Source organism: Kibdelosporangium philippinense (genome assembly GCF_021390435.2).
Classification (GTDB): domain Bacteria; phylum Actinomycetota; class Actinomycetes; order Mycobacteriales; family Pseudonocardiaceae; genus Kibdelosporangium; species Kibdelosporangium philippinense.
The window spans coordinates 2,688,743-2,804,085 of the sequence record NZ_JAJVCN010000002.1 but is presented as its reverse complement, the minus strand read 5'-3'; the positions used below and the strand labels follow the sequence as shown (position 1 = coordinate 2,804,085).

57 protein-coding genes, 1 tRNA gene and 3 pseudogenes (1 of these 61 cut by a window edge) are annotated in these 115,343 nt (G+C 65.5%); 22 read left to right on the top strand and 39 right to left on the bottom strand.

The window, feature by feature from the left end; genetic code table 11:
• The 5 genes from LWC34_RS31630 to LWC34_RS31610 all read right to left on the bottom strand — a co-directional run.
• On the bottom strand, window positions 1-41,581 hold the 5' portion of the coding sequence (locus LWC34_RS31630) for a prolyl oligopeptidase family serine peptidase (protein ID WP_233728968.1). 6,059 nt of this gene lie to the left of the window's left edge; 41,581 of the gene's 47,640 nt are visible here — the first part of the coding sequence; the start codon lies at window positions 41,579-41,581; its stop codon lies off the left edge, out of view.
• A 92-nt stretch (window positions 41,582-41,673) separates the two neighbouring features.
• A complete protein-coding gene (locus tag LWC34_RS31625) occupies window positions 41,674-41,946 on the bottom strand; it encodes a hypothetical protein (protein WP_233728713.1) in 273 nt (90 codons plus the stop codon).
• Between the two features lie 949 nt (window positions 41,947-42,895).
• Window positions 42,896-43,795, bottom strand: a complete 900-nt coding sequence (locus LWC34_RS31620) for a transposase (RefSeq protein WP_372496671.1) — start codon at window positions 43,793-43,795, stop codon at window positions 42,896-42,898.
• A 43-nt stretch (window positions 43,796-43,838) separates the two neighbouring features.
• A complete protein-coding gene (gene istB / locus LWC34_RS31615; protein WP_233723025.1) occupies window positions 43,839-44,609 on the bottom strand; it encodes an IS21-like element helper ATPase IstB in 771 nt (256 codons plus the stop codon).
• Window positions 44,606-45,343 carry a Mu transposase domain-containing protein gene (locus tag LWC34_RS31610; RefSeq protein ID WP_233728711.1) on the bottom strand — a complete coding sequence of 246 codons (738 nt, stop codon included), beginning with the start codon at window positions 45,341-45,343 and terminating at the stop codon, window positions 44,606-44,608. The genes istB (LWC34_RS31615) and LWC34_RS31610 overlap by 4 nt, the downstream gene beginning before the upstream one ends.
• Before the next feature lie 32 nt (window positions 45,344-45,375).
• Here LWC34_RS31610 and LWC34_RS31605 point away from each other — a divergent pair, with 32 nt between their 5' ends.
• A complete protein-coding gene (locus tag LWC34_RS31605; RefSeq protein ID WP_233724680.1) occupies window positions 45,376-45,615 on the top strand; it encodes a DUF5372 family protein in 240 nt (79 codons plus the stop codon).
• A 206-nt stretch (window positions 45,616-45,821) separates the two neighbouring features.
• A complete protein-coding gene (locus tag LWC34_RS31600) occupies window positions 45,822-46,307 on the top strand; it encodes a helix-turn-helix domain-containing protein (RefSeq protein ID WP_233724681.1) in 486 nt (161 codons plus the stop codon).
• Window positions 46,308-46,350: 43 nt separating this feature from the next.
• On the opposite strand, the gene LWC34_RS31595 is transcribed toward LWC34_RS31600, so the two are convergent.
• Window positions 46,351-46,650, bottom strand: coding sequence for a hypothetical protein (locus LWC34_RS31595; RefSeq protein ID WP_233724682.1), 300 nt, complete (start codon window positions 46,648-46,650; stop codon window positions 46,351-46,353).
• Here LWC34_RS31595 and LWC34_RS31590 point away from each other — a divergent pair.
• On the top strand, window positions 46,613-47,173 hold the full coding sequence (locus tag LWC34_RS31590; RefSeq protein ID WP_233724683.1) for a recombinase family protein: 561 nt from the start codon (window positions 46,613-46,615) through the stop codon (window positions 47,171-47,173). The two genes, LWC34_RS31595 and LWC34_RS31590, sit on opposite strands and share 38 nt — an antisense overlap.
• Here the strand turns inward: LWC34_RS31590 and LWC34_RS31585 are convergent, their stop codons facing one another.
• The 3 genes from LWC34_RS31585 to LWC34_RS31575 are packed head-to-tail and all read right to left on the bottom strand — an operon-like array spanning window position 47,174 to window position 50,318.
• Window positions 47,174-48,166 (bottom strand): tyrosine-type recombinase/integrase, encoded by a 993-nt coding sequence (locus tag LWC34_RS31585; RefSeq protein WP_233724684.1) that lies wholly within the window; start codon window positions 48,164-48,166, stop codon window positions 47,174-47,176. It lies immediately after the preceding gene.
• Window positions 48,163-49,104: a tyrosine-type recombinase/integrase gene (locus tag LWC34_RS31580; protein ID WP_233724685.1), complete on the bottom strand. Its 942-nt coding sequence runs from the start codon at window positions 49,102-49,104 to the stop codon at window positions 48,163-48,165. The genes LWC34_RS31585 and LWC34_RS31580 overlap by 4 nt, the downstream gene beginning before the upstream one ends.
• Window positions 49,101-50,318: a tyrosine-type recombinase/integrase gene (locus tag LWC34_RS31575; RefSeq protein WP_233724686.1), complete on the bottom strand. Its 1,218-nt coding sequence runs from the start codon at window positions 50,316-50,318 to the stop codon at window positions 49,101-49,103. Before LWC34_RS31575 ends, LWC34_RS31580 begins: the two co-directional genes overlap by 4 nt.
• A 186-nt stretch (window positions 50,319-50,504) precedes the next feature.
• Here LWC34_RS31575 and LWC34_RS31570 point away from each other — a divergent pair, with 186 nt between their 5' ends.
• Window positions 50,505-52,112: a recombinase family protein gene (locus LWC34_RS31570; protein WP_233728362.1), complete on the top strand. Its 1,608-nt coding sequence runs from the start codon at window positions 50,505-50,507 to the stop codon at window positions 52,110-52,112.
• Here the strand turns inward: LWC34_RS31570 and istA (LWC34_RS31565) are convergent.
• Both istA (LWC34_RS31565) and LWC34_RS31560 read right to left on the bottom strand, forming a co-directional pair.
• On the bottom strand, window positions 52,089-52,895 hold the full coding sequence (gene istA / locus LWC34_RS31565) for an IS21 family transposase (protein ID WP_233728710.1): 807 nt from the start codon (window positions 52,893-52,895) through the stop codon (window positions 52,089-52,091). The genes LWC34_RS31570 and istA (LWC34_RS31565) overlap by 24 nt on opposite strands.
• 215 nt (window positions 52,896-53,110) lie before the next feature.
• Window positions 53,111-54,340, bottom strand: a complete 1,230-nt coding sequence (locus tag LWC34_RS31560; protein WP_233728709.1) for a site-specific integrase — start codon at window positions 54,338-54,340, stop codon at window positions 53,111-53,113.
• A gap of 160 nt (window positions 54,341-54,500) precedes the next feature.
• On the opposite strand from LWC34_RS31560, the pseudogene LWC34_RS57230 reads away from it, so the two are divergent.
• From LWC34_RS57230 to LWC34_RS31535, 6 genes and pseudogenes are all read left to right on the top strand, one after another.
• A pseudogene (locus tag LWC34_RS57230) lies at window positions 54,501-54,764 on the top strand (reverse transcriptase domain-containing protein); the annotation flags it as partial.
• A gap of 69 nt (window positions 54,765-54,833) precedes the next feature.
• Window positions 54,834-55,169: a group II intron maturase-specific domain-containing protein gene (locus LWC34_RS57225; protein ID WP_284051778.1), complete on the top strand. Its 336-nt coding sequence runs from the start codon at window positions 54,834-54,836 to the stop codon at window positions 55,167-55,169.
• Window positions 55,138-56,058: an IS3 family transposase gene (locus LWC34_RS31550; protein WP_308200163.1), complete on the top strand. Its 921-nt coding sequence runs from the start codon at window positions 55,138-55,140 to the stop codon at window positions 56,056-56,058. The genes LWC34_RS57225 and LWC34_RS31550 overlap by 32 nt, the downstream gene beginning before the upstream one ends.
• Before the next feature lie 667 nt (window positions 56,059-56,725).
• A complete protein-coding gene (locus LWC34_RS31545) occupies window positions 56,726-57,427 on the top strand; it encodes a GNAT family N-acetyltransferase (RefSeq protein ID WP_233728705.1) in 702 nt (233 codons plus the stop codon).
• Window positions 57,428-57,593: 166 nt separating this feature from the next.
• The gene (locus tag LWC34_RS31540; RefSeq protein ID WP_233723037.1) at window positions 57,594-58,085 is read left to right on the top strand and encodes a winged helix-turn-helix domain-containing protein; all 492 of its coding nucleotides are present in this window, start codon (window positions 57,594-57,596) and stop codon (window positions 58,083-58,085) included.
• Window positions 58,064-58,669 (top strand): transposase, encoded by a 606-nt coding sequence (locus tag LWC34_RS31535; protein WP_233728704.1) that lies wholly within the window; start codon window positions 58,064-58,066, stop codon window positions 58,667-58,669. Before LWC34_RS31540 ends, LWC34_RS31535 begins: the two co-directional genes overlap by 22 nt.
• A gap of 81 nt (window positions 58,670-58,750) precedes the next feature.
• On the opposite strand, the pseudogene LWC34_RS31530 reads toward LWC34_RS31535, so the two are convergent.
• Window positions 58,751-59,437: pseudogene (locus LWC34_RS31530) on the bottom strand (IS3 family transposase); the annotation flags it as partial.
• A gap of 172 nt (window positions 59,438-59,609) precedes the next feature.
• On the opposite strand from LWC34_RS31530, the gene LWC34_RS31525 reads away from it, so the two are divergent.
• Window positions 59,610-60,440, top strand: a complete 831-nt coding sequence (locus LWC34_RS31525; protein WP_233722715.1) for a transposase family protein — start codon at window positions 59,610-59,612, stop codon at window positions 60,438-60,440.
• A gap of 135 nt (window positions 60,441-60,575) precedes the next feature.
• Here LWC34_RS31525 and LWC34_RS31520 read toward each other — a convergent pair whose 3' ends face one another.
• Window positions 60,576-60,866, bottom strand: a complete 291-nt coding sequence (locus tag LWC34_RS31520; RefSeq protein WP_233728702.1) for a transposase — start codon at window positions 60,864-60,866, stop codon at window positions 60,576-60,578.
• 192 nt (window positions 60,867-61,058) lie between these two features.
• Between LWC34_RS31520 and LWC34_RS31515 the strand changes: the two genes are divergently transcribed.
• Window positions 61,059-62,294, top strand: a complete 1,236-nt coding sequence (locus LWC34_RS31515) for an IS256 family transposase (RefSeq protein ID WP_233728926.1) — start codon at window positions 61,059-61,061, stop codon at window positions 62,292-62,294.
• A gap of 124 nt (window positions 62,295-62,418) precedes the next feature.
• Here the strand turns inward: LWC34_RS31515 and LWC34_RS31510 are convergent, their stop codons facing one another.
• The gene (locus LWC34_RS31510) at window positions 62,419-67,926 is read right to left on the bottom strand and encodes a hypothetical protein (protein WP_250109458.1); all 5,508 of its coding nucleotides are present in this window, start codon (window positions 67,924-67,926) and stop codon (window positions 62,419-62,421) included.
• Between the two features lie 745 nt (window positions 67,927-68,671).
• Here LWC34_RS31510 and LWC34_RS31505 point away from each other — a divergent pair.
• On the top strand, window positions 68,672-68,896 hold the full coding sequence (locus tag LWC34_RS31505) for a hypothetical protein (RefSeq protein WP_233724828.1): 225 nt from the start codon (window positions 68,672-68,674) through the stop codon (window positions 68,894-68,896).
• Window positions 68,897-69,336: 440 nt separating this feature from the next.
• Window positions 69,337-70,302 carry a hypothetical protein gene (locus tag LWC34_RS31500; protein ID WP_250109457.1) on the top strand — a complete coding sequence of 322 codons (966 nt, stop codon included), beginning with the start codon at window positions 69,337-69,339 and terminating at the stop codon, window positions 70,300-70,302.
• Between the two features lie 146 nt (window positions 70,303-70,448).
• On the opposite strand, the gene LWC34_RS31495 is transcribed toward LWC34_RS31500, so the two are convergent.
• The 3 genes from LWC34_RS31495 to LWC34_RS31485 are packed head-to-tail and all read right to left on the bottom strand — an operon-like array spanning window position 70,449 to window position 71,952.
• Window positions 70,449-71,042, bottom strand: a complete 594-nt coding sequence (locus tag LWC34_RS31495) for a hypothetical protein (RefSeq protein WP_233727865.1) — start codon at window positions 71,040-71,042, stop codon at window positions 70,449-70,451.
• Window positions 71,039-71,440: a YbaB/EbfC family nucleoid-associated protein gene (locus LWC34_RS31490; RefSeq protein WP_233728700.1), complete on the bottom strand. Its 402-nt coding sequence runs from the start codon at window positions 71,438-71,440 to the stop codon at window positions 71,039-71,041. Before LWC34_RS31490 ends, LWC34_RS31495 begins: the two co-directional genes overlap by 4 nt.
• 5 nt (window positions 71,441-71,445) lie before the next feature.
• The gene (locus LWC34_RS31485) at window positions 71,446-71,952 is read right to left on the bottom strand and encodes a hypothetical protein (RefSeq protein ID WP_233728699.1); all 507 of its coding nucleotides are present in this window, start codon (window positions 71,950-71,952) and stop codon (window positions 71,446-71,448) included.
• A gap of 96 nt (window positions 71,953-72,048) precedes the next feature.
• On the opposite strand from LWC34_RS31485, the pseudogene LWC34_RS59335 reads away from it, so the two are divergent.
• Window positions 72,049-73,057 (top strand): annotated as a pseudogene (locus LWC34_RS59335) (IS701 family transposase); the annotation flags it as partial.
• A gap of 96 nt (window positions 73,058-73,153) precedes the next feature.
• Here the strand turns inward: LWC34_RS59335 and LWC34_RS31475 are convergent.
• Both LWC34_RS31475 and LWC34_RS31470 read right to left on the bottom strand, forming a co-directional pair.
• Window positions 73,154-73,759: an ATP-binding cassette domain-containing protein gene (locus tag LWC34_RS31475; protein WP_233728696.1), complete on the bottom strand. Its 606-nt coding sequence runs from the start codon at window positions 73,757-73,759 to the stop codon at window positions 73,154-73,156.
• Window positions 73,760-73,907: 148 nt separating this feature from the next.
• Window positions 73,908-75,296: an IS1380 family transposase gene (locus tag LWC34_RS31470; RefSeq protein WP_233722400.1), complete on the bottom strand. Its 1,389-nt coding sequence runs from the start codon at window positions 75,294-75,296 to the stop codon at window positions 73,908-73,910.
• A 191-nt stretch (window positions 75,297-75,487) separates the two neighbouring features.
• Here LWC34_RS31470 and LWC34_RS31465 point away from each other — a divergent pair, with 191 nt between their 5' ends.
• Together LWC34_RS31465 and LWC34_RS31460 are read left to right on the top strand one after the other, a co-directional pair.
• Window positions 75,488-76,339: an IS5 family transposase gene (locus tag LWC34_RS31465; RefSeq protein ID WP_233722595.1), complete on the top strand. Its 852-nt coding sequence runs from the start codon at window positions 75,488-75,490 to the stop codon at window positions 76,337-76,339.
• 10 nt (window positions 76,340-76,349) lie between these two features.
• Complete coding sequence (locus LWC34_RS31460; protein ID WP_233728695.1) at window positions 76,350-78,545, top strand: ATP-binding protein; 2,196 nt, start codon at window positions 76,350-76,352, stop codon at window positions 78,543-78,545.
• 161 nt (window positions 78,546-78,706) lie between these two features.
• On the opposite strand, the gene LWC34_RS31455 is transcribed toward LWC34_RS31460, so the two are convergent.
• The gene (locus LWC34_RS31455) at window positions 78,707-80,551 is read right to left on the bottom strand and encodes a S9 family peptidase (RefSeq protein WP_233728694.1); all 1,845 of its coding nucleotides are present in this window, start codon (window positions 80,549-80,551) and stop codon (window positions 78,707-78,709) included.
• 138 nt (window positions 80,552-80,689) lie between these two features.
• Between LWC34_RS31455 and LWC34_RS31450 the strand changes: the two genes are divergently transcribed.
• From LWC34_RS31450 to LWC34_RS31435, 4 genes are all read left to right on the top strand, one after another.
• Window positions 80,690-81,238, top strand: a complete 549-nt coding sequence (locus LWC34_RS31450; RefSeq protein WP_233728692.1) for a cysteine hydrolase family protein — start codon at window positions 80,690-80,692, stop codon at window positions 81,236-81,238.
• Complete coding sequence (locus LWC34_RS31445) at window positions 81,235-82,137, top strand: GlxA family transcriptional regulator (protein WP_233728691.1); 903 nt, start codon at window positions 81,235-81,237, stop codon at window positions 82,135-82,137. Before LWC34_RS31450 ends, LWC34_RS31445 begins: the two co-directional genes overlap by 4 nt.
• An 80-nt stretch (window positions 82,138-82,217) precedes the next feature.
• Window positions 82,218-83,279, top strand: coding sequence for a LacI family DNA-binding transcriptional regulator (locus tag LWC34_RS31440; protein ID WP_233728689.1), 1,062 nt, complete (start codon window positions 82,218-82,220; stop codon window positions 83,277-83,279).
• Window positions 83,280-83,367: 88 nt separating this feature from the next.
• Window positions 83,368-83,440 (top strand) — tRNA-Arg (locus LWC34_RS31435).
• A 244-nt stretch (window positions 83,441-83,684) separates the two neighbouring features.
• Here the strand turns inward: LWC34_RS31435 and LWC34_RS31430 are convergent.
• The 11 genes from LWC34_RS31430 to LWC34_RS31375 all read right to left on the bottom strand — a co-directional run bounded on the left by LWC34_RS31430 (window position 83,685) and on the right by LWC34_RS31375 (window position 96,639).
• Complete coding sequence (locus LWC34_RS31430) at window positions 83,685-85,022, bottom strand: ISL3 family transposase (RefSeq protein WP_233728953.1); 1,338 nt, start codon at window positions 85,020-85,022, stop codon at window positions 83,685-83,687.
• A 155-nt stretch (window positions 85,023-85,177) separates the two neighbouring features.
• On the bottom strand, window positions 85,178-85,747 hold the full coding sequence (locus LWC34_RS59005; protein ID WP_372496670.1) for a transposase: 570 nt from the start codon (window positions 85,745-85,747) through the stop codon (window positions 85,178-85,180).
• Window positions 85,653-86,192 carry a hypothetical protein gene (locus tag LWC34_RS31415; RefSeq protein WP_233728967.1) on the bottom strand — a complete coding sequence of 180 codons (540 nt, stop codon included), beginning with the start codon at window positions 86,190-86,192 and terminating at the stop codon, window positions 85,653-85,655. The genes LWC34_RS59005 and LWC34_RS31415 overlap by 95 nt, the downstream gene beginning before the upstream one ends.
• 221 nt (window positions 86,193-86,413) lie before the next feature.
• Window positions 86,414-87,733, bottom strand: a complete 1,320-nt coding sequence (locus LWC34_RS31410; protein ID WP_233728687.1) for a salicylate synthase — start codon at window positions 87,731-87,733, stop codon at window positions 86,414-86,416.
• A complete protein-coding gene (locus tag LWC34_RS31405) occupies window positions 87,730-88,410 on the bottom strand; it encodes a thioesterase II family protein (protein ID WP_233728952.1) in 681 nt (226 codons plus the stop codon). The genes LWC34_RS31410 and LWC34_RS31405 overlap by 4 nt, the downstream gene beginning before the upstream one ends.
• Window positions 88,411-88,576: 166 nt before the next feature.
• Window positions 88,577-90,202 (bottom strand): (2,3-dihydroxybenzoyl)adenylate synthase, encoded by a 1,626-nt coding sequence (locus LWC34_RS31400; RefSeq protein WP_233728686.1) that lies wholly within the window; start codon window positions 90,200-90,202, stop codon window positions 88,577-88,579.
• Window positions 90,203-90,240: 38 nt separating this feature from the next.
• The gene (locus tag LWC34_RS31395) at window positions 90,241-91,593 is read right to left on the bottom strand and encodes an FAD-binding oxidoreductase (protein ID WP_233728685.1); all 1,353 of its coding nucleotides are present in this window, start codon (window positions 91,591-91,593) and stop codon (window positions 90,241-90,243) included.
• Window positions 91,590-92,480: an SAM-dependent methyltransferase gene (locus tag LWC34_RS31390; protein ID WP_233728684.1), complete on the bottom strand. Its 891-nt coding sequence runs from the start codon at window positions 92,478-92,480 to the stop codon at window positions 91,590-91,592. Before LWC34_RS31390 ends, LWC34_RS31395 begins: the two co-directional genes overlap by 4 nt.
• Before the next feature lie 27 nt (window positions 92,481-92,507).
• The gene (locus tag LWC34_RS31385; RefSeq protein WP_233728682.1) at window positions 92,508-94,232 is read right to left on the bottom strand and encodes an ABC transporter ATP-binding protein; all 1,725 of its coding nucleotides are present in this window, start codon (window positions 94,230-94,232) and stop codon (window positions 92,508-92,510) included.
• Window positions 94,229-95,932, bottom strand: a complete 1,704-nt coding sequence (locus LWC34_RS31380; RefSeq protein ID WP_233728681.1) for an ABC transporter ATP-binding protein — start codon at window positions 95,930-95,932, stop codon at window positions 94,229-94,231. The genes LWC34_RS31385 and LWC34_RS31380 overlap by 4 nt, the downstream gene beginning before the upstream one ends.
• Window positions 95,929-96,639 carry a class I SAM-dependent methyltransferase gene (locus LWC34_RS31375; protein ID WP_233728679.1) on the bottom strand — a complete coding sequence of 237 codons (711 nt, stop codon included), beginning with the start codon at window positions 96,637-96,639 and terminating at the stop codon, window positions 95,929-95,931. Before LWC34_RS31375 ends, LWC34_RS31380 begins: the two co-directional genes overlap by 4 nt.
• Window positions 96,640-96,810: 171 nt before the next feature.
• Between LWC34_RS31375 and LWC34_RS31370 the strand changes: the two genes are divergently transcribed.
• Window positions 96,811-97,890, top strand: coding sequence for a cytochrome P450 (locus LWC34_RS31370; protein WP_233728678.1), 1,080 nt, complete (start codon window positions 96,811-96,813; stop codon window positions 97,888-97,890).
• Here the strand turns inward: LWC34_RS31370 and LWC34_RS31365 are convergent.
• The 8 genes from LWC34_RS31365 to istA (LWC34_RS31330) all read right to left on the bottom strand — a co-directional run bounded on the left by LWC34_RS31365 (window position 97,880) and on the right by istA (LWC34_RS31330) (window position 115,328).
• On the bottom strand, window positions 97,880-98,587 hold the full coding sequence (locus LWC34_RS31365) for a class I SAM-dependent methyltransferase (protein WP_233728676.1): 708 nt from the start codon (window positions 98,585-98,587) through the stop codon (window positions 97,880-97,882). The genes LWC34_RS31370 and LWC34_RS31365 overlap by 11 nt on opposite strands.
• The gene (locus tag LWC34_RS31360) at window positions 98,584-99,666 is read right to left on the bottom strand and encodes a Gfo/Idh/MocA family oxidoreductase (protein WP_233728675.1); all 1,083 of its coding nucleotides are present in this window, start codon (window positions 99,664-99,666) and stop codon (window positions 98,584-98,586) included. The genes LWC34_RS31365 and LWC34_RS31360 overlap by 4 nt, the downstream gene beginning before the upstream one ends.
• On the bottom strand, window positions 99,663-100,757 hold the full coding sequence (locus LWC34_RS31355) for a saccharopine dehydrogenase NADP-binding domain-containing protein (RefSeq protein ID WP_233728674.1): 1,095 nt from the start codon (window positions 100,755-100,757) through the stop codon (window positions 99,663-99,665). Before LWC34_RS31355 ends, LWC34_RS31360 begins: the two co-directional genes overlap by 4 nt.
• Window positions 100,754-106,195 carry a non-ribosomal peptide synthetase gene (locus LWC34_RS31350; protein ID WP_233728673.1) on the bottom strand — a complete coding sequence of 1,814 codons (5,442 nt, stop codon included), beginning with the start codon at window positions 106,193-106,195 and terminating at the stop codon, window positions 100,754-100,756. Before LWC34_RS31350 ends, LWC34_RS31355 begins: the two co-directional genes overlap by 4 nt.
• On the bottom strand, window positions 106,192-112,650 hold the full coding sequence (locus LWC34_RS31345; protein WP_284051775.1) for a non-ribosomal peptide synthetase: 6,459 nt from the start codon (window positions 112,648-112,650) through the stop codon (window positions 106,192-106,194). The genes LWC34_RS31350 and LWC34_RS31345 overlap by 4 nt, the downstream gene beginning before the upstream one ends.
• A gap of 119 nt (window positions 112,651-112,769) precedes the next feature.
• Window positions 112,770-112,907, bottom strand: a complete 138-nt coding sequence (locus LWC34_RS31340; RefSeq protein WP_233728670.1) for a hypothetical protein — start codon at window positions 112,905-112,907, stop codon at window positions 112,770-112,772.
• A 166-nt stretch (window positions 112,908-113,073) separates the two neighbouring features.
• On the bottom strand, window positions 113,074-113,844 hold the full coding sequence (gene istB, locus LWC34_RS31335; protein ID WP_233723025.1) for an IS21-like element helper ATPase IstB: 771 nt from the start codon (window positions 113,842-113,844) through the stop codon (window positions 113,074-113,076).
• Window positions 113,841-115,328 (bottom strand): IS21 family transposase, encoded by a 1,488-nt coding sequence (gene istA, locus LWC34_RS31330; protein WP_233728668.1) that lies wholly within the window; start codon window positions 115,326-115,328, stop codon window positions 113,841-113,843. Before istA (LWC34_RS31330) ends, istB (LWC34_RS31335) begins: the two co-directional genes overlap by 4 nt.
• Window positions 115,329-115,343: the final 15 nt, after the last annotated feature.

Here is a 115,343-nt window from a genome sequence, read left to right as displayed (position 1 = left end):
TCAGCAGATTGACGATTCCATACCGGCCGTTGGGGGCGCCATGGGTCCATACGTAGAACGGCCCACCCAGCCCACGCATCGTCCATGGTGACGCAACAGCGAGCGTCTCGGTCTGCGCGTCCGTGAAAGCCTTGTCCAGGTGCAGCACCGTCGTATCCAACCGACTATAGGAACCCCACGCCGCGATGAGCTCGCTCTGGCTGGCGTTCATGAACGAAACAGCGACAGCCCGTCCATCGGACCGAATGGTGCGCGCTCGCACCTGACCACTGGTGAACCGATGCACAGGACCATCAGCCGTGTCCCGGCCTTCGAACGTCTCATACGGCGAACGAACCGCCAACCGCCCCCGCACCACCACCGAATCAGAACCCAGCCCCACCCGCGGCACAGCGGCCCGACGGCCAGACCGGTCCACAGTCACCCACGAACCACCGCCAGGCGACCGCAATACCGCACCACCATCCATCCCGACGCCGTACTCGATTCGTCCCTCCGGCGCGGTCACCTCCACCGGGAACACCGACGCCAACACTTCCGCCACACCACCAACAGCCCCCGCGTCGAACACCAGCAACGTCACCCGGCCACCCGCCGGACCCACCACACCCACATCAACCAACAACCGCGCGAACACCGCTGCGTGGACCCACAACCGCCCACCGGCGACCGACAGTTCGACACTGTCATGATGGCCGTGCGCATCGACAACCCGACCTCCACCATTACCCGCCACGCCCACGAACGCCCGCAACGCATCCGGCTCATCGGACACGAACGTCATGCCAACGACATCGCCATCCTCGTTCTCAACCGGCAGCTTCCACACCGCGTCAGCCGCGAACACCTGCCACACACCATCACGCGTCACACCGGCATACCCGAACTCGGCAAGGCGCTGGTGCGCAGCCCCCCGGCTCCCCTCCAGCACCAGGTTCCATACCTCGACAGCGAGATCGGCCTTGACCGAACTGTCCACATCCGCGCGGCCCAGCACGCCGTACTCCGCCAACCAGTCCATTGTGTCCGCAAGACCGGCGACGACCGCGGGCACCCGATCTACACCGAGCCGCTCGGACAAGTCATTGGCTATGTCGACCACTCGTGCAGTCCATCGCGCACCAAACCCGGCTTCGTGCAGCTTGTTCCACACGCGTCGGCTGCTAAACTCGGCAGCCACCTCGGGTTTCGGTTCGGCATCAGCCCAACTGGCATCGACCTGGAGTTTCTCAGCCGGATCCAGCTCCTTGTCGTAATCCAACATGTCGTCGGCCGACTCAGGCAGCGAAACCTCCTCAAGCCGGCCAGTAGTGCCACTCCGTTCGGCCAGTACGGCCTTCGTGGGCTCCGGCACATCCGTACCGTCTCGCAACACCCGCAACACTGTCGTCCACAGTGCACTGTCTGAACCAGACTCTACGACGTCTCGCACCGACATCAGATCCAGCACGCCATCACGTCGCAGCCGCTCGGCCAGCGCACGCACAACGAGGTCCGGCCGCAGCGCGTTTTCGGCCAGTTGAGCCATGTTCAGGACTTGGCCGGTGTCGACCGCTTCCGGCCCCCGCTGTTCGGCCAGCAGGACCACGGCCTCCTGCCGCACGGCGGCGATGTCCAGTACCACATTGACATCCGTGTCACCGGTGATCGCCCAGCGCACCAACTTCCGCTGAACCGACGCGACAAGGTCCTTGGCGGACGACGCGACCGGCTCAGCGCGCAGCCACTGCACAAGATCCAGCAGAGACGACACCGCCTGAACGATCTTGCTGTTCGCCACCTTGCGCAACGCGGCACCCACTTCGCCATCCGCGTGCTGGATCGCCTCGGCCCAGTCATACGCCGACTGCTCCCAATCGCCGACTTCTTCCAGCATGTCGCGCAGCCGGGCCTCCGGCACAGCGCCATACCCGATATGGCGCAGCTCGACCAAGACCAACGGAAGTCCGTCGCCACCTTCGTCGACGTCAATCCCGTTGTTTTCGGAGTCGTCATCGTTCAGGAGCGGAAGCATTCCGATCACGTCCTTCATCGCGACCGGTTGCTTGCCCAGTGACTGCAGCGTTTCCGACCCCAACAGGACAGTCTCAAGGAACTCGCCGACAGTCCTGTCCTCGTTTGCCATCGTTACCGACAGCGGATCACTGTGACCTGAAGCCAGCTTGAGCCGCTCTTCGGACATGTCCGACAGCACATCCTGGAACCCCTTCAGGAACGTGCGCGCACTCGCCGGTAGCGGAAGGTCCGTGAACGACGCACGAACGGCCGCCGCGACATAGTTCTTGATCACGATCCTGGAGTCGACACTGTGCAAAACTGGCGCAAGGGCATGCACAAGCGCGAAGGCGACATATCCGCCGAGCGCGTTAACGTCTGCCAAGCCACGAAGCACGGCGCGTGGTGGATGAGGCAATTTCCCACGCAGATGCCAGTCAACGAACATGGCGACAACGTCGTCGGCGAACTCAAGGCCGTGCCGCAGAACATCCGCCATTGTCGGGAAAGGGGTGCGCTCCTTGACCTTTTCCAGGAACCCCCACAGCCCTTCCACCGGAACACCCACGGTGAGCTGCGTATAGCTCGACCGGCCGTCCGCAGAGTGCTCGGTGCCACCGATCGTCGCACCGCGAGCCTCATCGAAGATCACGTACCCGGCACTCTCCGGGAACACGCCCTCGAACGGAACCTGCTCTCTACTGCCGTTGGCCGACCGGTACATCCGCGCACGAGCGTCCCGTACTCCCGCGAGAACAGCCTCCGGAGCGGGACGTCCATCATCACGACGACGCAGGTTCCGCATGGGCTTGGTGCGTATTTCGACGATCTGGATCTGTACGCGTTCGGCCACGGTGGCACCGGCGGCTACCAGAGCTTTCTCGTTGTCAAACAAGCGCTCATCGGTTGCCAAATAGGCGAAAGCATCCTCGACGAGGATGTCCAGAATCCCCGGCAATCGGGCCAACACCTTACCGTGCTTGACATTCAGGCCCGGCCTTAGAATCACCCGGTGCTTGATCTCCTGCTCGGCACCGATCGCGCGCTCGTGCCACTCACCCAGCACCGGCGTCCACTCCGCACTGTCAAGCGCTGTGGCAGCCAGACCGGGCTGTCGCTGCCCGAACAAGACGACCGTGATCCAGTTGCCGTCGGCGATCCGGAGAGCCGGGCGAACCACGTGCTGGTCGCTCAGCAGGCCATACCCGAGAGCACCCTGCGGCGCTGACAACTGGAAGGTCGGGAACTGCGGCCATATCCTCGCGGCGATCACGTCCACCGCGCCGAAACCGGTGTCGCACGCGAACAACAGGGCCGGACCGGGCGATACCAGCCGCAGCTCCAGCAACAATCGCGCGAACGTGTCCGGATTGACGGACAACGGCACGAAGTCCTCCGGTCGTTCGGCACGTACCCACAGCTCCAGCCCGTCCGCACGGCCATGCAAGTCGTAGACCGAGAATCCCGGTGTCGCGGACAACCCGCCAAATTGCACGAACCGTTCCAACGCATCCGGCTCGGGCCGCACGAACGACACCGCGACGACACCGTCCGTGTCCAGCGCGACGACCTTGTGCCATACCTGACCAGCCGTGAACCACGTCGTGCCAGCAGGCCCACCCACGCCCGAGTACCACCCAGCCGCCGGCAGCTCGCCCACAGCCAAGCCGCCATCACCGACAAACAGGTCCATGCCGTCCGTCGGAGGTCCGCCGGGACCCTCGCCTGCGAGCTCCCTCGGCAACCGATCCACGTCCATGTTGCTGTGGTTCGGGCTGCTGTCGACCGCTGTGCCCGCGCCGCCGTCCATTGCTGTTCGCGGCAGGTAGGCAGCAAAGTCACCGAACAACGTGGGATCGACCTCGGTGGGTCGCTGTGGCCGGGCCGTGATCCGCACCCGCCGGTAGATCCACTGGTGATCTCCAGAATCCAGAGCGGTCTTGGCCGATGGTTCGGCTACGCGGGTCCGCAGGCCGAACGTCGCACGCGGTGTGACGTGCCCGGCGCGTTCCAGAGCCCGCACCAACGCCTCTCGCGCCGCGCGAGCCCGCACCCGGCCTCCTTCGGCGAAGCCGTCCACCACGACGCGCCAGTGCACCGGCCTGCCATCCTGCTCGGATGGCAGGCCGAGTAGTGCGGCCGCGAGTTGATCCGTGATCTCCTTCGACACGACCAGCGCTTGTGGACTGAACGGCAGGAACAAGTCCCATCCAAGAGAACCGCGTCCGACATCCACCGCCCGAAGCTGATGTGTCTCGGCCATCGACAGCCTGCTGAACCGGTAGAAGCCGATAACCTCGCCAACGAGCGCCGCTGTGTCGTCCGCTGTCTGGACGAACCGCCCCACCAGTGCTTTCGCCATCCAGTCCGCTTGATCCGGGCCGGGTGCCAGCGTCGGCGTCCTCTTCTGGAGTTCGGCGGCGAGTTCGCCGACAAGGACCTTCCGCACATGCTCACCGAACTCGGTGCGGGACCCGAAGGTGGCCACGACCAGCCGGAAACTGGCCGACACCAGCCCGTTGCCCGCATCCGCCAGATCCGTTCGGTCCAGGAACTGTTGCGCGACACGACGCAGTTCCAGTCGATCCGGGCTGAAACGCGGGTCGTGTCTCGGAACCGCCCGAATCGACGCCGTGTGATCTGGACGCCTGCCCCAATCACGACGCACGACGTCGGCAAGGTCGTCTTCGCCTGGAGGAGGCACCTGAACCCGGGTGGCGACCAGACGCATCTGTCGTCCGGCCACGGCTTCCCACGAATCTGTGCCGCGGTCAGCCCACAGTTCGCTCATGTCGTCCGTGGCGCGGTTGTTGTACGTCAGCGCGACATGGGAGGGCCACAACCTGCCCGGCTCGACCGCCCGTGCCGCCCATGCCCTGACGTCGAGCCCGAATCCCTCGGCCGTCACGATCCATGTGATCGGTATTCCCTGGTCGTCCACTTTGGGCAGGATGCGGTACAGGCTGGCCCGCAACCGGGTTGCCAACCCGGTGTCCGATTCGCTCTCCGGAAGCAACACGTCCCAGTGCGGCGCACCGTCAACACCAATGGACTCGCGTAGATCACCTTCCACCGGAATATGTTTCCCGTCCAACGCCACGCTCTCGGCGAAAAGGGATTCTGTGTCCACTTTATACTCCGGCGCCAAGTCGGTCACCCGCGCACCCGCCAGCTCCGCGCCGGCACGCGACCACATCCGCACAGGTGCCCACTCAGGACCTTCGAGCACCGGGACCATCGGGTTGGCCTGCGTGCGTCCCGATGGACCGGTGGTCGCCACCCACATAGTGCCGACCCCGCTGACCATCAGCGTCGGCTTGACGTCCTTGTTCCGGTTCTCCACGAAGCCGAACTCGAGGCGGCCTTCCGGCGCGATCAGCTCGAAGTCCGGAAACCAGGTACGGATCTGCCCCGCGGCCACGTCCGCGACGCCACCAAGGACGCCAGCCTCACAGGAGAACAACAGCGCCCGGCCACCGTGCACGAGGTCGAGATCGACCAACAGCTGAGCGAAGACATCCGGACCGACCGACAGCTCATTGGTGCCGACAGACACTCGCACGGTTCCCCCGCCGCCGTGCACGTCGATCACCGGTATGTCCACAGTGTCCGCCGCCGCGAGGAACCTCTCCAGGGCATACGGCTCGTTCTTCACGAACGTCACGGCGACAGCATCACCAGACCGCGCTTGGATCTTCCTCGCCCACACCTGACCAGCCGTAAAGTACGTCCGCACGCCCGAAGCGGTCACGCCCTCATATAGCGCGGCCTCCTCCGGTGTCCCCGGTGGCGCCACCACACCCGGCCGAACATCCTCAAGAGCGAACAGATCGAATCGGTCGATCATGGTGACCGAATCCGCTTCGACCTCGACCGCACTGTCGCCCAGCAGCTCCCGCGCCGCATCAACATCGCCGGTCACCGCGAACTGCCACGCGCGCACGACAAGGGCCACGACATCCTCGGTCCCGAGGTCGGCATGCGCCAGCAACCCGTACTGCCGGACAAGCTCCACGGTCTGCGTGAGACCCGGCGCGATTTCCGGCATCGTGGTCGGGCCGTGCCGTTCGACCTGGTCGTTCACCATGTCGACCAGACGCGCTACCCACCGCTGGCCCAGTCCGATGTCCTGCAGCGCCGCACCGACCGCGTGCAGATCAAGCAGCTCGCGCACCTCTGGCAATGGATCCGGCCCCGCCCAGCGAACGTCCCGGACACTGGTGTCCCCAGCAGGCTCCGCGATCTGCAGAATCCTCGCGGCCTGCTCCGGAATATGGACGTCGGTGTGCACGCGATCAACCGGGTTCCATTCGGTGATGATCACCCGCTGCGGCTCGGGCACATCCTCGCTGTCCCGCAACGCACGCAGAGTTGCCGTCCATATGACCTCGGAGTCACCCAACTCCTCAAGCACCAACGGCAGATCCAGCACCCGGTCGCGCCAGATCTGTTGCGTCAACGTCGAAACAGCCCTCGCAACCCGGTCAACCGCATCGAAGAGCGGAATCGTCCCGGCATAGTGCCGGCGCAGCGCATCATTTTTGTCCGGCCAACCTGGCAACTGGTCCAGAACATCCAGCACGGTCGGATTGGCACCCGGTGCAGGTGCACCGAAACCTACCCACCGGCCGCCGCCACGGATGAAGGTCGGCGGCTGACTGGTAAGTGTGTGCAACCAGCCCAGGGTCGACATGCCCAGCCAGTTGCTTGGCGCGAACAACACCACACCTTCATGCTGATCCCGGATGGCTTTCCATACATCGAACGCCAGCCCCTCCGAATCACCCAGCGACGCCGAGTGGCAGCTCATCAAGACCACAGACCTCAGCGGCCCCACATACCGCTGAAAAGCATCGCTCTCGTGCACCAGCGCGGCCACCGTCGCCCCATCCAGCAACAGTTCTCGACCGTCCAGCAATTTGACGTTTCCGACCTGACCGCCGACCTCGCCATGCGTCCACACGTAGAACGGCCGACTCAGTCCACGCATCACCCACGGCGACGGGACGGCGACCGTCTCCCGCTCCGTGCTGTCGAATTTCATGCCGAGGCACAGAGCAGTCGTGTCCTGCGTGATCGGCAGCCAACGGGCAACCTGGTCGTTCTCGCTGAAATCGATGAACGACAGGCCCACAACCCGCTCAGCGGATGCCGAGTCTTCAATGGTGCGGGCCCGCACCTGAGCGCTGGTGAAGTGGATCAGTTCGCCGCTGTTCTTGTCCCGGCCTTCGAACACCCGGTAAGGCGACCGTACCGCCACGGTGCCTCGCGCCAAAGCCAGCTCTGACCCCGATTCGATCCACGGTGCGGATGCCCGACGACCGGACTGGTCCACGGTAACCCATGAACCGCCGTCCGTGAGCCGCAAAACCGCACCACCGTCGACCCCAAGCCCATACGTCACCCTGCCTTCCGGCGCGATCACCTCACCAGGGAATATCGACGCCACAGCATCCGCGACACCACCGGAAACCCCGGTGTCAAAAGCAAGCAATGTCACCTTGCCACCCGCCGGGCCCGCGACCCCCAAATCAACCAGCACGCGCGCGAACACCACGGCGGGAACGAACAACAGTTTCCCACCGACCGACAACTCGACAGTATCGTGATGGCCCTGAACGTCGACGACTGTTCCACCACCATTGCCCGCCACCGCAACAAAAGCATCCAACGCATCAGGCTCATCGGATACAAACGTCACGCCAACCACGTCACCATCCGCGGACGTGACTTCTTTCCGCCATACATCATCAACCACAAACGGCCGCCATACTCCGGCGCTTGTCACCCCGACGTATGAGAAGTCAGCGATACGCTCATGCGCGGCCCTATTTTCGCCGCCTGCCAACAACGCCCACACGTGGACAGTAAGGTCCGCCCGAACGTCGGTGTCGATGATCCCGCGGCCGAGCAGCCCGTACGCGTCCAGCAATCCCAAGGTCTCGGTCAGTGTCCTGACCGACCACGACACCACATCGGGACCGAATCGCGCGAGATGGTCATTGGCCATGTCCGCGATGCAAGCGGCCCATCGCTCACCGAAGCCGGCATTCTCCAGCTTGGCCGCAACATCGTACAACCCGAACTGGGCCGCAACCAAAGGCGCGGGCTTCGGCCCTGCCCACCGGGCCTCCATCCATGCCCGCGAGTCCTCTTCATCCCAGTGCGCTTCACCCAGCTCGAGCATGCTCACGGCCGACTCCGGAAGGGAGACCTGGTCAAAACCGCCGTCAGGATTCGAGCCCCCGATGATGACCTCACGGGGTTGCGGGACAACTGTGCTGTCCCGCAATGTCTTGAACACGGCAGTCCACATGTCGTCCGCGCGGTCCGGATCCGAATCGACGGCTTGCCGCACGGACAGCAGGTCCAGCACACCGTCGCGGTGCAACCCCTCGGTCAGCGCAGCGCTTACCAGGTCATGTCGCAACGTCTCTTCCGCCAGCCGAGCGGTGTTCACAACGTCGTCGGTGTCATCACCTGCCGGCAGATCCGGCTGCGCGGACAGCAGTTCGCCTGCCTCCTGCCGCAGAGCCGCGATGTCCGATACCAGCCGGACATCCGTATCACCGGTCATCGCCCAGCGCAGCAGGTTCTGCTGAACCAGCACAAATGGATCCACGTTGTCGCGGGGGACGGGGTTCTCTCGTAGCCGCAGGACCAAATCCATCAGCGACGCCACAGCCTGAACGATCTTGTTGTCCGCCACCGCGCACAGCGCGGCGCCCACGTCACCATCCGTGTGCTGCACTGTCTCAGCCCACTCGTACGCTTGCCGTGCCCCGTCGCTGACGTCCCCAAGAAGCTTGCGAAGCCGCTCCATCGGCATCGCGCCGTACGCCACATGACGGAGCTCGACCAGGATCAACGGGTGTTCGAAGGCACCACCGTTGGTGTCCGGCTCATCCTCGATCGACGTCATTCCGATGACATCGAACATGTCGACCGGTGACGTACCAATCGCCTTGAGTCGCTCTGGTCGGACCAGAACAGTGTCCAGGAAGTCCTGGATAGTCAAACCGCCCTTGTGGAGCTCCAGGTTCAGCGAACCAGGATCGTCATCAGGGGGCTTAACCGCCTTGTCGATCTTGGCCGCGACCATGTCAGCCAGAACATCCTGGTTGTTTTCCAGGAAAGTACGCTCCTTCTCCCGCAGTTCGATGGCAGTGAACTGGGTACGAGCCGCCGCTGCGACATAGTTCTTGACCAGCACCCGCGCTTCCGGATGGGTGCGCTCGTACGCGACTGCCGCGACCGCTTGCGTGAACGCGAACGCGATGTGGCCACGGATCGCATCCACTTCAGCCAGCCCGGCGAGCACCCTCAATACCGCCTTCGGCACCGCATGGCCCACATGCGTACGGACGAACAACTCGGCGGCATCGTCACCGAGCTCGAGACCATGCCGCAAGTATTCACGCGTCTGCCAGTTGACCGTCAGGGTGTGAGCCAATGCCAGGAACCGCGCCAGTCCGTTCACTGGAGCGCCCGCCGTGAACTGCGTATAGCTCGACCGGCCATCCTCCGTCTGCTCGGTGCCACTGATGATCGCGCCTTCAGCGATCTTCTCGAGCACGAACCCGGCGCTCTCCGGAAACACTGTTTCGATCGCGACGTGCTCCCTGCTGTTCTTGGCCGCTTCGTGCAGCCGCCGACGGACGTCTTGCAGCGCCGCCAGAACAGTCTCCGGGTCAGGCCTGCCGGTATCGCCAGGCAGTATTCGCATGGGTTTGGTGCGCACTTCGATGGCCTGGATCTCGACGGCGCCGTTCTCAGCCAGAGTGGCCCCCGCGTTGTTGAGATCGTTGAGCGTCTCGAACACGCGGCCATCAGTCGCCAGAAACGCGGGGACATCCTCCATCAAGATGTCCAGCACGCCCGGCAGCGACGCGAGCAGCAAACCATGCGTGAAGTTCGGCATTACGGCAAGGATCACCCAGTGCTTGATCTCCTGCTCAAGACCGATCGCCCTGCGGCGGAAGTACTCCCGCACTTCTGTCCACTCAGGACCTTCGAGCGCGGGGGCCATGCCCCGCATCCCCTGTCGCGACCCGTGCACGGTGACCCACGTGTCACCGTCGATCAGGACAGTCGGGCGAATCTCCCCGGCCCGATTGCTCACCAGGCCGTACTCCAGCCCGCCAGCCGGCGCCGACAGCTCGAAGCGCGGGAACGTCATCCGCACCAACGACGACACCACATCCACCGCACCGGGAGTGGCATCACATGTGAACAACCATGCCGGGCCGGACGACACCAGTCCCAGATCCAGCAACAACTGGGCGAACGTCGCCGGCGTGACGGACAACCGCCGACCACGTACCCACAACTCGAGCTCACCGGCACGACCATGCAAATCGTAGACCGAGACGCCCGGAGACTGGGCGGTACCACCGAACTGGATGAACCGTTCCAGCACATTCTGTTGGTCCCGCGCGAAAGTCACCGCTACGGCACCGTGTGCGTCACGCGCGACTACCTCGTGCCACACCTGTCCGGCCGTGAACCACGTCCTAGCGCCGGACCTGCCCGTATCCGAGTACCACGGACGGTCCGATAGCCCTTCGATATCGGCCGAACCGCCAAGTATGTCCTGTGCAGCACTGATATCGGGAGCCGGGCTGGTGAAGCCGACCATCACGGTCTTGGGATCTCTGCGCCGCAGTGCTGACCAGACATCGTGGATCGATCCCAGTCCGCCGGAACACACCATGTACATCACCGAGGTCGTGGCGGACTCGAGCCGGGCCAGCGCGCTGGAGCGGAGAATGAGCTCCCCCATGGTGTCCGGTGTGATCAACAGCGACTCGCCTGCCACTTCGACCCGCAGCAGGTTTCCCGCGTGGACTCCGGTCCTCCTGCCGTGCGCGAAGACATAGAACGGCTGCCCCATCCCCGGCAGGCTTTCCGGGCTACGCAGCGACAACGAGCGCACCCTCCACTGAGGACCATCACTCGGGTCCAGGGTGAGCGCCGTCCGCTCTCGTTCTGCGGACGGCAACCGGAGCCAGGTCTGCGCCTGGATGTCGCGCGCGAAGCTCACGCCCGCAATGCCCTCCGCGTCGTCACGGACCGGCCGCATCCAGACCTCGCCGAGAGTGAAGGAGCGATATCCGCCCTTTCCGTCCTCTTTGTAACCCAGGAACACATCGCCTGGATCGGTGTCGTCGGCCATCTGGACGTCGATCGCCGCAGGAACCACCGTACCCGGCTGGGTGTCCTGGGCACGCAGATCGACGAGAGCGGCCGCGTGCTGTTCGGCAGCCGCGCGGTCATGCGAGTCATACGTCCCATGCAGCGCGTCCATCAGCTTACTCAGCTTGACGATCGCGTTGCCATCGTTGGGATCCGCGAGCGTCTGAGCGACTAGACCACTGTGGACAGCGACAGCAAGAACGTCGGCGCGAGCTGAGCCATCACCCGCGGTGATGTCCTGGACCAATAGCCGCACGTTGTGGTTGAAGTACCTGTGCGCCAATGGGTTGGTCGTGTATTCCTGCAGGAGTTTCTCCAGCACGTTGTGCTCGGCCAACAGATCGAGAGCCTTGGCCGTGCGTGCGGCCAGCCGGACCGCCGCCTCAGGATCGGTGTTCAGCGACTCCATCGCCACGCCGTCGACCAGATCTGTGATCACCGCGGCACGGACCTGCGGGGACAGCGCGGTGCGGCCCATCAAGTCGTCGATGACGACGAGGGTGTCGAGCACTTCGAGTGCCCTGGCACTGGACTCCGCCGCGGTCTGGGCAGCGGCATGACCCGCCAGCCTGCCCCATTGGTCGATCTTGGCCAGAATCGCCCGCATGACCTCGGTAGCGACGTCCGGCTGCGGGGCGGCCGCCAGAATCCGGTCAATTCCGTTGAGCGTTGCCAGATCAGTCGCGGACTGCGTGGCGGTCCGGGCCAGCTTGGTGCTTTCATCCTGGGTAACCCACGTGGATCCGGACGTCAGGAGCACAACGCTCATCGGGATGGCTGTCTCGGTCTCGTCGGCGCGAGACTCGTAGGTCATGGCGGAGTTGTCGCCGGTCGTGGCGTGCACCCGGCGAGGACCGCCACTGGCGACCATGCCCCGCACGAAGCCGTCGATGGTGGTCACGCCGACGTCGTTCGCCCGCCCAGCCTGGTAGACCAGCAACGTCACCGACTCAAGTCGTGGACCACCTGCGGCGATGAAGGGCCCGGACTCGAAGACAACCTGTGCAAGGGTCTCGCCATCGACGACAACGCTCAGACCATCGGTGAGCACCAGCGTGGTGCGACCGGCAAGTCCATGAGCGACGACGAAGTACGTGCCGTTGTCACGGGCGAATGGCGCCCAGTCCGACGTGTGCGCACGCGGGAAGTCCCGTTCCCACACCTCTATCTCGTCTGCGGTCTGCGGTAACTCACCGTCGGCCGAGACCGACACACCTCGCAGACCTTCTCCCCAATCAGCGCGCTGCTCGACGTCCTCCGGTGGCATGGAGACAGCGCCGATGACCTTGTTGTTGACGTCCTTGAGCGAGACCCAGTCGACCTCGGTCGCGGCGAACCAGACGGTCTGCCCGTCCACGTGCCCCTCGAAACGGCGTTCTTGCACCGTCGCATGGCCCGCGTTGTCCGGCGAGCCGGTTTCCGCACTGCTCGGACGCTCCCACCACCAGCCCGGTACAGGCTGGTACTGAGGATCGACTGCCGGAGGATGCGGCCACACGCCCGTGTTCCCCGCCCTGTCAACGGTGACCAATGTGCCAGGGTGCGAGATCCGCAGCGTCGGGACGACGTCGTCTGCCGCATTGCGCACGAAACCGAACCCGAGCTTGCCCCGTGGCGCCGACAGCGTGAAACGCGGGAACACCGTCCGCACTTCGGCAGCGACCAAGTCCACCGCGGCGAAACCGGTGTCACACGCGTAGAGCACTGCCCAACCGTTGCCAGCCAACCGCAGGTTCAACAACACGTTCGCGAACACTTCCGGCGAGATGGACAGCTGCTCACCGCCGACTGACACCCCGAAGCTATGTGTTGCGCCGTGCACGTCGTAGACGAACGCCCCGTTCGTCTCCGCGACACCACCAGCCGCCAAGAAACGCTGCAACGCTGTCGGTTGGTCCGCGACGAACGTCACGCCGACCGGACTGTCGTTCGTGGATTTGACCACCCGGTGCCATACCTGCCGGCTGTGGAACCACCGCACCTCGCCCGCGCCGTCCCAACCGAAGTGCGTGGTCCACCGCGCCGGACGGATCCGCAAGCCAATATTGGACTCGAAGCCAGGCTCGGTGAACTCCCATAGCCCCGCGGCCATCGGTGGCAGGCTGACCGATCGTTCCACCCCGGTGAACGAATCAATCTCGCTGGTGATCACCCCGCCGAGCCGCGGCAAGCCAGGCGTCTGACGCAACTTCGTGAGCGCCGCAGTCCACACCAGATCCATGTGGCCGGTGTCGTCGTACGACTCGGCTACGCGCTGCGCCTGCAACAAGTCCACCAGGCCGGACGTACGGTAGCCAGCGATCAGAGTGTCAGACAGCGACACTGCCCGATCGACCACCGAGAACAACGGAAGGCGAGCCGCGTAGAAGTCGCGAAGTTCCTTGTTCTTCCCAGACCACCCCCACATCTGTGCCATAACCTGGTCAATGGTGGGAACCTGCCCAGGATCAGCCGGGCCGCCAAGGGACGTCCACGTTCCTCGCTGTATGACCGAGTAACGCCTTGCGGAGTTCTTTGAAACGCTCAGCGTTAGCTTTCCAGAAGCCGCGTTGACGACGATATTGGGATAGACTTCCCTGATTTCCTGATAGAAAAGGCGCGCCACGCCGTTATCCGGATCGGCAGCTGCGTCACATATCAGCAACGTGACGGAACGCAGCTTCCCCGCATCCACAAAATCCTTGAACTCTCGTGACGACATCACCAGACGAGCGAGCACATCACCGTCCAGATGCTGCCTACGGAGGTCCGCGCCGGACCCACCCGACGGGCGGATCGAGGAATTCCATGAGTGGATCCAGACCCGGGCTTGCATGCCCGGGACACCATCGGTTTCCTTACCATGAGTATCAACAAGGAAGACACCGTCATCCGTAACACCGGGGGATGACAACTGCAGACGCTCGGAGTCGGCCCATGACCCCGTGATAACCAAGTCGGTCAGACCGGTGTCACGAGCCGAAGCAAAAACGTGACTCGTGTCCAGCTCCTCCTGGTTCACCAGATAACTCACGCCTACGACAGAACCGTCAGGACCGGTCAGCGCATGAGAGAAAACCTGCTCGTGGACAAAGTATTCCGTTTCCCCATCGTGATCGACACCCCGGTAGACGTCTGGTCGCGGAGCAGTGGGTGCGGCATCCAAACTCTCCAGCAAGAAGTATTCATGTTCGAACGCACCCCGCAGATACACCGCCAGCCGAACGGCGTTGCTCTCCGGGTTCCGCGTCCCCGCGTCCATGTACAGCTGCTCGGCAACCAAGTCGACAAAACCGGAGTAGAGGTCGGCATCGCCAAGGTCGCCGGATTCACAACGCGGACCGTGATAGCGCTCGACAATCCAGCCAGCCCTGGGAAGCATGCGTTCGAAGGCACGGCCACCCCTCGCGACCCGGGCCATCTGCCGCTTCCAGGCCGGTACGTCGGAGAGGTCCTGCGGCCAATGCGTGGGGCGAACGTTTGTTGTGCGATCCACCGGGCGCGGCCCGGTCAGATCCGGCATGACACCCGACGACGACCTGATCGCAGCCGCCGGAACTCCGATCAAAGGCTGACGCCACCGCGTGGGAAGGACCTGTGTGCCGTCGGGGGACCTGTAGCGATCACCTGTGACGGTCAGCAACCGTTCCACCGACGACGGCAGCGCGACTTGCCGGACCACCTGCTTGCCGGAGCCGAACTCACCGATGATCACCCCGGCGAGTGGCGGCATGTCCGGCGTCCTGCGCACCATCGTCAGGGCAGCGCCCCACACCGCGGAGGCATGCCGGACACGGCCGTCGGTCCGCACCTCCGCATAGGCATTCCGCAAATCGAGAATGCCCGACCGCCTAAAATCGTTCAGCAACGTGTGATAGAGCGAGACGGCCCGGTCAACCGCGGTGAACAAAGGAACTCGAGCCGCGAAGAACGCACGAAGCTCCATATTTCTGGCATGCCACCCATCCATCTGCGCCACAACATCGGCAGTGGAGGGGTCCCGATCGGGAGACGTCTCGGCGCCGTAAGAAATCCAGCTCCCCTCCCACAGGGTAGGAAGACGCTGGCCGTGGGTCACCGTGGCGGCCACAATGTCAGTGGGCGCGTGCACCACGATCCCCGGATAGGCTCGCTTCATTTGCCGATAGAAACGATACGCCATGCCCCTGTTCTGATCACCGGCAGCGGAACACACCAGCAACGTGACAGAACGCAGCTTCCCAGCAGCCACAAAAGACATGAACTCCGGCGAGGACATCACCAGACGAGCGAGCGTGCCACCGTCGGTATGCTGTTTACGCTGGGCCACATTCGCAGTATCCGACGACCTGGTCGAGCCATTCCACGAACGAATCCACAGCGAGGCAAGGCGCAGGCTGCCGCCGCCGGAATCAACAGCGCCGTGGGCATCGACAAGGAAGCTCCCGTCACCCGCGATGCCAGCGGACGGTATGCGCAGCGGAGCGTATCCAGCCCGATAGGCCAAGGTGGTGTGGTTGCTGATGCCAGCAGAAGCGAAAGTTCGACTCTGTGCCAACTGTGTTTCGTTCACCAGGTAGCTGACGCCGACCACAGAACTATCAGATCCGGTCAGCGTATGTGAAACGACACGGTCACCGGTGAAGTATTCGGTTACCCCTGCCTCGTCATCGACACTCCGGTAAACCGCCCGCCGTCCACTGACGTGATCTGGTCGCCCCACGTACATGTGCGCGAACGCCCCACGCAGGTATACCGCCAAGCGGCGAGCGTTACCCTCGGGATCCGCCTTCCGCAAATCCATGTGCAACTGCTCAGCGACCAAGTCGACAACACCCGAGTAGACGCCGGCATCGCCCGCCGCATCGCGCGGGCCGTGATAGACCGCCACGATCCGCTCGGCCCTCTCGACCATGCGCGCGAACGTCTGCCGAATCACGTGTGCGCGGTCCATCTCCTCCTGCCACGCCGTGGCATCAGCGATGTCACTCGGCCAATGTGCGGGACGACCGGTCCCAGCGTGGTTCGCCGTGCCTCGGTCGGCCAAGTCCGGCGTGATACCCGACGACGACCTGATCGCGGCCGCCGGAACTCCGGTCGAGGGCTGACGCCACTGCACGGGAAGGATCCGCGCGCCGTCGACGGCCGTATAGCGAGTGCCTGGGTTGATCAGCAGCGACGCGATCGACCGCGGCAAAGTGACAGACCGGACGACCTGCCCCCGGTGATCGATCTGACCGGTGATCACCCCGGTGAGCGGCGGCAAATCCGGATTGCCACGCAACTGTGTCATGGCGGCCGACCACACCACATCGATATTTCCCGCACCGCGAGCCGCCTCCGCCTCCTCGTGCGCGTTCCGCAAATCCAGAATGCCGGACGGGCTGAAATCGCTGACCAAAGTGCGGTAAAGCGAAACGGCCCGATCAACAGCGGAGAACAACGGAAGCCGCGCCACATAAAACGTCCGAAGCCTCGCGTCTTTACCACGCCACCCGCCCATCTGCTCGAGCACGTCCCGCACGGATGGGTGCTGGCCAGGAGAGGCGGGAGCGCCGAACGAGATCCAAATCCCTTCAGGTATAACAGGATGACGCCGACCGTCCGCCACTTCGGCCATGAGGTCCGCGGTGGCGCCATGGACTACGATATTCGGATAGGTCCGCTTGATTTCTTGATAGAAACGATGCGCCGGACCACTCGTGAGATCTGCTGCGGCATCACAGACCAACAGCGTGACGGCCCTCGGCTTCCCGGCAGCCACGAAAGATCTGAACTCCGGCGACGACATCACCAGACGAGCCAGAACGTCACCTTCGACGTACCGTTTATACTCGCCGGTATTCGCCGCACCCTGCGGATTAATCGAGGCACGCCGTGAACGAATCCACACTGTGGCGTGATCCAGGCCTATACCGTGGGTATCGACAAAGAAACTGCTTCCGTCAACAACGCCAGGAGACCGCATGGACAAAATGCGCGTCGACAAAATCCCTTCTGTCTCCGCATTCGCCTCCGGGAGGATCAGATCGGTAATGTCGCCGGGAGAACTCCGAGCAAACAGCTGACTGAACCTCAGCTGCGTTTGGTCCACCATGTAACTGACACCAACCGCAGAATAATCAGACCCGATCAGTGCGTGTGAAACAACCCGGTCACCAACGAAATAGTCCTTTTCCCCGCTTTCGTCAACACTCCGGAAAATTCCCTTCGATCCCCTGAGGTGAAGCGGACGCCCTGCGTACACGGAATCGAACGCGCCACGCAGGTATGCTGCCAGCCGGTCGGCGTCACCCTCCTGATCCGGCTTCCCCGCATCCAGGTTCAACTGCTCAGCGACCAAGCCGACAAAACCCGCGTACATATCGGCACCGCCGACCACCGATTCGGCGGCCCACCGTGGACCGTGATAGACCTCGACGACCTGCTCAGCCCTGGAAACCAGGTTGGCGGCGAACGTCTGCCGGACCTCACCGACCCGGACCATCTGCTTTAGCCAGGAATCCACGTCGGCGATGTCGCGGGGCCAATGCGAGGGACGATCTGACGCGGAGCTGTCCAGCATCCGCCGCGCCCATCGGCCGGTGAGCGGAGGCAGGTCGGAGCTCCAGCCGAGCCGGGTTGGCCGCACGGCCCCGTCGGCGGTCGGCGAATGTGTGCGCCAGCTGCCGCCGTTCTCGAAGAACCACTGCGCCACGCCGTCCTCGGTGATACCGAACCACAGGACGTCTGTCGGTGCGTGCACGACCGCGTTCCGGTGAACTTCACGGACAGCGGCCCAGAAGTCGGCGGAGAATCCACGCCTGCCCGCCTCGCAGGCCCACAACACGACCGGAACGCCTTGGGTCATCGCGGCATGGAAGCCCTCAGCGGCCAGCACGATCCGTGCCAAGGTGCGGCCGTCAGCCCACCAGCCCCTCGCGGCAGCAGTCGGCACCATCGCGTAGCGCTGCTGATCGACATGTGCGTCCACAAGGAACACACGCCCTTGCCACGGAAGCCGGGCCAATCCAGTCAGCGCCGCCGCTTGCGGACCGGCACCGAGCCATTCGCCGACGTCGACAACTCCAGGTCGCACAAAGGACACACCGGCGTTCGACCCATCCGGAGCCGTGACCGGCCTGCTCCATACCCGTTGATCTCCGACCAAGCGCACACGTCCGCCGTTGTGCGCCGAGCCCGGTTGCCCGATCACGCCCGGAGTAGCCACAGTGGACTGTCGCTGGTCCCTTGTCCGCAACGCGGCGGCCACTTGCTTGGCTTCGTCAGTGGAGTCGCCAGGGCGCAGAGAGCCGGACTCCACCATCCACGAACGCGTGCTCACGACTTCGGCGTAACGCCGGGTTTCCCGCCGCTGTCCAGGCGCGACACCGCTGTTCAGCAGCGCGTTGACCTGCTCGGTCAGCGCATGGCCGATGCGCAGCCGCAGCACCACATCGCCTGCCGCGTTCAGCGTGGCCTCATCGCGGGGATCGCCAGGCGAGGGCATCAGCTGCGTGGCTTGGAATCCCGCTGTGCTGAGAGTTTCCACGACCGATTTACTCAGGTCTCCGGTCTCGGCAAGCTGGAACAGCTCGCTTCGGACCTGCTCGAGCTCGTCAACACCCAGGATCGGGGCGCGCTCTGCTTCCCTGTCCAGCCGCGTGACCAGCTCAAGGAAGTCCGCCAAGATCCTGGTGTCCGGGTCAGCCATGACACGGTCGACGGTCGACTCGATACCGGGCGGCATGCTGTTCTTGCGTTGTGCCTCGGCGTACGCGGTCCGCTCCCACTGCGCCACCATGCGCAGGCCGGTCTCAAGTTGTTCTTCGGTCAGCGTGCGGTTCTCGACACCGGGAGGACGTACTTGGCGAAGCTCGATCAACAGCAACGGCAGGTCGATGTTTCCGTCGTTGGTGTCCGGCTGGAGGTAGTCGTTCTCGGTGTTCGCCCCCACACCGATACGCTGCCCGACCGGTATCCGCCCGGCCCGCAGCAGCGTGTTCACCGGCAACAGCGCCGTTTTGAGGTAGTCCAAGGACGTGACCGGGGGCATCCCAGGCGGTATGGAGGTCAACTCGACCGTGAGGACATCGAATTCCTTGGCAACCGGCCCTTCGAGTCCCAGCCTGGTCCAGATGACCTGCTCCAGGTCCGGGCGGTCGGCCTTCAGGCGTTCGACCAGCTTCGTGGCGATGTCCAGCCACTCGCTCTCGTAGTACTGCTGCGCACGCGGCGGTTGCGCGTCGCGAGCCACGGAGAACGGTTGCCTGAGCAGGTGGCTGACGTAGTTCTTGAGCAGTCCGTATTCCCTGGAGTACTCGTGTACCAGCTGCGCACCCACGTGCTGGTACACCGAGGCCAGATGGCCGCTGACGGCGCTCACTTCGGGCAGACCACCGGCCAGCAAGGCCTCGGTGGGGGTGACGTCCCGGCCGGTCACCCACCGCGTGAACGCGTCGCCCCGCTCGCGGCCGAACTCAAGCGCTTCCTTGTGCAGCTTCCGTGTCACGGGATTCCAGATATTCACTTCCTTGTGCAGGAAGTTGTTCAGCGCTTCGGCAGGCACCCCAGCCGTGTACTGGGTGTACGCCCGCCGCGGCGCACCATCCGCGACATCGAGGATCCCGAGGCCGACACCGAACAAGGTCACCCGAATCCGGCTTCCCGGCGGGAAAAGCCGCGTCAACGGCGTCGGCGTGCCGGGCACTTTGGCCGCCTGCGCCAGACGTCCGCGAGTCTCACGCAACGCCCATATCGCCGTGTCCTCACTGACTCGCCCACGGTCACCAATGCCGAGATACGCGATCGGTTTGACCCGGAGCTCCGTGATCATCGCCTCGACCTTGGTGACACCGGACACATCCAGTGCGTGGTCAACCGGTTCGAAGTAGCGCCCGTCGGGAGACATCAGCAGGTTGGTCAGCCGCTCGCCGACGACTTCGAGAACGACGTTGCCGTTCTCGTCGCGAGCTTCGACCAGTGGCAACCCGGTCGGGTACGGATAGCCAGGCGGAGCCACCAGAACGAAATACGCCTCAGCCTCAACGCCGACGGCGCGGGCGCCAGGCGGCGGCTCCGAGTTGGAGTCGATGATCCCGTCGCTCAGCCGAGGTCCCTCGCGCCGCAGGGTCATCCGCACATACGGATCGCCGTGCACGCCCAGCGTGGAATTCAGCCGAGCGCCGGTGGCCTCCCCGATGGCCGCCTTGATCTGTGCTGTCACGTTAGGGCGCTTGATATGCGGACCGCCCAGCACCGCGACCGCGTCGCTCAGCTCCTTGCGCAATCGCTCCGCGATGTACGTGCCGCGCTTCTTGCCTGTCTCGGAACCGTGGTCCCTGTTGTTGCCGAACCCAATGATTTCGACGGAGAAACTCCGCACGAGATCGTGGTAGTCCTCGATCACCCGCGGCGCCAGCTGCTTCGCGAGGTTGTGGACTGCCTCGAGGCGTGACCCCGCCAAGTTGAAATCGAGGTGACGGCCGTGTCGCTGGTTGATCGGCTTCTTCCCGGATTCGAACTTCACCTCCGCGGAGATCGGTTCCTGCGAGTGCACCGCACGGAACGGCTGCGCCTCGCCCGGCGGCACCATCCGGGCCGGTCGCGTCACCACACCGGTCTCGTGATTCCATTCGCCATCACCCGTGACGACATAGCGGGCCCGCGCTGCCTCCGGCAGGCCGACGTGGCGCCAGTACCCGTCCGAGGTCTTCTGGATGTCGGCGACTTTGTTCACCCTGGACGCCATCGGATCCTCGGAGAGCACGGCCAACGCCGCGGCCCAGACGAATGTCGACCTCGTGGCCAGCTCCGGGTCCGATCGCCACCTGGGTTCGAGTTCGGTACGACTGGCACGAACCAGGTCGAGCGTCCCGGTCTCGACAATCGAATCGCGCAATGACGCCACGACGCGATCGGCGAGGCGTGCCGTGGTGTCCCACCAGTCCGCATTGGTGGTCGTGGTCGACCTTGCCTGCGTGACAGAGTTGGCGGACATCTTTCGGACGATCTTGTCGATATGCAACGTCGTCTTGTCGAGAGTGACCCACCGGCCACGGTCGAAGATCGCCGTTGTGTTGTGCATGCCTTGCAGGTGCTGGTCCCCGAGCGGCACGATCCTCCTTGTCGGGGCGTGCACCACTCTGACCGGTTGCTGTGGCGTCGTTATCGTCAAGTGGAAGTCGATGGCGAACCCAGGGTTGCCCGGATTCGTACCGGCGACGCACGAGAGCAAAGTGATCGAATCGACGTCGGCCGGGCCCGCCTGCGCGAACGCCGCCGACCTCAGTACGAAGTCGGCAAGCCGCCTGGCGGACCATTGCCGCATGGGGCCACGGGAGTAGGGGATCTCGACTGTGGAACCATTGCCGTGCACATCAATGAAGAAGGTCTTCCCACCACGCCAAGGAGCCTCGACCCGCCGGCGGTGAGCGGCGCGATCGGCCGGCGTCATCCGCTCGGATGTCCGGTAATCGGTGTCCACCAGGACTGAGTGGTCGCGATTTTCCTGTGTCGAACGGGCCCACTGCAGGACATTCCGCAAGTCCTCACCCCAGGTGAAGGTGATGCCGATGGTGTGGTCATCGCGGTCCTTGAGCGGCACGGCCAACGGTTGAGCAGATTCGCTGTACCCAGGTATTTGCTCGTAGCCCGGGACTTGCCCGGACGGGTCGCGCGGGGCGTAGCGAGGTGGCCTAGGGGAACCCGCAAGCCTCGATGAGCGTTCCCACCACCGGCCCTGGACAGGCACACCCTCCACGACATCAGCCGGTACGGATCGCCTGACACCGGAACTGTCCACAGTGATCCACCTACCCGGGCCGGTAACCCGCACCACCGACCGACCGACCCCGGACTCGGCACGAACCTCACCAAACCCCAGCCTGCCCTGCGGCGCCGACACCTCGAACCCCGGGAACCTCTTCCGCACCTTCTGTGCGAACCCGTCAACGAAGTCGAAACCCGTGTCACACGCGTACAACCTCGCCGGACCATCCGACAACAACCCCAACGTCAACATGATCTGCGCGAACGTCACCGGATCAACCGACAACGACTCACCATCGACCGACACCCGAACACTGTCGGTACCACCATGAACATCGATCGTCCGCTCACCAGGAAGAGCCGTCGCCCCAAGGAACTCCCACGCGTCGGGTTGATTGTCGACAAAAGACACAACATGGTCATTGATCCGCTTGTGCCACACCTGCCGAGCGTCAAACCAACGAACCCTGTTCGCCTCATTCACACCCTGATAGACGTCGTTACCCCACCGAACAGGAACAATCGTCAACCCCACATTGGACTGATAGCGAGGTCCGGAAACAGCGAGCATCCGCCACACAGGCGGCGGCAGAGCAGCTTCGCGCACCACCGCTCCGCTACCCGGATCGGTCTCCGTGACGACGACCCCGCCCAGCCGAGGCAGTCCCGGCGTAAGGCGCAACTGTATGAGAGCGGCAACCCAGACCAAACCCACGTTGCCGGCACCTTCGCGCGCCCGCACCTGCTCCGCAGCGGACAGCATATTCAGAATGCCGGATGAACCGAAATCACGAACCAAGGTCTCATGCAGCGAGACAGCACGGTCGACCACCGAATACAACGGAATCCGCGCCGCATAATAAGCCCGAAGATCCACATCCTTTCGCCGCCATGACAGCATCGTACCTAGCACGTCATGAATGACCGGATCCTGACCAGGAGATGCGCCGCCATACGTAACCCAAAATCCGTCCCCTATCGAAGGGACACGAACAGTCGAATCATTTTTTTCGGGCATAACGTTTCCGCGCACAGGCCCTGTGGATGCATGGACCACAACCCCCGGATAACGTTCGTTGACTGCTCGATAGAAGGCAGATGCCAAGCCGTCAGCCGGCGTCTTCGCCGCGTGACACACCATCAGAGTGATCGAGCGAAGCCGCCCACTGTCCACAAACGACCCGAACTCCGCGGAAGCCATGACCAGACGAGCCAGCACCTCGCCGCTGACGCCCAGCTGGGTCCGCACAAGGCTCCGCTCACTCGGCTGCTCGACCGAACCGCCCACCGGCCCGACCCACGCCTCAGCCTGATTCCTTGTGTTGCCGTGAGAAAAAACGAGGAAAGTCCCCTCTCCCGTCACCCCTGGAGACCGCACCTTTACAAATTTATCCGGACCAATAGCGCGCGTTTCCTCATTGGAGTACCTCCGGTCGTACAGGTTGGTAAAAGCCCCATCACGACTGGAAGCAAAATGTTTGGTTCCCATGAAATGCGGCAGATCATTCCCGTAGGCCAGGCCTACCGCGAAACCATCAGGCCCGATGAGTGGACGAGCAAGAACCTGCTCACCGGTGAAATACTTCGTTTGCCCGCCGGTGTCAACACCGTGGTACCGCGAAAGGTCCCGGTCCGCTCGAGTCGACGGGCGTTCCCACCACCGGCCCTGGACAGGCACACCCTCCACGACATCAGCCGGTACGGATCGCCTGACACCGGAACTGCCCACAGTGATCCACCTACCCGGGCCGGTAACCCGCACCACCGACCGACCGACCCCGGACTCGGCACGAACCTCACCGAAACCCAACCTGCCCTGCGGCGCCGACACCTTGAACCGCGGGAACTTCGACCGCACCGTCCGCGCGAATCCGTCAACAAAGTCGAAACCCGTGTCACACGCGTACAACCTCGCCGGACCATCCGACAACAACCCCAACGTCAACATCAACTGCGCGAACGTCACCGGATCAACCGACAACGACTCACCATCGACCGACACCCGAACACTGTCGGTACCACCATGAACATCGATCGTCCGCTCACCAGGCTGAGCCGTTCCGCCAAGCAACTCCCACGCGTCGGGTTGATTGTCGACAAAAGACACAACATGGTCATTGATCCGCTTGTGCCACACCTGCCGAGCGTCAAACCAACGAACCCTGTTCGCCTCATTCACACCCTGATAGATGTCCGCCCCCCACCGAACAGGGACGATCGTCAAACCCACATTGGACTGATAGCGAGGTCCGGAAACAGGAAGCATCCGCGCCACAGGCGACGGCAGAACAGCTCGACGCACCACTTGCCCGCTACCCGGATCGGTCTCCGCGATAACGACGCCACCGAGCTCAGGCAGATCCGGCGTAAGATACAAACGCATGAGAGCGGCAACCCAGACAAGATCCGAGTTGCCTGCGTTCCGATTCGCCTGCACCTGCTCCGAACCCGGCAACAGGTCCAGAATGCCGGATGAAGCAAAATCACGAACCAAGGCCGCGTGCAGCGAGACAGCACGGTCAACCACCGAATACAACGGAACCCGATCCACATAGTAGGCTCGAAGATCCGCATCCTTCTCGGACCAGTCGTCCATGGCATCAAGCACATCATAAATGACAGGGTTCTGACCGGGAGATGAGCCGCCATACGTAACCCACACCCCATCCTCGATCTCCGGCTCACGACGTTCTGAGCCATTCACTCTCAATAGGGTGTTTGCGCGCACAAGTCCCGTGGGAGCATGGACCACAATGCCCGGATAACTATTGTTGACTGCTTGCTGGAAGGCGGACGCCAAGCCGTCGGCCGGCGTCTTCGCCGCGTTACACACCAGCAGAGTGACCGAGCGAAGCCGCCCACTGTCCACAAACGACCCGAACTCCGCGGAAGCCATGACCAGACGAGCCAGCACCTCGCCGCTGACGCCCAGCTGGGTCCACACGGGCTGACCGACCGAACCGCCAACCGGCCCGATCCACACCTGAGCCCTCTTCCTGACGTCGCCGTGAGAAAAAACGAGGAAGGCGCCTTCTCCCGTCACCCCAGGAGACGGGAGACTCAGACTTATGCGTGAACCAAGAGCGCGGACTTCCTCGTTCGAGTACTTCCGGTTGTACAGCTCGGTGAAACCCTCGTCACGCTTGGCAGCGAATTCCGTATCTTCCATGAACTCCGGATCGTTCCCGTAGGCAAGGCCCACAGCGAAACCATCAGGCCCGATGACTGCACGAGCAAGAACCTGCTCACCGGTGAAATACTTCGTTTGCCCGCCGGTGTCAACACCGTGGTACCGCGAAAGGTCCCGGTCCGCTCGAGTCGACGGGCGTTCCCACCACCGGCCCTGGACAGGCACACCCTCCACGACATCAGCCGGTACGGATCGCCTGACACCGGAACTGCCCACAGTGATCCACCTACCCGGGCCGGTAACCCGCACCACCGACCGACCGACCCCGGACTCGGCACGAACCTCACCGAAACCCAACCTGCCCTGCGGCGCCGACACCTTGAACCGCGGGAACTTCGACCGCACCGTCCGCGCGAATCCGTCAACAAAGTCGAAACCCGTGTCACACGCGTACAACCTCGCCGGACCATCCGACAACAACCCCAACGTCAACATCAACTGCGCGAACGTCACCGGATCAACCGACAACGACTCACCATCGACCGACACCCGAACACTGTCGGTACCACCATGAACATCGATCGTCCGCTCACCAGGCTGAGCCGTTCCGCCAAGCAACTCCCACGCGTCGGGTTGATTGTCGACAAAAGACACAACATGGTCATTGATCCGCTTGTGCCACACCTGACCCGCGTCGAACCAACGAACCCTGTTCGCCTGATTCACACCTTGATAGATGTCCGCCCCCCACCGAACAGGGACGATCGTCAACCCCACATTGGACTGATAGCGAGGTCCGGAAACAGCGAGCATCCGCCACACAGGCGGCGGCAGAGCAGCTTCGCGCACCACCTGCCCGCTGCCCGGGTCAGTCTCCGCGAGAACGACCCCACCCAGCGCAGGCAGCCCCGGCGTTCGACGCAACTGCGTAAGCGCGGCAACCCAAACAAGATCCGCGTTGCCGGCGCCTTGGCTCGCCCGCACCTGCTCCGCGGCGGGCAGCAAATTCAGAATGCCGGATGAATCGAAGTCGCGAACCAGGGTCGCGGACAGCGAGACAGCACGGTCGACCACCGAGTACAACGGAAGTCGCGCCGCATAATAGGCTCGAAGATCTGCATCTTTTTCGGACCAATCGCGCATGGCATTAAGCACGTCATGAATGACAGGGGCCTGACCAGGAGACGAGCCGCCATACGTAACCCATGTTCCTTCCTCTACCGATGGGTTACGAAGAAGATATGGATAATCACTTACAGACTCCAGATCTTCGCGCACAAACCCCGTGGTCGCATGGACAACAATACCCGGATAACGTTCGTTGACTGCTTGATGGAAGGCAGATGCCAAGCCGTCGGCCGGCGTCTTCGCCGCGTGACACACCATCAGAGTGATCGAGCGAAGCCGCCCACTGTCCACAAACGACCCGAACTCCGCGGAAGCCATGACCAGACGAGCCAGCACCTCGCCGCTGACGCCCAGCTGGGTCCGCACAAGGCTCCGCTCACTCGGCTGCTCGACCGAACCGCCCACCGGCCCGATCCACACCCGAGCCGTCTTCATGCGGACGCCGTGAGTAGCAACGAGGAAGGTGCCTTCTCCTGTCACCCCAGGAGAAGGCAAGCTCAGAATTTTATCTTCACCAAGAGTGGAAACTTCCTCGTCCGAGTAATTCCGGTGCGACAGATCAGTGTAACCAAAATCACGACCGGAAGCGAACGGCCTGTCGTCCTCGAGATCCAGATCATTCCCGTAGGCCACGCCTACAACGAAATCATCCGGCCCGATGAGCGGGCGAGCAAGAACCTGTGGACGTGTGAAATAGAGTGTCAACCCGTCATCGTCAATTCCCGGGTAAACCGCCTCCTCCGATATCGCGCGCGATCCGCCCGTCGCATACACATGGTCAAACGCCCCGCGCAAATAGACAGCCAGCTGGACAGCATTCCGGTCCGGGTTCGGCTTATCGTCATCCAGGTACAACTGCTCGGCGACCAGATCAACGACACCGGCGTAGATGTCCCTACCCGAATCGTCATCGACGAGAACACGGCGCGGACCGTGATAGGCCGCGACGATTCCCTCGGCCTGGACCATCAGGTTCGCCACGCCCTGGCGGTATTCCTCGATCCGGGCCATGTCGTCTTCCGCGCGGGCCATTTCGGCCTTCCACGCCTCGACGTCGGAGACATCGGCGGGCCAGTGGCCCGGATTGGCTGCCACCGACTCGTCGTCCGTCGCATCGTCCGTCGAACCTTCAGCGTCAATCGACAACTCATCGTCAACCGGCATGCTCCCGACCGAGGACTTCGCAGCCGCCCAATGACTCGGCAGTGCGTGTTCGGGGAGCCGTACTGTGGCCGAGCGGTTGCGGGACAGTTCGGTCCACAAGAACTCGTACGTCAGCGCGGCTTCGAGCGCGAACTCGGCGTTAGCCGAGTTGCTGTGCCCGCCTCCACTCGTCTCGAAGAACAAGGCCCGGTGGCCCAGCTGAGTCAGCTTGGCCGCCATCTTGCGGGCATGCGCGGGATGCACCCGATCATCGGTCGACGACGTAATGAAAAGCGCGGGCGGATACTCGACGTCCGCATCGATGTGCTGGTACGGCGAGTATGTGCTGAGGTAGTCCCGTTCGCTGGCGACTCGGGGATCACCGTACTCGACGAACCACGACGGGCCGGCGGAGAGCTCGTGGTACCGCAGCATGTCCGTAAGCGGCACGTCCGCGACGACCGCACCGAACAGATGCGGGTATCGAGTGAGCATGACAGCCATCAGCAGGCCGCCATTGCTGCCCCCGCGGATGGCCAACTCCCGCGGGGTGGTGATGTTCCGCCTGACAAGGTCTTCGGCGACCGCCGCGAAGTCCTCAAAGGACTTGTGCCTGCCCGACTTGGTCGCCTGGGTGTGCCAGTCCGGACCGTACTCGCCGCCACCGCGGATGTTCGCCACCACGTAGGTGCCGCCACGCGACAACCAGCCGACCCCGGCCATCTTGCTGTATGTGGGAGTTTCCGATTCCCCGAATCCCCCATATCCGTACAGCAGTGCCGGCCCTGGACCGCTGTCCCGGCCACGCACCACGAAGTACGGAACCCTGGTGCCGTCGTCCGAAGCCGCGAAGTACTGGACGACCGACATTCCCTTGCTGTCGAACGCCGTCGTCTCCTGCCGGACGGTCTTCATGCTTCGATCGGCCGAGTCCCCCCGGATCACCGTCTTCGGCTGAAGATACCCCTCGACCACCATCAGGAACGTGTCGTCGACTGGGTCATGAGTGTCGATCACGGACGCCGAACTGTGCGGCGGCATACCCCCTATCGAAACTTGCGGCCACGGTCCCTCCTCAACCGGCGTCAGTACCCTGAGCTTGGCGTTGACGTCCGTCATCGTTACGAGCAGCAAGCGGTTGCGGGTCCACACGTGGCTCTGCAGCGAGGTGTGCGCATCCGGCTGGAACAACACCTGGAAGTTCCGCTCACCCGCCATGTACCTGTCGAATCGAATGCCCAGCAGCGCCCCCGCTGGGTATGTCACGTCCCCGGCAGTCCATGGCGAGCCCGGCACGATTGTCATCCAGTTCCGATGGACACTGAAGGGCGCGTCGTCCGGCGTGACGACCTCGCGCAGCCCGTCCGGGGTGCGGACGTAGCTGACGGCGTTCTCCATGTCCTTGTAGTGCACGATGAACTGCGTCCGGCGGTCCTCGTCCGAGGACGCGAACACCATCGCGCTCACCTTGCAGTCGGACTGAGGTGCCCGGAAGATCTCCTTGGCGTCGGTCAACGGCGTACCGCGACGCCATTCCTTGAGCACGACCGGGTACCCGGCTTCGCTCACACTGCCTTCACCGAAGTCCGTGGCGACCAGGAGCTGGTCGTCGTCGGCCCAGACGGCGTTATTGCGTGCCTCGGGCAGGGCGAAGCCGCCCTTGACGAACTCCCGCGTGCCCAGATCGAACTCCCGCGTCACGACCGCGTCAGCGCCACCACGCGAGAGGTGGACCATCGCCCGCTGCCGGTCAGGCGACAGCATCGGCTGGTAGCCCGGCCAGTACCAGTCCTCACCTTCCTGCCTGGCAAGTTCGTCCAGGTCGATGAGTGTCTCCCAGGCAGGTTTGGCCGAGCCGTACTCCGCGAGGCTGATCCGCCGCCATAGCCCGCGTTCCTGGTTCTCGTCCTGCCAGAGGTCGTAGAAGTAGCCGTCCTGCACCATCATCTGGTCCGGCTGAGGGAGATGCCCCTCGGCGTCGAGCGCCGCCTTGAAGCGCGTCCGCGACCTCACGAACCGATCCGTCGTACTGAGCGCCACCGTCGTCTCGATGTTGCGGTCCCGCACCCAGTCGAGCGCACGCCGACCGTCCATGTCCTCGAGCCAAATGTATGGATCCTCCGGCGCAGGCTCCACATATGCCGGTACGTCGGCAGGGTCCGGCCCTTCGATCTGGCGGGCACCGGGTGGTGTCCGGACCGACGCTCCCAGAGGCGGACGATCGGCCAGCTCAGGGCCGACGGGCCGCAACGTGACCCGCACGTAGGGATCGTCTTTGGTCTTGAGACGGGTACCGTGGTCCGGATACATCACCAGCGAAGGCACGTCGAACAGTCGATCAGCGAGACCACGCCCTATCAGTTGATGCAGCCTGCTCCGCATCTCCTCGCGGAACACCTCCGCGACGAAGTTGCCACGCTGCCGGCCTGACTCATCGCCATGGAGCCAGTTATGGCCGGCTCCTTCGATAGTCAGCTGGTAAGTGACGCGCGAAGGGGCGCCGTGTACGTCGATGACGTCGTTCTCGACCAGGGCTTCCGCGTACCGCTGCGCGATCGCTCGCACTCCGTCGAGCTGCGCGGAGGCCAAGTCCATGTCCTTCTTCTTGCGCTCGAACACCACCTCCGTGGCGACCGACTGATCCCCGACGACCGCTCGGCTGACCTGCGACTCACCGGGCGGCACCATCCGGGCAGGCCGGGTCACCACGCCCGCTGCGTAATCCCAGCGGCCTTCACCCGTGACGACATACCGCTGCCGTGGCCTGGCCGACCGTATGACGGCACGCCACCGGCCACTCTGGTCTCGGTGTATGTCGGTGACCTTGTCCACACGTGCCCCGAGCGAGCCAGTGGAGATCACGGTCAGCGCCGCGGACAAGGCGAGCTCCTCGGACCTGTCGTCCGTCGCAAAGGCCAGCAACTTCGTGGAACCGGCCAGGTCGAGCGTCCGCGTCGCGTTGATTGACGCTGTCAGGAACGCCAGCACCTGGTTGGCGACATTCGCGGCGCTGTCCAGCCATTCGTCGCTGCCGTACTCGAGGCGCCCGCGATGCCGGCGAGGGATGGCAGCCATCCGCTGCATGACCTTGTGCAGCGCTCGCTCAGCTGTGCCCGCGGTCAACCACCCACCACGGTCGAAGATCAGCGTCGTGTTCCGGATTCCCTCAACGGGGTAGTTGTTCCCGACCGGCACGATCGGCCCGGTGGGGACATGCACTGTCACTGTCCGCATCGCGGGCCGCAGTCGCACCATGGCTTCGTAGAACTCGAACACGAACGGGCCCGGCGCCGGGCGCGCGACGCCCGTGATGAAGGTAAACGCGCCGATTCCTTGCTCCGCTGCCCTGGTGAACACATCGGTTTTGACGATGAACGCCGCGAACTGCTCGCCGCCCCACTGCTCAATGTGGTGGTCGTCGGAGAACTCGACGGCGACCACGGTGCCGTCGCCACGAATGTCGAGGACGAACGTTCCCCTCTCATGTCCAGGCATCGGCACCATCCGTATGTGCCCGGCCCGCTCGTGGACGCTCATCGCCCGGAAGGTCTCGTAGTCGGTGTCGACCAGCAGCGAGTGGCCGCGTTCCGCCTCAGTGGAAGCGGCCCACTGCTCCGCTCGGCGCGCCTCGTCACCGGTCATGAAGCTCATACCGACGGCCCGCCCCACCTCTGTGGGGTGGTAAAGCGGCACGAACCGCACGGAGCTCGCCGGTTCGAGGTGGTCGTCGGCCGTCAGCGGTGGTGCGTCTCGCTGAACGTCGGCAACGGTGTAGGCCGGCGGCCGTTGTGGCTGGCCGGCAAGACGGTAGGCAAGCGCCTGGGCTTCGAGCAGTGCGTCCGCCCTTGGCGAGCTGTCGGGATCGCTCGTGAGCCATTCCACCAGGGCACGGGCGCCATCCTCCCGGCCCGCTGTGACCAGCTCCGCCACGTCCGCGACGATCTTGACCAGGTCGCCGCGCAGCGCCTCCTCGGTCGTGGCAGCAATGACCAGTTCACTGAGCAGGCCCGCGTTGTTCACCACGTCCAGTGCCCAGACCAGGTTGGCGGCGACCGCGGCCGCGGCGCGGGGCCTGCCGGCGAGCAGTTCCATGCGCACTTGCTCGCGTGCGACCTTCGTGACCGCACTGCGCACTTTCCTTGGCACCAACAGGGATTCCAGCTTGCCCGACACGCCTTGCTGGTCGAGCAGACCCGTCGCCTGACGCATGCTCTGAACGGTTGGGGCGGTCGCCGTGGCCGGATCCAGTCCCCACTCCGGATCCCAGTCCGCCGGCACAACCCTGACCTCTACCCGGTCGATGTCCAGTGTTCCACGCGACGGGTCCAGTTCACCGCGGGCACGGAAGGACGGCAGGGTCACGTTCCACGGCTGGTTCGGCGACAGATGTTCGTTCAACAACAGCTCGTACATCGCGAAGAGGTGGTCACGAACCGCAATGGCCCGGTCACGGCCCGCGTCAACCGACGACCGCTCGGTACGCTTGCCCGCATAGCCGGTGATGATCACCTCCGGCGGCTGGGCGCGATCCATCCACCGTTCGAGTGTGCTGTGCACCAGCCACTTCGCGAAGTGGTTCAGGCTGTAGCGGCTACGGATATCGGCGGCCGACACACCGCCGGCGGTGAACTGGACCGCGATCGGGCCGGGCCGGTCGGTCGAGTCGAATTCGCGAGTCGAGTCCCACTCCTGCCGCCAACGGGCAGAGCGACGCACGTCGCGCGAGTCCCATGTGCCCTTGCCAGTCACCATGATCAAGGAGCGGGCGGGCCAGGGCAGGACGATCGGCCGCCAGTGCCTGCCGGCATTGTCCCACGAGAAATCGATGATCTGGCTGAGCGGACGCTGCGCGCGAGCCAAGCTCTCGATCACCCTTTTCCACGTGGCGTCCGGATGGCGGGTGCGGCTGACCATGTCGGCGACCCTGGGGAGATCGAGCTCCCCCGTCTGGATGAGCCGCTCGTCCAGAATCGAGGTGATGTCGCCGGTCAGGTCACCTCCGCCGTGCGTCACGAAGGCGGCGGCCTGCGGCTTGAAGTCGCCGCTGAAAACCATCAGGACCGGACCTGACCGGTCCGGGACAACCTCTTCGGCGTTATCGAGCGGAATCACCCGGCCCGAGGCCACATGCACGGCCAGTCCCGGGTGGACCCGGCGAATCGCGCGGACGACGTCACCGAGCACCGTGTCGTGCTGACCGGCCACCGACCCGTGGGCCTTCGCCACGACCGTGACCGAGGAAGCCGAGGCGACCGGCTGAAGCTCCAGGAAGATCCGCGCCGCGGTCCGGCCATTGGTGTACATCGGGCCTTGCCTCGTCGCGATGGCGACGGCACCGCCTTCTACCAGGATCTCCAGGTATGTCGTGCCACGGGGCTCGTACTTCGACGGTAGGGCGATCTCGGTGGCACGCCGCCTGAACGCCCGGTCCTTGTAAACACTTGCCATGAAGTCCTCGGGTGTGCCCGGAACGACCACAGCCTTGTCAAGGACGGGATACCAGTGCAGAAAGGATTCGTCGGCGAAAGAGAACGCGGACGACCGCGCCGAGTTGTCGTCGGCTCCGCGGTACGCCAGGATGTCCCCCAGCTTGACCGCCATCGGCTTCCCATCAGCGTCCTTGCCGTGGAACCGATCCTGGTCGGCGTACAGCTGCCAAGTCCCGCCATTGTCGATCGTCCACGTGGATCGGGCGGTCTCCGGCGTGATCGCGAACTGGAAGGTGTTCGTCGGCGCGTACACCTCCGCGTGCGGGAACTCGGCACGGACCGCCGCGGAGAAGTCCCGCGCGAGGCCGTCCACCACATTGCTGACGTACAACATCACTGGCGTACCGGCACCGACTGCCGCACGGAATTCGGCAACCGTCAACGCCAGCTGAGCGACCTGACGGCCGGTGCCTGGCCATCGAGGTCCGCGAGAGTCGAACAGCACCGCGCCGGACTCGTTGCTCTGCACCTCGATGCCGAAGGAGTGGCCATGCACTGGCAGCCGGGCCGGCCGGCGGGTCAGCCAGTCGAGGAACGCTTCCTCCCGGCCCCGGACGAACGACATGCCCACCGGCCCGGTCTGACGCGTCGTAAGCAGGCGGCGCCAGACCTTGTCCGGTTGGACGCGGGTGTGGGTGCGAGCGGTGTCAGTGTCAGCGGTGTCCGGGCCGCGGTGCTCCCACCTGCCGTAGTGATCGTGGTTCCCAGACTTGTCCGGACCGGCACGGAACCACTCGAGCATGGCTCGTGCGGCGTCCACCTCGCCGGCCGTGACCAGCGCTGCCATGTCGGCGAGGACCGCGACGAGGTCCGACCGCACCATTGTCTTGGTCACGGCCAACTCGACCAGCCCGTTGAGCAGGCCCGCATCGTGCACGGTGTCCAGCGCCCTGACCATGCCGTCGGCCATCGCCTGCGTCGCCTCTTGCCCAGCAGTCGCCAGCTCCATGCGCACGTGGTCACGCGCGGCCCTCGCCACAGCGGTGTGGACTTTCTCGGGCAGATTCAGGGAGAACAGTTTGTCCGAGACACCTTGCAGGTCGAGAATCGCAGTCGCCTGGTCCATGGTCTCGGCGGACGGTTCGACCGGCCGCGGCGGCACAGCCTCCGGGTCCGTGCCTGGCGGCAGGATCGTCACCTCGACCCGCTGCACGTCGTGCTTGCCGAGCGACGGGTCCAGCGCGCCGTACACGTGATACTCCGGCTCGGCATCATGCGGCCAGTTCACCGGTGCGTACTGCGGGAACAGCCGCTCGTACGCCGTGACCAGATAGTCGCGCACCGCCTTCGCGCGGGCGTTCCCCGCCTCGATGACGGCCTCGTCCGAGCGCCGCCACAGCGGTCCTCTGTTGCCGTACCCGGCAATGGACACCACAGGCTTGGCCACGTGGTCGGACCGCCGCTCCAACGTACTGTGCACTAGCCACAGCGCGAGCTGGTCAAGGCTGTACTGGCTGGTGATACCCGCGACTGTCACGTCGTTCTGAGCGAACTGGACGACGACAGGGCCGTGTTGGTCGTTCGGGTCGAACATTCGCAGCGGGGCCTGTGTGGACTCGCGCCACTCGGCGGGGCGCCGTACCACTCGTGAGCCCCAAGTCCCCTTGCCGGTGATGGTGATCCGGGCACGGGCTCTTGGTGGCAGCACCACCGACTGCCACAGAGGCTCCACATCGCCTCGTGCGAAGTCGACAACCCGATCCAACCGGTGGCCCGAACCGGCCAACTGCCGGATCACCGCCGACCAAGTCTTGTTCGGATCCGGGGTGCGCCGCACCATGTCGGCGACCATGGTGAGGTCCAGTTCCCCGGTATCGGCTAGCCGCTTGGCCAGAACCGACCTGATGAGCTCAGTCCGATCGCCTGACCGGGTCACGAAGTCGCCACCACCGACGATCGCCAGCGTCGGACCGGACCGGTCCGCGAAATACTCGCCGATGTCCTGTACGAGGAGCACCACGTCGGACGCCGCGTGCACGGCCAGCTCCGGGTGAGTCCGATGGATCTCGTCGGCGAAGTCGTCGAGCACCGAGTTGTCCAGGCCGGCCGCACCGCGCGCGGCGTTGCACGCCATGATCGTGACCGAGGACCGCAGCCGTGTCTGTTTGGCGAGGAAGACGCGCGCGGCGGTCCTGCCGCTGACGGAAATGTCGCCGTGCTTCGTCGGAATGACGACGCGGCCGAAGTTTCGGTGCATGTCCTGGGATGTCGTGCCATGCATATCCAGGTATGTCGTGCCATGGGGCTCGTGCCTTGCCGGCAGGTCGACCTCGACCGCGACATTCGTGAATCTACGGTCGGCGTAGGCGGTCTCGTCGAGCTGCTGGAAGGTGCCTGGCAGGACCACCACCTTGGTCAGAGCGGACTGCCAATCAAGGAAGGTCTCGTCGACGAAGGAGATCGCCGACGACCGGCTTGTGCCGTCATCCGGCCCGACATGCACAACCACGTCCGCGAGCCGGACGGTCATCGGATTGCCGGACTTGTCGACGCCATGGACCAGGTCCGGGTCGAAGAAGACCTGCCAGGTCCCCTTGCCATCGATCTTCCAGTCTGACTTCCCCTCCGGCGTGATGCCGAACCGGAAGATGCTCGTCGGCGCGTAGACCTCGGCATGCGGATACCAGGCCTTGACCCCTTCCCAGAACTGCCGGGCGAACCCAGTGCCCACGTCGCAGGCATACAACCTGATCGGCAGGCCTGCTTCGATCGACGCGCGGAACTCCTCGGTCGCGAGCACCACCTGGGCAAGCTGATGGCCATCGCGCCAGACCGACCTGCCGTCCGCGCCGATCAGTCGCGCACCCTGGTTCGTGACCTGCACATCGATCCCGAACGTCCGGCCACGGGCAGGCAGGCCCGTCGGCTTGCCCCTCAGCCATTGCCCGATGGTGACTCTGCCGCCCTGGACGAACGTCATACCGACGACAGTCCCGTTCTCGTCCGGCACGGGCTTGTGCCAGATCGCGTCATCGGTGGCTGTGGTGGGCTGCGTGTCGCCGGGAATGAGCTCCGGGTCGATGCTGCGATGCGACCACACCTGATCGTCGGCGAACCTGACGTAATCGGTCTGCTCACTGTTAGTACTTCGGTGGTCCCACCCTTCGGGTGAGGTATGGGACGCGCCTAGCATGCCCAGAGCCGCCGACGCAGAAGGCGTGCTGTACGCCGGCATCGGCGGCGAAGATTGAGAGAGGTCGTCCAGGTTGTGATCCAAGACACCGGACGGCCCGGGAAGCTTGACCCCGGCACGGCGGGCGACGTCCTGCCTGCGAAGTTTGAGGGTCTGCTTGAGACGATGTGCCGTCCTTCCCTCGAACCCAGCCCGGTCAACGGCGTCGTCGATCTGCTCCGGCCGCACCGCCACCACTCGCAGGGCAGAGGCACGCATCTGTTTTTCGGTCATGCTTCCGAAGACAGCGGCTGCCTGTTCGTGAACATTCCGGTCACGCAACGTGTCCCATTCTTTCGCGCTCCCGTCGAAATCCTCCCTCGTCTTCGGGCGTCCTGTTGCGTGGAATAGCAAGGCACCGCCCGGATCGATCCTGACGGGATTCCCCTCCGGGTCAGTCAGGACATTGTCATATTCGAGACCGACGACGTCATAGTTCCCTAGCCAGGCATCGACGGCGAACCCGTCCTGGACCTTTTCGAGGTACCTGCCATCCTGTAGCCCGTCTACAAAAGACGGGCTACCTGCTCGAACGATCCGTGACGAGACGCCCAGTTCATCACCGATCCAGGCCAACCGGACGTCGGCCGTGTCGATGCCAGCGAGCTGATACAGCTCGGCCGCGAGCACCTCATTGCGAGCATGTTGGGATGTTGACGATTCCTTAAGGTAGTACGACGTACCGTCCGGTGCCCGATAGGTGTCACCGACGTTCGAGCCGACCCGCACCCCGATCTGGCGCCAACTCCTGGTCGGAAGTGGAGAGAAACGGTCAACGGCACGGTGGTCGACCTCGGTCATCCAGACGTCCACCCGGCCCTTGTGCTGTCGTACACGAGTGACCTGGAAATAGGTTCCTGGGCCGAACAGAACCTCCCTTTCGCTATGCGCGTGCTGAGAGACGCTGTCGACGAGATGCCCTGTTTTGGACAAGACGTTGAAGAAGACGTCTCCCGGGAAATTGGTACGGTCCACGTTCGTTCTGAAGAACGAATCCTCTCGAACGATCCGTCCCACCTGGTATTTCGCCAGTACGCCTGCCGTCCCGCCAGCGGCAGGCTCAGCGTGCGCCACGATCGCCCGTTGAACCATCCCTTGGTACTGCGGCAACTGATTCAAGGCGGACACCACAGTACGGATATGGGGATCCCATTTGTTGAGTTCCCCGGCCTCGCGAGTGCGGAGCGCGTATTTCAGTTGCCCGTAGAGTACGTCGCCGGTGTACCCGACGAGCGCGACCAGGTCTTCCTCAGCAATGCCTGCCAGCTCAGGGTGCTTCCGCTGAGCTTCGCGCGCATGTTCGAGGGTCTGCCTGTACGGCTCGTAGTTCTCCTTGAACTTGGCACGGTCCGCATCCGAGGACACGAACCGCGGATTGTTTCGGTAGTCGACATCTAGCGGCGTCACCACCCTGACGACAGATGTCCATATCTCCACCGCACGCCGGGATTCCTCGTCCGTGCGGTCCATCCGCCCGATAGACTCGGCAACCACATCGATTTTGTCGGGGTCGCTGCCTGCCGGAGAGAGCCGAAGGAGTTCCCGCCGCAATGAGTCCTGTACCCGCGTCGCGCGTTTGCGGCCCGTCGCCTTGGCAGTGAGAACCGGGAGCAGCGCGCGGTTTCCGTTCCCCTTTCCTATGAGCTGAACGACGATCCGCTGGTCGGCACCGAGGCGGGACAACTGATCGACAATGTGCTGTGCCAGGTCGCGGATGACTTGTTCTTGGTCCGCATCGAGCTTCGTCGACCCCTGTGCGAACGTCACATCGCGGCGACTGGGCGCGGCCTGCCGGTTCACATGTGACGAACTGGGGACAGGCTCGCTTGTCCGGGTTTGGGGATCCTCACTGAGCAACTCGGAATCCCGGGCCGCGCCGGCGGCGAACATCGGGCGCGGCAGGCCGGACTCCCGCCGAAGCTGATCGGCTAGCAGCTTGTCTACTTCTTCCTCACGACGCTTGTCGAAGATCCGCTGTGCAGGGCGGATCGGCTCCTTCCTGACCGGGTCGACGCGCGCCACAAGGGTCTCGGGGACCGACTTGGCAGTGGTGTTCGGGGCAGGAGAACTAAGACTGGTCTTCGCCGAGGTGTCTGATTTCGCTGGCGGCTCGACCTTGGCGGACTCGGTCTTCGGCGCAGTGTCCGCCCTCACCGAACCGTCCGGCTTCGGAGCCGCGTCTGGCTTCGCAGGCTCGACTTTTGGTGGGGGGTTGGTGTTCGCGGTGGCGTCGACCTTCTGCTGCGAATTCTCGGACTTCGGCGCAGCCGTCTCCATCTTGGGCATGGTGTCGTTGTCGAGTGTGGTACTCGCTGTGGTGATATCGGGTGTCAGCAATGGCTTCGGGCCGACAGTATCCAGCTTCAGGTCCATCGAGCGAAGCGCGAGACGTCCGTCGACCTCGTTCGGCTTGGTTTGCTTGTGGCTGCCCGGATCCGGGGCCGGGTCGGGCTCCGGGGCCGGGTCCGGCGTCGGGGCGAACCGGATTGCGCGGCTGGGACCAGCACCTGGCGAACTGACCGGCCCTGTCGTGTCGCCGGTCCCACCGGTTTCGTTCTTCGTCAGGTCAGCTTCCGCGCCGACTTTGTCCGGTGTAGACGGTTCGGCACCGTGTTCGCTGGCGTACTGCTGCGCGGGCGTTGGTCCCTGTTGCTCGGTGACGGGTTGTTGGTTTTCGAAGTCGTGCTCGACTTTTACCGAGTAGACCTGGACCGGCGGGACGTCGAAGACCATGTCGGGCAGGAACACCGAATACGGGTTGCCCGGTCGGTTGTTGAGCAGCTGCCCGAGCACACCGAGTGCGCTCGTGAGCCCGGCTTTCGGCTCCCCCTGCTTGGCTTCGGGTTGCTCGGCCAACGTCTGCGTTTCCGCGTCGTTGTCGTCTTCGTCAGTCTGGTTGAGGGTGCCGACGGCCTGGTTGACGGTCGCACCTGGTTGGTCGCTCGACTGATCGTCGCCGGCGAGGGTCGCGTCGTCAGCCCAGTCGAATTCGACCTCGGTCGTGGTGTTGTTGTCTTGCGAGACCGATGGTCCGGTGCCCGCGGTCTGCTGGCCGTTGGTGTCAAGGTGGGCACCCGATGCCGTACTGGCCACAGTGGACGGCGGCGGCGTAGCTGCCACCACGTTCGGGCTACCAGACGGTGGTGCTGCACTAGCGGCCGGGCCCGCCGGGCCTTCCAGACCCGGCAAGCCTTCCGGCTCCGGGCGAGTCGTTCCCAGGTTCGCTGGACTCTGCCCCGACAGGCCTTGGGTGGCGGTCGGGGCAGGTGTCTGGACCGCGGGGCCGGTGCCACTCAGACCGTTCGTGCCAGATGTTTGCACAGGCCCGGTTCCCGACTGTCCATTCGAGACGGTCGGGTTCGTGTTCACCGTCGAACCGGTGGCCGATGTCGTCACCTGGTTGGCACCCTGGCCGCTTACCGTGGTGTTGGGAATGCCGTTCGTCCCCGAGAACACTTCGGGTCCGTTGACACCAGGCAGTCCACCCGCCGGACCGGCGTCCGAGTTGATCACACCGTTCTGGGCAGGGCCGTTGGACGAGACATTCGGTCCGTTGCCCGCGACACCAGGCCCGTTGTTCGCCATCGGCTGGTCGGGCGGTGGTACGGGCTGATTGGTCACCTCGGCGGGACCTGCCGGCGAATTGCCTGGTGAATTGCTCGATGAATTGTCAAGGCCGCTGGGACCGACTGTCCCATTTGGATCGCCCGACGACACCGCAGGACCATTCCCCAGCCCGCCACTCACACCGCTGCCCGGCCCACCGTTCACACCGCTGCCCGGCCCACCGTTCGCACCGCTGCCCGGCCCGCCATTCACACCGCTACCCGGCCCACCACTCACACCATTGCCACCCACCGCCGGACCATTACCCGCTGAACCATTCCCTAGCCCGCCGTTGCCCGATCCACCACCAACAGCACTGCCCGGCCCGCCACTCACACCATTGCCGCCCATCGCCGGGCCATTACCCGTCGAACCAGGACCACCCTGACCCGACGACATCACCGAAGGCCCGCCGGTCGAACCCGGGCCGCCATTGCCCGACAAGTTCGTCGGACCGCTGACCGGGCCGCCAACCGGGCCGCCAGAACCGTTGCCAGACGGCAGGTTCGGCCCGGACGGTCCGTTCGTGCCTCCTGACGGCCCGACCGATGGCGCGACCGGACCGCCGCCAGGGGCGGGTGGCGTCAGCGGACCTGAACCGGGCGGGAGCGGCGGCGTGATCGGCCTGCCATCCGGGCCCACCGGCCCATGTCCACCACCGGACAGCGGTGGCTGATGCGTCGGCACGTTGCCGGGCGACGGCGCCAACGAACCAGTACCCGGTGCCGGCGGCGGCGTGACCGGCTGGCCATCCGGCCCCACCGGACCGTCGCCACCACCACCAGACGCACCACCGCCCAGCGGCTGATTGTTGCCGCCACCACTCGTATTCGACGGACCACCAGCCGGACCCACCAGCCCCGCAGGGCCCGAGCCGCCCATGCCAACCAGACTGTCCGGATTGGCCAATGTGGGCGGCGGCACCACCTCCCCGCCGTGCAACCCCGCCTGCTTCTGCCGCTCGTGGATGGCCTCGCGGGCCTTCGTCTCCACCTCATGCATCACCGGGTCAGTGAACGTACTGTTCACAACACCAAAACCAATATCCAACGGCGAACCCCCAACAGCCATCCCCGCACCACCAGCCGCGATCTCGCCCGCCCACCCGGACTGCATCCCGTTGACCCGGTTCTTGTTGTGACTCCCTTTCAGACCCGCTTTACGGCCAGCACTACCCGCCGCAGAACCAGCCCCACCACCGACAGCGCCGATACCCGCCCCGGTCCCCCAGTTCTTGAGATCCACCCGGCCCGGATCGGCCAAGTTGTCGGCAATACCACCCTGCGCGAACTCCTCGCCCGCTTCCTCCGCCGCCTCATCGACGAACCGGCGACCGGTATACCACCAATTGTCCGGCGGAATCTGCTTGATCAGTTTCGGCACGGCGAACCCAGACGTCGGAATATCACCCAGCCCCTTGGACGCCGTCTTGACGAAGTCGTCGAAACCTTTTGTCATCGCTGTGACAGCGACGTTGTCGGTTCCCTTCTTGACGCCTTCCCACGCGATCCTCGCCGCAATAATCGCCGCCGTCTTGTAGCTGATGCCCATCCGCACCAGCCGAACCATCAACTGCCCGAGCGCGAACACAAACGGCCACGTCGCCCACAGAAAGATGGACGCCGCGATATACGCCAGCTCCGACACCGTCCAGACCACCTGGACATAAATCCCGTACCGGCCAGAGTCGATATTGGTGGCCTGCTCGTCGAGCTTCCACGCCTGCAAATTCGCGATATCCGCGAGCGCCTGCCCCCGGCCATCATTGAGCTCCGCCATATGCACACGGAACTTCTCCGCCACCTCGGGACTGACACTGTCCCCGACCCCGTCCACCAGACGCTGCAGGCCCTCGCCCGCGCTCAGAACCCGCTGCGCGTAAGCCCGATACGCCACAGCCTGCTCACGCATCAGCTCGATCTGCCCAGGCGGCAGCGGCCCACCCGCGATCAGGATCGGTAGGCCCTGCCAGCCATCCGGAATCAGATGGCTCTGGTCACCTGACGGTTCAGACATAACAACTGGTCTCCATCACCGCGCAGGTGGCGCTTCCAGCCGCCGGAACGCAGGAAACCCGCACGGCACACCACCTTCGCGTGCTCAGGGGATCATTTCTCGCGAGGCTCTACCTGCGCACTCGCTCGCTTCGTTTCCGTATTGCTCAAGAACGGCTCCATAGCCGAGGCTTTTGTCACCGGAACCGCCTCGGCGCCCGCATCCGACAACAGCGCGCGGTGCGCCGCGGGCTCGGCCGGAATCGGCTCGTACGAACCACTCCAGCGCGTCATAGGCGGATTGCCGCCACCGCCACCGCCACCGCCACCGCCACCGCCACCGCCACCGCCACCGCCACCGCCGGAAGTATCGCCGAACGGTGACATGAGCGCGCCCGCCAAACGGACGTTGTTGTCCTCGTTGTTCTCGAGGGCCCGCCTTCGACACCGCCCGGACCGTCCTCAGCTGATCGATGCAGGTCCTGATGTAGTTCGCGGTCCTCTCGAAATCTGAAACCCGCGAGTAAAGGCCGGGAATGCCGACCCAGGTCAGTTCGCCGCTCATGGCATCCGCCTTCCGAACCAGCCGTTCGGATCGGATTCCCCCCGGCAGCAGCGCGTCCACATCAGCCGTACCGTCCATCATGCTCGTCAGATCAAAACCCGGCGGCGTCACCGGCTTCATCAACTCGGCCATCCTGTCCCGCGACTCCGCCTGCGCCTTGGTCATGGTGTCCATCACCGTCACGGGCGAGCTCCGACGGGGTCAACCGGCGATACGCCGTCAACGGGAACCGCACCGCACCAGACCGTGTTGACCAACAGTCACCGACACCACCTTGCGCGACGCAGTAACGGTCACCTCGATCTCAGCCATCCTGCGGTGCACATCGATCACCTCCCAACGACTCCACTGAAATTCGTCGAAGGCCTGCTAACGCTACTGTTCAAGGGAGGACGACATAAACACCACCTCAATCGGCTACACCAACCAGTAAACGACCACAACGGTCGACAAACAAGGAAGATGCCCTCGAACTCCTCGCCCGAATGCCCGTTTGACTCTGCTTCCGTCACACGGGAAGGACAATCCGGACAGCTCACCCGTGAACCGTTCCCGGTTTGGTGGACACAAGGGTAGGTGCCTCAGCACGGGCGCCCTTAACCTCGGCTATTCACGGGTGTGATCGTCTGTTCTGGGGCCGTGTCGTCAACCTCTTGTTGATCTTGTTTTGTGGTTGGTGGCAGGGTGTTTCGCCGGCTGTCGTGCCGGGTGGACGCCGGTTCCAGGGGCCGGGTTGGGTCCTTTCGGGTCGTTGGGTCGGGTTGTGGCTGGTCAGGGTGGTGGTAGGGCGAGGATTGTGGTGATGGCGGCGGCGAGGTGGGTGGCCCAGGGCCAGGTGGCGGGGATCTTGAGGGTGCGTTGTCGTCCGCCGTGGACCAGTCGGGTGGCGGTGTGCAGGAGTCGGTAGCGCAGTGTTTTCGGTTCTATGTGGGCGAGTTCGCCGTGCAGGGTGAGCAGTTGCAGCCACGCGAGCAGGTCGCAGGCGATGGTCGCGGTGGCGCACCAGGCTTGGTTGATGGCGAAGTCGCGGGAGGGCAGGCGGCCCAGCCCGGTGTCCTTGCCGCAGCGGATCCGGTCTTCGACACGGGCTTGGGTGCGGTGGCGGGCTTCGAGGAACGCGATCTGCCCGGTGGGCGTGTTGGTGGCCAGCAGTTGGTAGCGCCAGCCGTGGTGTTCCTCGAACAGCGACAGTTGTGCCCCGGGGTGGGGTTTCTCGCGGCGCACGATCACCCGCATGTCGGTGGGCCAGGTGGCGAGTGTGTCGCCGCCAGCGCTGTGGCGCAGCAGGCCGGTCAACTCAGCGACGCCGGCCTTGTCCAGGTCGCGGGCCTGCCCGTCGGGGTCGAGCACGGCCTGCCATCCCTGTTCGGGTATCCGGCCGATCGCGGTGCGGACACGGGCGTCCAGGTCGAACCCGATCGAGTAGTGCACCTGAAACCCGCGTCGGTCGTTGAGGGTGGTGATGTGGCGCACCAATTCCAGGGTGGCGCCGGCACCGTCGCAGGTGATCAGCAGGTCGCGGCGGCGTTCGGCGGGGATCTGGGTGATCGCCTCGCCCAGCACGGTGAGGTGATCGGCGACCGTGTTGGCGCCGGCGTTGCCGGGCCGTAGCTGGAAGGCCAGCGATTCGCGGGTGTTGTCACACCATGCGGTCAGTGGGTGTCGGCGTATCCGGTGATGTGTCCAGGTGAGTACGAACTGATGTGTCCAGGTGTCAAGCGACGGTGGCGGTGTCCGTGATGGCGGCGAGTCGGTTCTTCAGCCGGTAGCTGGGGCCGTTGATGGGGATGACGTCGCAGTGGTGCAGGAGCCGGTCGAGGATCGCGGTGGCGAGGACCTCGTCGCTGAAGACTTGGGCCCATTCCCCGAAGTTCTTATTCGAGGTCAGAATGACGGAGCCTTTCTCGTAGCGCTTCGAAATAACCTGGAAGACCAGGTTGGCTTCGGCGCGTTCGAGGGGCTGATAGCCCACCTCGTCGATCACGAGGACGTTGGGCCGTAGGTAGGTGCGCAGAGTGCTGGTGAGCCGTCCGATCGCGTCGGCGGCTTTCAGGCGGCGGACCATGTCGTCCAGGGTGGTGAAGTAGACGGTGTAGCCGGCGCGGCAGGCAGCGACCGCGAGAGCGACGGCGATGTGTGTTTTCCCGACTCCGGGCGGCCCGAGCAGAGCGGCGTTGCCTTTGTCCTCAATGAACGAGAGCGTGGCCAAGTCTTTGATCTTCCGCGGATCCAGCTCGGGCTGGAAGGAGAAGTCGTAGTCGTCCAGGGTCTTGTGGTGCGGCAGTTTCGACAGGCGCAGGGCGCTGCGGAAGCGGCGTTCGTCGCGGACGGCGGCTTCCTCTTCCAGGACCAGGTCGAGGAACTCGAGGTATCCCATCTGGTTGTCCTCGGCGCGGCGGGCGAAGGTGTCGAGCTGGCTGGGCAGGTGGTTCAGGCCGAGCCGGGTGGCGGTGGAGCGGATGCGGGTGGTGACCAGCTCGTTCAACGGTGATCCTTCGTCTGCGGTAGTGCTGTGGTCCTGCTGGGTCCGGTGCCGGTGAGTTGTTCATAGACCGACAGCGGGCGGTGTTCGACCTTGATCTGTGCGGCGGCGGTGCGGGTGAGCAGCGCCTCCAGTGACCGGGGCCACGACTGTTCAGGCGCGGTATTGGGCCGCAGCGGGATGACCTTCCCGTCGTGGTCGTCGTCCTCGATGCTGGTGGTAACCGCGCGGGTGTGGCCGTCGGGCAGACCGTCCCAATGGGTTTCGTCGACGACCCGCTGGCCTCTGGTCGTGGCCCGGGGATGGACGGCCAGCAGGGTGCCGTCGGCTAGGTTGCCGGTCGTGGCCGCGTCGATGGATGTGGCATGCAGGCTGATGGTGTCGGCGGTGGCGCGGATCTCGACCAGCTGGCGGTGACGGACCTTGCGGGCAGGAACTGAGTAAAGGCTGGCGTCGAACGCGACCAGGCAGTCCTTGCCGACGTGCCGCAGATGCCGCTGCGTGACCAGATACGGACTGACTGGGATTGGGTGCAGGGCCGAGTGGTCACGGGCGGCGCGGTGGCCGATGACCTCGCCGTGCGTGCTGTGGACGCGCTTGCGCCGCAACGGGACCCAGGCGGTGAACGCCGAGTCCATCTCCTCCAGGCTGGCGAACCCACGACCGGCCAGGACGTGATCGCGCACGATCGCGACTTGGCGCTCGACCCGGCCCTTGGACCGAGTCGTCGAATGCACCCGATGGAGCCGGTGAGCAACGAGTTGTGCGGGTGACGCATCCGTTCCATCCGTTGCGTGGGCAGGAGTTCGAGTTCGTGGCGCGCCGCAACAACTGGGGTGAGGATCGGGTCTGCTTCCATGATGAGCGCGGTGAGCTGAAGTCCCTGCCCACGGCTTGGACCGACGTGGTGGAGCCGGATCCGTTCGTGGTGATGGCGGCCGGCCGTTCGCCGTTCCGGATCCAGGACCTGCTCGCGTTGGCCGATGTGCTGGCGAGCCTGCGTCCCTGACCGTCTGAGCTTGATCCACGTGTCAACCAGATTGCGCCGCGAATGTCAGGGCAACTATGCCGACAATGGTCATCATTCGTTGCTCACGGAGGCACACGACCGAGTGAATAGCGGTTGTCCTGCTGGAGAAGTACAACATCGCATGGTTAGAGTCACCGCCCATCGCGTCAAAGTTAGATAGACAAGATCATGGTGGTGGAGCAGGCATGGGCAGGCGACGGGCAGACCCGAAAGCCGAGACGTTGCGTGAGTCGCGAACACTGAACCCGCATCCGGAGTCGGTGGCCGACGAGCGGTTCACCGACTCGGAGTTCTTCGACGCCCGCGACCTCGTGCAAGTCAAGTACGAGATGGTGCGCCGGGTCGAAGTCGACGGTGTCTCGGTGACGACCGCGGCGGCGGCGTTCGGGTTCTCCCGGCAGAGCTACTACCAGGCCGCGGCCGCGGTGGCCGAGAGCGGACCAGCCGGCCTGGTTCCCGCCAAACCGGGGCCCAAGGGTCCGCGCAAACTCACCGACGAGGTCGTCGACCATCTCGAGGAACTCCTGGCCGCCGACCCCACGCTGCGATCGTCGGCGCTAGCAGAGCTGATCCAGCAGCGGTTCGGCACGCGCGTGCACCCACGCTCGATCGAGCGGGCGCTGGCTCGCCGCCACACGGAATCCAAGGAGCGACCCAAAAGCAGCCCCTGACATCCCCACCCACGGCGCGGACACCGCCGCGCGATACGAAGAACTACGCGCGGCGGTGCTGTCCGGCCACGGCGAGGGATGGCGGCTGGGCTGGGGCGTGCTGACCGGCCGCGGCATGGCTGCCTGGACCACGGCGCAACAACAGATTCCCGTTGCCGCACAACAGGATCCAGAACCTCGCCCCGCCCCGACGACGGCCGCGCTGACCGGCCATGCCACCGAACTGGTGCGGGTGTTGGCCGGCATGGCACTGGCAGCGCTGCGGCCCGAACACGATCACCCCGCACGCGATCAAGGAGAAGACTGTGAACACCAGCGCCGCCAGCGCGGCGGGCAAGGTCACCCACGAGCACCTGCGGCGTGACGCCTACCTCTATGTCCGTCAATCCACGCTGAAACAGGTCCTGTCCAACACCGAGTCGACCGCGCGGCAGTACGCGCTGCGCGGCCGGGCGGTCGCACTCGGCTGGGCCGAGTCGCAGATCATCGTCATCGATACCGACCAGGGCCAGTCCGGCGCCTCAGCCGCGGACCGGGAAGGGTTCCAGCGACTGGTCGCCGATGTCGGCATGGGACACGCCGGGATCGTGCTCGGGTTGGAAGTTTCCCGGCTGGTCCGCAACAACACCGACTGGCACCGGTTACTGGAGATCTGCGCGCTGGCTGGCACCCTCATCCTGGACGAGGACGGCCTTTATGACCCGGCGAACTTCAACGACCGGCTCCTGCTCGGTCTCAAAGGGACAATGTCGGAGGCCTTATGTGGACGTCCACATAAAGCTTCCTATGCGAACCCGTCCGTTATGCCGACCTGGCGGGGGAAGTTGTTTGCTCCCAGCAAAATCTGGCTACCAAGTTCGTTATAGTCACAGACCGTTGAGGAACGCGAGGATGGTGTCGGGGGGTTGGTAGCGGCCTGGTGGTGCGTCGCGGGGTGCGGTTCGGGCCAACGCCCGCTCCTTGAGTGCAAGATCGGCATGGATGTAAACCTGCGTGGTGGCCGTGTTTTCGTGTCCCATCCACAACGCGATGACGGAGATGTCAACACCGGCGTGGAGCAGCCGCATCGCGGCGGAGTGCCGCAGGACGTGAGGTGAGATCTTCTTCTCACCCAAGGTGGGACAGGATCGCGCTGCAGTGGCTGCATGTATGGAAACCCGGCGCTGCAAGGCATCCCGGCTCATGGGGCCGCCGCGGCGGGTCGGAAACAACGGGTCGGCAGGCAAACCAGCGCGTTCGGCAAGCCAGGCACGAAGCACCATGACGGCGCCAGCGGTGAGTGGGGTAATCCGCTGTTTTCTGCCCTTGCCCAGACAACTGACGTGCGCGCCGGTGCCCAGGTGGAGATCACTGATCCTCAGGCGGGTGAGTTCGGTGGCGCGCAGCCCGGTCTGGCAGGCCAGCATGAGCAGGGCGTGGTCGCGGCGTCCGGTCCAGTTGCTCGGGTCCGGGGCGGCCAGCAGCGCGGTGATCTCGTCCTCGGTGAGGTAGGTGATCAGGGTGCGGTCGAACCGTTTGGGTGGGATTGCCAGGACCCGCTGGATGACCGCGGCCTGGTCGGGATGGTGCAGCGCTGCGTAGCGGAACAGCGAGTGGATGGCTGCCAGTCGGGCGTTGCGGGTGCGGACGCTGTTGCCGCGGTCGGTTTCCAGATGGGTCAGGAACGCGCCGATCAGCGGAGCGTCCAGATCGGTGATGTCCATAGTGGAGGGTTGTTTGCCGGTCTGTTTCTCGGTGAAGATCAGCAATAGCTTGGCGGTGTCGCGGTAGGCGGCGATCGTGTGGCCGCTGGCCTGGCGTTGCCGGGCCAGTCGGTCGGTGAAGAATGCTTGCAGGGTCGGGGCCAGAGTGCCGCTCATGCGCCACCTGCCAGGTGTTCGGCCAGGCGCTGCCCGGCCAGGGCCATCAGTTCCGGTGCGGCAGAGAGGTACCAAAATGTGTGTTTCGGGTCGGTGTGGCCCAGGTAGGTCGACAGCCTGGGCATCATGGCCGGGATGTCGGCGCCCTGGCGGTACCAGTCCAGCACGGTCGCGACCGCAAAACTGTGCCGGAGGTCGTGGATTCGTGGCCGGCAGGACGCTGAGCGGCGTGTGATCCCGCACCCCTCGGCCAGGCGGGCGAAGACAAGGCTGATGTTGCTGTGTAGCAACCGTGTCCCCCTGCTGGAGAGCAACAGTGCTGGGCTGGCCGGTCGTGGCAGCCGTTCCTGCCGACACTGTCGATAGCGGGTCAGGGCTCGCATCGCGCTGGGGTGCAAGGGAACCAGGCGGTGTTTGCCGAACTTGGTGTCACGCACCATCAGCAATTCGTGCTCGACGTCGAGATCCTCGTCATCAAGGGCGATCGCTTCACTGATCCGCAGGCCGCTGATCGCCAGCAGGCTGATCAGGCTTTGGTAGGTGGCGGCCCGAAGGCGCGGACGCAGCATGGCCGCGGCCTGGATGAGTGACCGGATCTCAGCCTCGGAATACAAGTACGGAGTAGCCCGGCAGGGCCCCACGGCGTGGATCACCCCGGCCGGCGGAACCTCCACACAGGGGTCAAGGCTGTGCAGGTAGGCGGCGAAGCCGCGCACCACGCTGACGCGGATCGCCAGCCAATGCAGGGATGTCCCAGCGGGTAGCGTCGCCCAGGCCAACGCGTTCTCGGTGGTGATGGTGTCGATGCCGTCGTGTTCGAGGTAGTCGACGAACTGACCCAGCAAGCGGCCGGCGTTGGCCAAGCGGAAACCCACAGCGCGACGCAAATCCAAGTAGTCCGCGAGCGCGCGGCGCAGCGGGGGACGTGACTGTGTCATGCCGCCTCACCTGGCCAAGGCCGGGCCAGTGCCCGTAGCGCCTCGGTATCAACCTTCGCGTAAATCGCGGTGGTCAGCGGGCGAACATGTCGTAGAGCTTGGCCGATGTCGCTCAGCGAGCCACCTCCACGCAGCATGGCGGTGGCCGCCGAGTGCCGCAGCCGATGAGCGTGCACCACGCCAATACCAGCCCGTCGGCCCGCGGAGGCCACCGCAGTCGTGACAGCGCCGGTGCTCAACGCCCGATACGGAGCCTGCGCACGAACGAACACCGTCCGGCCCTGGGCAGCGGCAGGGCGTCCGTTGCGCAGATAGGCGACGATCTTCTCCCCGACATCAGCCGGCAGCGGCATCCGATCACGCCGATTACCCTTGCCCCACACCGTGATCTCACCGAGTCGCCAGTCGATGTCGTCTAATCCCAACGCGGCGACTTCACCAGCGCGCAGCCCGAGCCGAAACAGCAACGTGAGGATCGCCAGATCCCGCCGCCCTGTCGAGGTCTGCTGATCACACGAGGCCAGCAACGCGACCACCTGGTCGGCTTCCAGCGCTTGAGGCAGACCTCTCAGCGTCCAGCCCGCTACCGAAGGCACGGCTGTGGCCAGCGGCTGGTCGATGACACCTTCCAGATACAGAAACGTAAGCAGGGACCGGAGAGCCGTCACGATCCGCTGAGCAGACCGAGGCCGCTTCCGACACTGCACCACCACGAACGCGGCCACCTCACCCGCGGTCAAGCGCTCCAGATCAACGTCATCTTCGGTCTTGTTCGCCCTCTCTAGCAGGAACGGTTGTACCAGGCGCACATTCAGCGCGACCGTCGTTTGGGCCAGTCCTCGCTCAGTGGTGAGGTAGTCGCGATAGCGGACCAGTAACTGCTCCACCGGGGTTGTCGCGGCCGCAGGGACCCACGCTGAAACCACCCCCAGATGCTGCAGGTAGCCCACCAGCGGCCGCAGCGCTCGTGCGGTGCGCTCGTTGACGTAGCCGGCCGCGCGGCGGTAAACGAAGTAGGTATCCACCGTCGCGGGGGTCAACTCCGACGTCTCCAGACCCTCCCGAGCCAGCCATCGGCTCAGGTGCGCCATCAACCGCACATGCGCCGCCGCGGTCAGCGGCGTGTAACCCAATCGCTCCAGCTCAGCCCGGTAACCATCAGCATAAGGAGCTAACGGTAGGCACACCCGAGCCCAACACGGAACTGTCGTCATGACCTTCTCCTCTCCATCAAGGTGTTGAGCGAAAAGGAGACGCTGATCAAGGACGCTGATTACGCCGAACTTGGTAGCCAGATTTTGCTGGGAGCAAACAACTTCCCCCGCCAGGTCGGCATAACGGACGGGTTCGCATAGGAGGCCGAACTGCATTTCCTGAAAGCGCGGTTGCGGGGCGGGGTGTTGTCCAAGGCCCGACGCGGCGAGCTGGTCCAGGCCCTGCCGGTCGGCCTGGTCTATGACCCCGTCGGCAACGTCGTGCTCGATCCCGACACCAGCGTCCAAGGCTCAGTGGCGCGCGTGTTCAGCACGTTCACCACCACCGGTTCAGCGCTGGCCGTGGTCAAGGCGTTCGCCGCTGACGGGCTGCTGTTCCCGCGCAGGCTGAAAACAGGCCCGCGCAAGGGCGAGCTGGTCTGGGGCCAGCTGCAACACTCCCGGGTACTGCAGGTGCTGCACAACCCCCGCTACGCCGGTGCGTTCTTCTACGGTCGGCGCACCGATCACCGCCGCGCCGACGGCACCATGACCACCCGCGTCCTGCCGCGCGAGGAATGGACGGTGCTGATCACCGACTCCCATCCCGGCTACATCAGCTGGGAACAGTTCGAGGTCAACCAGACCCGTCTGGCCGCCAACGCCACCGCCCACGGCAACGACCGCCGCGCCAGCCCACCCCGCGAAGGCCCCGCCCTGCTGCAAGGGCTGGTCGTCTGCGGCAAGTGCGGCGGCCGGATGACCGTGCGCTACCACACCCGCAAAGGCAACCACGTCCCCGAATACGTCTGCCAATCCGAGGGCATCCAGCACGGGAAAACGATCTGCCAACGCATCCCCGGCGCCGGGATCGACACCGCCGTCAGCCGATTGCTCCTGGACACGGTCACCCCGCTGGCCTTGGAGACCGCTCTGGCCGTCGCCGACGAGCTCACCGCCCGCGCCGACGAGGCCGACCGCATCCGCGCCGCCGCCGTGAAACGCGCCCAATACCACGCCGACCTGGCCCGCCGCCGCTACCTCGCGGTCGATCCCGCCAACCGGCTGGTCGCCGACCAACTCGAAGCCGCCTGGAACGCCACCCTGCGCGAGCTCGGCGAGGCCACCGACACCTACGAACGCGCCCGCGAACAGCACACCGGACCACTGAGCCAAACACAACGCGACGCCGTCACCGCGCTGGCCGCCGACTTCCCCGCACTCTGGGCGAATCCAGCCACCCCGATGCGGGAACGTAAACGCGTCATCCGCCTGCTGCTTACCGACGCCACCCTGGCCAGGACCGACAGCACCATCACTGTCCATATCAGACTCAAAGGAGGACAGGATCGCACCTTGTCACTACCGATCCCGTTGGCAGCATGGCAAATCCGTCAGACACCGGCCGAGGTCGTATCAGCGATCGACACCCTGCTGGAGGAACACACCGACTCCGAGATCGCCGCCATCCTCACCAGCAAGGGCATGGTCAGCGGCACCGGCCAGCCCCTGCACGCCCGACTCATCCGCCAGATCGGCAAGGCCTACCACCTACGCAGCCACACCCAGCGCCTGCGCGACGAAGGACTGCTCACCCTCAACGACATCGCACGCCACCTCGGAGTCGGCACCAGCACCGTCAAAACCTGGCGCAACCAAGGGCTGCTCACCGGCCGCCGAGCCAACGACAAGAACGAATACCTCTACCAACTCCCCAGCCCCGACATCGCCCGCCCACGACGCGGACGACCACCCCGCAAACCAGCCCCACCCACCGAAACAACCACCACATCAACCACAAGGAGCGCAGTCTGATGCCAACTGTTTGCCGGTCGGGCGGTATGCGGCCAGCACGTCGATGTCGAAGTCGTAGTGCCCGGCGAACGCCACGGCTTCCGGATGCAACGGAACGGCCTTGCCTGGGGCGACATGCCGACGCACCACGGTCTTGGTGCGGTCGTAGACGATCGCCCGAGGCACCCCGCCGAAGTGCTCGAACGCCCGGCGATGGCAGGCGAAGAAGGTCTCCAGGTCCTGACTGGTGGTAAAGCAGCAGAACGGGTCGCGTGAATAGGACAAGGTCATGTGGAACGAGTAGACCTTCGGAATGCCGACATGCGCGAGGATCTGACCCTCGTCCCCCCAGTCCACTTGGGCCTGCGCGCCTGGGATCACCTCGAACCGGCGGTGCAGGAGCCCCAGCTCGTCCGGGGCGATACCCAGCTCGGCCGCGATCCTGGGACGGGCCTCCTGCAAATACAGCTTGACGCGCTGATAGTTGCCGGTGAACCCGTACTGCTCGACCAGCCGCTCGTGAATAACCGTGCCTTTCAGCAGCAGCTCTGAGCGCAGCCACGCATCGATCACCGGCGCCATCGCGGCGATCACCGGCGCCATCGCGGCGATCACCGGCGTGCGGGTCCCCTTGCGGCTGCTGCCTCGCGGCGGTCCTGGCCGCGCGTCGCTGGCCAGGTATTTGCGGACAGTCTGCCGGTGCAGCCCGGTCTCCCGCGCGATCGCAGAGATGCTCATCGCGCCGGACTCATACAAGCCACGGAAGCGACGCAGCTCCGCCCACCGCTCCTCGTCCAAGATCACCAGTGCCGTCCCTATACACACCCGCCAGGTCGCACGACAGCTTGACGATCACCAGCGCGTACCGACACCCCGACACGCTACAAAGTGGACACATTAACCCGTACGTGGCTGGTCACATGAGTCCGTACGCCGACACTCGGCGCCGTATTTGTAACCGGTGGCGTGTTTTTCGGTGACCAGGGCACCAATCGCCTCGGTCATCGTGATGCTGACGTTCATCGCGGCACCCCCTGCGTGGGCGCGTCCGGGTCCAGCGCGCACTTGGCCAAAAGGACCAGGGAGGATTTCAGATAGACACCGGTCGACCGGACGTCCTGGTGACCGAGGATGTCGGCGATCTGCTCGACCGGTGTGCCGCTTTCCATCAGCCGGGTTGCCAGCGAATGCCGCAAGGAGTGCATGCCGTGTCGGCGTTTCTCACTCACCGGAACATGCGCTGCCCGAGCATGTTTGACCAGAATCTGATGCAGATGGTCCTGATCGGAGAACGGGCCGATCGGGGCCATATGTCGCACGAACACCTGCGGGTGCTCGCAGTCGGGCCGGCCGTGGCGGATGTAATCGATCACTGCCCAGCCGACATCTTTCAGCAGCGGTAGCTGCACTCGGTTACCGGTCTTGGCCTGCGTCACGAATAGGCGGTTGCCCGGCCAGTCGAAGTCGGCGAACTCCAGCCGTTTGATGTCCACGCCGCGCAGCCCGAGCCTGGTGATCAGCAGGATGATCGCGTAATCGCGTTTCCCGCAAGGGTTGTCCCGGTCGATCGCTTCCACGATCCTGGCCACCTCGCCTGGACCCCACACCGACGGAATCCTGGCTTGCCGGGACGAGCGTGCCGCTGGCACCGCCTCCAGGCACGCCTCGTCGACCAAGCCAGCGGCGGAGGCGAACCGCAGGAACGACCGCACCGCACAGAGTTTCTGCTCAACGGTCTTGAACTGGTAGCCGGTCAGCGTGGCAACGAATGCCCCGATCATCGCGGCGTCGCAGCAGCCCAACCCTCCACGGGTGCCGGTGAACGCGACGAACTCCCCGGCCAGCGTCCCATAGGTCCGCACCGTCGACACCGACCGCCCAGCCGAGCGCAGCTGTTCCTGGAACCGGGCCACCGTCTCGACGCCAGCCTCGTCCAGCTTGCTCACCGAGCGGCTGTAGCGGCGCAGCACAGCCCCGTGGACCGCGTAATCGTCCAGCATCGCAGCGACCCTGAACAGATACACATCGGTCTGCTTCAGGGTTCCGGCGCGCTCCTTGCCGAAGAACCCGCACGCGTCGTCGACCCACGCCATCGCCGCATCCAAGGAAAACTCCTCGACACCCCTTGCAGCGAAGTACTTTTGCATCCGCCGCCAGCACCCCCGGTACCAGACCAGCGTCGATTCCTTGTAGCCCAGACGCTGTAACTCCGCTTCCAGGCCCGACACCAACGCAGACAACCTCGCCATGACAACCGACCTCCGATCGTGCCGGCCCGGCACCATGCCGGACCTCCTGATCAGAGGATCCGCGCGTTATGCGCAGTGCTCGACCCCCGAAATCGCTGTCACCAGGCCATACCGACCGACACTGCGCATAACCCAGCGCTGTTCATAAGGCTCCGCGGTCTCGCCAGTCCTGGCAAATCTGTTCCTCCACTACGCGTTCGATGCGTGGATGGCCCGGGAGTTTCCGGGCGTCACGTTCGAGCGATACGTGGATGACGCGGTAGTGCACTGTGGATCTGAACGCCAGGCGTACATGCTGCGGGCTGCGATCGGTCGGCGTATGGAACAAGTCGGGGTGAGGTTACACCCGGACAAAACCAAGATCGTGTACTGCAGGGACAGCAACCGGCGCGGTGATCATCCGAACATCTCGTTCACGTTCCTGGGGTACACGTTCGGGCCTCGGCAAGCGCGAGACAGGCAGGGCCGAAGCTTTACCTCGTTCCTGCCCGCGATGAGCCGGGCCAAGCTGACCGACAAGGGGCGGGAAGTCCGCCGTTGGCGGCTTCACGGCCGCACCAATGACACTCTGGCCGACCTCGCGGAAACGATCAACCCGATCGTGCGAGGTTGGATGAACTATTGGGGTCATTTCTATCGATCCGAGATGTTCGTCCTCCTGCGGCGCATTAATTCCTACCTGCTGCGATGGGCCCGCAAGAAATACAAACGGCTGCGCGCATCCAAACGCGCCCAGGCATGGTGGGCGGACGTCGTTCGTCGCGCACCCGGCCTGTTCGTTCATTGGCGTTGGACGCGTGACATATATTCTCCGTCGACTGGATGGTAAGAGCCGTGTGACGAGAGATTGTCATGCACGGATCTGCGGGAGCCTGAGGGCGAGAATCCCTCGGGCCACCCGACTGGTTCGCGAAAGACAAGCAGTGAAATTCGCTGCGATCGCGGACTGGGCAGAATCCGGTGACTTCCCGATCGAGTTCATGTGCCGCGAGCTAGGCGTGTCCCGCTCGGGCTACTACGCCTGGCGCGACCGCGCCCCCAGCCAGCGCGAACGGGCCGACCACGGCCTGACCGCGATCATCACGCAGGTGTACGAACGGCTGCGCGGCAACCCCGGCGTGCGGCGTGTACACGCCGAGCTGATCACGCTCGGGCACCGCGTCTCCCCGAAGCGGGTCTGGCGGCTGATGAAGGCCGCGGGCCTGCAAGGACGCCACCCCAAGCCGTGGAAACGCACCACCATCGTCGGGGACGCGCCGGTGCCGGCGCTGGATTTGATCGGCCGCGATTTCACCGCCGAGGCGCCCAACCAGCGCTGGTGCGGCGACATCACCTACGTCAAGACCTGGGACGGCTGGGCATATGTGGCCACGGTGATCGATCTGCACTCCCGCGCCGTGGTCGGCTGGGCCATCGCCGAGCACATGCGCACCGAGCTGGTCACCGCCGCCCTCGACATGGCCCTGGCCCGCCGCGAACCGCCCGCGGGCGTGATCTTCCACAGCGACCGCGGCAGCCAATACACCTCGACCATCTTCGCCGAATACTGCGCGAAAAATGGAATTCGCCGGTCACTCGGCCGCACCGGGATCTGTTTTGACAACGCGGTCTCGGAATCCTTCTTCGCGACCTACAAGAAAGAACTCGTCCACACCCGGCCCTGGCCGACCGTCAAACATCTCACCAAGGAAACATTCGACTGGATCGAAACCTACTAAAACACACAACGACGCCACTCCACACTCGAATACTTGACACCCCGAGAATACGAGCTAGGATACAGAGAAATCAGTCAGATCGCGGCCTAAACCCGTATCCATAAAAACGGGAACACTCCACTCTCAGCTGGCGTGGCTACCCCGAAGACCCTCTTGAGCAACGGCTTGTCCCGGCGGGCGGCGTCAAGTTGGGCTTGCGTTTGCTGGTACCAATACTGCGAACTGGCAATGTTCGCCTCGGCGGCCTGCAAATACTCAATGGCAGACGCCGATGCCGCCTGTGGCACGGTGATCCTGTTGTCCCGGCTTGATAGAAACGTTCAGGACATGATCGTCACATCGTGTGCTTCGCGGTGATTCGGTTCCACAGTTCGGTGTACGCGGTCGATCGGCCACAGGCGTGCCAAGCCCGCGATGTCCGCGTTGGGCCTGTTCAAACTCTTCGCACGCAAGAGGCCTCCCGAATCGCTGGACAGTGGGATGCGCCCTCTCGGAAGCCACGACCGGCTTCATGCAGATGCTTACCCATCCCCCAACTACATCCTCGTCGCCTACACGGCGATCGAGACTTCACGCATTACCTGTCGGGGCATGGGTTTGACATCTCACTCGGCTGGCTCGTTATCGCTGCCATCGCCCGTAACCTCGACACGAATGAGAGCGCCTGATGACCGACTATGCGTTCCCGAACACACCGGACATCGAGGAAGCGTATCGGACCGCATACCGAGCGCTGGAAGCCCTGGTGCCCCCGCATACTGTCACCGCCGAGGGCGAAGCCCACGTCGCCGAGGTTCTGTCACAGTTCCGAATGCTGGTTGACAGCGCGGAGTTCGTAGTCGCCTCGCAGCTCGGTCCAGCCATCTCGTGGCGAGCGCCACGCCGGGACAGGGATTGGGATCTGGTGCTGTCAGGTGTCGATCTCGACAATGACGCGTACGACTTCGGCGATGTCCAGCTCGACATCGCTGCCTTCGAAGGTCCGACCGGGACTTGGCACGATAGTGCTTTGAACAACGCTGGCCTGGCGTACAAGCGTGCCGCCGGATGGGATCACCCGCCAGATGAGTCGGGCGTCTGGCTGCTGATGTTGGCTCCGGTGTCGGCCAGTGGCGGGGAGGATGGCCCCTGGTTCTACAGCGGTCGTGTCGCCGGGTTCGTGGTTGTGCACGACCGCGACAAGGACGGCGCCTACGAATCGGTCGCCCACATTTGGACGGCCACCGCGTGGCAACGGCGCGGCATCGCACGGCGCCTGCTCGCTGAGGCCAGGTCACGATTTCCCGTCACCAGTGTCGAAAAACCGTACACCGAAGCAGGCGCCGCGTTCGTGCGCGCCTGTCCCGCCCCGGAGGCTCCTCACATCTGAGCACCAGAATCCGTTGCAAACAGTCCGGGTTACCGATCGGTCGATCTTGTCGTCCAGGGGCGCGGACAGGTGTACGACTACAGATCATGAAAGGCCAGGGTTGATCTTGTCCTTGGGCGGCGTGTCCTCCCGGATCCTGATCGATTCATGATCTACGCAGGGATGGATGAGGTACGCGGATGGAGGTGGCCTTTCCGAGCGGGGCAGGGCCACACGCGAAGCTGTCCGGTTGCAGGCGGCCCAATGGTTCGCCCAGGACGTGCCGGCCGCCGAGATCGCCCGCAGACTGCGGGTATCCACCAACGCGGTCTATACCTGGCGGCGTCGATGGCGTGCCGAGGGTGAGGCAGGGCTGGCGTCGAAGGGACCGGGCGGATCGTCCTGCCGGCTGGACCAGCCACGACTGGACAGGCTGGCCCAGGCTGTGGAACAAGGCCCAGCCGTGCATGGGTTCGGCGAGGATCAGCGCTGGACCCTGGCTCGGGTCGCCGATCTGATCGCCCGGCTGTTTCACACCCGCTACACGCTGCGCGGGGTGTCGTATCTGCTGCACCGCATGGGGTTCTCGCCACAAGTACCCGCCCACCGCGCGATCGAGCGCGACGAGCAGGCGATCGCCACCTGGCGGCGGGAGGTATGGCCGGCGGGAAAACGGTAGCGGCGCAGCAAGGTGCTTGGCTGTGTTTCGAGGACGAGGCCGGGCAAACGCTGCGCCCGCCGAAAGCCCGCACCTGGGGCCGCCGGGGCCAGACACCACAGATCCCGGTGTCGGGCAAGGGTTCGGGCCGGGTATCGGTCGCCGGGCTGGTATGCGTCCGGCCCGGACACCGGCCCCGGTTGATCTACCGTGTCCGGACCCACCGCGGCCGCAAGGGGGAACGGCGCAGCTTCGCCGAAACCGACTACGCCGCCCTGCTGGACGCCGCACACCAGCAGCTCGGCGCCCCGATCGTGTTGATCTGGGACAACCTCAACACGCACACCAGTCACGCGATGCGCAAACTGGTCGCGGCCCGCGACTGGCTACACGTGATCCAACTCCCGCCCTACACCCCGGACCTCAACCCGACCGAGCACGTGTGGTCCCACGTCAAACGCAACCTCGGAAACCTCATCGTGCACGGCATCGACCAGCTCACCGCCATCATGAAGAACCGACTCAAACGCATCCAGTACCGACCCGGGCTGATCGACGCGTTCTTCGCCCACACCAGACTGAACCTCGAACCACAACCGCCGTAATCCTGGCCTTTCAAGATCTGTAGCCACGCTCACAGTCGGAAACACTCACGGCAAGATCGACAAAACCACAAGCAAGATCAACTAAATACTGCGCGAAAGGCCGAGGTTAGCCATGGCCTGTTTGCGTGTAGCGTACACCACGCGGTGAACTCGCTCATTCTTCAGCGTGCCGAAGAAGGACTCGGCCATCGAGTTGTCGTAGCAAATTCCAGTCCGCCCGACGGATTGCCGGATACCCAGCGAGCGGAGCGTGTTCGCGAACTGAGCGGACGTGTAGTTGCTGCCACGATCGGAGTGGAATATCGCGCCGCGTTTGATAGGATAGTTCCGCGCGGCCATGCGAATCGCGTCCTCGATCAGCGGTGTTTGATAGTTGTCCGCCATCGCCCACCCGATCACGGCTTTGGTGTAGCAGTCGATGACCGTGGCTAAATATACCCAGCCCTCCCAAGTCGGGATATAGGTGATATCGCCGACCATCTTCTCGCAGGGTGCGCCGGCGGTGAAGTCCCGCGCCACGAGGTCGGGCAGCAGATGCGCCGACGCCTCAGTGAGCCCCAGCCGCCACGGCCGCGGCTGACACGGCTTCAGGCCCAGCTCACGCATGATGCGCCGAACCAGCTCCGGCGTGCAGGGCTCGCCCTGGCGCTCCAGCTGGGCGTGGACACGACGGTGCCCGTAGGTCTCGTCCGAGTCAGCGAAGATCTGCGTGATCAGCTCAGCGAGGTAGGCGCGCCGCTGCCTGGTCGCCGATTCCGGACGGGACTTCCACTCATAGAGGTAATCTCACCAAGATTCTGGTTCGTTTGTTGAGCCGCGAAGCTGCTCGGACGAGCGCTGGTCGATGTGCTGGGGAGTGGTGCGACCCGGGGAAAGATGGGCGGGGAGCCCTTGGTAGAACTGGATTTGCGAAGATCAAGTCCGGACCAGAAGGCTCCCCGTGATTGCGTATCGTGCCATGCTCGATGTCCCGCGTGAACTGGCCCTCTACCTCAGCCGGCTGCTGCACGCCGAACGCCGCCGACGCGGCACCCGCAAGAACAGCAGGGCGTTGACCTGCTTTCGCCACGCGGTGCTGGGCCTGCGCTGGTTCCGGCAGAACACCGACGTCCCCGCCCTGGCTCGCGATCACGGCATCTCCCGCGCCACCGGCTACCGCTACTTGGATGAGGTCGTCATCGTGCTCGCCGAGCAGGCGCCGGACCTGCATGAGGCCCTGCAGCGGGCCAAGGATGAGGGCACGGCCTACGTGATCCTCGATGGAAAGGTCTTCTCCGCCGATCGCTGTAGCGAGAAAACGTTGAGCGTGAAAGGCGAGCCGATCGACCTGTGGTACTCCGGCAAAGCCCGCGAGCACGGCGGCAACATCCAAGCGCTGTGCGCGCCGGACGGTTTTCCGTGGTGGGTCTCGGATGTCGAGCCCGGTTCACTCCATGACTTGACCGTGGCGCGCGAGCATGTGCTGGGTGCGCTGTACTGGGCCGCCTCGCACCTTGATCTGCCGACGCTGGCCGATGGCGGCTACGACGGTGCCGGCATCGGCGTGCACACCCCGGTCAAACAGCCTGCCGATGGCCAGGTCCTCGACGTGGACACCCGCACACGCAACGCTCTGCTGCGTGGCCTGCGGTGTCTGGGCGAACGTGGTTTCGCCCTGCTCACCGGACGCTGGCGCAGCCTGCGGCATCTCACCGCCAGCCCCAGCAAGATCGGCGACATCGTCAAAGCCGCCCTTGTCCTCACGCATTTCGAACACGGCAAGATCGCGTGAAAGTCGCTGAGATCACCTCATAGAAGCCCGATTTCGACACATCCAGCCAGATGCACATTTTCGCGATGGTGTACTTCTTCTCGCCAGCCTCGTCCACCGTATCCTTCTACACCTCGATGGACTCGTAGCGCTCGCTCACCGATACTCGCTCGCAAAGAAGGCCGCGGCTTTTCCCAAAAAATCCTTCTCCAACCGCAGCTCGCGAACTTCCTTCTCCAACTCCCGCAACCGCGCCCGCTCCGGCACCGTCAACGGCGGCTCCTCGCCGGCATGAGCTTTCCGGTACTCATTAACCCAATTCCGGAGACTCTGCTCATTCACCCCAAGCTCCCGCGCGACCGACGCGACGGGACAACACGACTCCACCACCATTTTCGCCGCTTCCTCCTTGAACTCCGGAGTAAACGACCGACGCTTCTTCGACACGGACATCCTCTCTTCCAGACGAAAACCCTAGTGGGTTCGCTGTCCGGAAGATCAACAGCCTCTCACAGACCCTCTCGGAACAGTCCCTCCTCGCTTGACGGGAGTGTAAAAATTTCGGTGTAACTGTCCAAAGTGGAGGGTACACCTGTGACTGACAGGACGAAGACTCAGGCCACGACGGCGGCCAGCCCGGTGGTGGATGAGAAGCTCGTGGCCGAACTGGCGAAGCGAGCACAAGCCGAGGGTATGGCGATCAGCGGTGAGGGTGGGCTGATCGCGCAGCTGACCAAGATCGTGCTGGAGTCCTCGCTGCAGGGCGAGATGGACGCTCACCTGGGCTACGGCAAGCACGACCCGGCCGGCCGCAACGGCGGCAACTCCCGCAACGGCACGCGGGCCAAGACCGTGCTGACCGAGACCGGCCCGGTCGAGATCACCGTGCCGCGGGATCGGGACGGCTCGTTCGAACCCACGATCGTGCGCAAACGCCAGCGCCGGCTGGACGGCATCGACGGGATCGTGCTGTCGCTGTCGGCCAAGGGTCTGACCACCGGGGAGATCTCCGCGCATCTGGCCGAGGTGTATGGCACCAGCGTGTCCAAGGACACCATCTCGGCGATCACCGACCGGGTGCTGGAGGGCATGACCGAATGGCAGAACCGGCCGCTGGACGCGGTGTATCCGGTGGTGTTCATCGACGCGATCCGGGTCAAGATCCGCGACGGGCAGGTCGCCAACCGGTCGATCTACCTCGCGCTCGGGGTCACCATCGACGGCGACCGCGACATCCTCGGGCTGTGGGCCGGCGAGCACGGCGACGGTGAGGGAGCCAAGTACTGGCTGCGGATCCTGACCGAACTGAAGAACCGGGGCGTGCGGGACGTGCTCATGCTCGTCTGCGACGGACTGAAAGGCCTGCCCGACGCGGTGAACACCGTGTGGGACAAAACGATCGTGCAGACCTGTGTCGTGCATTTGCTGCGCAACAGCTTCCGGTATGCCTCCAAGAAGGACTGGGGCGTGCTGGCCAAGGACCTCAAACCGGTCTACACCGCACCCAGCGAGCAGGCCGCGCTAGACCGGTTCGCCGAGTTCAGCGAGAAATGGGAACGTAAGTATCCGGCGATCGTGCGGCTGTGGACCGACGCATGGGCCGAGTTCACCCCGTTCCTGGCCTTCGACGTCGAGATCCGCACGGTCATCTGCAGCACCAACGCCATCGAGAGCATCAACGCCCGGCTGCGTCGGGCGGTCAATGCCCGCGGACACTTCCCCACCGAGCAAGCCGCACTCAAGTGCCTGTACATGGCCCTGATGGGCCTGGACCCGACCGGCAAAGGCCGAGGACGCTGGACCATGCGCTGGAAAGCCGCCCTCAACGCCTTCGACATCGCCTTCGACGGACGCCTGTCCGCCGACCGAATCTAACCTTATCAAGATCCAATTACACCGAAAATTTGACAGTCCCCGCTTGACAGAGGAGAGTTTACAGTCCCAGTCTGTTTGGTTTTGGTGGAGTGGTGGTGATGCTGTGCGGGTATGCTTGCGCCGTTTATTGGTCGCCTTGTCGTAGCAGTTGGCCAATGGTGTCGGCGAGCTCAAAAAGATTGGGAACGTCGTCGATTGCGGCGGCTGCGCCGCTTTTCTGAAGCAGTTCGAGTGCCTGGAGGAGGTACTCGTCGGTCGGGTGGGTGGTTGTTGCGTCGGTGTGTGTGTCTGGGTCTTGCTCTGTGGTGCTGTTGTCGCTCATCAAGCTGTTATCGGGCAGGTCACCGTAGTCGTGGTCGGCCGTGTCTAGATTCGTGACGAGCTGTTCGAATTCATGAAGCCAGTTCTCGTGCTCAATGACGGTGGTGGGTGGCTCGGTGGTGGGTGGTTGTTGGAGGCTGGTGGCGGCAATTTTGAACAGGGTGGTGTACCAGTCATCTGTTGGCGGAGTAGTAGGCGTTGGTGTGGTGGCGTGGTCTATTAATTCTGGTGCCCGGTCGTGCTCGGGAAGCCAGAGCGTGGGGTCACCCTGGGCGAGGACGTGAGATTCCCATCCTGGGGCGTCGGGGTTGGGAACGAGGTCGAGCATGTCGAAGGTGGGGAATGTGTCGGGTGTGAGGGATGACATGAGGTTGGGGGATGACATGAGGGACAGGGTTGGGTCGGTGGTGGGTGGTGTGTGTGGTTGTGCTGGATCGAGGGGGGGCGCTGTCTGAGGTTGATGGGTTTGCGGGCGTGGCGATGTGGGGCCGGTATCGCTGGGCGGGTTGTCCTGTTCGTCGTCGCTGAACAAGCCGTCGTCGCTGAACAAGCCGTCGTCGCTGAACAAGCCGTCGTCGCTGAACAAGCTGCTGTCGTTGGCTGGGCCGCTGTCGTCGGTAGGGGTGTGGGTTCTGGGGGCGAGCAGGGCGCTGAATGAGTCGTGGTCTGGGGCGGCGGCGATGATTGGGCCGTGATCGTGGTGGTTGTCCGGTGTGGTGGGCTGCGGGTGGGGGGGGCTAGTGAGGGAGGATGGGCGTGTTGTGGTGCGAGGAGCGGGGGTGCGGGCAGGGAGGGTGTGAGCAGCGGGATTGCGGGTGGTGATGTCGATACGCAGTTGTCGTTGCATTGGCAGGTGTGCCATCGGCCGGTCGTTGTTCGGGAGATGGCGGACGCTGGTTGTGATGTTGTGGGGCCAGCTGCTCTGGCCCCGGCGTGCCTGGGGGAACGCCCAGTCGTGTAGTGCGTTGAGTATGGCCTGGGCGCGAGGCTTGCCGTGGGTACCGTAGCCGGTTATTCGGACGTGCCCCGGTGTGGTGGGGAGTGAGGTGAGCTGGGTAAGGCGGGTGAGCACGGTGACGAAGTGGTCACGGTCTAGGGCGTTTTCCTGGGAGCCGGGGTCCAGGGGGAACACAATGAGCCAGCCGTGGGCCTGATCATCGTGGTGAGGGGTGGGAATCACCATGGTGGTTTCGGCCATGGACAACCGGGTGAATCGGTAGTTGCCTACGATCTCGGTGATGTCTACCTGATTAGGGTGTTGCCCGGCCTGCAGCGGCAGTACCTGGCTGCCCACGAGTGCTGCGGCGATCCATCCTGATGCGTGGTCGCGATGATGGTCCTGGTCATCAGCGGTGAGGGTGTCGGTGGATGCCGGACGCAGCCGTGCTGTGAGTTGCCGCACCAGCTCGTCCCGCACGAGCCGTGCGCGTTGGTCGGCTCTCTGGAACGCGGTACCGTACGCGGTGACCATCAACCGGCGATCGGCCACGACCACCTCGTCGTTGCCAAGGCTGGTCGACAGCGGCCGTGGTGCGATTGTTGGCAGCCTGTCGGCTAGAGCGTTGACCCGATTGGCGAGAATGGGGTAGTGCTCGGTCAGGTCAGTATCGGACAGGATGATCTGGGACTGTGTCACCTGCCGGTCGTGTGGCCGGATACTGTCACGGGAACCGACATCGTCCAGGCCTGGTGCCACATGTTGCTGACTAGTTCTGGCCCGTTTGGTATCCCGTGCGTCCAGCACCGCTGGTTGCGGGCGTTTGGAGCGTGTGCTAACGGGAACCGGCGCGGTCGCCATCCAATGATCCACCCCGTTGCTGCGCACGTCCAACCGGACCAGCCGCACCACCCGCGTATCAGGCCTGTCGTTCCCCACCTCCTGCGGGGGCAGCCCGTTGGGATGATAGATGTGAATATTCACCCCGTACACTTTCGCGGCTACGATCGGGGTGATGTCACCCGCCGCGTTAGCGTACACACCGGACGTGGCGACCCAGCCGATCAGCTGGTCCCGGTCCTGGCTGGTCAACTCCTCTGTGATACTCCGACCTTGGTCAACACGCATCATTGTGCGGGCGGTCAACTCGAACTCTGCAGTCCACAGCTGGCGGTCTGCCAGCTGACGAGTCAGGTCCTGCCGCAACTCTGCCGCCAAATCCTTTCGCATCTGCACCGCCGACAACGGTCGCCCATCCGCGTCACGCAACCCCGCTGTCCGCACCAGCGCGTGCATAAAACAATCCCCATCCCGGTCAACATCCACCGGGACCAACCCATCCGCCACCAACCGATCCGCCTGCCCCCGCGTCAACCCCGCATCGGTCAACCCCAACAACCAGCCATAACCGTTGCCCCCCAGTGCCTTCCGTTCCTCCCTCCCCACGGATATCGACGGCTCTTTTTCGAGGTCGTGCAGGCGCTGGCCGATGTTGACCCTTACGTTGTCGATCTCGCGCCACGCCCTTTTGTGGATGAGGGGACGCCGGCTTTTGCCATCCCATGCGGGCACCTCGCGCGCCTTGTTGTCGACCAACACATCCCGCAGGGCCTGCGCCCACTGCGCATCAGTCGGGTTATTTTTAGCGGGCTCGGCCGCGTCAGGGAGCGGGCGCCCGCCCATATCCAACAACCATTGATAACCGTTGCCCCCCAGTGCGTCCCATTCCTCCCGACCCACCCGCGCCGTCGGCTTGTCTTTGAGGTTGTGCAGGCGCTGGCCGATGTTGACCGTTACGTTGTCGATCTCGCGCCACACCCTTTTGTGGATGAGGGGACGCCGGCTTTTGCCATCCCATGCGGGCACCTCGTGCGCCTTGTTTTTGACCAACACATCCCGCAGGGCCTGCGCCCGCTGCGCATCAGTCGGGTTTTTTTTAGCGGACTTGGCCGCGTCAGGGAGCGGGCGCCCGACCATATCCAACAACCATTGATAACCGTTGCCCCCCAGTGCGTCCCATTCCTCCCGACCCACCCGCGCCGTCGGCTTGTCTTTGAGGTTGTGCAGGCGGTGGCCGATGTTGACCGTTACGTTGTCGATCTCGCGCCACACCCTTATGTGGATGAGGGGACGCCGGCTTGTGTCATCATCCCATGCGGGCACCTCGTGCGCCTTGTTGTCGATCAACACCTCCCGCAGGGCCTGCGCCAACTGCGCATCAGTCGGGTTTTTTTTAGCGGACTCGGCCGCGTCAGGGAGCGGGCGCCCGACCATATCCAACAACCATTGATAACCGTTGCCCCCCAGTGCGTCCCATTCCTCCCGACCCACCCGCGCCGTCGGCTTTTTTTTGAGGTCGTGCAGGTGCTGGCCGATGTTGACCGTTACGTTGTCGATCTCGCGCCACGCCGTTGAGTTGATGAGGGGACGCAGGCTTGTGTCATCATCCCATGCGGGCACCTCGTGCGCCTTGTTGTCGATCAACACCTCCCGCAGGGCCTGCGCCAACTGCGCATCAGTCGGTTTTTTTTTAGCGGGCTCGGCCGCGTCAGGGAGCGGGCGCCCGCCCATATCCAACAACCATTGATAACCGTTGCCCCCCAGTGCGTCCCATTCCTCCCGACCCACCCGCGCCGTCGGATTTTTTTTGAGGTTGTGCAGGCGCTGGCCGATGTTGACCGTTACGTTGTCGATCTCGCGCCACGCCCTTTTGTGGATGAGGGGACGCCAGCTTTTGCCATCCCATGCGGGCACCTCGCGCGCCTTGTTTTCGACCAACACATCCCGCAGGGCCTGCGCCAACTGCGCATCAGTCGGGTTATTCCTCTGGGTCTTGGTTTTGGAGTTGTTGCGGGCCGCTGCAGTAGGTGCGACCGTCTGCTGGTCGGTCCTGCGGGACCGTTTGACGGCTGATCCGTTTTGGCTTGTTTTCGGTGGGAGCTTGCGCTTAGCCCGCCGAGTACCCGAGGTAGGGCCCGATGGTGTGGTGTTGTGCGCCTGTTTATCGGTCGTGCGGGGGGCTGGGTGGGGCATGCCGGTCGCGCTACCCGCCCCTGTGGACGCGTCGGTGGTCGTGGTGGGGACTGCGTGGCTTGTCTCGAGATTGTCCGTATCGGCCTGGTCAGTGTTGGGGTGGTCGGCCGGATCGCGGGTGCTGTGCCAGGCCACTGAAGTGCGTGTGCCTTGCACGGTGGGTGTTTCCTTTGTGGTGGGCGCGGTATGCGTGGTGGCCAGGGTGGGCGCGGGTGTGTGTACCGGCACCGGTGTAGGTGCTGAGGCAGGGCTGTGCGTGGCGGCTATGTTGATGTCGGCGACGGTTTGGTGGGTTGGTGAGTAGGTATGCCAGTTTCCCGCGGTGGTGTTCTTTCCGGGGTGGCCGGTGTCGATCTGCCACCACGCGATTCCCGACGCTGGGGTTGTGGGGTCTGGGGTGATGCTGACGCCGAAGTGCAGGCGACCGGTCGGGGCGTGGACCACCGCATCCGGATAGTGGCTGGCTATCGCGGTCCAGAAGTCGTGGCCTAGCCGGCCAGCGGCGGCGCAGGCCCAGAGCACGATCGGCCGGTGCGCGCGCAAGGCGTCACGGAAGTCTTCGCTGGTCAGCATGATGCGGGCCAGCGTGCGTCCGTCAACCCAGGCCAGCTCGCCAGCCGGGTAGTTGTGTGGGGTGAGGAGTTGTGCGTGGGTGGGAGTGGCGTGTATGTCCACCAGATACGGTCGGTCCCGGTGATCCCAGGGCAGTGCGATTGTGTTGGCGGCGCGCGACCACTTCCCCGGCTGTCGCTGCCACCAGTCCGCCACACGGCCAACCTCGTCGCGCACGAACGTAGCTCCCACCGGCAGCCCGCTCTGGTCCGCGATCGCCGCCCGCCAGACCGGGCCAGCACCCCGATACCCCACGTAGCGGTCCTGTCCCAGCGAGTCGTGCGTCACAGCGACATCCATCGTCGCAGCGACATCCATCGTCGCAGCGTCCAGCTGCGTCGTGGGCTCGCCGTTGGACTTGGCATCGGTGTTGATGTTCCGACTGGGAGAACCGAGGCCGGTCTTCGCCGAGGTGCCGGACTTCGCCGACGGCTCAACCTTGACGGACTCTGTGTTGGTGTTCGCATTCGTTGTGGTCGTGATGACGTCGACCTTTTGCGGACCTTCGGCCTTGGGAGCGGCGATCTCCGTCTTGGGTGCGGTGTCGCTGTCGGGTGTGGTGCTCGCTGTGGTAATTTCGCTCGCCTGGCTGTCCAGCGTGGCGGGCTCGGCTTTTGGCGCGATGTTCGTGTTCGTTGTCGTCGCGGTCTGCTGTGACTGTTCGGTTTTGGCGCTGTTGACGTCTGTATTCCTGTCAGCTGCCACAACCTCTACCTTGGGCGCGGTCACACCGAACTGGTCGCCCCGATACTCGCCGAGCGAGGTCTGGTCCTCGTTGGGATCGAAGTCGATCAGAGTTTCGGTGTCGAGGTCATCGTAGTGGTCACTGACGAGCGTGACGACATCACTGTCGACATCGGACCGTGAGCCTTCAGTTGCCACGGACGTTTGATCAAACGGCCCTTCAAGGCCTGGTAGACCTTCCTGTTGCGGCCCGGTCGATCCCCGAACGGCGGGGTTTTGCGAAGACGTCGGACCCGAACCGGTTTCGTTGGTGGCTGAGGACTGAACTCCGTTGACCGCCGGGCCGGTTCCTCCGATCACACCGGGGCCACCGGTGACTCCGTTCGACAACTCCGTGGAAACCCTGCCTGTATCACCGCTTACAGCGTTCGGTCCGCTCGACGGCACTGCCGGACCTGTCGAGCCACCTGGCCCGGAGGTCACTGTGCCCAATCCTGTCCCACGATCGACATTGATCGTGTTCGGGACACCAGAGGCAACTGAACCATCGCCGGACCGGTCATTCACGGCTGCGTCTAGTCCGTTGCTTACAACACTCGGTTGGCCGCTAGGTACTGACGATCCACTCCCCGACACGTCTGGCCCCTTGTCGGCGACGCTCGGGCTATTCGACAACTCGTTGTCCCCGGCACCAGAGCCACCGAGGACATTCGAGCCACTGCCGGACCCGCCGTTTACTGCGGCCGGTCTGCCATCCACGCCAGAGCCGCCATTCGTGCCAGGAGCACCCGTGTCGCTGGACAGATACGTCGGGCCGTTGGCCGGGCCGCCCATCACACCGCCAGGGCCGTTCGACGACGGCATACCCAGGCTGTTGTTCCAGCCCTCGACCGACAGCCCGACTGGACCACCAGCGGCAGTCGGCGGCACGAGCGGACCTGAGCCCGGCGCAGGCGGTGGAATGAGCGGCCTACCGCCAGAGCCCACCAGACCGGTGACCCCACCAAAAGGCTGACTAGTCGGCGCGTTGCCCAGAGGCGGCTCGAGCGGGCCTGTACCGGGCGGGAGCGGCGGCGTGACCGGCCTGCCATCCGGCCCCACCAGCCCATGTCCACCACCGGACAGCGGCGGCTGATGCGTCGGCACGTTGCCGGGCGACGGCGCCAACGAACCAGTACCCGGTGCCGGTAGCGGCGTGACCGGCTGACCATCCGGCCCCACCGGACCGTCGCCACCACCACCAGACGCACCACCGCCCAGCGGCTGATTGTTGCCGCCACCACTCGTATTCGACGGACCACCAGCCGGACCCACCAGCCCCGCAGGGCCCGAGCCGCCCATGCCAACCAGACTGTCCGGATTGGCCAATGTGGGCGGCGGCACCACCTCCCCGCCGTGCAACCCCGCCTGCTTCTGCCGCTCGTGGATGGCCTCGCGGGCCTTCGTCTCCACCTCATGCATCACCGGGTCAGTGAACGTACTGTTCACAACACCAAAACCAATATCCAACGGCGAACCCCCAACAGCCATCCCCGCACCACCGGCCGCGATCTCACCCGCCCACCCGGACTGCATCCCGTTGACCCGGTTCTTGTTGTGACTCCCTTTCAGACCCGCTTTACGGCCAGCACTACCCGCCGCAGAACCAGCCCCACCACCGACAGCGCCGATACCCGCCCCGGTCCCCCAGTTCTTGAGATCCACCCGGCCCGGATCGGCCAAGTTGTCGGCAATACCACCCTGCGCGAACTCCTCGCCCGCTTCCTCCGCCGCCTCATCGACGAACCGGCGACCGGTATACCACCAATTGTCCGGCGGAATCTGCTTGATCAGTTTCGGCACGGCGAACCCAGACGTCGGAATATCACCCAGCCCCTTGGACGCCACCTTCACAAAGTCATCGAAACCCTGAGTCATCGCGGTAACCGCGACGTTGTCAGCGCCCCTCTTAACGCCCTCCCACGCGATCCTCGCCGCAATAATCGCCGCCGTCTTGTAGCTGATGCCCATCCGCACCAGCCGAACCATCAACTGCCCGAGCGCGAACACAAACGGCCACGTCGCCCACAGAAAGATGGACGCCGCGATATACGCCAGCTCCGACACCGTCCAGACCACCTGGACATAAATCCCGTACCGGCCAGAGTCGATATTGGTGGCCTGCTCGTCGAGCTTCCACGCCTGCAAATTCGCGATATCCGCGAGCGCCTGCCCCCGGCCATCATTGAGCTCCGCCATATGCACACGGAACTTCTCCGCCACCTCGGGACTGACACTGTCCCCGACCCCGTCCACCAGACGCTGCAGGCCCTCGCCCGCGCTCAGAACCCGCTGCGCGTAAGCCCGATACGCCACAGCCTGCTCACGCATCAGCTCGATCTGCCCAGGCGGCAGCGGCCCACCCGCGATCAGGATCGGTAGGCCCTGCCAGCCATCCGGAATCAGATGGCTCTGGTCACCTGACGGTTCAGACATAACAACTGGTCTCCATCACCGCGCAGGTGGCGCTTCCAGCCGCCGGAACGCAGGAAACCCGCACGGCACACCACCTTCGCGTGCTCAGGGGATCATTTCTCGCGAGGCTCTACCTGCGCACTCGCTCGCTTCGTTTCCGTATTGCTCAAGAACGGCTCCATAGCCGAGGCTTTTGTCACCGGAACCGCCTCGGCGCCCGCATCCGACAACAGCGCGCGGTGCGCCGCGGGCTCGGCCGGAATCGGCTCGTACGAACCACTCCAGCGCGTCATAGGCGGATTGCCGCCACCGCCACCGCCACCGCCACCGCCACCGCCACCGCCACCGCCACCGCCACCGCCGGAAGTATCGCCGAACGGTGACATGAGCGCGCCCGCCAAACGGACGTTGTTGTCCTCGTTGTTCTCAAGGATGTCGACCATCGCCTTGACCTTGCCCGCGATGGCCCGATAGTCCCTGGCCCAACCGCCATGCAAGTCTTCCATCTCACCGCCGGAACTGGCGAAATCCGCGGCGAACTTCTTGCCGTTGTCGTCGTCGCCATAAATGTACTGCCCGCCGGTGACACCGCCCGGCGCTGACCGCAACGGGTCGATCGAAGCCTCGATGTAATCCGCCGTGTCATCGAACCCCGGCATGTAGGTCCGGAGGGCGGGGATGCTTGCCCTGATCTCGCCGCCGCTCATGCCGTCGGCCTCTCGAAGAAGCCTGAGCCGTCGAAGTCCTTCGGCAACAGCGCATCCAGGTTGGCCGTACCGTCCATCATGGCCTTCAGGTCGAACCCTGGCGGCGTCATGGGAGCCATCAACTCGGCCATCTTGTCACGGGATTCCGCCTGCGCCTTGGCGATGGTGTCCATCACCGTCGCGGCGAGCTCCGACGGGGTCAGCCTCCGGTACGCCGTCGTCGGGAACTGCACGCTCCGAACCTGGCCGTGTTGACCAACAGTCACCGACACCACCTTGCGCGGCGCGGTGACCGTCACCTCGATCTCGGCCAGCTGCCGGTGTATGTCCACAGCGACACCACGCCTTCGCTCGAACTCGTCGAAGGCCTGCTGGAGCCGCTCTTCCAGTGAAGACACATCCATCACCTCAATCGGCTATCCGAACAAGTAGACGACCACGCCAGCCAATGAACAAGAAAGATGCCCTCAATCACCTTCTCCGGGTGTCTTTCCGGCCCTTGATCGATCAGATATGTGCAACCCAAGGTAAAAAAAGGGCTCACCCCCTTCGCGCGCATTTTGAGGGCGAAGTTGTCCATCGCGTTCTGGAGGCTGGCCGCGCCCTGTCCCTGCCATCCGCTGCCTTCGCCCGCGACCGAGCCCGCGGCCTTGCTGATCTGGGCGGCGAGCTGTTCCAAGTTGGCCTGTGCCCGTCCGAAGACCACGGAGGCCGTGAACAACGTCTGTGGATCGATCAGCCCGGCGACCCGCGCGGGCCCATCGCCGGACGGCGGCATGGACGCACCGCCGAGGATGGCGGCCCGGATCTCCTTCCAGGTCCACGACTCGAAGTCGTTGGAGTTGTTGAAGGCCGCGTTCGTGTCGACGAACACCCCGTCGGAGTTCTCGGTGAATCCTGACGCCGGCATACCTACTAGGGCAGCCGCACTTTGGGATCCTGGCTGGTGAGAGCGTCCGCGGGACCCTGCTGATCATGAAGACAACCGCCTCAAGATCATCATGTTGTGAGGCAAGAAGACCGTGAGGCGGCTGCGGCTGCCATCGTAGAGGGTGACCGTGCGGTGTCGAACCTGGCCACGCTGCACCAGCGGCTCAAGCCCTGTTTCGCCCGGACGCGGCCCTATGACCAGGCCGGGAAGTACATCGTGGCGTTGATGAGTGATCTGCCCCGCAAGAACGGCTGGACCATCGCCGAGTATGTCGGGGACACCACACCGGATCCGACCCAGCGGCTGCTCAACCACGCGGTGTGGGACCACGAGCAGGCGATGGGGGTGGTGCGTGGGTTCGTGGCCGAGCACCTGGCCGATCAGCCGCTGGTGGTGGCGGCGTTGGACGAGTCGGGACAGAAGAAGACCGGCAATGCCACGGTGGGCGTCAAGCGGCAGTACATGGGGTGCGCCGGCCGGATCGCCAACGGTGTGAACACCGTGTACTGCTCGTATGCCACACCCGGTGGGCATGCTCTGGTCGGTGCCCGGATCTATGTCCCGGCCGATCAGCTTGCCGTCCAAGCGCGCCGGGCCGCGTGCGGGATCGGCACGGATGTCACCTTCCGCACCAAGCCCCAACTGGCCATCGATATCTGTCGCGACATGGTCACCGACGCCACGATGCCGCCCTGGGGCCGCGGGCGATGAGGTCTACGGCCGCTCCAGTCAGTTACGGGAGTTCTTGCAAGACCACGGGATCGGCTACGTGATGCGGGTCGGATGCGCCTTCCACATCGCGGTCGCGCCTGGGGACAGCGCCCGCGCTGAGGAGGTGGTGGCTCGCTATCTCAGGCCGGGCGGCAACGCTTGGCAGGTCTGCTCGGTCGCCGGCTCGAAGGGCGAACGCCGCTACGCCTGGGCCTGGATCGCAACCGTCGGCCCACGCCACTTTCTGTTGGTCCGCAAGCACTTGCAGACCGGCGAATTGGCCTTCCATTACTGCTACGTGCCCGAGGGCCGCCCGGTCACGTTGATGACCCTGGTCCGGGTGGCCTGCCTGCGTTGGCCGGTCGAAGAGGGGTTGTGCGCCACGAGGCGCTCTGTCGTATTCCCGGTTCAGCCGGGAGGAACTTGGAGGGAGGTTTCTGGGTCTGATGGCTTACCCAGCGCTGAAAGGTTAAGGGGACAAGAGCATGCCAGGAAACCAGCGGCCGGGCCCAGGCGTCTGGGACGGTGCATTGGGAGACCCGCGTGATATGGCGAAAGCTGGCTTGCTTGAAGCCCAATCTCCAGTGATGGAACTTCGCATCCTCCGGAACGGCGCCTGAAACCGGTGCCCGTGTCCTGCCCTGGTGCTGAAGCCAAGCCGGGGCAACCTCCAGGACGCGGGACGATGCCCAGCGAGGGCATTGAAGGAGATGAGTGGGCCGCCCATCCCGATGTCGACCCGCCTGCGCTGGCCGCCGGAGAGCGTCTCGGGCGTGCGCTTTGCCAGTGCCGTCAAGTCAAGCAGCTCAAGGACGTCGTCGGCTCGCTTCGCCGCGTCGAGGCGTTTCATGCCGTGGCTACAGCCTTGGGTGATCAGTTCGTCGCGGATTCTGTAGTTCTCGCCCGCGCTGTTGTTCTGCCCGACGTAGCCGATACGGGCGCGCACGCCGTCCGGGTCTTTGACGATGTCACAGCCCGCGACGGTCGCTGTGCCGGACGTCGGCGGCAGCAGCGTCGTCAGCATCCGGAACAGCGTCGACTTGCCCGCGCCGTTCGGGCCTAAGCCTGAATCCACCGATAGACCTTGTGTTGATCTTCCGGGGTGTTCTGGTCATGTGTGGATCTTGGGTTTTGGTGGTGGGCATGGTGAAACGGCTGGCTTGTCCAGCGTGTCCACGGGAGGTCTCCGGTCGGGCCCTGGCGGGCGGGTGGTGAAGAAAAGGTCAGGCGGCGGGTGGGCTGGCGGCGGTGTGCAGGGTGGTGAAAGCCTCGGCCCAGGGCCAGTGCTCGGGTAGGTGCAGGACCGGGCGGCCTTGAGGGCGGGCAAGGCGGGCTGGGACGCAGACGAGGTGTTTGCGCAGTGTCGCGCCGCGGGCTTTGGCGTGGAAGGTGCTGGTGAGGCTGCCTGCGGCGCGCAGCAGGTTGTGGGCGAGGGCGGTGCAGACGACCCACGCGGCGTTGGCGTCGAACTGCCCCGATGGCAGATGCGCCAGCGGGCCGTCGATGAGGTCGGCGAAGGTCGTTTCGACGATCGCGTGCTGCCGGTGGGCGAGATCAGCGTCTACTGTGGATAGTTCGGTGTTGGTGAAGAACGCGTGGTAACGCCAGATCGGGAACAGGGCGTTCTCGGAGTTCTTGTCCTTCACCCGGCGTACCACCAGCCGGGCGGTGATGACGTGGCGGGTTCCGGCGAAGGCGGTATAGCCGGTCTCGGCGACCTCGGCGTCAGAGATCAGCTCGCCGGTATCGGGATCTTCCACCGAACCCGGGTAGCGCACCGCGACCCACGCGTCCTCGGCGATCGCCGTGATGGCGGCCTGGATTGACGGGTTGGTCGCCACGGTGATCGAGAACATCGCCCCGGCGCGGCGTGCGGCACTGACCACTGTGCCGGCGTAGTAGGCGGAATCGCCGCGGACCAGGATCCGTCCCGCGCGTGCCCCGGCGGCTTTCGCAGTGTTCAGGGCTTGGGTCAGTAACCTCGCCGCGCCCCGCGCGGAACCGGCGTTGCCTGCCCGCAGACGGATCGCGGCGACGAGGGGTGCGGCCAGCCGGGTGGAGATCGTGACCACCAGCGGCGAGAGCCCTCGCAGCAACAATTGGTAGCCACCGACTTTGGCCGGCCCGAACCGCGCACCTCGTTTCTGGGTGCCGTACACGCGGCGCAGCAGCGAGTCGATGTCCACAAAGGTCATCTGATCCGCCCCGGCCAGCACCGGGGTCTTCGCCGCCAGCGACACCAGCATCGCGCGCAGCACCGCGGCCAGTTGCAGCGCATGGCCGTGGGTGAACGAGCGCAGAAACGATCCCAGCGTCGAGGGCGCGTACACCCCGGTGAACAGACGTTTCATCCCGCCGTGGCGGATCACGTCCAGGTCATCGATACAGTCCGCGCCCGCGAGCATCCCCGCGACGATCGAGGCGACCTTGCCTGCCGGGCTGGCCCCAGTCGACGGGATCGGAGCGTTCGTGATCTCTACCTTCTGCGCTACCAGTTCCGACATGCCCGCCCGCTCGGCCAGCGCCATCACCGGCACGATCCCGGCGCAGGACACGAGATTCTCCTCATCGAACCGCACCGCCGCCCGCGACCACCTGTGCGATAATTTCACTGAAAGTGCCTTCCATCCCCGGGTGATAATCGAGCCTCAGTAACTCGTATTATCACAGGTCAGAAGGCACTTTCACTTGTAACACGCCGCCCCGAACACCCACTCATCAGTGGATTCAGGCTAAGAGGGCATCTGATCTTGGTTGGGGCGATATGTCTGTGTCGGGTGACGGCTGATACCTTGATCAACTTGTGGGGTCCCGGCGTGCGTACCGCAGCGACTTGTCCGATGCTCGCTGGGCGTTGATCGAGCCAACGCTGACGGCGTGGCGTGCTGCCCGGCGTGGGCCGGGAACCGTGATGCGCGTGCATGACTTGCGGGAGATCGTGAACGCGATCCTGTACGTGTGCCGGACCGGGATCGCCTGGGAGTATCTGCCGCACGACTTCCCGCCCTGCAAGACGGTTTATGACTACTACGCCAAGTGGGAAGCCGATGGCACAACGGAAACGCTGCATGACCTGTTGCGTGACCAAGTCCGCGTCGCGAAAGGCCGCGCTGCTGCCCCGACGGCGGCGATCATCGACTCGCAGAGCGTGAAAACCTCCTGCAATGTCAGCGAATCCAGTCAGGGTATCGACGCGGGCAAGAAGATCAAGGGCCGCAAACGGCACATCGCCACCGATGTGCTCGGCCTGCTGCTGGCGGTAATCGTGACCGCGGCGTCGGTGCAGGATTCCGCTGGCGGGCAACAGGTTCTCGATCATCTCGCCGCTGCGCATCCGACCGTGTCGGCGGCATGGGTGGACGGTGGCTACAACAACACAGTCATCCGTCATGGAGCCCAGCGGGGTATCCGGGTTGAGGTCGTCAAACGCCCTTCTGCCAAGGGATTCCACGTGTTGCCCCGGCGGTGGGTAGTGGAGCGCAGTCTGGGCTGGCTGATGCAACACCGCCGACTCGCGCGCGACTACGAAGCCCTGCCCCAGCGGTCGCGCACGATGGTCCACTGGGCGATGACTAACATAATGAGCCGCACCCTGACCGGGGAATCCACCCAAACCTGGCGAAACGATCCACCCAAAGCAGACATTCTTGCCTAACTAAGATCAGATGCCCTCTAAGGCATTGGCGGAGGAGTTGGGCGCCGATCCGTCACCGGAACTGTCATCGCTGCACGCCGAGATCCTGCAGGGCGCGCCGGAAACGAATCTGCGTGTCCCGTTGACGAGCTTCGTGGGGCGTTCTGCCGAAGTCGACGAGGTGAGGCGGCTTGTGCAGGACCACCGCTTGACCACACTCACCGGTCCAGGCGGCTCGGGCAAGACCCGGTTGGCGATCGAGGCCGCACGTGGCTTACCTGGCGAGGTGTGGTTCGTCGAACTCGCCGCGCTCAACGACGACGTGTCCCAGGCGATCCTTTCTGCCTTGGGAATCAGGGAACTCGGCGCGTTACGGACTCGTTCTTTGCTGCTGGTGTTGGACAACTGTGAGCATGTGATCGACGAGGTTGCCCACCTCGCCGACAAACTGCTGGGCGAATGTCCCTTGTTGCGGATCCTTGCCACAAGCCGTGAACCTATTGGTATCACGGGGGAAGCTGTTCGGTTGGTTGAACCGCTCGACCTCCCGCCCGCTGAGGCTTCGTTCGCGGATTCGCTGTCTTATCCCGCAGTGCGGTTGCTGGCCGAGCGTGCGCATCCGGGATTTTCGCCTACGCCTGCGGTTGTCCAGATCTGCCGTGCGTTGGACGGCATCCCGCTCGCTCTCGAACTGGCCGCCGTGTTGTTGCGGACGATGACAGCGGAACAGGTCGCGTCCAGGTTGGACGACAGGTTCCGGTTGCTTACCAAGGGAAGTCGTACCGCTTTGCCTCGGCATCAGACCCTCAAAGCTGTGATCGACTGGAGCTGGGATCTGCTTTCGTCTCGGGAACAGGACGTGCTCTGCCGGCTCGCGGTGTTCTCCGATGGCGCGACTCTGGAGGCCGTTGAACATGTCTGCGGCCCTGACGCCGTTTCTGTGTTGACTTCTTTGGCGGACAAGTCTTTGGTGATCGCGGGTGGTCGTTTTCGAATGTTGGAGACGATCAAGGCTTACTGCTTGGACCGTCTCGACGATGCTGCGGGAGCGCGGCAGGCACATGCTTCGTATCTGATTTCGTTGGCTGAGGCGGCCGATCCGCATTTGCGGCGGGCCGAACAGGTCGAGTGGCTGGCGAAGATGGAGGCTGAGGACGCCAACATCAACAGCGCTTTGCGTTTCGTTACCGATGCGCAGACTGGTGTTCGGTTGACTGCGGCTGTCGGCTGGTATTGGTTGCTCGAGTGGTCTTTGCGGTGTCGTCGGGTTCCTGGTGTTTGCCTTGGCGTTCGCGCTTTGGCTTTGCCGGGTTCGGTTGATCCTGACTTGCGGGCCACGGCTTGCACCGCTGTCGCCCAGTTCAATTTCTTGGGCAATGGTGACGAAGAGCAAGCGCTTGGTTGGGTAAGTGCCGCGCAGCAACTCGGCGGTCGTCACCCACTCGTACAACTCGTGTCCCCGGACCCGCTGGCCTCCGATGATCCTTGGGTGCGTGCGATGGGCCAGCTTTACCTGGCGATCGGTGCCCTCGTTGCTGGCGATCCTTCCGATGCAGGGTTTCGTACGGCTTTGGCCGAGTTCCGGGTTCTCGGCGAGCGTTGGGGGATCTCGACTTCGCTGACCAACTTGGCGGATTTGGCCGCGTGGCGCGGTGATCTCTCCGCCGCCGTGGCTCATTGCCAGGAAGCGGTCGATGTGGTCGAGGAGATCGTTCCTCCTGAGGATGCTTGGAAACCCCGGCTCAGATTGGCCCAGTTGCTGTGGTTGCGTGGCGACCGGGATGGGTCGGCTTTGGCTCTGTCCGTGGCCTCTCGGGACGCTTCGCGGATCGGGTTGCCTGAGGCTCAGGTCGCCGCTGCTTTCACGGCGGCCGATATCGCCCGGTGGGCTGGCGATGTTCCCGCCGCTCAGGCCGCGTTGGCGAAGGCTACGTCTTTGGGCAAGGATCTCACGCTGAACTGGGGTTTCCGTGCGATGGTCTTGGACTTGCGTGCGTATTTGACAGGATCTTCGCGGGAGGATGCGCTGGCTTTGGCGCGCCGCAGCCGGAGCGCGCCGGTGATCGCGCAGGTGTTGATTGGCCAGGCCGACCAGGCTCTTGGCTCGGGCGACCTGGCCGAGGCCGCACGGTTGCTCGCGGAGTCTGTGGCTGTTCGCGGAATGCCGGACCTGTCAAACCCTGACGCCGCGCGCATCCAAGCAAAACTGTCAGACCCCTATGGTTAACTAAAAATAAGGGATCCCCTTGTGACGGGATTTGTCGCGGAGAAGGTTGCGGGGTGGACGGTGTCTCCGCAGGTCACGGAGCTGCGCTGGTATTGGGCAATCAGCGGTCAACGGCAGGCCGCGAAGCAGTGTGGGCGCCAGCTACCTGCGGAGCTGTCTTTTCAACGCAGGTGGCGGAGCAGGAAGTCCCAGGTGCGGCGGTGCACATACGTCTCGTAGCCGGTGAACACGTGATCCGCGCCTGGCACGATCAGCAACTCGAAGTCCTTGCCCGCCGCGATCAACGCCTCAGCCAACCGGTACGTCTGGTCCGGTGAAACCTGGTCATCGAGACCGCCGTGCACGAGCATCAGCTTGCCAGCCAACCCATCCACTGAGTCCACATTGGAGTAACCGGCAAAGACATCCGCGTCGTAAGGTCCGTACATGTCGGTGGTGGCGGGGTCGGTGTATCGGTAATCGTGCACGCCGGACAACGCCACGCCGACCTTGTACACGTCCGGGTGGTCCAGCATCGCCCGAACGGTTGCGAACCCACCGCCGGACAGGCCACAAATGCCCACCCGGTCGAGGTCCATCCACGGGCGCGTCATCGCCAGCTGCCGCAAAGCCGCCACATGGTCATCCAACCCCGCGGACATGTTCTGGTATGACGCGTCCCAGAAAGCCTTGTCCCGCCCGGGAGTTCCGCGTCCGTCGACAGCGATCACCACGAAACCCAAAGCTGCCAACGCTTCAGCGTCGTGACCATGCCATCCTGCGTCAAAAGCCGCGCTGACCCTGGTCACGAACGGGTTCAAATACGTGTGGTCCACGACCGGATACCGAACCGCAGGGTCAAAGCCGTGCGGGCAATACAGCACGCCATACACATCCGTCGAGCCATCGGCGGACTTCACACAGAAACGTTCCGGCGGGGACCATCCGGTTTCCAGAAGCGCAGAAATGTCCGCGCGGCCAAGCTCCTCCACAACATGACCGTCCCACGATCGCACCACATGCACCGGCGGGGTGTCCGGTGTGGACGCTGTGTCGAGGAAGCCAGCGACGCCAGGAACCACCACGTGGTCCAGTTCGTCGGCGGTCACCACAGCAAAACCTGTCCCGTCCAAGCCGACCCGGCAGACCGTGCTGCGGTACGGATCAGCTGAAACCAAGCCAACAGCCACGAAATGCACGACGTCGTCGGCCACCCGCAGGATCTGCTTCACCTGCCACGGACCAGACGTGACCTGCCGAACCATCGAGCAATCCGAGTACAGGTACAGATGGCCCCAGCCATCCCGTCCGGAGTACCACAGCACATCCCCCGATGGCAGCACGTACACCGCGGGCCCCAGCATCAGGTGCTGGCCAGGCAAGATCCGGCCCTCACCGGACTCGTGCACAACCGTGCGCACCAAGCCAGATTCTGGATCGAGCCTGTGCAACGCGAGCCCATCCGAAGTGGACAGGTAGTACACGGCGTCGGCCGCCCACCATGCCCATTTCATCTGGATCGGCGACAGCATCGGCATCGGCACACTGGCCCCATGCAGCACAGCGCCGGAACACACATCGACAACCACGAACTCCGCCAGCTGCACCTGCTCGTCACCGGGCAGAGCCGAGCGTTTCGAGCGCAGACCGTCGGACGAGAGCAAGTACTTGATCCGCAAGCCCTCTTGGATCGTTCGATGTGTCAGCACTTTCGTCGAGTCAGGCGACCACACCGCCGCAGGCGGCGCGTGCGGCAGTCCCAGCATGGTGAACATCGGCGCGTACATGAAGTAGTCCGGGTTGGCGCCGTAGTCGTGGTCCACGTCGCCATCCGTCGTCAGCGGGCGTTCATTGCCGTCCGAACGGATCCAGAGGTTGTAGTCACGGCGAAAAACGACGTGCTTGCCGTCCGGCGACGGGATCTCCATCGGGTTACCGGGCGGCTCGGCCCATGGCGGTACAACCGTTCCTCCGCGCACAAGGTTTGGGCGGTTTGCCGTAAGAAGTTGCTCAGCGATTTCGTACATGCGGCTCACTGTGGTCAAGCGTGCTGACATATGACCTCGCTGGCGCTGACACGGGACTGATATCCGTGACCAGATCCGTCCGCATCACGGCCTACGTGTGCCTTACCAACGGCTGTCCTGAGCCGCGATGCTCGTGGCATGACCAAGGCGCTGATCGTGATTGACGTGCAGGAATCGTTCCGGCAGCGGCCCAGCTGGGCCGAGTTGTCCAACCCGGACATCGTTGGGCAGGTGAACCGGCTCGTGGACCTGGCGAGGGCGGAGAACGACCTGGTCGTGTGGGTGCTGCACAGCGAGCCGGGCAGTGACACTGTGTTCGATCCGGCGAACGGGTACGTCCGGCTGCTCGACGGACTGAAGCCTGACGAGGGCGAGCCGGTGCTGTTCAAGACGTCGCACAACGCGTTCACCACGACCAACCTGCAGCAGACGCTGACCGCACGCGGGATCAGGGAGCTGCTGATCAGCGGCATCCGGACCGAGCAGTGCTGCGAGACGACCACCCGGGTCGGCAGCGATCTCGGGTTCGAGATGACCTTCGTCACCGACGCCACCGCCACCACACCGCTGCCGCACTGGAAGACCGGCGCCGTGCTCAGGACCGATCAGCTGATCGAACGAACCGAGTACGCGTTGGCGGGCAGGTTTGCGACGATAGCGACCGTGGCGGAGCTGACCGGATCGTGACCCGCGTGGTCTTCCTGCTGGTCCCGGGAGTCCATCTACTGGATCTCTCGGGGCCTGCACAGGTGTTCTCCGACGCGGCCGACCTCGGCCTCGGCTACGAGCTGAGCTATGTCGCGCAGAGCGCTGAGGTTCCCAGTGCGCAGGGCCTGCCGCTCGGCGCGGACACGTCACTGCCCGCACTGTCCACTGAGGATCTGATTCTGACGCCAGGCTGGCGCTCCCCTAGGCTCGTGGGCACTGGGCAGCTGAGCGACACGACTCTGGCCTGGGTGCGCGACCACCACGCCGCGGGTGGTGTGGTCGCGAGTGTGTGCGCGGGCGCGGACATGTTGGGGCGAGCGGGTCTGCTCGATGGGCGCCGGTGCACCACCCATCACGACCTGCAGGATGAGCTTGAACTGCGCTATCCGCGCGCGACGGTCGTGCGTGACGTGCTTTACGTCGTGGACGACCGCGTGATCACCTCGGCGGGCATCGCCAGCGGTATCGACCTGGCGTTGCACATGATCACAACGCGCCATGGGCCTGCCGCTGCCGCCAGCATCGCCCGCGGGATGGTCGTCTACGCCCGCCGTAACGGCGACGAACCGCAGTCCAGCGTCCTGCTCAAACACCGGTCGCACGTGAACGAGACCGTGCACCGCATCCAGGACGTCATCGAAACTCGCATGACGGACCGGCTGTCGCTGGCCGAGCTCGCTCAACTCAGCGGATGCAGCGAACGAACCGTGACGCGCCTGTTCAGCCGCGCGACCGGCATGACGCCCTTGCGCTATCAGCAGGCACTGCGCCTGGAACGCGCCGAGCATCTCATCGGGCATGGCGCCACCGTCGAATCCGCTGCCCGGATGGTCGGCTTCGAGGACGCCCGCATGCTTCGCCGTCTCCGCTCGCGCTGACCTGATGGTAGCTTTGTTTGCAAAGCAAAATTAACTGGGCGACTGCCTGGCCTGGCCGGGTAAGTCAGTACCCTTTGCGGGTGAGTTCCAGGCGACCGACGCTCGACACGGTGGCACGCGAGGTAGGCGTGTCCCGCGCGACGGTGTCCAACGCCTACAACCGGCCTGATCAACTGTCCGAGCGGCTCCGTGCGGAAATCATGAGCGCGGCGGCCCGGCTCGGCTACGCGGGACCGGACCCAGTCGCTCGCAGCCTCGCCACTCAGCGCTCCGGCGCGATCGCCGTGATGCTCGACCGCGGCCTGTCGGCGGCGTTCTCCGACCCGGCACTGTCCATCATGCTGGACACCCTGGCGTCCACAGTCGACACCGGCGAACGGCTGCTCGTGCTGATGCCCGGTGGACCGCACGGCGGCGGCCCGAGTCCCGCGGCGGTCGCCCGGGTGCACGCGGATGTCGTCATCGCGTACTCCCTGCCGGACAACGCACCGGCGATCACGGCTGTTCACCAACGCGGGCTGCCTTTGGTTATGGTCGACCAGACCGGCGCCGATGTCCGCGTCGCTGACCGCGAAGGCGCTTCGCTCGCGGCGCAGCACGTGATGAGCCTTGGTCACCGGGACATCGGAATCATCAGCCTGGACATGTCGGCGGACGGGCACACCGGACCGGTGAGTCCACAGAGGATCAGTTCAGCCGAGTTCCAGGTGACCGTCGAGCGGCTCAACGGCTATCTCGACCACCTGCCGCCGTCGACTCCGGTCTGGGAAGCGTCTGCGAGCACACGCGAACTCGGCCGGGAGGCAGCGGCGTGGCTGCTGGCCCAATCCCCTCGCCCAACAGCACTACTGTGCATGTCGGACGAGTTGGCAATCGGCGCAATTCGTGCCGCACGTGAGATAGGTCTCGGCGTGCCGCAAGACCTCACGATCGTGGGTTTCGACGACACACCAGCGGCCGCGTGGGCCGATCCGCCGCTGACCACAGCGCGGCAAGATCTGCTCGAGAAGGGCAGACAGACCGGTGAGCAGGCACTTCGCCTGCTGGACGGCAGACCGCCCGCCGAACCGGTGACCATCCCCGTCACCTTGGTGGTGCGCGCTTCCAGCGGACCGGTGCCAGCAAGACGCCTAGCCCGGTGATCTTGTTCACCCAGACTGGTGCGATTCAGAAACACTGAGGCGTCGGCGAACGATCACCCTTCTGAAGGCGGTTAGCCTGCCGCCCTCAGCCCCCGTAGCTCAGCGGATAGAGCGAGAGACTTCTAATCTCTTGGTCGCAGGTTCGAGTCCTGCCGGGGGCACACAGAACATGGGCAACATCAACAAGCGAGCGGCTGGTACTCGAAGACACCTTCAAGGTGTGAATATCAACCGCATGCCTGTACTTGCTGGTCAGCCCTGCATGGGGGCCGCTTAGTTCCGCCAATCCCGGGTCTGTCAACTTTTCGGCTCTGTCGCTAATTGCGTGATCAACTTGGTGTGGTTGCGCGGAAGACGCTTCACCTCTGTCACAATGGATCAGGGTTGCGCTGGTCGAGTGTCGGGCTATTGGCTGAGTAGTATTCGCTTGCGTAGCAAGGAAAAGCCCGCTCGTCCGAACATCTGCCGCTTCAGATATTTGACCTTCGTGTTGACACCCTCGGCGGGTCCGTTGCTGTAGGGGAGGGTCAGCCCGGCCACGACGGCGTCATGGTCCATCTCAAGCCCGTGAGTGAAGGCGTGCAGGGCAGGCAGATCATCCGCCCGCACGGTTGTGATCCACTCGTCGAGGTCGGCGCCGCGGCGTTGGGTGAGCAGGGCGGCGAACTCGCGGACCCGCGCGACCAGGGCGGTCATCTGCGGGCAACTGGTGATCAACTCGTCCAGATGCCGCCGCTGGTGGTCGGGCAGCAGACGGGTAACCGGCACACCGGGCTCGTCGGCTAGGCGGCGCAGATGATCGCGGTAGGGGTCAACCAGCGTGCGGCGGTACTGCGGAGGGCGCTGTAGGGCCTCGGCCGACTCGGCCCGCGCGTAGCGTTTGACGGTGTTCAGTGCCCAGCCCAGGCGGCGGGCGCACTCCAGCAGCCCGACACCCTGGGCGAGTAAGTCGTGGACAGCGGCGTAGCGCTGCCGGGTGCGTTGCTCGCGTGGGCTGGTCGTGGTGCGGGGTGGTCCGGTGTGCCAGCAGTGGCTGTGGGCGGTCACGGTCTTCTCCACTGCCTTGGCGAGGTTGTGCCACAGGTGCCAGCGGTCGCTGATCTGCACTGCACGCGGGGCGCCTTGCCGGATGGCGTCCGCGTAGGCCGCCGACCCATCACGGCAGACCATCCGTACCCCGGGGTGTTCACGCAGCCAGGCCGCCAGGGTGTCTGCCTTGCGATCGGGCAGCACGTCGACGCGGCGGTGGGTGACCGCGTCGATCAGCACGGTCGCGTACTTCCGGCCGCGTCTGAGCGCGACGTCATCGACACCGAGCACTGCCACCGTCCCTACATCAGGATCGGGCAGCGCATACATCAGACGCAGCAAGGTGCTCCGGCTCGCCAGAAGCCCCAGCCGGGTAGCCAAGCGCGACCCAGCCCTGCCTACCAAGGCCAGACCGATATGCTCCAACGCCTTGCGGCACAAGGAAGTCCGGCGGGCGTGCTTGACGGTCAAGCCCTCGATCTGCTCAGCGAATGTCCCCACCGGACAGTCCGGTCCATCGCAGAAGAACCGGCGAACCCGTAACCGCAGCATCACAGACTGGCCAGCCACCGAGCCGTCCGCGAGCTTGCGGTCGTAGCGGCTGTGCACCCGACCTGACCGGCCGGTGCAGGATGGACAGATCCCGTTCTGCGCCTTGACGCGCGCCCAGATCACCACACCCGATTGAGTTCGCTCGATCTGCTCGACCACCACGCCGGCCAAGTGCGGCAGGAGATTATCCAGCCAACCATCATCACACGCCGACCATGATCACAAAGCCGCCACGAACACCAGCAGCCAACCCACCAAGTTGATCACGCAATTAGCGACAGAGCCAACTTTTCGGTGTAACTGTTGATCTTCGGGGGTTACTTGCGTCCGGCGGACAGGCGTCCGTCGAAGGTGATCTCGAAGGCGTTGAGGGCTTTCTTCCAGCGGTTGGACCAGCGTTTGCGGCCGGTGCCGGTCGGATCGAGGCTCATGATGGCCAGGTAGACGCACTTGAGGGCGGCCTGCTCGGTGGGGAAGTGCCCGCGGGCGTTGACGGCGCGCCTGATTCGGGCGTTGATCGACTCGTCCGGGTTCAACTCGGGGCTGTAGCCGGGCATCAGGTGCAGCTCGATCCGGTCGGCGTTGGCCCGCGGCCAGGCACGCACGGCCCTGCCACGGTGGACCGAGTGACCGTCGGCGATCACGTGCACCTTCCGGCCGGCCTGCCGCGCCAGCCGGTCCAGGAACGCGGCGAACACCGGCGCCGTGAACTGGCCGGTGAACACGGTGAACCACAACGCACCCCGGGACGCGACCGCGGACATGACATTCACCCCCCAGCCGTTTCCCGCCTCACCCGCACCACCGGCGTGTGTCCCTATTGGCGCCCACGACCGGCCTGGTGGGGCGGCATCCGAGCGCAGCCCACACTGGTCGACCCACGCCACCGCCGCACCCTCGGCCCGAGCCCGCCCGGCGATCGCCGGATACTCGGCCTCCAGCCAGGCCCGCACCCTGCTCGGTCATCACCACCCCGACCACCATCCGCACCAACTCCACCACCGCCGCCCGGGTCCACAACGGACCACCGATCAGCAGCTCGTCCGGCGTGTAGTCAGCCATCGCCGTGAACACGGTGCCGCGCTCGGCGGCGCTGATCAGCTCGGCTGGGCCGCCGCACCCGCCGCACCCGCCGCACGGCCAGGGCCTCGCGTCCGTCCCATTGGTAGGCCTGCCACCGGGTGCCCACCGACCGCTCGGAAACGCCGAACACCTCCGCTGCCTGCCGATACCCCCCGCGATCTTCCCGGACTCCAGTGCCGCGACTACCCCCAGCCGCAGCACCTCCCGCTCGGCAGGCGACAACCGACGCGCGTCCTCGATCACGATCACGAGTGATCAACATACCGGCAAGTGATCACTTTCGCCGCAAAACTTGGCACAGTAGCGAGACGATCATCCGGACAGCCTCCCAGACACCACAGGGCTATCCCGAGCACTCGGGCACCTCACCGACGCTGGACAACCAACAGCGCGCTCCGCTTATGCCGGCGTCCGTGCAGTGACCTTGCCGCCGCACCGGTGTGCGTTCATCCCATCGGTTGGGGCAGAAGTCACATCGTCGCCGGAGACAGCGCAGGGACCACGAATCGCGCAACACTGTTGAGCTTCTCCCGCGTTTCCTCGAGTTCGCGCTCCGGCGCCGATTGCGCCACGATCCCCGCTCCCGCGCGCAACCACGTCCGCGTTCCCTGGCGGTAGATGCTGCGCAGCACCAACGCCGCGTCCAACGTGCCGTCGGCGTCGACCGTCAGCACGGCGCCACTGTAAAGCCCACGATCCGGCTCGACGGCACGAATCAGCTCGCACGCCTGCGTCTTGGGAATGCCCGAGGCCGTCACCGCCGGGAACAACGCGGCCAACGCGTCCCAACAGCTCGCCCCCGCCCGCAGCTCGCCCGCGAGCTCCGAGGCGAGGTGTTGGACGCTGCCACGCTCCTTGATCGACATGAAGTCCTCGACCCGCACCGTGCCGGGCGTGCACACCTGGGCGAGTTCGGCGGCCGCGAGCCGCACCGAGATGGCGTGCTCGAACACTTCCTTGGCGTCGCGGTACAATTCCTCGCGCCGGGCGATGTTCATGACGAGATCGCCGTCCAACGCCCTGGTGCCGGCCAGTGGCTGCGTCACGACCACACCATCGGTGTCGACCCTGGTGACGATCTCGGGACTGAATCCCGCGACCTCCCAGTCACCCGACTTCACCAGGAAAGACCTGGCGGGATCGTTCCCGCGCCTGCCCGCGAGGTAGGTCGCGGGTAGATCGACGTCGCCGGGCACAGGGACGGACCTGGACAGGATCACCTTGTCCAGCTTTCCGTCGCGAATATCCCGCACGGCTGAGGCGACCGCCGCCTTGTACCGCTCGGCGTCGTGCTCGACCATGTCGAGGGTGTACCGATCGTTCTCGGGTAGGTGGTGGGGCGAAGTGATCGCTTCAGCCAGCGCGGCCTCCAGTTTGTCGACCTCGTTCGGAGTCTCGGCGCGGAGCAGCGCGACGCCGTCGGTGAATCTGATCTCCTTGCGCGGCAGAACGAACCGGGCGAGCGGCACTGTTCCCGTCCAGTCGGCGTGGCCCGCGAGCTCGAAGGTGATCCAGCCGTATGTCCGGTCCCGTGACGAAACGACGTCCGCCAGCGCGGCCCCGGCGGCCGCGAGAGGATGCGCGGTGACGGGATGCTCGCGGCGCCGGTTCTCCGTGAGGAGTACCGCGCGATCGGCGTACACCTCCACGACGGAGATCTCACCCTCCGCCCACGAGACCACACCACGGTTCTCGTACAGGAAGTACGGCTGCGTGGTGTGCGCGCTGAGTGCGGTGGCGACCGCGAGAGCGTCAGCCTCGAACCTCACGGACCGTTCGGCGTACGTCACAGTGGTTCTCCGATTCGTGCCAGCCGGGACAGCACGTCCGCCTGGTGTTCGATGAGGTAGAAGTGGCCGCCCGGCAGCGAGTCGAGCTCGAACGGGCCGGTCGTGCACTGGGCCCATCCCGCGGCCTGTCGAGCGTCGACCTCGGGATCCTCACGACCGATCAACGCGAGCACCGGGCACGACAGCGCAGAGCCTGCCCGATGCCGATAGGACTCGCTGAGCCGATAGTCCGAACGCACTGCGGGCAGGAACACCGACCGCAGCACAGGGTCTCCCAACACGGCGGCGCCGGGTCCGCCGAGTCGTTCCAGCTCGTCGACCAGACCGTCGTCGGTGCGCACGTGCACAGAGCCCTCGGCGGGATCCATCGGCGGACGGCGGCCGGAGACCACCAGCCCCGCCACTGGCCTGTGGTAGCGGTGTTCGAGCAACCGCGCCACCTCGTAGGCCACCAGCGCGCCGAAGCTGTGTCCGAAAAGGATGGTCGGCAGGCCGGTCAGTCCCGCTGCCTCCTCAGCGATCTCCGCGGCGAGTGACACCACCTGGGCGGCGGGAGGATCGTCGATGCGATCCTCCCGGCCGGGATATTGCACCGCCCACAGCTCTGTCCGTGCGGGCAGCCGCGGACCCCATTGGTTGAAAAAACTCGCCGATCCTCCCGCATGGGGCAAACACACCACTCGCGTTTCCGCAAACGGACGACGCGTCCGGCAGCGTAACGACACCACTTTCACGATGACCTCTCCCTCGGCGCATAGCGGAGTTCAGCTGAGAACGACTATCATTGTCAATAGGGAGTGTGCCGGCTCACCTGTTCGGCCGCGCCACCGTCGCGCCTGTCCATCAGTCCGAAACGCTGCGCGCCAAGGATTTCTTGTCCACCTTGCCCACCGCCGTCATCGGCAGGTGGGCCACGGCCACCACACGATCCGGTGCCTTGTACGCCGCCAGACCGCGATCAGCGAGGAACCTCGCCAGCTCGCGAGCCGATGGCGGCGGACCCGAACAGACCAGGAACGCCACCGCACGCTCCGCCAGGTCGTCCGACACCCCCACCAAGGCAGCGGCCTTAACCCCCGGATAAGCGGCGAGATGTTCCTCGACCTCGACCGCGGCGAACTTCTCGCCGCCTCGGTTGATCTGGTCCTTGCAGCGCCCCACGACGACGAGGTGCCCGGACGGCAGCAGACGCACCAGATCTCCGGTGCGGTAGAAACCGTCCGCGGTGAAGGCCGTGCGGTTGTGCTCCTCGGCGCGGTAATAGCCGCGCACTGTGTAGGGGCCACGGGTGAGCAGTTCCCCGACCTGTCCATCCAGAACCGGACGGCCCGCCTCGTCGACAACCATCACCTCGTCGGCGGGCGAGATCGGCCTGCCCTGGGTGGTGGTGACCAACCGCACCGGATCGTCCAGTCGGGTCATGTTGAGCAGGCCCTCTGCCATGCCGAAGACCTGTTGCACCGTCACCCCCATGACGGAAGCGGCATCCCGAGCCACCTCGTCCGGCAGCCGGGCGCCGCCCACCTGGAGCACGCGCCAGCTACCCAACTCCGGCAAACTCGTGCGGAACTCCTCCAGCCAGTGCGGCACGAGCGGTGGACTCAACGCCGTGATCGTCACGCCTTCACGGGCGATGAGCTCGAAAGCGGTCTGGGGACTCGCATCCCGTGCGAGGACGACGGTGCCGCCCCTGCACAACGTGCCGAGCGCGCCGGGACAAGCGAACGTGAAGTTGAAGCCGATCGGCAGCACGGCGAGATACACCGAGTCACCGTCGAGAGCAGCGACGTCGGCGCTCGCCGCAGCGTTGTAGAGGTAGTCGTCGTGCGTGCGGGGAACGAGCTTCGGGAGCCCAGTGGTACCGCCCGACAGCAGCAACAACGCGAGATCGCCGGAGTCGACGGGCTCGTCGGCTATCTCCGCTGACGAGCTCGAATCACGAAGCAGGTCGTCGAACGCGACGAAATCGGCATGGTGGCCTGTGTCCCCCACCACGACGACACGGGGTGATGTCAAGCAGTCCGCGAGGTCGCCCAGCACTTCGGCGGCCAGTTCCCGGTAGTCGAAGCGGCCGTGCCGATCCGCGACCACGTAGGCGACGGCGCCCGACGATCGCAGCACGTGGCCGATCTCCGTCTTGCGATGGCCAGGCATCGTGTGCACCGGCACGCCGCCGATCCGCTGGAGCGCGAACCACAACAACACGAACTCCGCGCAGTTGGGCAGCTGCACCACCACCCGGTCGCCGCCCCTGATCCCCCACTGTCTCAACGCGACACCGAGGCGATCGGCCGCGGCGTCCAACTCCGCGTACGTCCACCTCCGGTCGGAGTCCACCAAGGCGGTACGCCGCGGCCAACTCACCGCCCACTGGCGCGACAGCGCGCCGAAGGTCATGCCACGCCAGTACCCTTCTCGCCGGTACCGCCGAGCATCGGCGTCCGGCCAACCAGGATGTGTGGTTGCCACTGGTCGATTCCTTTGCTCAGTGGTCGATTCCGTCGTGATCATTGATCACCGAGCGGCAGCGGAATGGCGGTGAAGACCCGCTCCGGGTCATACCGGTCCTTAGCCGCACGCAGCCGGGCGGCATTGGGGCCGTAGGCCTGCGCGATTTGATCGTGGTGATCAGGCCCGAGCATGTTCGCGTAGCCACCGGGTAGAGCGTGCGCGGCGATGGCGGTTGAGGTAGCGTCGGCCCACTCGCGGTGGCGTGCGGCGTCATCGCCCGGCTGCCACAGCGCGGCGATCTCCACCGAGAAGTGCGGCCGGCGGATGCCGAACGCGGTGCTCTGCTGCGCCACTCTGGTGGCGGCGCCGTGGAAGTGGTGCAGGCCGATGGCCGATATGGGCGAGGTCTTCGTGTCACCTGCGGCCACCAGCGCGGCGACGATCTCCGGCGTGTGTCCGGCCACCGTCCTCGTGCGGACCGTGTTGTGCAGTCCCGGTACCACCTGCGAGTCGAACAGCCCGAGCATGGCCTGGTAAGGCATGGGCCCCACTTGGGCCATCATCGGGGAGCCAAGGCGGTGAAGGTTCGCGATGTGCCGGTCACCGTCGTTGATCGGGCCGCTCCAGGCCGGTGACAGCAGAACCGTGGGTGAGCCGTCCGGCCCCGGCATGACGCCGCTCAACACCGTCAGCTCGTCGGGTGCCGCCGCGAGCAACTCGGGCAGTGCGGACAGGACCTGCGTGGCCTGCGACCACGGATACACGATGAACCCGGCCAGCAGCTGCGCCAACGAGTGCAGCCGGATGCGCAAGGAGGTGACCACACCGAAATTGCCGCCACCGCCGCGCAGCGCCCAGAACAGCTCCGGTTCGCGGTGCTCGTCGGCGATGACCACTCGTCCGTCGGCGAGTACCACCTCGGCACCCACGATGTTGTCCAGCGCCAGGCCGAACCGGCCGTTGAGCGGACCGTAGCCACCGCCCAGGCTCATCCCTGCCATCCCGACGTGGCCGATCGTGCCGGTCACGGCCACGAGGTCGTGCGGGGTGCCTGCGGTGATCACATCGCCCGACTTGGCACCGCCCGCCACCGTGGCGATCCTCGCGTCCGTGTCCACCTCGACCTCACGCATCGCGGTGAGGTCGAGGACGAGGCCGCCGTGTCGCAGCGCTCGCCCCGCCCAGTCGTGTCCGCCACCGCGCACGGACAACGGCAGGCCGTGCGTGCGGGCGACGCGCACCGCGACCTGCACGTCGACAACACCGGCACAGCGCACGACGACAATAGGCTCGTGGTCGACCGCGGCGTTGAACACCCGCCAGCTCTCGTCCGCGCCGCTGCCGGGCACGATCACCTGATCAGGCCGCAGAGCACCGGTCAATTCAGCCACTACCGACGCGACACTCATCGAACACCTCCGGGCAACGTGGCGGTCACGATGGACGTGAGACCGATCAGCTCACCCGCGGGACCGGACAGTTCCCGGCCGTAGCGACGCGCCCACGCACCTGCGGAGTCGACACTTACTTGCCAGCCGTCCGCGCCCAGCCGTTCCTGCGGGCTCATCTCGCGCGGTTCGGTGTTCCACAGCGAGTCGAGATCGGTCTTGGCGTCGGCGTTCGTGGCATGGAACGCCGGATGGCTCGTCACCGTTTTGGTGTTCTCCTCGCTCATCCAGTCTCCCGCCAGGCGACTGCCCGGCGCCGACAGGGCGCACACCGTGTCGAGCAGGTCCGCCTCGGCCTGCGCGGGCAGGTAGCACAGCAGTCCCTCGACGAGCCATGCCGTGGCACGGCCAGGATCGAAACCATTGGCCCGCAAGGCGGAAGCCCAGCCCTCACGAAGGTCGGCGGGCACGAAGTGCCAGTGCGCACTGGTGCGGGCACCGGCCTCGGTCAGCACGGCGTGCTTGAACTCAAGCACCTTCGGCTGGTCGACCTCGAAGAGGTGCACGGTGTCCGGCCAGTCGAGGCGGACCGCGCGGGCGTCGAGTCCCGCACCGAGCAGCACGACCTGGTCGATGCCCGCCGCGACCGACTCCACGAGGTACTCGTCGAAGCGACGGGACCGCACGCCGAGGAACCGTGCCGCGAAGGACCAGGCCGGGACGGCCTGGTCCGCGGGCGCTCCAGGAGGCGGCGCGGTCAACCCGCCCGCCTGGGCGAGCAGCGCCGCGTAAGGGTCCTCGATCAGACCGTCCGGGCTGTTCGTCTCCACCGCGCGAGCGGCCGCGACTCCGAGTGCGGTCCTCCCGACGCCGGTGGCCACATCCCATTGCTGTTGCTGTGTGGTCATGGTTGTCTGCAAACCTTTCGGTGGTTGTCAGGCGGGGTCGAGCGCGTCGTGGGTCGACGCGGTGGTCAGCCGCCAGCCGTGAGCGTGCTCGTGTGCCTGCCAGAGCCGGGCGTACCGACCGTGCGCCGCGAGCAGCTGGTCGTGGGTGCCGCGTTCGACCACGAGGCCGTCGTCGAGGACGAGTACCTGGCCCGCGTGGACCACGATGTCGAGCCGGTGGGCGATCACGAGCACGGTCTTGGTTCGTGCCAGTTCGGTCACGGTGGCGCGCACGATCGCGCCGTGCTCGGGATCGAGCGCGGAGGTCGGCTCGTCCAGTACGACGATCGGCGCGTCCTTGAGGAGGACGCGCGCGATGGACACTCGCTGCCGCTGGCCATTGGAGAGTCCGAGACCCTCCTCCCCGGCGGCGAGCTCGATGTCCAGGTCGCCGAGTCCGGCTTTCGTCGCCACCTCTCGGATCCGCTCGTCGGAGGCAGTGGGATCGGCGATCCGGATGTTGTCCCTGAGACTGCCGTCGAACAGGTAGGTGTCCTGGAACACGAAGGACACCGACGACATCAGGTCCTCGGTGGCGATCTCGCGCACCGGCACACCGCCTATGCGCACCTCGCCGTCATCGACGTCGGCGAAGCGGCCGAGCAGACGCGCCACGGTCGACTTGCCTGCCCCCGACGAACCCACCAGCGCCGTGATCCCGCGTTCGGGCAGAGCGAAGCTCACCCCGCGCAGGACTTGCCGGTCGTCGTAACCGAACCGCACCTCGTCGAACTCGACGTCGAACCGCTCGGGACGGCGTGGCAGGGTGGGCTCAGCGAGAGGCTGAACGGCCAGTACCTCGTTGATCCCGTGCAGGGAATTGCGCGCCAAGCGCAGTGCGGCACCCAGCTCGGCCAGCGTGGCGACCGGCTCAGCACACCGGACCAGCAGCACCAGCAGCGCGAGCAGGGTCGGTGCGTCCACTGCGCCGTCGAGCAGAAGCTCGACGCCCAGTGCGAGCACGATGACGATCACCAGCCGCAGCGTGAGGTCGAAGCTCACCAGACCGGGCAATGAGCGCCACAGCATCTTCTGTTCGGCCGCTTTCCCGGCCTGCAGTGCGTCATCGAGTGCGGTGCGACCGCCGAACGCCCGGATCACCGGCTGGTTCTGCGCGAACTCCAGGATGCGGTTCGCCGTGTCCGTCGCTGACACGCCTCGCTCGGCGTCCGCTCGCTGGATTCGGCCGGCGCTGAACCGCTGTACCGCGTACAGCACCGGAGCGGCCAAAGCGAGAGCCAGTGCCATGCGGGGTTCGATGAAGCACAGTGCGAGCAGGATCGCGACCGGAGTCAGCACTCCGTTGGCCACCATGCGCAGCAGATGCGCGGGCACGTTCATCACGCCGAGCACCTGGTCGGTGTTCATCCGTGTGAGCGCACCGATCCTGGTCTTGGTGAACCAGCCGAGCGGAACCCTGGCGATGGCGACACCCAGACGCTCGTGCAACTGCCGCGCCACTGCGACGCCCACCGTGAACCCGTGTTTCTGCGCGCTGAACTGAGCGGCGACGGCGATCGCGGCACACACGGCGAACGCAAGATAGGGCGACCATGCCGTGCCGGGTGCCGGACCGAGTAGCGCGCGCAGCACCGGCACCAGCAGGGCGAGTGCGAACCCTTGCGCCAGCGCGGCGACACCCGCGCGGACGAGCAGCCGCCGCAGCGCCGAGTCGTGGTTCTTTCCGAGCGCGGTGAGCAGTTCCCTGATCACGTGTGACTTCCCTCCTGCGCCTGCCACATCCGGGCATACCGGCCCGGTTCCGCGAGCAGATCCCCGTGGCGTCCTTTGTGGACGATCTGGCCTTCGCTCAGCACCACGATCTGATCCGCGTCGACGATGGTGCGCAGCCGGTGTGCGACCACCAGCAGCGTGCGTCCCCGCGCGAGCTCCGACAGCGCGTCCTGGATCAGTTCCTCCGACTCCGGGTCGGCGAACGCGGTCGCTTCGTCCAGCACCAGCACCGGGGTGTCGGCGAGTACGGCACGGGCGATGGCGATCCGCTGCCGCTCACCGCCGGAGAAGTCCACGTCAACTCCGACGATGGCGTCGTAGCCCCGTGGGTCCTCGACGATCCGGTCGTGCACTCGGGCCGCCCGCGCGGCCGCGTGCACCTGCGCGTCAGTGGCGGACGGGCGGCCGAGCCGGATGTTGTCAGCGACGGACATACGCAGCAGCATGGCGTCCTGGAAGACGAATCCGATGTGCTGGAAGAGAGTCTCGGTGCTGAGCTCCCGAACGTCGACTCCGCCCAGGGTGATCCGGCCGCGCGTCACGTCGTGGAACCTGGCGACGAGAAGGGCCACAGTGGACTTTCCCGCCCCCGACGGGCCGACCAGCGCGGTGACCGTGCCCGGCCTCAGCTCCAAGTCGATCCCCCGCAGTACCTCGGTCTCGCCGTCATAGGAGAAAGCCACGTTCTCCAGGCGCACCACCGACCCGTCAGGGATGCGCGGTGCCTGCGGCTGGGGCAGTTCGGGTTCGGCGAGCAACGCCGTCACCGACTCCGCCGCGGACACCCCGGCACGCAGCTGCTGCATCCAGGTGCCGATGGCCGCCAGTGGAGCGGCCATCGGCGGAGCCAGCAGTGCGGCGGTCAGCAGATCGGCAGGCGAACTGATCTGCGAGTCGACCAGCCAGATGCCCACGCCCAGTACGACAACCAACACCGCGGGCGCGGAGACGGCCAGGAAGGCACTCGTGGTGATCGTCGTGGTCCGGCCGGCCCACGCGCGGAAGAAGTCGTGGAACACGGCAGTGGCGTCGGCGAACCGACGGTGCGCGCGCTGTCCGCCGCCGTAGGTCTTGACGACCGCGATGCCGTTGACGAACTCGACGACACCGGCGTTGATCTCCCGCTGCGCTGTGCCGTATTCGGTGAACTGCGCCGCCGAACCGGCCAGGCTGCGGGCGAACAACGCCACACCGACCACCAGCGGGAGCACACTGACCAGGGCGAGCCACGGGTCGGCCGCGATGAGGAAGCCGAGTGCCGCCAACGGAGTCACCACCACGGCGGTGACGTCGAGCAGGGTGTGCGCGACCAGGTGGTGCAGGCCGTGCACGTCGTCGCGCACGACCTTGGCGACCCGGCCCGCCCCCTGCGTCGCGAACCAGCCCAGCGGCAGGCGGCCGATCCGGTCGGCGAGCCGCTGCCGCAGCCGCAGTTGCAGCCGCGTGTCCGCGAGGTGGCTGAGCGTCGTGGCCGCAGAGGTCAGCAGCGTCGCGGCCAGCACCGCGATCGCCCCCAACACCAACGGAGGCCAGATCGCCGCGGCACCGTGCGGCAACTGTTCGGCGAGGTCGGCGAGCGCGACGAACAGCAGCACACCTGCCACGGCGGCCAGCGTTTGGAGCGCGATCGCCGCGCCGAGCGGCGATCGCACCTCCTTCAGCAACGACAGGGGTGTCATCGGATCAGCACCGCGACTGACGAGGACTCGTCGCGGTGCGGAGTGAGTCCGGACTCCTGCGCCAGTTCCTCAAGGGTGAAGGGGGACCAGGTGCCGCTCGTCTGCACAGTGCGCATGACCTCGTCGCCGTTGATCACCTTCCACGTCCGGAGGGGGCGCAGCGCACCGTCGGAGGTGGGCTTGGCACTGATCCACCACTCGTAGGTCAGCTCACCGATCGACTCGGCCAGCAACCGGATCGGCTCGGTCGGTTGCGCGTTGCTCGCGAACAGGTCGACCACAACGGGTGCGCCCGCTGCCAGTCGTGGCGTGAGTCGCTGCCAGAGGGCGACTCGCTCCGGCGCCGTCAGATGCCCGAGCACACCGATGAACACAGCCGCGCTGAGGCGCTCCGGAAGCGGCATGTCCTGCACCGGCTCATGCCGGATGGTGACCCGTGGGCGCAGCACGGGGTCGGAGAACACGCGGCTGGTGAGCACCGCCCGCATGGGACCTGATGGTTCCTCGGCGATGATGTGCGCCTGGGGAAGCGCCTCGGCGATGATCTGGGTGACGCGGCCGGTGCCCGCGCCGACCTCCAGCACCGGCCCCGCCGCACTGGCCACAGTGGCCAGTGCGGCGGCCAGCTGTTCGGCGATCGTCGGTACGTGCCAGGCCGCGATCAGGTCGTAGAACTCCGCATAGTCCGCGTAGTCGTCAGTGAACATCCTAGTCCTTTCCAAAAATGGTTCTCATTGACTATCGTCGACGCCATGACTCACCTGCGGCAATTTCCTGTGCAGCGCGCATGCCCCTTCTCGGAACCTGCCGAATATGTCGACATGAGGGCTGAAGGTCCAGTCGGTGAAGTGACTTTGTCCACTGGAAGGACAGCTTGGGTGATCACGGGCTACGACGAGGTGCGGGCTATTCTGGCCGACCGCAGGATCAGCTCCGACGTCCGACATCCGAATTTCCCAGCCCTGGTGGCGGGTGAGCAGGAGGTCGCCTCGCGCGTGCGGCCGTTCCTGCGGATGGACCCGCCCGAACACACCGCCTACCGGCGGATGCTGGTCGGCGAGATGACCATGCGCCGAGCGCGGGCGATGCGGCGCGCGGTGCAGCGAATCGTGGACGAGCGGATCGACGAGCTGCTGCGACACGGCGGCCCCGTCGATCTTGTGAGCCAGTTCGCCCATGTGGTGTCGACCACGGTCATGGGTGAACTGATCGGTGTGCGACGTACCGACCCGTGGTTCCGCAAGATCACCGGAGCGCTCGGGTCCCAGCACATCGGCGGAGCCGAGAGCAGTGCGAACAGTGCGACCGAAGGGCTGGACGGACTGTTCGAGGTCTTCGGCGGCCTGGCTCGCGAGCGGGCGCAGGAGCCCGGCGACGACCTGCTGAGCAGGCTGATCATCAATCACTACCGGTCCGGCGCCCTGCAGTGGGACGAGCTGCTCGCGACCGTCACGATCACCGTCATCGCGGGCATGGAGACCACCACGAGCCAGATCGCGCTCAGCGCACTGGCACTGCTGCAGACGCCGGAACTGCTCACCGAACTGCAGACCGACCACACCCTGCTGTCCGGTGCGGTGGACGAGCTGCTGCGAGCGCTGTCGGTGGGTGACTCCATCGCGTTGCGAGTGGCGACCGAAGATATCGAGATCAACGGCAAGACAATTCCTGCCGGTGCTGGCGTGATTCCGCTTTTGGCTGCCGCCAATCATGATCCAACCGTTTTTCCGGAGTCGGAGAAGATTGATTTCCGGCGATCGAATCGAAGTCATGTCGCTTTTGGTTCGGGTGTGCATCAGTGTGTCGGCCAGAATCTCGCCCGCGTCGAGTTGGAGGTCGCGATCGGCACGCTGTTCGACCGAATTCCCGAACTCCGCCTCGCGGAGCCGATCCAGAGCCTGGAGTTTCGCCACGGCGCGATCTCGTTCGGTCCGGTGCGGGTGCCGGTCACCTGGTGAACACCCCGATTTCAGGGCCGAGGAGCCGGCAGCGCAGACCGGCCTCCTCGGCCAGTTCGTCGAGTCCGACAGTCGCCCACTCGTACTCGTCGCGCACGACCCGGACCAGTTCCTCCCCGGCGAAGACCTTCCAGACGGTGCGCCAGCGCAGCAGGCACTCCGCCACGGCTTCGGCGCCCGCCCACCACTCGTAGGTCAGCTCACCGATCGACTCACGCAGGATCCGGGCGCGCGGAATCCGCCTGGCGTACCGGCCTCCCATCAGCTCCACCACGATCGGGCCGGTCTCCGGCATCCGGGCGCCGAGCCTGCGCAGCAGGTCCACCCGCTCCGCAGGCGGCAAGTGGTTGACCACGCCGAAGAGCACGACGGCACTGATCTGCTCCGGAAGCGCCAGCGTGTTCACGGAATCGGCGACCACGGTGACCCGATCACGCAGGCCGGGGTCGGTGAACACACGGCTCGTGAGCACGGCCCGCATCGACGGGCAGGGCTCCGCCGCGAGCACCCGCGTATCCGGCAGTGCCGCCGAGATGACCTCGGTAATCCGACCGGTGCCCGCACCGATCTCGACAACCGGCCCCGTCGATGGGTCCACTGTGGACAATGCGGTCGTCAGCGGCGGACCGCTCACCCGCACCTGGCGGTCGGCGACCAGCTCGTAGAACTCCGCGGCGGCGGTGTAGTCGGCCTTCATGACGTCACCTCGTCGGATCTCACCAGCTCCGAGACCGCCAGCGGTGTGGGTGTGGCGGGCCGGATCAGGTCCGGTTGGCCAAGCCGGTCCAGCAGCTGTTGCCAGCGGCGACACACCGCCAGATCACGCTGGCCCCAGCGCAGCGGGTCCGCCGTTTCCCCCATCGCCGTGGCGAAGTCGGTCAAAGCGGCGCCGATCGCCGCGGGCCAGATCGTGCGAAACGCCTCGGCGTAGGTGGGCTGGTGGCGCACCACCGGACCGAGCGTCGAAGTCGTCGGTAGTTCGAGTGAACCGCCCGCTAGCGTGAGCCGGTGGTCGTCCTCGCGCCGCGAGTGCAGCCGTGGGCTCCACAGCACCGGACCATGCACATCAGCCAGTGTGAGAACGCCGCCGTCGCTGCCCACAGTGATCCTCGGCCAGAACAGCGCGTGGTTGTCGTGATCGGTGGGGTCCAGCTGGTGGTGCACACGCAGGCTCAACGGAACGCCCGCGATCACACCGTCGACCGTCCGGATTGGACCGCTTCCCACCGGCTCGCCGAAGGTGCACGGACTCAAACCGCCCAGCGCCTGCCCGATGATGTCCACCACCGGCTGCAACAGGTGCACAGGCGTCACGACATCGGCGAACAACAGCTTCCGTTTGCCTCGCAGTCGCGTCGCCGCCTCCAGGAAGCGGCGCACCTCGGGCAGGCGTGGGTAGTGGGTGTTGAGCCGGTACTGCCTGCCGTGGGCGCTCGCCGCCCGCAGGCAGGTGGCCAGCTCGTCGGGATGAAGCGGATGCTCCTGGAGCACGTGCACGCCGCGCGCCAGCAGCCGTACGGCCAGCGCGGTCCCCACACCCGCTGGGACCCCGGACGGCACGACCACGCAGGCCACGTCGACGGCGGCGGGCAGGTCCTCGACGCGCGAGTAAGAGGGAACGCCGAGGCGGTCGGCCAGGGCGGCGGAGTACCCGCTGCCCCGGCTGAGCAGCCCGACGAGCTCGAACTGCGGCAGCGCACGGAGGGCGTCGAGGTAGAGGCGGCCGAAGTTCGTCCCGCAGACTATGGTGCGCAAGGGCTTCGCCGGGCCGCTCACAGTGCTCCGTCCTCGAAGGTGTCGGTCCGCAGGTCACCGTCGTGCAGGGTGATCTCGGCGATCGCGCCGGACACAAGGCCGTCGACGATCGTCCGCGGGTCGATAGTCTCGCCTGCGAAGTGCAGGCCCTCGGGCACCCGACGATCGAGGATCGCGCGGGCGGCACTCGCCGCGACGAAGGCGGTGATCCGATAGCTGTTCTCGGCGCGCAACACGGCCGTCACCGCACCCGACCGTCCGGTGAGGACAAACACCATGCGGTAGTACGGGTTGTGCCCCGCCAGGTCGATCCGGGCGGCCCGCACCATCTGGTCACGAATGTCGTCCCGCTCGGCGCCCTCGCGCAGGGACAGCGCGGGCAGACGGCTGAAGACCTTCCTGGCCTGACTTCCCGGAAAAACGTTGTACCAGTCCAGCTCGGGCACCCGATGCCGGCCCGCGAAGCGCTCAAGTTCCGCGGTGAGGATCGGTTGCAGCGCTACCCTGCCCGGGAAAAACGCCGCCTCCGCGTCCTCGCTGGCGCGTAGTGCGCGCAGCTCTCGCCTGCCGTGCCGCAACGCGGCGAGCGGGTACCCGAACGGCTCACCGTTCGCACCGCCCACGGTGAGTGAGAGCAGGATGTCCGTCGCCGCCGTCGGCGAGCAGTGTTCGAGTCCGCCGACATACGCGGTCAACCCGGTCGCATCGGGCACCTGATCGAGCAGGTGGCGCGGCAACAACACGGAGAGCCCTGGCACCGTTCCCGCGGACAGCACCACCGTGCGCCCCGGCGTCACGGCGCCCGACGCGGTCAGCGCCTCGTGCGCGGGGGCGTCACCACCGAGATCCACGTAGTCGGCCCCGACCGCGAGTGCCGCGTTCGCGACCCGGTCCTTCACCGCGTAGGACGGACCCGCACAATTGACCACAATGGACAGACCTGCGCAGAACTCCTTCAGGGAGGCGGGGTCGTCGATGTCGACCTGTACCCGCTCGTGTGCGGGCGGGAGGGTGTCCAGGGTGCGGCCTCCCACCCTCAGCTCTCCCGCGTCCCGCAACAACTCCACGACATGACGGCCGACCGAGCCGGAGGCGCCCAGCACGCCGATCATGACGTCGTCTCCGCACCGGAGAGCGCCAGGTGGATGTGAGCGGAGACCACGTCGCCGTTTTCCGCGCTCAGACAGCTGAAGTGATCACCAGGGATGTCGATCACGGTCAGCCGACCCAGGCACACGCGTTCCCAGTGCTCGGTATGTGCCTGCCGGTCACCGGGGAACTGGTAGGCCCCGTCGTGGCGCAGGAAGGTGATGTCACCGGCGTAGGGCTCCACCTCGTGGCGGCTCAACGCGGCAGTGCTCTGCTGGTACACCCGCAACGCGCGCAGCATTCCCTCCGGGTCCAGTGATCCGGCGAGCTCGGCGGGCAGCGCCTCGCACATGCGTGCGATCCGCCGCATCCTGGGCACTGATTCGAGTGCGAGGAACGTCTCGGAGATGTCGGCGAACTCACCGCCGAGGTCTGCGATCGCCCCGTCGGCGATGACCTTCGGCGTCTTCGCGAGTACTGCTGCCGCGGCCCTCCCGACCCCGGCGAAGTCCGGCGAGAAGCCGATCTTCGCGAGGTCCATTCCCATCATCAGCGCGAAGGAGTACTCCAAAAGCAGTTCGTCGTCGAGGTGGAAGGAGGGCGTGTGGCTGCTGATCACGATCAGCGAGTCAACCTGCGCCTCGGCCTCGGTGAGCGCCCGCGCCACTTCGGTGGCGATGACGCCGCCCACGGAATAGCCGATGATGTTGAACCGGCGGCCTCGGTCCAGCAGCGCGCTTGCGTACTCGTGGGCGATGCTAGGGATCAAACCTGCCGGATCAGCACTCAGATAAGCGTCGACCGAGGAGATCTCCAGCCCCACCACCGTTCCCGCCTCGGGATTGCGCAGCCGTGGGTCCATCAGCAAGGCACTGTAGGGACGCATGGTGCCGTGGCCGGCGTGGACGAGCACCGTCACCGGGCCGTCGCCACCGCCTGCCAACTCGACGATCGGTGTCCTGGTCGTCGAGTCGGCGGCTGTGGCCGCGCGTTCGGCCCTCAGATAGGAGGCGAGGCCGGCGACAGTCGGATGGCGCAGGAGGTGGCGTAGCACCATCTCCCACTCAAGGTCCCATTCGGCGGGCCCGTCAACGCCGTCGAGGCCGTCACGCAGCTGCCCGACGAATCGGGCGACCAGCAGGGAATCCGCGCCCAGTGCGAAGATGTCGTCGGTGCGTCCCACCTGGTCGAGCCCGAGCAGCCCGGCCCACAGCGCCGCGAGCCGCGCCTCCAGCGCGTCCAGTGGCTCGGCTGCTTCGGTGTCGGCGTGATCGGTGCTCACCCATGACGCGAGCGTGCGACGGTCGATCTTGCCGTTGGCGGTGACCGGCAGGCTGTCGACGATCTGCCACCAGGTGGGCGTCATGTAGGCGGGCAGTCGGGTTCCGACGTGTTCGACCAGATCGGACACTCGCACCGGCTCGCGGTCGGTCTTGACCTGTGCCAGGAAGAGCTGTTGACCGCCCGCAGCGAGCACACCGTCGGTGCCGGGCAGTTCCGCCACAATCCGGGCGTCGGCGGCGGCCAGCAGTTCGACCCACTGCTCACGGCGCAGGAACGTCTGACCCGTGGCAGCGCGCACGTCGGTGAACAGCTGGTTGTGGGTGTCCAGGAACTCGGTCGAGATCTGGAGCGCCGCACTCGCGTCGGCGGTGTTCTCCAGCAGTACCAGCCAGCCGCCTGGGACGAGGAGTTCGGTCAGGGCGCGCAGTGTGTCGGCGGCGTTGGCTGCGTTGTTGAGAGTTCCCGCGCAGACGAGCACGTCCACCGAGTTGGGGGCGTATCCCTGCTCACGCAGGTCCCGGTCGAAGTCGAAGAGGCCGAACCGGCTGCCGGGTTGGTCGGAGAACAGCTCCCGTGCCTGCGCGAGCATGCCCGGCGAGCTGTCGGTGACGAGGTAGTCCACGGAGAACTCCGCGAGCTCGGGCACCAACGCCGCCGCCGCGCCGCCGCCGCGCACTCCCAGCTCCATGATCCGCAACGGTGTCGTCGCGGTGTGCGCGTCGGCGATCGCGCTGACGGCCGCTGTCAGCGCCTGGTGCAGGACCCGAACGGGCAGGTTGTCCCGGTACGCGGCGGACAGCACCGCCGATGCCTGGTCGGCGAAGAGCACCGAGTCGATTTCCACGGTGCCTCGAAGCACGGCGGGCAGTGCACGGGCGCACTCGCGGACCGCTGTGAACAGCACCGGGCTCCAGTGCACGGCACGTTCGAGTTCGGCCGCCTCGTCCCAGGCTTCGGCGACGGTCTCGGGATCCGGCTCGACGAACCCGTGGTAGCGCCCCTCGTCGTCGCGCCGCACCAGGTCCGCGGTGACGAGCAGCTCAAGCCAACGGTCGAGCAGACGATGATGGTTGGGCGGAACCTCCAGTGCAGTGGCGATGTCGGCTGAGGTGAGACCCTCCGACCCGCGCACGGCCGCCGCGACGGTACCCGCGATCGACAGCGTGGCCGCCCGGTCCATAGCGTCCACAAAGGACTTTAGGGAGTGCTCGTCTAGATCGCCCGTAGCCGCGGTCAACGCCCTTTCGGCGGCGCGGGCGACAGTGGGCGGCACCGGCAGCGGAGCTGTCCGTCGGGCAGGCTCGACAAAGGCGACCAGACGCGGTGCCGAAGCGCCGGTACCGGGACCGGTGACACCGTCGACCAGCACGACACCCGACGCGACACCGGGAGCGACGGCCAGCGCGGCCTCGATCTCACCCGGCTCGATCCGGTGTCCTCGGATCTTCACCTGGTCGTCAACCCGGCCGAGGAACTCGATCACACCGTCAGGGCGGTACCGCCCCAGGTCGCCGGTGCGGTAGAGGCGTTCCCCGGTGCCTGGGTGCGTGATAAACCTTTCCGCCGTGCGAGCGGCATCGCCGAGATATCCCTCGGCGAGGCCCACTCCACCGATGTAGAGCTCACCGGTAGCCCAGTCCGGGCAGGGGCGCAGTGCCGAGTCCAGCACGTGCCAGCTCTGGTTGGAAAGCGGCGTGCCGTAAGGGATGCTGCGCCATGCCGGATCGACCCGGCCGACTCGGTGGGAGATCGACCAGATCGACGCTTCCGTCGCACCGCCGAGACTGTGCACCTCGATTCCCTCGCACACGGCGCGGATGCGGTCGGGCAGGCTCAGCGGAATCCAGTCACCGGAGAGCATGGCCAGTCGCAGACCGTTCAGTGCGCGCCCGATGGCGGCGAGATGGCTGTGCAGCAGCTCGAACTGGGCGGGCACCGAGTTCCAGATCGTCACGCCCGCACGGTCGATGGTGCCCGCCCACGCCTGCGGATCACCTCGGTGTGCGTCGTCGGGCAACACCACCGCCGCACCCACCGACAGCGGACCGAAGATGTCGTAGACGGACAGGTCGAAACCGAGCTGTGCCAGTGCCAGCACCCGATCGGCGGGACTCACCGCGAAACGCCGGTTGATGTCGGCCACCGTGTTCGCCGCGGCCCGGTGACTGATCATCACGCCCTTCGGCGCGCCCGTCGATCCCGAGGTGTAGATGACGTAGGCCAGCGCGTCGGGCGCGACGGCGGTCACGACTGGGCGCGTCGCCGGCCGCACGGTGTCGACGTCCAGACAGACACCGGTCGGTCGCTCGGTGAGCCCGGAGTGGGTGAGCGTGACCCGCACGGCGGCATCGGTGCGGATGGTGTCGCGACGCAGCACCGGCTGGGTGGTGTCGATCGGCAGGTACGCGGCGCCTGCGAAGAGCGCGCCCAGCACGGCGACGATCTGGTCCGGCCCCTTGTCCATCAGCACAGCGACCAGTTCGCCGGGCCGTACATCGTTGTCCCGCAAGGCTTGTGCCACCGCGTACGACCGGTCGACCAGCTCCGCGTAGGTCAGCGTGCCGCTTTTCGACCACACCGCGACCGCGTCGGGCGTGTTCCGCGCTGCCGTGAGCACCGGTTCGTGCAACAGCTCGTGGGGAATCGGCGCCGCAGTAGAGTTGACGCGCTGCCTGGTCGACTGGGTGCGACCGGGCAACGGCAGTTCCACCGGCCTCGACCAGGTGTCCGGCTGGGTGGCGAGTCGTCGCACCAGCGCGACGAAGGCATCGAACATGTCGTCGGCCGTGCGGTCGGCAAGCACGCCGTCCCGCACGTCCCATGCCAGGGTCAGGCGGTCACCCCTGGCCATGACCTGGCAGTCCAGCCACACCTGCGGGGTTTGGGTCTCCGCGTGCAGCACCGTCGCCTTCGGTACGCGACCGGGGGTGCCCAGCGTGCTGGTGAACACCACCGGCATGAGCGTGCGAGCGCCTCGCCGACTCAGCTCTGCCAGCACCTCGCTGCCGCTGAAGAGGGGATGTGCCAGATCTTCGAGCAAGGTGCCGTGCAGTGCGCGGACGCGATCAGCGAACGGCAGCGCGTCGGCCAGGTCGACCGCCAGCAGTTCCGCGTTGGTGAAGTCGCCGACGACGGCGCCGACACCGGGATGCAGTGGCAGCCTGGCGAAGGTGGGTACGGTGATCGTGAATCGTGGCGTCCGGCTCCACCGGCCGACGGTCTCGGCATAGGCGGTCAGCAGAACTGAGGATGGTGTGAGGCCGTGGCGTGCCGCCGTCTCGGACAGTGCGTTGAAGTCCGAACCGGACAGTTCGGTCTCGATCCGCCGGAAGGCGCCGACCTCCTCGGGCGTGGACAGCACCGGCAGATCCGGCGCCGGTGGCAGATCCGGCAGCCGACCGAGCCAGTACTCCCGGTCGCGGTCGTAGTGTGGCGAGTCGACCAGCCCGCGCTGGCCGAGCACGTAGTCGCGGAAGGTCAGTTCCAGTGGTGCGAGCTCGGCCCCGTCGTACACATCCTCCAGTTCCGCGAGCAGGAGTTGCAGACTCGCGTAGTCGGTGACGAGCAGGTCCACGGACAGGTGCAGTACGAGCGCCGTCGCGGTGTGGGTCATTCGCAGCGCGAACAGCGGCCAGGTGTCGGTCTCGGGGACACGGTCACGCAGCGCCGCGCGTGCGGCGTCGATCGCCGAGTCCACGGTGAGTGAATCCGCGGTGCGCACGTCGACGGTCTCGATCCGGTACTCGGCGACCGTCTCCAGCACCCGCTGGTAGCCGTCGGCCGACACGACGGCGCGCAGCATGTCGTGGCGGTGCACCAGCGTTTGCCAGGCGGCGGCCAGGCGCGCCGGATCAGCGTCAGGACCGAAGGCCAGTTCGACATAGGCATGGCAGGCGACGCCGCCGTAGTCGTGGGCACGACTGCGCCCGAGCAGGTAGGCGGTCTGGATACCGGTGAGAGGGAACGGCTCGTGCCGTGCGGCCGGATCGGCGACGAGCTCGGCGATGTCCTGCCGAACCCGCAGGTAGTCGAGCACAGCGGGCTTGTCGGCGCGCAGCAGGTCCCGGTACTCCTGCGTGAGGCTGCCTCGGGGAGCACGGAATCGCAGTTCGTCGCCCTCCGCCCACAGGCGGATCCCGATCCGTTCCAGATCGGCTACAAGTTCCTTGGCGTTCACAGGCTTCCACTCTCTTCGTTGCGCTGGTCGACTTTCAGGCGCTGCGTCTCCCGTGCCAGAGCGGCCACGGTCGGGGTGCGCAGGAAGGTCTGCACCGGGAGGTCGATCAGGAAGGTCTCGTTCACCGCGTTGACGCAGCGCAGCACGGACAGGCTGTCGCCACCCAACGCGAAGAAGTTCTCGTGCCGGTTGGTCACCGGGCAGCCGAGCTGTTCCCGCCAGAGTTCCGCGATCCGGATCTCCACCTCGTCACGCGGCTCCTCGGCGGCAGGGGCGTCGTCACCGTCCTGTGCGAGCAGCGCGACTCGGTCGACTTTGCCGTTGCGGGTCAGCGGGATCTCCGCGAGTGCGTCGATCTGGCGCGGAACGGCGTAGTCGGGAAGCCGGTCGGCGAGATGTCCCGCCAGGTCTGCGGGTACCGCGAGATCGTCTGTCACCACGAACGCCCTGAGCCTGCGCGCCGCCCTCTCACCGGACGCGAGGACGACCGCCTTGGACACACCCGGATGCGCGCGCAGCGCGGCCTCGATCTCGCCGAGCTCGACGCGATGGCCGCCGATCTTGACCTGGTGGTCTGTGCGGCCAAGGAACTCCAGCGTGCCGTCGGGCCAGTACCGGCCGCGGTCACCGGTGCGGTACCAGCGTTCACCGGAGCAGTCGACGAATCTCGCGGCATCGGCGGCCGACGCCCCCCAGTAACCCGATGCCACACCAAGGCCGCCGATCCACAGCTCACCGGCGGTCCAATCAGGACAGTCACGGCCCAGGTCGTCGACGACGCGGTATCGCTGGTTCGCCAGCGGCAACCCGTACGGCACGGATGTCCACTCTGGCGGCACCGCGTCGACCTCGATGCTGTTCGACCAGATGGACGCCTCGGTCGCGCCGCCGAGCGCGATGAACCGGACGGTGTCCACCACCGCGCGCAGCCTGCGAGGCAGGTCGAGGCCGACCCAGTCACCGGAGAGCAGCGCGAGCCGAATCTCCTGCGGCACCGGCAGATCGGGGTTCAGTTCGGCGGCGGTGAGCAGGAGGTCGAGCAGCATCGGTGCCGTGTTCCACACCGTGACCCGGTGCAGGGAAGCCAGCCGAAGCCACGCGGTGGGATCGCGGCGGTCCTGCTCGTCGGGCAGCACGAGCGCGCCTCCCACGCCGAGCAGGCCGAAGATGTCGAACACCGACAGGTCGAAGTCCAGCGCGGACAGTGCGAGCACCCGGTCCCGCGCACCCAGCGCGAACCGATCGCTGATGTCGGCCACGGTGTTGCCCGCCGCGCGGTGAGTGATCGCCACAGCCTTGGGATCACCGGTCGAGCCCGACGTGAAGATCAGGTAGGCCAGGTCGTCGACCGACCGCTCGACCGGATTCGCCAAAGGCTCGGCACCGAACTCATCGCCCTGCGCGATCACCACGCGCGCCTGCGCCACCTGGAGCATGCGCTCCCTGCGGACCGGAGGCTGGTCGATGCCCACGGGCACGTACGCCGCACCGGCCGCGAGCACTCCGAGTACCGCGGCTATCTGCGCCGGGCCCTTCGGCAGCGAGACCGCGACGACCTCGCCCGGCCGCACCCCCTTCGCCCGCAACGTGCCCGCGATCCGCAGAGCCTGATCGGCCAGTTCGCCGTAGGAGAGGCTGCCGTCCGCCCAGAGCAGGGCGATCGCGTCCGGCTTCAGCCGCGCGAGACGGAAGAAGGGTTCGTGCAGAAGGGCTACCGGCAGCTCGCGCGCGGTGGCGTTGACCGCCGTCCGCACAGCACGCTGCGCATCCGGCAGCAGCGCGGGCCGAGCGCCAGACCACTCACTGTCCACAAGGGAGTCGAGCAACCGCCGGTAGGCGTCGAACATGGCGTCGAGCACGCCTGCCGGGAACTGCGCCTCCACCGCGTCCCACGTGAGCACGAGGCTGCCGCCCGACTCAGTGACCTGGTTGTCGAGCAACACCTGTGGTGACTGGGACAACCCGAACACTTTCGGCGGGAAGCCGCTGGACAGCTCGGTGTCACCGAGTCCGAGCGCACTGGTGAAAACCACCGGGACCGCCGCGGCCACCGTGTCGGTGCGTCGCGCCAGCTCGCGCAACAGCCAGGACGTGGAGACCGCCTGGTGTTCCAGGTCCTCCCCCAGCGTGCGGTGCAACGCGCGCACCGCGGTCAGCCAGGTCGCGGAGGGGTCAGCCGCGTACCCGATCACGGAGAAGGTGCTGAAGTCGCCGAGCACACGGTCGACGTGCGGGTGCACCGGCCTGCGGTTGAACAGGGTCAGCGTAACGGCTACCGCGGATTGCCCGCTCCAAGCCGCGAGCACCTCGCCGTAGCAGGCGAGCAGCACGGTGGACGGGGTGAGACCGTACTGGCGGCACCGCTCACGCACGATCTCCCACCGGCTTGGGTCCAGGGTCAGTTCGCGCCGGGTGAACCGAGGTGGTGCCGAGTCGCCGGTGCTGGGCAGCGCAGGCGCGGGCGGCAGTTCGTCGAGCCGCGCCAGCGAGTGCTTCTCGGCCAGCGCCACGGCGTCCTGCGGCCACGCCGCCTGCAGGACGTAGTCGCGGAACGAGAAGTCGACAGACGGCAGCACGGCGTTCGGCTCGCGGTAGGCAAGATCCAGCTCCGCGTACAACGTCATGATCGACCGAGCGTCGAGCACCGTGTAGTCAAGACCGATGGCGATCCGAGTGCGTTGCTGACCGTGCCGCGGGTACCGCACGGCATGGACGGCGAACAACGGCCAGCTGGTGAGGTCCAGCAGGCGATGCGACTGCGTGGCACGCAGGCGAGCCAGCGCGTCCCCGGCCGCCGCCTCGTCGCCGACCTCCTCGACGGTGATCCGGAAGTCCGGCACCGCCTCCAGGACACGTTGCCGTCCAGCTTTGTCGAAGACCGCCCTCAGCATGTCGTGACGGCCGATTAGAAGTCTCCAGGCGTCCTCCAATCGCCGCATGTCCACGTCCACACCGTCGAACTCGGTGTAGTGGTAGGTGCCGACGCCGCCGAGCGTGAACCGGTCGTCCCTGCCGAGCCAGTAGGCCCGCTGCGCGTCGGTGGCGGGGAAGGGCTCGTACCTGCCTGCCGGATCACTCACCGCCACGGCCGGGGTGGACGTGGCCGTTCGTTCAGCGGCCTCGTCCGGCCTGCACAACGTGGCGGCGAAGTCGCGCAGCCGTGGCGCGGCGAACAAGCGGCCGATGCTCGCCCCGTACGGCAGAAGAAGTGACACCACTCGCGTCGCCAGCAGCGAGTCGCCGCCCAACGCGAAGAAACTGTCGTCACGGCCGGGAGCCACAACGCCCAGCACCTTGGAGAAGGCATGTGCCACCGCGAGTTCCGCCCACCCGCTCGGCGGCTGCGCGGCCACCACCTCGACTTGGTGTTCGGCCAGCGACGCCGCGACAGACGCACGATCGAGCTTTCCGTTGGAGGTCAGCGGGATGGGGGCGATCGTCAGCTGTTCGGGCACGAGGTGGCCGGGTAGCTGACCGGTGAGCCACTCACGCAGCTCGGCCTCGGACAACGTTCCGTCGGCCATCAGCGCGAGCCTGCGGGCAGGGGCCGTCAGCACTGTCGCGACGGCGGCGGTGACCGCGGGGTGCGCGGCGGCCGTCGCCTCGATCTCACCGAGTTCGATCCGGTGTCCCCGGATCTTGACCTGGTGGTCGGCCCTGCCGAGGAACTCCAGCACACCGTCACCGCGGTAGCGCGCATGGTCTCCGGTTCGGTACCACCGGCGTCCGTCGTGGTCGACGAACTTCACCGCGGTGCGGTCGGCGTCGCCGCGGTAGCCGTTCGCGAGCCCTGCCCCGCTCACCCAGAGTTCGCCCGGCACCCAGTCCGGGCAGTCGCGGCCTCGACCGTCGACGACACGGGTGCGCATGTTGCGTAGCGGAGTGCCATAGGGGATGGACCGCCAGTCCGGGTGCACGCGCTCGACCTCGAAGACGGTCGTGTGGATCGCGGCCTCGGTCATCCCTCCCAATGCGACGAATCTGACGTCCGGCACCAGCGCGCGCAACCGCGCGGGCTGGTCCATCCCGACCCAGTCGCCGCCGAGCATCACGAGCCGCACGCTCGTGGGCAGCGTGTCGGCGGCGGCGAGCAGCATGTCGAGTAACGCGGGGACGCAGCTCAGCACGCTGACCCGATGGGTGTTGATCAGCTCACTCCAGCGACGGGCGTCCCGGCGCTCGTGCTCGGCGATCAGCACCACCGCACCACCGACCCGCAGCAACGCGAACAGGTCGTAGGCGGACAGGTCGAAATCCAACGCGGACAGGGCGATCGTGCGATCGTGCGCGCCGACCTCGAAGAGGTCCCCGACCGCCGTGATCGTGTTGATCACCGCGCCGTGGGACACCTCGACACCCTTGGGTTCTCCGGTCGAACCGGACGTGAAGATCACGTAGGCCGGCGCGTCCGGCCCCGGCTGCGCGGGCTGCACCGGTTCCAGGCCGGCGGCCTGAGCACAGTGCAACACCGGACAGTCCGCGGCGTCCGGAGCGCACGCCGCATCGGTGATCAGCGCGCGAACACCCGCCGAGCGCCGAATGCGGGCACGACGAGGTTCCGGGTGGTCGACGCCGATTGGCACGTAGGCGGCGCCCGCGGCGAGCACGCCCAGCACGGCGACCACCTGGTCCAGCCCCTTCGGCAAGGTGATCGCTACCGTGTCGCCGGGCTGAATCCCGTTGTCTCGCAACAGAGTCGCCACACTGAGAGCACGGGCCGCCAGGTTCCCGTAGGAGACCTCTGCGCCGTTGACGTACAAGGCGGTCCGATGCGGCTCCTCGGTCGCGATCCGGAAGAACTCACCGTGCAGCGACCCGGTCGGTGCGGGTCCGTCGGTGTTGTTCACCGCCGCCCGAACGGCAGCCTGGTCCGGCGGGAGCAGTGTGCCCACCGGCCGGTTCCAGGTCTCGTCATCGGCCACCAGATCGTCGACCAGGCCGCGATACGCCGCGAAGGCGGCCGTGACCACACCCGGCGCGAAAGCGTGTTCCCGGAAGTCCCAGTTCAGCAGCAGGCCGCCGTCGAGCTCGGTGACCTGTGCGTCCAGCAGCACCTGCGGATTCTGCGAGATGATCCACACCGGCTCACCGAAGGTGTCCTGGAGTTCCCGCTCGTAGATCTCGCCGAGCCCGATGGCGCTGGTGTAGACGACAGGGGCAAGCGCGGGTGTTCCCCCGTTGGCCCGGCTGCGCTCCCGCAGCACCTCCACTCCGGAGAACGCGCTGTGCCCGATGGCTTCCAGCGTCACGGCCTGAATCGCCGCGGCCGACTCGGCGAACGAGCGCGCTCGCGTCAGGTCGACGTCCACCAGGATCGAGCTGCTGAAGTCACCGACGAGCCCCTCGGCGCCTTCCCGGTCGAACAGCGGCAGGTTGAGCAGGAATCGTTGTTCGCCGCTCCACGCCGCGAGCGTCTCGGCGAAGGCAGTCGCCAGCGCGGAAGCCGGGCTGACGCGATGCCGCCGCGCCCGCTCGTGCAGCCGGTCCTTGGCCTCCGGTGACAGCCAGTGGTGGTAGCGGGCACTGCGCCGGTATCGCGGCTGGGCCGACTCGGCGGAGTGCACGTCGACCACCACCGGCAGGCGGGGCGGCTCGCTGAGCTCGGGAAGCCTTGCGCGCCACCAGTCACGGGACTGCCGCCACGCGGCGGCCCGGTCGATGCGGCGAGCGGCGAGATAACCGGCGTAGTCGGTGTGGAGCGACGGTAGGACGACGTCCGGCGTCGTGTAGTACGCGCGCAGGTCCGCCAGCAGGATGCGCATGCTGAGCGCGTCTGCGGCGATCATGTCGAGGTCGATGTGGAGCCGGGTGACACCCTCGGGCAAATGGGTCAGCGCCACCTCCAGCAGCTCACCGTGCTCGACATCCATCCGGCGGTGTGTGTGGTGATCGCGTAATTCGGCCAGCCGGGCGACGATCCGATCCGGCTCGGCGCCACGTAGGTCGTGGACTGTGATGGCGTCGTCAGCCACGTGACGTGCGAGGTGTTGCCGTCCGTCGCTGAGCACCGTCGTGCGCAGCATCGGATGACGCCGCCGTACCGCGATCACCGCGCTACGCAACAACTCCGGATTGACATCGCGACCGTCGAACTCCACGTAGAAGTGGGCGCCGACGCCGCCGAGCGGCTGCTCGTCCTGACGGCCGACCCAGTAAGTGTGTTGCAGCAAGTTCAGTTCGAAAGGCTCGACGGCGGCATCGGTGGGCGCTGGCGTCACAGCCGTCGTCGCGGGTGTCGCCGCGACCGCCGTACCCGCTCGTGCGACCAGGCGCTGCCACGCGCGGATGGTCGGGTCGGCGGCGAGATCCGCGAACGTGACACCCACACCGTTGCGACGCAGATCCCCCACCACCGCCATCAAGCGCAACGAGTCGAGGCCCAGTTCCATCAGATCCGCGTCCTCGGCGAGCTCACTCGCGTCCATCCCCAGTGCTGCGGCTACCCGTTCGTGCAGGATGACTAGCCTCCTGACCTAAATGAAAATGACTGTCATTCTCATCCCGAGACAGCTTAGGTGTGCGAGCCGGTCAGTCGCGAACCGTTGTGACTCATGGCACACGAAGGCGCTCTACGTCACAATCCGCTCGACCAGTCGGCCCCGGCGTCCCGATCGGTGTTGGTGAACGGCAGCGGCAGCCGCGCGAACCAGCGTTGCAGGAAGACGTTGATCACGCCGGGGCCGAGCCGGTCACAGATCGCTTGCAGCACCACCGGATCATCGGTAGCGGCGAAGCCGTTGGACAGTGCGGTGAATCCGATCCCGGCCCGCTCGGCCTGGCGTTTGGGTGAAGTAGGCTGCCCACTCGTGTCCGTTGAGCCATACTGTCGGCGTATCCGGTGATGTGTCCAGGTGAGTACGAACTGATGTGTCCAGGTGTCAAGCGACGGTGGCGGTGTCCGTGATGGCGGCGAGTCGGTTCTTCAGCCGGTAGCTGGGGCCGTTGATGGGGATGACGTCGCAGTGGTGCAGGAGCCGGTCGAGGATCGCGGTGGCGAGGACCTCGTCGCTGAAGACTTGGGCCCATTCCCCGAAGTTCTTATTCGAGGTCAGAATGACGGAGCCTTTCTCGTAGCGCTTCGAAATAACCTGGAAGACCAGGTTGGCTTCGGCGCGTTCGAGGGGCTGATAGCCCACCTCGTCGATCACGAGGACGTTGGGCCGTAGGTAGGTGCGCAGAGTGCTGGTGAGCCGTCCGATCGCGTCGGCGGCTTTCAGGCGGCGGACCATGTCGTCCAGGGTGGTGAAGTAGACGGTGTAGCCGGCGCGGCAGGCAGCGACCGCGAGAGCGACGGCGATGTGTGTTTTCCCGACTCCGGGCGGCCCGAGCAGAGCGGCGTTGCCTTTGTCCTCAATGAACGAGAGCGTGGCCAAGTCTTTGATCTTCCGCGGATCCAGCTCGGGCTGGAAGGAGAAGTCGTAGTCGTCCAGGGTCTTGTGGTGCGGCAGTTTCGACAGGCGCAGGGCGCTGCGGAAGCGGCGTTCGTCGCGGACGGCGGCTTCCTCTTCCAGGACCAGGTCGAGGAACTCGAGGTATCCCATCTGGTTGTCCTCGGCGCGGCGGGCGAAGGTGTCGAGCTGGCTGGGCAGGTGGTTCAGGCCGAGCCGGGTGGCGGTGGAGCGGATGCGGGTGGTGACCAGCTCGTTCAACGGTGATCCTTCGTCTGCGGTAGTGCTGTGGTCCTGCTGGGTCCGGTGCCGGTGAGTTGTTCATAGACCGACAGCGGGCGGTGTTCGACCTTGATCTGTGCGGCGGCGGTGCGGGTGAGCAGCGCCTCCAGTGACCGGGGCCACGACTGTTCAGGCGCGGTATTGGGCCGCAGCGGGATGACCTTCCCGTCGTGGTCGTCGTCCTCGATGCTGGTGGTAACCGCGCGGGTGTGGCCGTCGGGCAGACCGTCCCAATGGGTTTCGTCGACGACCCGCTGGCCTCTGGTCGTGGCCCGGGGATGGACGGCCAGCAGGGTGCCGTCGGCTAGGTTGCCGGTCGTGGCCGCGTCGATGGATGTGGCATGCAGGCTGATGGTGTCGGCGGTGGCGCGGATCTCGACCAGCTGGCGGTGACGGACCTTGCGGGCAGGAACTGAGTAAAGGCTGGCGTCGAACGCGACCAGGCAGTCCTTGCCGACGTGCCGCAGATGCCGCTGCGTGACCAGATACGGACTGACTGGGATTGGGTGCAGGGCCGAGTGGTCACGGGCGGCGCGGTGGCCGATGACCTCGCCGTGCGTGCTGTGGACGCGCTTGCGCCGCAACGGGACCCAGGCGGTGAACGCCGAGTCCATCTCCTCCAGGCTGGCGAACCCACGACCGGCCAGGACGTGATCGCGCACGATCGCGACTTGGCGCTCGACCCGGCCCTTGCCGGTCGGGCGGTATGCGGCCAGCACGTCGATGTCGAAGTCGTAGTGCCCGGCGAACGCCACGGCTTCCGGATGCAACGGAACGGCCTTGCCTGGGGCGACATGCCGACGCACCACGGTCTTGGTGCGGTCGTAGACGATCGCCCGAGGCACCCCGCCGAAGTGCTCGAACGCCCGGCGATGGCAGGCGAAGAAGGTCTCCAGGTCCTGACTGGTGGTAAAGCAGCAGAACGGGTCGCGTGAATAGGACAAGGTCATGTGGAACGAGTAGACCTTCGGAATGCCGACATGCGCGAGGATCTGACCCTCGTCCCCCCAGTCCACTTGGGCCTGCGCGCCTGGGATCACCTCGAACCGGCGGTGCAGGAGCCCCAGCTCGTCCGGGGCGATACCCAGCTCGGCCGCGATCCTGGGACGGGCCTCCTGCAAATACAGCTTGACGCGCTGATAGTTGCCGGTGAACCCGTACTGCTCGACCAGCCGCTCGTGAATAACCGTGCCTTTCAGCAGCAGCTCTGAGCGCAGCCACGCATCGATCACCGGCGCCATCGCGGCGATCACCGGCGCCATCGCGGCGATCACCGGCGTGCGGGTCCCCTTGCGGCTGCTGCCTCGCGGCGGTCCTGGCCGCGCGTCGCTGGCCAGGTATTTGCGGACAGTCTGCCGGTGCAGCCCGGTCTCCCGCGCGATCGCAGAGATGCTCATCGCGCCGGACTCATACAAGCCACGGAAGCGACGCAGCTCCGCCCACCGCTCCTCGTCCAAGATCACCAGTGCCGTCCCTAT

Excerpts from the sequence above, each read along its gene's own strand:
- LWC34_RS31560 (WP_233728709.1), bottom strand. The coding sequence starts at position 54,340 with ATGGCGAGGTTGTCTGCGTTGGTGTCGGGCCTGGAAGCGGAGTTACAG.
- LWC34_RS31535 (WP_233728704.1), top strand. The coding sequence starts at position 58,064 with ATGGCCGGCGGGAAAACGGTAGCGGCGCAGCAAGGTGCTTGGCTGTGT.
- LWC34_RS31455 (WP_233728694.1), bottom strand. The coding sequence starts at position 80,551 with ATGTACGAAATCGCTGAGCAACTTCTTACGGCAAACCGCCCAAACCTT.
- LWC34_RS31580 (WP_233724685.1), bottom strand. The coding sequence starts at position 49,104 with ATGACACAGTCACGTCCCCCGCTGCGCCGCGCGCTCGCGGACTACTTG.
- LWC34_RS31575 (WP_233724686.1), bottom strand. The coding sequence starts at position 50,318 with ATGACGACAGTTCCGTGTTGGGCTCGGGTGTGCCTACCGTTAGCTCCT.
- LWC34_RS31585 (WP_233724684.1), bottom strand. The coding sequence starts at position 48,166 with ATGAGCGGCACTCTGGCCCCGACCCTGCAAGCATTCTTCACCGACCGA.
- LWC34_RS31485 (WP_233728699.1), bottom strand. The coding sequence starts at position 71,952 with ATGCCGGCGTCAGGATTCACCGAGAACTCCGACGGGGTGTTCGTCGAC.
- LWC34_RS31380 (WP_233728681.1), bottom strand. The coding sequence starts at position 95,932 with ATGACACCCCTGTCGTTGCTGAAGGAGGTGCGATCGCCGCTCGGCGCG.
- LWC34_RS31495 (WP_233727865.1), bottom strand. The coding sequence starts at position 71,042 with ATGAGCGGCGGCGAGATCAGGGCAAGCATCCCCGCCCTCCGGACCTAC.
- LWC34_RS31365 (WP_233728676.1), bottom strand. The coding sequence starts at position 98,587 with ATGAAGGCCGACTACACCGCCGCCGCGGAGTTCTACGAGCTGGTCGCC.
- LWC34_RS57225 (WP_284051778.1), top strand. The coding sequence starts at position 54,834 with ATGAGCCGGGCCAAGCTGACCGACAAGGGGCGGGAAGTCCGCCGTTGG.
- LWC34_RS31355 (WP_233728674.1), bottom strand. The coding sequence starts at position 100,757 with ATGATCGGCGTGCTGGGCGCCTCCGGCTCGGTCGGCCGTCATGTCGTG.
- LWC34_RS31390 (WP_233728684.1), bottom strand. The coding sequence starts at position 92,480 with ATGACCACACAGCAACAGCAATGGGATGTGGCCACCGGCGTCGGGAGG.
- LWC34_RS31395 (WP_233728685.1), bottom strand. The coding sequence starts at position 91,593 with ATGAGTGTCGCGTCGGTAGTGGCTGAATTGACCGGTGCTCTGCGGCCT.
- LWC34_RS31600 (WP_233724681.1), top strand. The coding sequence starts at position 45,822 with ATGGGCAGGCGACGGGCAGACCCGAAAGCCGAGACGTTGCGTGAGTCG.
- LWC34_RS31375 (WP_233728679.1), bottom strand. The coding sequence starts at position 96,639 with ATGTTCACTGACGACTACGCGGACTATGCGGAGTTCTACGACCTGATC.
- LWC34_RS31460 (WP_233728695.1), top strand. The coding sequence starts at position 76,350 with ATGCCCTCTAAGGCATTGGCGGAGGAGTTGGGCGCCGATCCGTCACCG.
- LWC34_RS31540 (WP_233723037.1), top strand. The coding sequence starts at position 57,594 with ATGAGGTACGCGGATGGAGGTGGCCTTTCCGAGCGGGGCAGGGCCACA.
- LWC34_RS31625 (WP_233728713.1), bottom strand. The coding sequence starts at position 41,946 with ATGTCACCGTTCGGCGATACTTCCGGCGGTGGCGGTGGCGGTGGCGGT.
- LWC34_RS31500 (WP_250109457.1), top strand. The coding sequence starts at position 69,337 with ATGCATCACCGGGTCAGTGAACGTACTGTTCACAACACCAAAACCAAT.
- LWC34_RS31450 (WP_233728692.1), top strand. The coding sequence starts at position 80,690 with ATGACCAAGGCGCTGATCGTGATTGACGTGCAGGAATCGTTCCGGCAG.
- LWC34_RS31545 (WP_233728705.1), top strand. The coding sequence starts at position 56,726 with ATGACCGACTATGCGTTCCCGAACACACCGGACATCGAGGAAGCGTAT.